This window comes from Jiella flava, assembly GCF_017349315.1.
Taxonomy (GTDB): Bacteria; Pseudomonadota; Alphaproteobacteria; order Rhizobiales; family Rhizobiaceae; genus Jiella; species Jiella flava.
On sequence record NZ_JAFMPP010000007.1, the window covers coordinates 114956 to 217389 of the forward strand.

At 64.0% G+C, this 102434-nt stretch carries 91 protein-coding genes and 1 pseudogene (1 of these 92 cut by a window edge); 39 read left to right on the plus strand and 53 right to left on the minus strand.

The genetic code is table 11. The annotated features are described in order from the left end of the window. The 5 genes from J1C48_RS10020 to J1C48_RS10040 all read right to left on the minus strand — a co-directional run. On the minus strand, positions 1 to 218 hold the beginning of the coding sequence (locus J1C48_RS10020; protein ID WP_207257701.1) for a carbohydrate ABC transporter permease. Its footprint begins 655 nt before the window's first position; the window shows 218 of its 873 coding nt (coding positions 1–218); its start codon is at positions 216 to 218; the stop codon falls past the left edge of the window. Then, the gene (locus tag J1C48_RS10025; protein WP_231081681.1) at positions 218 to 1108 is read right to left on the minus strand and encodes a carbohydrate ABC transporter permease; all 891 of its coding nucleotides are present in this window, start codon (positions 1106 to 1108) and stop codon (positions 218 to 220) included. Before J1C48_RS10025 ends, J1C48_RS10020 begins: the two co-directional genes overlap by 1 nt. A gap of 128 nt (positions 1109 to 1236) precedes the next feature. Further along, the gene (locus J1C48_RS10030) at positions 1237 to 1908 is read right to left on the minus strand and encodes a class II aldolase/adducin family protein (RefSeq protein ID WP_207257702.1); all 672 of its coding nucleotides are present in this window, start codon (positions 1906 to 1908) and stop codon (positions 1237 to 1239) included. Further along, a complete protein-coding gene (locus J1C48_RS10035; protein WP_207257703.1) occupies positions 1905 to 2777 on the minus strand; it encodes an HAD-IIB family hydrolase in 873 nt (290 codons plus the stop codon). Before J1C48_RS10035 ends, J1C48_RS10030 begins: the two co-directional genes overlap by 4 nt. Further along, positions 2777 to 4120: an iron-containing alcohol dehydrogenase gene (locus tag J1C48_RS10040; RefSeq protein WP_207257704.1), complete on the minus strand. Its 1344-nt coding sequence runs from the start codon at positions 4118 to 4120 to the stop codon at positions 2777 to 2779. Before J1C48_RS10040 ends, J1C48_RS10035 begins: the two co-directional genes overlap by 1 nt. Positions 4121 to 4225: 105 nt before the next feature. Between J1C48_RS10040 and J1C48_RS10045 the strand changes: the two genes are divergently transcribed. From J1C48_RS10045 to ugpC, 6 genes are all read left to right on the plus strand, one after another. Then, positions 4226 to 5212 (plus strand): sugar-binding transcriptional regulator, encoded by a 987-nt coding sequence (locus J1C48_RS10045; RefSeq protein WP_207257705.1) that lies wholly within the window; start codon positions 4226 to 4228, stop codon positions 5210 to 5212. Between the two features lie 83 nt (positions 5213 to 5295). Then, a complete protein-coding gene (locus J1C48_RS10050) occupies positions 5296 to 6783 on the plus strand; it encodes a xylulokinase (RefSeq protein WP_207257706.1) in 1488 nt (495 codons plus the stop codon). A gap of 336 nt (positions 6784 to 7119) precedes the next feature. After that, positions 7120 to 8430 carry a sn-glycerol-3-phosphate ABC transporter substrate-binding protein UgpB gene (gene ugpB / locus J1C48_RS10055; protein ID WP_207257707.1) on the plus strand — a complete coding sequence of 437 codons (1311 nt, stop codon included), beginning with the start codon at positions 7120 to 7122 and terminating at the stop codon, positions 8428 to 8430. A 73-nt stretch (positions 8431 to 8503) separates the two neighbouring features. After that, positions 8504 to 9388: a sn-glycerol-3-phosphate ABC transporter permease UgpA gene (gene ugpA, locus J1C48_RS10060; protein ID WP_207257708.1), complete on the plus strand. Its 885-nt coding sequence runs from the start codon at positions 8504 to 8506 to the stop codon at positions 9386 to 9388. Between the two features lie 8 nt (positions 9389 to 9396). Beyond that, the gene (gene ugpE / locus J1C48_RS10065; protein ID WP_207257709.1) at positions 9397 to 10245 is read left to right on the plus strand and encodes a sn-glycerol-3-phosphate ABC transporter permease UgpE; all 849 of its coding nucleotides are present in this window, start codon (positions 9397 to 9399) and stop codon (positions 10243 to 10245) included. A 1-nt stretch (position 10246) separates the two neighbouring features. Next, on the plus strand, positions 10247 to 11311 hold the full coding sequence (ugpC, locus tag J1C48_RS10070; protein WP_207257710.1) for a sn-glycerol-3-phosphate ABC transporter ATP-binding protein UgpC: 1065 nt from the start codon (positions 10247 to 10249) through the stop codon (positions 11309 to 11311). 68 nt (positions 11312 to 11379) lie between these two features. Here the strand turns inward: ugpC and J1C48_RS10075 are convergent, their stop codons facing one another. The 4 genes from J1C48_RS10075 to J1C48_RS10090 form a co-directional block, all read right to left on the minus strand. Continuing rightward, positions 11380 to 11961 (minus strand): ABC-type transport auxiliary lipoprotein family protein, encoded by a 582-nt coding sequence (locus tag J1C48_RS10075; protein WP_207257711.1) that lies wholly within the window; start codon positions 11959 to 11961, stop codon positions 11380 to 11382. A 256-nt stretch (positions 11962 to 12217) separates the two neighbouring features. Beyond that, the gene (locus tag J1C48_RS10080; RefSeq protein ID WP_207257712.1) at positions 12218 to 14455 is read right to left on the minus strand and encodes an MlaD family protein; all 2238 of its coding nucleotides are present in this window, start codon (positions 14453 to 14455) and stop codon (positions 12218 to 12220) included. Then, positions 14455 to 15294, minus strand: a complete 840-nt coding sequence (locus tag J1C48_RS10085; RefSeq protein ID WP_425523495.1) for an ABC transporter ATP-binding protein — start codon at positions 15292 to 15294, stop codon at positions 14455 to 14457. The genes J1C48_RS10080 and J1C48_RS10085 overlap by 1 nt, the downstream gene beginning before the upstream one ends. A gap of 25 nt (positions 15295 to 15319) precedes the next feature. Next, positions 15320 to 16507, minus strand: coding sequence for an ABC transporter permease (locus tag J1C48_RS10090; protein ID WP_207257714.1), 1188 nt, complete (start codon positions 16505 to 16507; stop codon positions 15320 to 15322). 165 nt (positions 16508 to 16672) lie between these two features. On the opposite strand from J1C48_RS10090, the gene dgcA reads away from it, so the two are divergent. Further along, a complete protein-coding gene (gene dgcA, locus J1C48_RS10095; RefSeq protein WP_207257715.1) occupies positions 16673 to 17653 on the plus strand; it encodes an N-acetyl-D-Glu racemase DgcA in 981 nt (326 codons plus the stop codon). Positions 17654 to 17727: 74 nt separating this feature from the next. On the opposite strand, the gene J1C48_RS10100 is transcribed toward dgcA, so the two are convergent. Continuing rightward, positions 17728 to 19668, minus strand: coding sequence for a DUF4139 domain-containing protein (locus J1C48_RS10100; RefSeq protein WP_207257716.1), 1941 nt, complete (start codon positions 19666 to 19668; stop codon positions 17728 to 17730). On the opposite strand from J1C48_RS10100, the gene J1C48_RS10105 reads away from it, so the two are divergent. Further along, positions 19616 to 20305 carry a hypothetical protein gene (locus tag J1C48_RS10105; RefSeq protein WP_207257717.1) on the plus strand — a complete coding sequence of 230 codons (690 nt, stop codon included), beginning with the start codon at positions 19616 to 19618 and terminating at the stop codon, positions 20303 to 20305. The two genes, J1C48_RS10100 and J1C48_RS10105, sit on opposite strands and share 53 nt — an antisense overlap. 248 nt (positions 20306 to 20553) lie before the next feature. Continuing rightward, on the plus strand, positions 20554 to 20970 hold the full coding sequence (locus tag J1C48_RS10110; RefSeq protein ID WP_207257718.1) for a DUF4864 domain-containing protein: 417 nt from the start codon (positions 20554 to 20556) through the stop codon (positions 20968 to 20970). Between the two features lie 33 nt (positions 20971 to 21003). On the opposite strand, the gene tgt is transcribed toward J1C48_RS10110, so the two are convergent. After that, a complete protein-coding gene (tgt, locus tag J1C48_RS10115; protein WP_207257719.1) occupies positions 21004 to 22137 on the minus strand; it encodes a tRNA guanosine(34) transglycosylase Tgt in 1134 nt (377 codons plus the stop codon). 230 nt (positions 22138 to 22367) lie between these two features. On the opposite strand from tgt, the gene J1C48_RS10120 reads away from it, so the two are divergent. Continuing rightward, on the plus strand, positions 22368 to 22694 hold the full coding sequence (locus tag J1C48_RS10120) for a DUF1236 domain-containing protein (RefSeq protein ID WP_207257720.1): 327 nt from the start codon (positions 22368 to 22370) through the stop codon (positions 22692 to 22694). Positions 22695 to 22765: 71 nt separating this feature from the next. Here the strand turns inward: J1C48_RS10120 and queA are convergent, their stop codons facing one another. The 4 genes from queA to coaD form a co-directional block, all read right to left on the minus strand. Then, positions 22766 to 23860, minus strand: a complete 1095-nt coding sequence (gene queA, locus J1C48_RS10125; RefSeq protein ID WP_207257721.1) for a tRNA preQ1(34) S-adenosylmethionine ribosyltransferase-isomerase QueA — start codon at positions 23858 to 23860, stop codon at positions 22766 to 22768. Positions 23861 to 23959: 99 nt separating this feature from the next. Next, positions 23960 to 24430, minus strand: a complete 471-nt coding sequence (locus tag J1C48_RS10130) for a peptidylprolyl isomerase (protein WP_207257722.1) — start codon at positions 24428 to 24430, stop codon at positions 23960 to 23962. Positions 24431 to 24546: 116 nt separating this feature from the next. Continuing rightward, a complete protein-coding gene (locus J1C48_RS10135) occupies positions 24547 to 25140 on the minus strand; it encodes a peptidylprolyl isomerase (RefSeq protein WP_207257723.1) in 594 nt (197 codons plus the stop codon). Between the two features lie 36 nt (positions 25141 to 25176). Beyond that, entirely contained in the window at positions 25177 to 25677 is a 501-nt protein-coding gene (coaD, locus tag J1C48_RS10140) for a pantetheine-phosphate adenylyltransferase (RefSeq protein ID WP_207257724.1), read from the minus strand. Between the two features lie 217 nt (positions 25678 to 25894). On the opposite strand from coaD, the gene J1C48_RS10145 reads away from it, so the two are divergent. After that, positions 25895 to 26041 carry a hypothetical protein gene (locus J1C48_RS10145; RefSeq protein ID WP_207257725.1) on the plus strand — a complete coding sequence of 49 codons (147 nt, stop codon included), beginning with the start codon at positions 25895 to 25897 and terminating at the stop codon, positions 26039 to 26041. Between the two features lie 245 nt (positions 26042 to 26286). On the opposite strand, the gene gyrA is transcribed toward J1C48_RS10145, so the two are convergent. Then, positions 26287 to 29067 carry a DNA gyrase subunit A gene (gene gyrA / locus J1C48_RS10150; protein ID WP_207257788.1) on the minus strand — a complete coding sequence of 927 codons (2781 nt, stop codon included), beginning with the start codon at positions 29065 to 29067 and terminating at the stop codon, positions 26287 to 26289. A 374-nt stretch (positions 29068 to 29441) separates the two neighbouring features. Between gyrA and J1C48_RS10155 the strand changes: the two genes are divergently transcribed. Both J1C48_RS10155 and J1C48_RS10160 read left to right on the plus strand, forming a co-directional pair. Then, the gene (locus J1C48_RS10155) at positions 29442 to 30134 is read left to right on the plus strand and encodes a MarC family protein (protein ID WP_207257726.1); all 693 of its coding nucleotides are present in this window, start codon (positions 29442 to 29444) and stop codon (positions 30132 to 30134) included. A 116-nt stretch (positions 30135 to 30250) separates the two neighbouring features. Beyond that, positions 30251 to 31252 (plus strand): cation diffusion facilitator family transporter, encoded by a 1002-nt coding sequence (locus J1C48_RS10160; protein ID WP_207257727.1) that lies wholly within the window; start codon positions 30251 to 30253, stop codon positions 31250 to 31252. A 128-nt stretch (positions 31253 to 31380) separates the two neighbouring features. Here the strand turns inward: J1C48_RS10160 and ssb are convergent, their stop codons facing one another. Then, a complete protein-coding gene (gene ssb / locus J1C48_RS10165) occupies positions 31381 to 31899 on the minus strand; it encodes a single-stranded DNA-binding protein (RefSeq protein ID WP_207257728.1) in 519 nt (172 codons plus the stop codon). A gap of 303 nt (positions 31900 to 32202) precedes the next feature. Here ssb and uvrA point away from each other — a divergent pair, with 303 nt between their 5' ends. Next, entirely contained in the window at positions 32203 to 35124 is a 2922-nt protein-coding gene (gene uvrA, locus J1C48_RS10170) for an excinuclease ABC subunit UvrA (protein WP_207257729.1), read from the plus strand. 49 nt (positions 35125 to 35173) lie between these two features. On the opposite strand, the gene J1C48_RS10175 is transcribed toward uvrA, so the two are convergent. Beyond that, positions 35174 to 35560 (minus strand): type II toxin-antitoxin system VapC family toxin, encoded by a 387-nt coding sequence (locus J1C48_RS10175; RefSeq protein WP_207257730.1) that lies wholly within the window; start codon positions 35558 to 35560, stop codon positions 35174 to 35176. Continuing rightward, entirely contained in the window at positions 35557 to 35838 is a 282-nt protein-coding gene (locus J1C48_RS10180; protein ID WP_207257731.1) for a type II toxin-antitoxin system Phd/YefM family antitoxin, read from the minus strand. Before J1C48_RS10180 ends, J1C48_RS10175 begins: the two co-directional genes overlap by 4 nt. 66 nt (positions 35839 to 35904) lie before the next feature. Here J1C48_RS10180 and J1C48_RS10185 point away from each other — a divergent pair, with 66 nt between their 5' ends. Continuing rightward, positions 35905 to 36705: a DUF72 domain-containing protein gene (locus tag J1C48_RS10185; RefSeq protein ID WP_207257732.1), complete on the plus strand. Its 801-nt coding sequence runs from the start codon at positions 35905 to 35907 to the stop codon at positions 36703 to 36705. Between the two features lie 65 nt (positions 36706 to 36770). Here the strand turns inward: J1C48_RS10185 and J1C48_RS10190 are convergent, their stop codons facing one another. Next, positions 36771 to 38855, minus strand: a complete 2085-nt coding sequence (locus J1C48_RS10190; RefSeq protein WP_207257733.1) for a hypothetical protein — start codon at positions 38853 to 38855, stop codon at positions 36771 to 36773. Between the two features lie 53 nt (positions 38856 to 38908). After that, positions 38909 to 40201 (minus strand): adenylosuccinate synthase, encoded by a 1293-nt coding sequence (locus J1C48_RS10195; protein ID WP_207257734.1) that lies wholly within the window; start codon positions 40199 to 40201, stop codon positions 38909 to 38911. Positions 40202 to 40620: 419 nt separating this feature from the next. Between J1C48_RS10195 and J1C48_RS10200 the strand changes: the two genes are divergently transcribed. Continuing rightward, positions 40621 to 41523 carry a DMT family transporter gene (locus tag J1C48_RS10200; RefSeq protein ID WP_207257735.1) on the plus strand — a complete coding sequence of 301 codons (903 nt, stop codon included), beginning with the start codon at positions 40621 to 40623 and terminating at the stop codon, positions 41521 to 41523. 116 nt (positions 41524 to 41639) lie between these two features. Here J1C48_RS10200 and rpmE read toward each other — a convergent pair whose 3' ends face one another. After that, positions 41640 to 41861: a 50S ribosomal protein L31 gene (gene rpmE, locus J1C48_RS10205; RefSeq protein ID WP_207257736.1), complete on the minus strand. Its 222-nt coding sequence runs from the start codon at positions 41859 to 41861 to the stop codon at positions 41640 to 41642. 203 nt (positions 41862 to 42064) lie between these two features. Here rpmE and J1C48_RS10210 point away from each other — a divergent pair, with 203 nt between their 5' ends. Together J1C48_RS10210 and J1C48_RS10215 are read left to right on the plus strand one after the other, a co-directional pair. Further along, entirely contained in the window at positions 42065 to 43882 is a 1818-nt protein-coding gene (locus tag J1C48_RS10210; protein WP_207257737.1) for an ABC transporter transmembrane domain-containing protein, read from the plus strand. A gap of 252 nt (positions 43883 to 44134) precedes the next feature. Next, positions 44135 to 44548, plus strand: coding sequence for a DUF7282 domain-containing protein (locus tag J1C48_RS10215; protein ID WP_207257738.1), 414 nt, complete (start codon positions 44135 to 44137; stop codon positions 44546 to 44548). A gap of 124 nt (positions 44549 to 44672) precedes the next feature. On the opposite strand, the gene J1C48_RS10220 is transcribed toward J1C48_RS10215, so the two are convergent. The 8 genes from J1C48_RS10220 to J1C48_RS10255 form a co-directional block, all read right to left on the minus strand. Then, positions 44673 to 45065 (minus strand): VOC family protein, encoded by a 393-nt coding sequence (locus J1C48_RS10220; RefSeq protein ID WP_207257739.1) that lies wholly within the window; start codon positions 45063 to 45065, stop codon positions 44673 to 44675. 98 nt (positions 45066 to 45163) lie between these two features. Next, positions 45164 to 45844 (minus strand): helix-turn-helix transcriptional regulator, encoded by a 681-nt coding sequence (locus tag J1C48_RS10225; RefSeq protein WP_207257740.1) that lies wholly within the window; start codon positions 45842 to 45844, stop codon positions 45164 to 45166. A gap of 46 nt (positions 45845 to 45890) precedes the next feature. Next, positions 45891 to 46919, minus strand: coding sequence for a peptidoglycan -binding protein (locus J1C48_RS10230; RefSeq protein ID WP_207257741.1), 1029 nt, complete (start codon positions 46917 to 46919; stop codon positions 45891 to 45893). Between the two features lie 6 nt (positions 46920 to 46925). Beyond that, positions 46926 to 47996: a MotA/TolQ/ExbB proton channel family protein gene (locus J1C48_RS10235; RefSeq protein ID WP_207257789.1), complete on the minus strand. Its 1071-nt coding sequence runs from the start codon at positions 47994 to 47996 to the stop codon at positions 46926 to 46928. A gap of 410 nt (positions 47997 to 48406) precedes the next feature. Next, the gene (locus tag J1C48_RS10240) at positions 48407 to 49243 is read right to left on the minus strand and encodes an inositol monophosphatase family protein (RefSeq protein ID WP_207257742.1); all 837 of its coding nucleotides are present in this window, start codon (positions 49241 to 49243) and stop codon (positions 48407 to 48409) included. 68 nt (positions 49244 to 49311) lie between these two features. Further along, positions 49312 to 49875, minus strand: coding sequence for an elongation factor P (gene efp, locus J1C48_RS10245; protein ID WP_207257743.1), 564 nt, complete (start codon positions 49873 to 49875; stop codon positions 49312 to 49314). Positions 49876 to 50083: 208 nt separating this feature from the next. Next, the gene (locus J1C48_RS10250; RefSeq protein ID WP_231081680.1) at positions 50084 to 51157 is read right to left on the minus strand and encodes a tetratricopeptide repeat protein; all 1074 of its coding nucleotides are present in this window, start codon (positions 51155 to 51157) and stop codon (positions 50084 to 50086) included. Then, positions 51154 to 51804 (minus strand): thiamine phosphate synthase, encoded by a 651-nt coding sequence (locus tag J1C48_RS10255; RefSeq protein ID WP_207257791.1) that lies wholly within the window; start codon positions 51802 to 51804, stop codon positions 51154 to 51156. Before J1C48_RS10255 ends, J1C48_RS10250 begins: the two co-directional genes overlap by 4 nt. 188 nt (positions 51805 to 51992) lie before the next feature. On the opposite strand from J1C48_RS10255, the gene J1C48_RS10260 reads away from it, so the two are divergent. Beyond that, complete coding sequence (locus J1C48_RS10260) at positions 51993 to 52751, plus strand: TSUP family transporter (RefSeq protein WP_207257744.1); 759 nt, start codon at positions 51993 to 51995, stop codon at positions 52749 to 52751. Positions 52752 to 52808: 57 nt separating this feature from the next. After that, on the plus strand, positions 52809 to 54443 hold the full coding sequence (locus J1C48_RS10265; protein WP_207257745.1) for an acyl-CoA synthetase: 1635 nt from the start codon (positions 52809 to 52811) through the stop codon (positions 54441 to 54443). An 83-nt stretch (positions 54444 to 54526) separates the two neighbouring features. On the opposite strand, the gene J1C48_RS10270 is transcribed toward J1C48_RS10265, so the two are convergent. After that, positions 54527 to 54703: a YdcH family protein gene (locus J1C48_RS10270; RefSeq protein ID WP_207257746.1), complete on the minus strand. Its 177-nt coding sequence runs from the start codon at positions 54701 to 54703 to the stop codon at positions 54527 to 54529. A 212-nt stretch (positions 54704 to 54915) separates the two neighbouring features. Between J1C48_RS10270 and J1C48_RS10275 the strand changes: the two genes are divergently transcribed. The 5 genes from J1C48_RS10275 (at position 54916) to J1C48_RS10295 (ending at position 57963) form a co-directional block, all read left to right on the plus strand. After that, complete coding sequence (locus J1C48_RS10275; RefSeq protein WP_207257792.1) at positions 54916 to 55119, plus strand: YdcH family protein; 204 nt, start codon at positions 54916 to 54918, stop codon at positions 55117 to 55119. Continuing rightward, positions 55116 to 55619, plus strand: a complete 504-nt coding sequence (gene purE / locus J1C48_RS10280; RefSeq protein ID WP_207257747.1) for a 5-(carboxyamino)imidazole ribonucleotide mutase — start codon at positions 55116 to 55118, stop codon at positions 55617 to 55619. The genes J1C48_RS10275 and purE overlap by 4 nt, the downstream gene beginning before the upstream one ends. Beyond that, on the plus strand, positions 55616 to 56704 hold the full coding sequence (locus J1C48_RS10285) for a 5-(carboxyamino)imidazole ribonucleotide synthase (RefSeq protein ID WP_207257748.1): 1089 nt from the start codon (positions 55616 to 55618) through the stop codon (positions 56702 to 56704). Before purE ends, J1C48_RS10285 begins: the two co-directional genes overlap by 4 nt. A gap of 147 nt (positions 56705 to 56851) precedes the next feature. Then, a complete protein-coding gene (gene ykgO, locus J1C48_RS10290) occupies positions 56852 to 56977 on the plus strand; it encodes a type B 50S ribosomal protein L36 (protein ID WP_084411784.1) in 126 nt (41 codons plus the stop codon). Between the two features lie 317 nt (positions 56978 to 57294). Continuing rightward, complete coding sequence (locus J1C48_RS10295; RefSeq protein ID WP_207257749.1) at positions 57295 to 57963, plus strand: tetratricopeptide repeat protein; 669 nt, start codon at positions 57295 to 57297, stop codon at positions 57961 to 57963. A 229-nt stretch (positions 57964 to 58192) separates the two neighbouring features. Here J1C48_RS10295 and pyk read toward each other — a convergent pair whose 3' ends face one another. The 3 genes from pyk to J1C48_RS10310 form a co-directional block, all read right to left on the minus strand. Beyond that, positions 58193 to 59629, minus strand: a complete 1437-nt coding sequence (gene pyk / locus J1C48_RS10300) for a pyruvate kinase (RefSeq protein WP_207257750.1) — start codon at positions 59627 to 59629, stop codon at positions 58193 to 58195. Continuing rightward, positions 59626 to 60072: a DUF1036 domain-containing protein gene (locus J1C48_RS10305; RefSeq protein WP_207257793.1), complete on the minus strand. Its 447-nt coding sequence runs from the start codon at positions 60070 to 60072 to the stop codon at positions 59626 to 59628. Before J1C48_RS10305 ends, pyk begins: the two co-directional genes overlap by 4 nt. A 129-nt stretch (positions 60073 to 60201) precedes the next feature. After that, entirely contained in the window at positions 60202 to 61191 is a 990-nt protein-coding gene (locus J1C48_RS10310) for a DMT family transporter (RefSeq protein ID WP_231081678.1), read from the minus strand. A gap of 283 nt (positions 61192 to 61474) precedes the next feature. On the opposite strand from J1C48_RS10310, the gene J1C48_RS10315 reads away from it, so the two are divergent. Both J1C48_RS10315 and J1C48_RS10320 read left to right on the plus strand, forming a co-directional pair. Beyond that, entirely contained in the window at positions 61475 to 61783 is a 309-nt protein-coding gene (locus J1C48_RS10315) for a DUF1244 domain-containing protein (RefSeq protein ID WP_207257751.1), read from the plus strand. A 186-nt stretch (positions 61784 to 61969) separates the two neighbouring features. Beyond that, positions 61970 to 62233: a DUF2312 domain-containing protein gene (locus tag J1C48_RS10320; RefSeq protein WP_207257752.1), complete on the plus strand. Its 264-nt coding sequence runs from the start codon at positions 61970 to 61972 to the stop codon at positions 62231 to 62233. A 52-nt stretch (positions 62234 to 62285) separates the two neighbouring features. Here the strand turns inward: J1C48_RS10320 and J1C48_RS10325 are convergent, their stop codons facing one another. The 11 genes from J1C48_RS10325 to J1C48_RS10375 form a co-directional block, all read right to left on the minus strand. Continuing rightward, positions 62286 to 62978 carry an ABC transporter ATP-binding protein gene (locus J1C48_RS10325; RefSeq protein ID WP_207257795.1) on the minus strand — a complete coding sequence of 231 codons (693 nt, stop codon included), beginning with the start codon at positions 62976 to 62978 and terminating at the stop codon, positions 62286 to 62288. Next, positions 62978 to 64276 (minus strand): lipoprotein-releasing ABC transporter permease subunit, encoded by a 1299-nt coding sequence (locus J1C48_RS10330; protein ID WP_207257753.1) that lies wholly within the window; start codon positions 64274 to 64276, stop codon positions 62978 to 62980. Before J1C48_RS10330 ends, J1C48_RS10325 begins: the two co-directional genes overlap by 1 nt. After that, positions 64273 to 65595 (minus strand): proline--tRNA ligase, encoded by a 1323-nt coding sequence (proS, locus tag J1C48_RS10335; RefSeq protein WP_207257754.1) that lies wholly within the window; start codon positions 65593 to 65595, stop codon positions 64273 to 64275. The genes J1C48_RS10330 and proS overlap by 4 nt, the downstream gene beginning before the upstream one ends. Before the next feature lie 287 nt (positions 65596 to 65882). Further along, on the minus strand, positions 65883 to 66800 hold the full coding sequence (locus J1C48_RS10340) for an SMP-30/gluconolactonase/LRE family protein (RefSeq protein ID WP_207257796.1): 918 nt from the start codon (positions 66798 to 66800) through the stop codon (positions 65883 to 65885). 95 nt (positions 66801 to 66895) lie between these two features. Further along, positions 66896 to 67861, minus strand: a complete 966-nt coding sequence (locus J1C48_RS10345) for an ABC transporter permease (protein ID WP_207257755.1) — start codon at positions 67859 to 67861, stop codon at positions 66896 to 66898. Between the two features lie 4 nt (positions 67862 to 67865). Next, the gene (locus tag J1C48_RS10350; protein ID WP_207257756.1) at positions 67866 to 68825 is read right to left on the minus strand and encodes an ABC transporter permease; all 960 of its coding nucleotides are present in this window, start codon (positions 68823 to 68825) and stop codon (positions 67866 to 67868) included. Beyond that, positions 68822 to 70396 carry a sugar ABC transporter ATP-binding protein gene (locus J1C48_RS10355; protein WP_231081677.1) on the minus strand — a complete coding sequence of 525 codons (1575 nt, stop codon included), beginning with the start codon at positions 70394 to 70396 and terminating at the stop codon, positions 68822 to 68824. The genes J1C48_RS10350 and J1C48_RS10355 overlap by 4 nt, the downstream gene beginning before the upstream one ends. 98 nt (positions 70397 to 70494) lie before the next feature. Then, positions 70495 to 71586, minus strand: a complete 1092-nt coding sequence (locus J1C48_RS10360; RefSeq protein ID WP_207257757.1) for a sugar ABC transporter substrate-binding protein — start codon at positions 71584 to 71586, stop codon at positions 70495 to 70497. A gap of 600 nt (positions 71587 to 72186) precedes the next feature. Continuing rightward, positions 72187 to 72573, minus strand: a complete 387-nt coding sequence (locus tag J1C48_RS10365) for a helix-turn-helix domain-containing protein (protein WP_207257758.1) — start codon at positions 72571 to 72573, stop codon at positions 72187 to 72189. Positions 72574 to 73549: 976 nt separating this feature from the next. Next, complete coding sequence (locus tag J1C48_RS10370) at positions 73550 to 73936, minus strand: response regulator (protein ID WP_231081676.1); 387 nt, start codon at positions 73934 to 73936, stop codon at positions 73550 to 73552. Beyond that, positions 73926 to 75527: a sensor histidine kinase gene (locus J1C48_RS10375; protein ID WP_343217692.1), complete on the minus strand. Its 1602-nt coding sequence runs from the start codon at positions 75525 to 75527 to the stop codon at positions 73926 to 73928. The genes J1C48_RS10370 and J1C48_RS10375 overlap by 11 nt, the downstream gene beginning before the upstream one ends. A 465-nt stretch (positions 75528 to 75992) precedes the next feature. Between J1C48_RS10375 and J1C48_RS10380 the strand changes: the two genes are divergently transcribed. Together J1C48_RS10380 and J1C48_RS10385 are read left to right on the plus strand one after the other, a co-directional pair. Beyond that, on the plus strand, positions 75993 to 76928 hold the full coding sequence (locus J1C48_RS10380; RefSeq protein WP_207257760.1) for a sugar phosphate isomerase/epimerase family protein: 936 nt from the start codon (positions 75993 to 75995) through the stop codon (positions 76926 to 76928). A gap of 18 nt (positions 76929 to 76946) precedes the next feature. Next, positions 76947 to 77732, plus strand: a complete 786-nt coding sequence (locus tag J1C48_RS10385; protein WP_207257761.1) for a triose-phosphate isomerase — start codon at positions 76947 to 76949, stop codon at positions 77730 to 77732. A gap of 132 nt (positions 77733 to 77864) precedes the next feature. On the opposite strand, the gene dhaL is transcribed toward J1C48_RS10385, so the two are convergent. Next, the gene (gene dhaL / locus J1C48_RS10390; RefSeq protein WP_207257762.1) at positions 77865 to 78509 is read right to left on the minus strand and encodes a dihydroxyacetone kinase subunit DhaL; all 645 of its coding nucleotides are present in this window, start codon (positions 78507 to 78509) and stop codon (positions 77865 to 77867) included. A gap of 58 nt (positions 78510 to 78567) precedes the next feature. Further along, the gene (locus tag J1C48_RS10395; protein ID WP_210345362.1) at positions 78568 to 79815 is read right to left on the minus strand and encodes a dihydroxyacetone kinase subunit DhaK; all 1248 of its coding nucleotides are present in this window, start codon (positions 79813 to 79815) and stop codon (positions 78568 to 78570) included. Between the two features lie 368 nt (positions 79816 to 80183). On the opposite strand from J1C48_RS10395, the gene J1C48_RS10400 reads away from it, so the two are divergent. Next, positions 80184 to 80624 carry a DUF805 domain-containing protein gene (locus J1C48_RS10400; protein ID WP_207257763.1) on the plus strand — a complete coding sequence of 147 codons (441 nt, stop codon included), beginning with the start codon at positions 80184 to 80186 and terminating at the stop codon, positions 80622 to 80624. A 351-nt stretch (positions 80625 to 80975) separates the two neighbouring features. Here the strand turns inward: J1C48_RS10400 and dksA are convergent, their stop codons facing one another. Beyond that, positions 80976 to 81392, minus strand: coding sequence for an RNA polymerase-binding protein DksA (dksA, locus tag J1C48_RS10405; RefSeq protein WP_207257764.1), 417 nt, complete (start codon positions 81390 to 81392; stop codon positions 80976 to 80978). 330 nt (positions 81393 to 81722) lie between these two features. Between dksA and J1C48_RS10410 the strand changes: the two genes are divergently transcribed. From J1C48_RS10410 to J1C48_RS10425, 4 genes are all read left to right on the plus strand, one after another. After that, entirely contained in the window at positions 81723 to 82238 is a 516-nt protein-coding gene (locus J1C48_RS10410) for a SixA phosphatase family protein (RefSeq protein WP_207257765.1), read from the plus strand. Positions 82239 to 82442: 204 nt separating this feature from the next. Continuing rightward, positions 82443 to 83894, plus strand: a complete 1452-nt coding sequence (locus J1C48_RS10415; protein WP_207257766.1) for a YcjX family GTP-binding protein — start codon at positions 82443 to 82445, stop codon at positions 83892 to 83894. Further along, on the plus strand, positions 83891 to 84976 hold the full coding sequence (locus J1C48_RS10420; RefSeq protein WP_207257767.1) for a YcjF family protein: 1086 nt from the start codon (positions 83891 to 83893) through the stop codon (positions 84974 to 84976). Before J1C48_RS10415 ends, J1C48_RS10420 begins: the two co-directional genes overlap by 4 nt. Before the next feature lie 107 nt (positions 84977 to 85083). Continuing rightward, positions 85084 to 85617, plus strand: coding sequence for a hypothetical protein (locus J1C48_RS10425; RefSeq protein WP_207257768.1), 534 nt, complete (start codon positions 85084 to 85086; stop codon positions 85615 to 85617). A gap of 103 nt (positions 85618 to 85720) precedes the next feature. Here the strand turns inward: J1C48_RS10425 and folK are convergent, their stop codons facing one another. Together folK and folP are read right to left on the minus strand one after the other, a co-directional pair. Next, positions 85721 to 86230, minus strand: coding sequence for a 2-amino-4-hydroxy-6-hydroxymethyldihydropteridine diphosphokinase (gene folK, locus J1C48_RS10430; protein ID WP_207257769.1), 510 nt, complete (start codon positions 86228 to 86230; stop codon positions 85721 to 85723). Next, positions 86227 to 87087, minus strand: a complete 861-nt coding sequence (gene folP / locus J1C48_RS10435; RefSeq protein ID WP_207257770.1) for a dihydropteroate synthase — start codon at positions 87085 to 87087, stop codon at positions 86227 to 86229. Before folP ends, folK begins: the two co-directional genes overlap by 4 nt. Before the next feature lie 170 nt (positions 87088 to 87257). Between folP and J1C48_RS10440 the strand changes: the two genes are divergently transcribed. Further along, positions 87258 to 87866 (plus strand): DUF922 domain-containing Zn-dependent protease, encoded by a 609-nt coding sequence (locus J1C48_RS10440; protein ID WP_207257771.1) that lies wholly within the window; start codon positions 87258 to 87260, stop codon positions 87864 to 87866. A gap of 162 nt (positions 87867 to 88028) precedes the next feature. Here the strand turns inward: J1C48_RS10440 and J1C48_RS10445 are convergent, their stop codons facing one another. Together J1C48_RS10445 and J1C48_RS10450 are read right to left on the minus strand one after the other, a co-directional pair. Next, positions 88029 to 88349 carry a 2Fe-2S iron-sulfur cluster-binding protein gene (locus tag J1C48_RS10445; RefSeq protein ID WP_207257772.1) on the minus strand — a complete coding sequence of 107 codons (321 nt, stop codon included), beginning with the start codon at positions 88347 to 88349 and terminating at the stop codon, positions 88029 to 88031. A 212-nt stretch (positions 88350 to 88561) separates the two neighbouring features. Beyond that, the gene (locus tag J1C48_RS10450; RefSeq protein ID WP_207257773.1) at positions 88562 to 88948 is read right to left on the minus strand and encodes an Hpt domain-containing protein; all 387 of its coding nucleotides are present in this window, start codon (positions 88946 to 88948) and stop codon (positions 88562 to 88564) included. 402 nt (positions 88949 to 89350) lie between these two features. Between J1C48_RS10450 and J1C48_RS10455 the strand changes: the two genes are divergently transcribed. Next, positions 89351 to 97195, plus strand: a complete 7845-nt coding sequence (locus J1C48_RS10455) for an apolipoprotein A-IV repeat region-like domain-containing protein (protein WP_207257774.1) — start codon at positions 89351 to 89353, stop codon at positions 97193 to 97195. A gap of 602 nt (positions 97196 to 97797) precedes the next feature. Continuing rightward, positions 97798 to 99687 (plus strand): extracellular solute-binding protein, encoded by a 1890-nt coding sequence (locus J1C48_RS10460; protein WP_231081675.1) that lies wholly within the window; start codon positions 97798 to 97800, stop codon positions 99685 to 99687. Positions 99688 to 99771: 84 nt separating this feature from the next. On the opposite strand, the gene J1C48_RS10465 is transcribed toward J1C48_RS10460, so the two are convergent. Then, on the minus strand, positions 99772 to 100962 hold the full coding sequence (locus J1C48_RS10465; RefSeq protein ID WP_207257775.1) for a ribonuclease T2 family protein: 1191 nt from the start codon (positions 100960 to 100962) through the stop codon (positions 99772 to 99774). A gap of 238 nt (positions 100963 to 101200) precedes the next feature. Here J1C48_RS10465 and J1C48_RS10470 point away from each other — a divergent pair, with 238 nt between their 5' ends. Next, the gene (locus J1C48_RS10470; RefSeq protein WP_231081674.1) at positions 101201 to 102136 is read left to right on the plus strand and encodes an alpha/beta fold hydrolase; all 936 of its coding nucleotides are present in this window, start codon (positions 101201 to 101203) and stop codon (positions 102134 to 102136) included. A gap of 81 nt (positions 102137 to 102217) precedes the next feature. Continuing rightward, positions 102218 to 102434, plus strand: a pseudogene (locus J1C48_RS10475) (IS630 family transposase); the annotation flags it as partial.

The window sequence follows — 102434 nt, forward strand, 5'->3', positions numbered from 1 at the left end:
GTGACCGTCAGGCTGCCCTGGCCGAAATGGATGCCGAACACCTTTTGAAAATTGTCGAGGGTCGGCGAAAAATCGAAAATCTTCGGCGGACGCGAGAAGATGTCGCGGCCATCGCGAAAGGCGACGCTGGTCCAGTAATAGATCGGGAAGAAGAACAGCCCGGCCACCAGCCAGGCTGCCGCGATCCGCAGATATCTCGAGAGCGAGGAACCGGGCATCACCACCTCACCTTCGCGACCTTGATGAAGACATTGGCGATGATCAGCACGATCAACAGCATCACCAGGCTCAGCGTCGCGCCATAGCCCCATTTGACGAAGGAGAAGGTCTGCTGCCAGGCATAGAGGCTGAGCGTGTAGGTCGCCGTGCCCGGCCCGCCGGAGGTCATGACGAAGACGTAGTCGAAGACGCGGAACAGATCGATGCCACGGATCAGGACGGCGATGGCGATCACCTTCGACATCATCGGCATGGTCAGCCGCCAGAAGGTCTGCCACGGGCTGGCGCCATCGATCATCGCCGCTTCATAGGGCTCGGATGGCAGAGCGCGCAGACCGGCAAGCAGGATCAGCACCATGAAGGGGGTCCACTGCCAGATCTCCGCGAGAAGCACGCCGGCGAGCGCATATTGGGTCGTTGCCAGGATCGGCGTCGCGGGGCTCAACAGTCCGATCGCTTTCAGCACATAGGAGATGACACCGAACTGCGGATCTTCCATTAGGAGATACATCATGCCGGCGATGGCCGGCGGGATGACCAGCGTCATGGTCAAAATGCCGCGCAGGAATCCAAAGCCTGGCTCATCGGCATCGAGCAACAACGCAATCGCCATCCCGAGCACCAGCTCGACCGCCAGCGCGATACCGAAATAGATGAAGGTGACCGTCAGCGACTGCCAGAACCGGGTGTCGGCCCAAAGCTGCGCCCAGTTGCGCCCGCCGACCCATTCCAGGGCACGGCGCCGGGGCACGAACTCATGAAAGCTCAGCCAGATATTGTAGACAAGCGGGAAGATCGTGAAGACGACCAAGATCGCAATCAACGGCATGAGCCACGGCAAGGGGTGATCGGAAACCACCCGTCGACGGACAAGGTCCGAAGTCGTCACCTATCTCTCCTCCCGCGCCCTGCCCGATGCCTCCCAACATATTAGCGGCAGATGCACTACTAATCTTAATTTTAACAGCTTATTTTCGGCGCGACAAGCTTGTTTCGCAATATCTTTACTGACTGAAATTAATCTGAATTTCTCTCAAACTGCCTTCCGTAGCTCGAAAACCCATTCAATACTTGGGAAATCTGTTTATCTGAGAGAATCATCGGCCCTCCATCGAGTTGCAGGCTATAATAATATTGCTTAGCTAGCGTCTCCAATTCGACCGCACGCCACATCGCCTGATCGAGATCGCCCCCCAAGGCGATCATGCCGTGATTGGCCATCAGGCAAGCGGCGCGATCCTTGAGTGCAGCAAGCACCAACTCTGATAATTCCGGCGTGCCGTAGCGGGCATAATCACAGCATTTCACGTCGTTGCCGCCGAAGACCGCGACCATATAATGGCAGGCTGGAATCGATCGCCTCGTAATCGCGAGGGTCGTGGCGAAGGTCGGATGGGCATGGACGATGGCGCCGGCATCGGGGCGGGCACGCAGGATGTCGCGATGAAAGCGCCATTCGGTCGAGGGTTTCAGCGGCCCATGCCATTCGCCGTCCTCACCGCCGAGCGGCATGGTGACGATCATCTCCGGCGTCATCTGATCATAGGGCGTGGCGCTCGGCGTCAGCAGCATGGTATCGCCGTGCCGAGCGGAGATGTTGCCGGAGGTGCCCTGATTGAGGCCGGAGCGGTTCATCTCCAGGCACAGATCGATGATCTTCTGGCGCAGCGCGCGTTCGCTCTTGGTCATGGGTGCAGACCCGTCGACGCTTCGATGGATCGAGCGGCGGTTTCGGCACCAGGAGGGTTTGCCGAAACCGCGCCCAGACGTGCCGAGAGGATCAACTCGGCAATCTCGACGAAGCCGCTTCCACCGCGCGCCGAGGCGACGAAGGCGGGCGGGGTGTCGATCTCGTCCTGAAAGTCCAGGACATTGGCGACGCCGCAGGCGTTCGGGAAGAAGCCGAACATCGGCGCATCATTCGGGCTGTCACCGGCAAAGACAATCCGCTCGCGCGCGGCGTCAAGGTCGATGCCGAGGATTTCGCGGGCGAAGCGGCGACTCATCGACAGTTTGTCGTAGTCGCCGAACCAACCATTGACGTGGATCGAGGAGATTTTGGCGATCGCCCCCTCGGCTTCGAAAATCGCCTTGATACGGGCGACGGCAGCGCGATCGAGCGGCGCGACGTCTTCGCAGAAATCGATGGCAAGATCGGCCTCGCGATAGAGCTGGTCGGCAGAAATGGCCGCCCCTGGCACCTCTTCGAGGATCCGTGCCCCGACCGCATCGAGCCGGCGGCGATTGTCGGCGCGTTCGGCGTCGGTCGCAAAAAAGCTCCGGCGCATGCGTCGCTCGGCGGCGTCATAGGAGAAATAGAAGGCGCCGTTTTCGCCGACAACGCCGGTTACCGGCCAGAATCGGGCGACCATATCGCACCAGCCGGCGGGCCGGCCGGTGATCGGCGCCACGAACAGCCCGGCCTCGTAGAGCGCCTCCATCGCCGCGTAGGAAGCGGCGGGAAGCCGGCCATCGGTGGTCAGCGTGTCGTCGATGTCGGCAAAGACGCCGATGATCGAGGCCGCGACGTCGCGCGGCATGTCGGCGAGCGGGCGCATCACATCTCCCCCGCGGCAAAATCGTCGAGCAGGCCGGAATCGGCGGCCAGATCGAGACAGGAGAACCGATTGCGCATTTCGCGGCAATGGATGACCGCTTCGCGGTAAAACTCGACCGGGACGCCAAGATCGGCGGCCGTGCGCGGTGCGCCGGCGGCCTCCAGCAGCCGGTCCATCTCGGCAACCGGCAGCATGAACGCTTGGCATTCCTCGCGTAGCTGCGGCCAAAGGGCGTCCATGCGCGCGTTCAACTGCGCCGCAGCATCCGCGTCGAGGGCCTTCTTTTGAACTTCGGCAAAGCATTCGGCGGCGATCGCTGGCCCCATGCGCCGCTCCATATCGGCGCGGTCGATCCGCGTCGCGCGCAACCGGGGCGGCGTCGGCGAGGCCAGCATCTGCTGCTGCAGCCGGGCGAGCGTCAGCGAGGCGACGCCGACCTGCTGGCCATGCAGCGTGCCGGGATGCCGCTCGCCGGCAAAGCAGTCGATATAATGGGAAATCTGGTGCTCACCCATGGAGCCGTGATTGGAAATGCCGGTGAAGGAGATACCGAGCCCGCACAGCGTCAGCACCCGGTAGAGATAGCCGATCGCGGCGATGTCGCCAGTCTTCACCCCGGCCGCGCGGCGATTGAGTTCGGCCTCGTCCGCCATCTGGATCGTATAGGGCACCTGTTCGTAGCGGCTGCCGAGAAGGCGATGCGACACCCACCAGTCAATCTGGGCGACAGACCGGGCCATGCAATCGCCGAATCCCGCCGCCGCCAGATGCCGCGGCGCCTCGGCCGAGACCGTCAGATCGACGAAGAAGCCGCGCGGCGCGATCGAGGGCAGCGAGACCTTGAGGCCGCTTTCCACCGTAATCGAAGCGGTCGACGAGGTGTAGCCGTTCATCGAGGCTGCCGTGCCGAACACGCAATAGGGTCGCCTGTCCTCGGCTATGACGAATTTGGTCAGATCATTGATCGTGCCCGAGCCAACGGCGATCGCGCCGCTGCAGCCTTTCAGGCGCTCGCGCAGATCCGCGACGTGGGCGATGTCCGCATGGGGATGATCAAGGATGATCGCGGTCACAGTCTGGCCTGCAAGAGCCCGCTCAATCCGCGCGCCCATCGCCTCATAGGTCGCCGCGTCCGCCACCAGTGCGAGCCTGTCGCCCAGCCGCATCGACGCGACGAGATCAGCCTCCCGTCCCTCCAGGCTTTCGGCGATGACAACGCTTTCATAGTCGACGATGGCCGGCTTGCCGGTGTCCGGATGCAGCCAGCTGCCGTCGATGATCTCATCGATCAGCGTGGTCCAGCGCCCCCCCCCGGAGCGGTGTGCGGCACCGATTTCGCTCATCGTTGCATGGCCTCCCGTTGATGGCATTTGACGAGGTGGAGCAGCATTTGTCAAGCATATGATAATTTCTTTTGACATTCGTCAGCGACGTGGCATCGTCTCGCCATGGACCGCAAGACGACATCCACCGGGGACGGTCGCAACCCCGCTGCCCCGCCCCCCGAATTCGACGACGTCGTTGTCTGGGCGGCCTGGCTCTATTATGTCGATGAGATGACCCAGGCCGAGATCGCGCAACACCTCGGCGTGTCGCGAGCAAGCGTCGCCAACTATCTGCAGGATGCCCGGCGCAGCGGCGTGGTCACCATCCGGGTCGACGGCGGCACGCTCGAGCATGTCACCTTGTCCCGAACGCTCGCCGAACGCTTCGGCCTGGCCTCGGCGAGCGTGGTCCCGGCCCTTCCCGACGCGCCGGTCGACGACCGGCTGGGAGCCGCCGCCGCGCGGGTTCTCACCCGCTCGCTGGTGCCCGGCGACATCGTCGGCGTTGCCTGGGGACGCACGATCCTGGCGGCAGCGCGTGCGGCCGAGCCGACCAGCGTCGCCGATCTCACCATCGTCCAGGTCTCCGGCAGTTCGGCGAGTTCGGCCGACTTTGCGCCGGAGCTGTGCACCACGCTGCTGGCCAACCAGCTCGGCGCGCGCTGCGTTAATCTGCATGCGCCGGCAGTGTTGTCGAGCCGCGATCTGAAGGAGCGACTGCTCGAAGAGCCGTCGCTGAAGCGGCAGTTCGGCCTGATCCGCTCGGCGACGAAGATCGCCTTTGGCGTCGGCGAGTTGGGTCCCGAAAGCACCTTTGCCAAAAGCGAAATGATCGCCGCCGAAACCTTGGCGGAAGCGCGGCGCGACTTCGACGCCAAAGGCGTTATCATCGGCCGGATGATCGATCACCGCGGCGCGCCGGTCGCGAGCCCGATCGAGGACGGCATCGTCGGTATCTCGCTCGAGGATCTGAGACGCGTGCCATATCGCCTCTGCGCCGCGGGCGGTGTCAAGAAGATCGAGGCGATCCGCGCGGCCCTCGCCGGCGGCTATGCGACCCATTTCGTCACCGACTCCGCAACCGCCGAAGCGCTGTTGTCCGTGCCCTGACGACGGATCGGTGAGATCAGCGAATTCGACGGTCGAGGGAGGTTGGCCGCCGGGCGATCGCCGCATATCTGGGAGGACGCGACATGACACGCACCGTTATCGGGATCGACAGCTCAACCCAAAGCACCAAAGTCGTCGCGTTCGACGCGGCAGGCAACGCCCTGGCCGAGGGGCGCGCGAGCCACGACATCGCCTCCCCCGCACCCGGCCATCACGAGCAGGATCCGGACTGGTGGTGGGACGCGCTTCGAACCGCGCTTGGCGAGCTCTGGCAGAGCGTCGATGCGGGTTCGGTCGACGCGATCGCGATTTCCAATCAGCGCGAGACCGTGGCGTTTCTCGATGCGAGCGGCGCAGCGCTCAGACCGGCGATGCTCTGGCTCGACGAGCGCGCCTTCACCACCTACGAGGCCTTCGCCGAGCGGCTTGGCCATGAATTCCTGCATCGCACCACCGGCAAGCCGATCGACGTCATCCCGGTCGCCAACCGGCTCGACTGGATGCGCCAGAACGAGCCGGAAACGCTGGACGCGACCGCGACGATCGCCGACGTCCAAGCCTATCTCACCGGCCGCCTGACGGGGCGCCGCTGCGCCAGTTGGTCGAGCGCCGACCCGTTCGGCATTCTCGACATTCAGGCGATGGATTGGTCGATACCGATCTTGGAGGCCGTCGGCGTGCGACGTGATCAATTACCCGAACTCGTGCGCCCCGGCAGCCTCGTCGGGCGCGTGACGAAGGAAGCGGCCGAACGGCTGGGTCTGAAGACCGACACGCCGGTCTTTGCCGCCGGCGGCGACGGCCAATGCGCCGGCCTCGGCACCAACGCGTTCGAGGCCGGGACGATCTATCTCAATCTCGGCACGGCCACCATCACCGGCGTCTACTCGCCGACGCCAGCGATCAATCGCAACTGGCGCACCATGACCGGCCCGACCGGCGAAGGCTATTTCCTCGAGTCGATCCAGAAGACCGGCGCGTTCTTCGTCAACTGGGTGGTCGACACCTTCTGCGGCGGCCGCGACGATCCCCATGTCTTCGAACGGCTGGAGGCCGAGGCGGCCAAGCTGCCGGTCGGCGCGGATGGCGTGACCATGACCCCCCATCTCGCCGGCGTGATGAACCCGCATTGGGATCCGGCGGCCCGGGTGGCGATCGTCGGGCTCTCCGCCAATCATGGCAAGGCGCATCTCTACCGGGCCGCGATCGAGGCGATCACCGTCGAGATCGCCCGCGGAATTGCGGCGATGCGCGGTGAAGGGCTGACTCTCGAACGCATCCGGGCGATCGGCGGCGGCGCCAACAGCCCGCTGTGGATGCAGATGATCGCCGATGCCACCGGCCTACCGGTCGAGCGCAGCACCACGGTCGAAGCCTCGGCCCTCGGTGCTGCGATCATCGCCGCGACGGGGGAGGGGTGGTTCGGCAGCTTCGACGCGGCGGCCCACGCCATGACCCGCGTTGCCGGGATCGTCATGCCGCAGCCAAGCGAGCGCGCTGAATGGGACCGTTTCTCGCACCGACAGGCGGGCCTTTACGGCGCCACCAAGGCGTACGGCCGCGACTGGTAAGTGCCGCATCGGATCATGCGCGAAAGTATCTGATTGCGCAGGCTGTCAATTCCGCCCGCCGTCAGCCGCCATCCGGCCCCACTTGCCTTTTCTTATCGCCATGTCTGCACCGGCGCCCGCCGTGCAGTTAAGTGTCTGCGACGTCCCAATTGCGTGAATTGCGATTACCGCCGCTCGGATTGAGGCAAGTTGCAGAGTGCGATTCAAAGATGACTGTAAGAAAACTGTCACACCGCAATCTGCACCGTGGTCAAGCACTATTTCACATTGCGTCATCAAAGTTTTGCAGAGAGCCGCCAATAAGCGGGCCGCCAAGTTTCAATAAAGGGATCTCCTATGAATATCCGCAGCCTGGTCCTGGCTGGCGCTCTCGCCGCCACCACGGCCCTCCCCGCTTTCGCCGCGACCGAAATTCAGTGGTGGCACTCGATGGGCGGCGCCAATGGCGAAAAGCTCGAAGAGATCGCCAACGAATTCAATAAGTCGCAGAGCGAGTACAAGATCGTCCCGGTCAACAAAGGCAAGTATGCCGAGTCGATGACCGCCGCGATCGCTGCGTTCCGCGCCGGCCAGCAGCCGGACATCCTGCAGGTGTTCGAGGTCGGCACCGGCACCTTCATGGCCGCCAAGCAGGCGATCTATCCGGTCGAACAGCTGATGAAGGACGAGGGCGAGACCTTCGACCCGTCGGTCTATCTGCCGGCCGTGACCGGCTATTACGAGACCACCAAGGGCAAGCTCCTCTCCTTCCCGTTCAATTCCTCGACGCCGATCCTCTATTACAACAAGGACGCCTTCAAGAAGGCCGGCCTCACCACGCCGCCGAAGACCTGGGCGGACATGGCCAGCGCCGCGACAAAGATCGTCAAGTCTGGAGCGGCCAAGTGCGGCTTCACCACGACCTGGCCGTCCTGGATGAACGTCGAGAACCTCTCGGCCTTCAACAATGTGCCGCTGGCCACCGAGCAGAACGGCATGGGCGGTCTCGATGCGAAGTTCGTCTTCGCCGAGAAGGGTCTCGTCCCGATGCACTGGGCGAACCTTGCCAAGTGGCAGAAAACCGGCGCCTACCAGTATCGCGGCCGTACCGGCGACGCGGTGCCGAGCTTCACCTCCGGCGACTGCGCGATGATCATTGAATCCTCGGCCGGCCGCGCGGCCATCTTGAAGTCGTCGAAGTTCAACGTCGGCTTCAGCATGATGCCTTACTATGCCAGCCAGAAGGGCGCGCCGCAGAACTCGATCATCGGCGGCGCTTCGCTCTGGGTGATGCGCGGCAAGCCGGAAAGCCACTACAAGGGCGTCGCCAAGTTCTTCACCTTCCTGTCGCAGCCGAAGATCCAGGCCGAGTGGCACCAGTTCACCGGCTATCTGCCGATCACCAAGGCGGCCTACGAGCTCTCCAAGAAAGAGGGCTACTACAAGAAGAATCCGGGCGCCGAGATCGCCATCAAGGAAATCACCCTGAACAAGCCGACGGAAAACTCCAAGGGTCTGCGCTTCGGCGATTACGTCCAGATCCGCAACGTCTTCCAGTCGGAAATCGAGCAGACGCTGAACGGCTCCAAGACCGCCGAGCAGGCGGCCAAGGACGCCGAGGCAAAGGGCAACGAGATGCTCCGCGCCTTCCAGCAGTCGCACGAGTAAGCAACGGACTTGACGAACACGGCCCCGCGCATTGCGCGGGGCCGTCCCTTTTCATTCTATTTGAACGGTTTCGATGGCCGAAAAACGCGTTGTCTTTCGCGGCTGGTGGTTCCCGGCGCTGTTATTGCTGCCGCAGCTGGCCATCACACTCATTTTCTTCGTCTGGCCAGCCGTCCAAGCGGTTCGCACGTCGTTCTACCAATCCGACGCTTTCGGCTTCGGCGAACGATTTGTCGGCCTTGCCAACTATACCGCGCTGTTTGCCTCGCCGGGCTATCTCGACTCGATCTGGACGACCATCGTCTTCTCGCTCGGCGTCACGGCGCTGACGCTAACGATTTCGCTGGGCTTTGCCGCCGCCGTCGACCGCATCATTCGCGGCAACAGCGTCTACACCGCAATGCTCGTCTGGCCCTATGCGATCGCTCCGGCGGTTGCGGGCGTCTTGTGGTGGTTCATGTTCGATCCCTCGATCGGCATCATCGCCTACAGCATCCGGGCGCTCGGCATTTCCTGGAACAATCTTCTCGACGGCAACGACGCGATGATCCTCGTCGTCGTCGCGGCGGCTTGGCGGCAGATCTCCTATAATTTCATCTTCTTCCTCGCCGGCTTGCAATCGATTCCGCGCTCGATGCACGAGGCGGCGGCGATCGACGGCGCCGGGCCGCTGAAGCGGTTCTTCACGATCGTCTTGCCGCTCCTGTCGCCGACGCTGTTCTTCCTGATCGTCATCGACATCGTTTATGCCTTTTTCGAAACCTTCGGCGTCATCGACGCTACCACCCGCGGCGGCCCCGGCCATGCGACCACGACGCTGGTCTACAAGGCCTTTCAGGATGGGTTTCTCAGCCAGAATTTCGGCTCCTCGGCCGCCCAGTCGGTGGTGCTGACAATCATCGTCGTCGCCCTCACCGTCATCCAGTTCCGCTTCGTCGAGCGGCGCGTCCATTACTGAGAGCGAACATGGTCGAAAATCGCCCCTGGCTCACTATCCTGACCCACGTCACGCTGATCGCGGGTCTCATAATCGTGCTATTTCCGGTCTGGATCGCCTTCGTCGCCTCGACCTATCCGCCGGAAACCTTCATCAGCGGTGTCGTGCCGCTTTTGCCCGGCTCGCACCTCATTGAAAACTACCGGGAGGTGCTTTCGGTAGGCGCGGCGCGCAATGGTCTGCCGCCGGTGCTGCCGATGCTGCTTAACAGCCTCGTCATGGCGCTCGGCATCGCGTTCGGCAAGATCGTGATCTCGCTGCTGTCGGCCTTCGCCATCGTCTATTTCCGCTTTCCTTTCCGGATGGCAGCGTTCTGGATCATCTTCATGACGCTGATGCTGCCGGTGGAGGTGCGCATCGTGCCGACCTATCAGGTGATCGCCGACCTCAACATGCTGAATTCCTACGCCGGCCTCACCATACCGCTGATCGCTAGCGCCACCGCGACCTTCCTCTATCGTCAGTTCTTCCTGACGGTGCCGGACGAACTCGTCGAAGCGGCGCGTATCGACGGCGCTGGCCCATGGAAATTTCTGAAGGACATCGCGATCCCCTTGTCGCGCACGTCGACCGCGGCGCTGTTCGTGATCCTCTTCATCTATGGCTGGAACCAATATCTCTGGCCGCTGCTCGTCACCACCGACCCGAATTATTACACGGTGGTGATGGGTATCCAGCGGTTGATGCAAGCCCTCGACAACGAGCCGCTGTGGAACCTGGTGATGGCCGTCGCCATCTTGGCAATCCTGCCCCCCGTGATCGTCGTGATGGCAATGCAGAAGCTCTTCGTGCGCGGTCTGGTCGAATCGGAAAAGTGACGTGGCAAATATTGAACTGAAAGACGTCCGCAAGGTCTACAACAACGTTTTCGAGGCCGTGAAAGGCGTGTCGCTGTCGGTTGCGGACGGCGAGTTCGTCGTGCTCGTCGGCCCCTCCGGCTGCGGCAAGTCGACCTTGCTGCGGATGGTGGCGGGGCTCGAATCCATCACCTCCGGCACGGTTGCGATCGGCGACAAGATCGTCAACACGCTGGAGCCCGCCCAGCGCGACATCGCCATGGTGTTCCAGAACTACGCGCTCTATCCGCATATGAGCGTGCGGGGGAACCTTCAATACGGGCTGAAGAATCGCAAGATGGCCTCCGCCGAGATCGCCCGGCGGGTGGCCGAAGCGGCGAAGATGCTGGAGATCGACGCACTGCTCGACCGCAAGCCGGGCCAGCTTTCCGGCGGCCAGCGCCAGCGTGTCGCCATGGGCCGCGCCTTGGTGCGCGAGCCGGCCGCCTTCCTGTTCGACGAGCCGCTGTCCAATCTCGACGCCAAGCTGCGCGTCCAGATGCGGGCGGAAATCCGCCGTCTGCAGCGCCGGCTGCGCACGACGAGCCTTTATGTCACTCACGACCAGCTGGAGGCGATGACGCTCGCCGATAAGCTCGTCGTCCTCAATGGCGGGGTGATCGAGCAGGCCGGCACGCCGATGGAGATCTACGAGCGGCCGGCGAGCACCTTCGTCGCGACCTTCATCGGCTCACCGGCGATGAACCTCCTGCCGATCGGCGACACCGGAATCTCCGGCATGACGGCACCGGAGGGGATCACCTCCCGCTTCAAGGCGTCCGAGACGCTGGGTATCCGGCCGGAACACATGCGGTTGCTCAACAGCGACGGCGCCATGGCGGACGAAGCGGTCCTCGATCTGACGGTTGCGGGCGTCGAAGTCGTCGGCGCCGAAAGCTTCGTCTATGGCGCCCTGCCCGATGGCGGCCCCGAGGTCGCGGTGCGAATTGCCGGCTACAGCCATCTGGAGCCCGGCACCGCTATCCGCGCAGCGGCGAGGCCGGAAGCGTTTCACCAATTCGACGGCGCCAGCGGCAAGCGGCTCTGAAAGGCGAGGCGCAGCCGGGCGATATCGCGCGTTCGGCTTCGCCGGCCCGCCCCCCGGATGCGGCGCTATCAGATCAGCGTCAGTGTCCAGGTGACGATCTGGGCGGTGATCTGGTCGAAGGCCTGGTTCAATGCCGCGACATAAGCGGCATTGCCGCTACCGCTGACGGGAACCGCCACGGAAAAGATCTTCGTCCGCTTGACCGAGCCGTTGCGGTCGTTGAGCGCTTTCACCGACATATCGACACGCGCGACTGGCGCGCCGGAGGCGTCGATTTCGAACCGGCGAATCTCCATGACCAGCTGGTAATCGATCGCCAGGCCCTGCCCCGGCACACCGACGGCGCCGATGCGGCCGGTATTCTCGAAAGCCTGTAGCATACGCAGCTGGACCATCCGCGGCAGCCGGTCGCTCCACTGGCTCTTGCCGAGATACTCGATGGCATAAGGCGCGGTCTTGACGACGATCTTGTCGTTGTCGAGCGTCTTGATCGCGGTCGGCTCGGGGATCAGGATCTGGGCGCGGGTGGCACCTGTGACCGCGACATTGGCCGGCGCCGACAGCTCAAACGTGTCCGGAGGCGTCGACGTGCAGCCGGAGATCAGCGCCGCAAGGATCACGGCCAGCATCGATGTCTTCACGGCGTTCATCGTCGCGATGATCCCCCTCGGTTTTTGGCGGGCAGAGCCCGTCGTGGCACCATCGCCTCTACGGAAGCTGGATTCGGTGCCTGTCATCGTTGCTTGCATCGGCGCGGACGGCTGTCAATTGACCTTGCCGTCGCGACCGCGCGGCCGCTGCGAGAAACTTCTCAGGCGGGGCGCGATTGTCACAAGTCACGCGCCGACCGAAGTTTTTGACGGACGCGCCGGCCACTTGCGGGCCGCCCAAGCGCCGCGTACTGGCTCAGCGACGGGTGCGCCCGTTGAACTGTTTGACCTGATCGCCGCCATAGAGGATCCGGCTCGGATCGCTCGAAAAATCCGAGACGGCGTTGTCGATCCGGTCGACCGTGCGGTTGACGCTGCGCATCAGCGTCTGGAATTGCTGCAGGCCCTGGCCCGAGAAGCGCTGCAGATCGGCGCTGATCGGCTTGATCTGCGCCTGGATGGAGCGGGCAGCATCGCGCACCGACGTCAGCGCCCCGGCGAGATCGGAGCCGAGCTGGTTGCCGTTGCCGGCGCCGGCGAAGACGCCGTTGACCGAATTGATCACGCTGTCGATCTTGGACGAGGCGGTCTTCAAATTCTGCGACGTCGCATCGACATTGGCGATGATCCGGTCGATGTCGGGTCGCTTTTCGCCGATGTCGTTGGCAACGCCGGCGATCGAGTTGGCCGCCTTGGCCACGTTGTCGGTCGCGGCCGAGACGTTATCGACGGCGGCGTTGACCTTGGCCGGATCGACGCTGGCGAGCAGCGTGTCGACCTGTGCGCGAGTCTCGGAGAAGCCGTTGACGGCGGTGTTGATGGTCGCGACGGCCGTGTTCACCCGCTCGATGATCGACTGGATCTCCGGCGTCTTCTCGCGCACCGCGCTGGTGATCGCGGTGACGTTGCCGATCGCCGTGTCGATGCCGGCGGTGTCGACGCCGTCGACCACCCGCTTGGCGCTGTCGAGCGTCGTGTTCAGCTTTTCAGACGCCTCGGTGACATTGGCGGTGATCGGGCCGAGGCTCGCCATCAGCTTGTCGATCTCGCCCAGGCGCGCAGCCACCGTGGTGGTGATCTGATTGACGTTCTGGGCGGTGTGGGCAATGCCGCTGATCGCCGTCGAGATCGCTTCCTTCTGATCGTCCACCGTCTTGGTGATCGAGGCGACGTTGGTCGCCGCCGAAGAGAAGGCATCGACCGCTGCGGCGACCTTGTCGGGGTCGACGGACGCAACCAGCCGGTCGGCGTTCTGCAGGGTCACGTCGACACGATTGGCGACACGGTTGGCGGTGTCGGACAGCGGCGCGAGATTGGCGATCGTCTCGTCGATCTGTTCGCGCCGGTCGGCCACCGTCTTGGTGACAGCCTCGACATTCTTCACCGCGTTGGCGGCGCCCGAGACGATACCGTCGATCGCGCGGGCCTGATCCTTGAGGGTCTGGCTGAGCGAGGCGACGTTGGTCGCCGTCGTCGAGACACCATCGAGGGTCTGCGAGACCTTGGCCGGATCGACGGCGGCGATCACCTTGTTGGTCGACTGCAGCGTCGTGTCGAGGCGACCGGCGACGTCCGTCGCCTTGTTCGCCAACGGCCCGAGCGAACTGATGAAACTGTCGATGCCGTCGGCATTGTTGGTGATCACCGTGCCGATTTTGCCGACGCCATTGGCGGCCGACTGCACCGCGTCCATCACCGTACCGAACTTGTCGGACTGCTGGCGGACATTGGCGGTCACCGCCGTGACATTGTCGACGATCTGCGACACTTCGTTGGTATCGACGGCGCCGAGGATGGCCTGGGCCCGGGCGATCGCCCCCGGCAGGGCTTCGGCGACGTTGCGGGCGCTGACCGTCAGCTTTGACAGGCTGTCGACGAAGGAGTCGATATTGCCGGTGTTGCGGGCGAGCGCCGCAGTGAAGGTCTCGACGTTTTGAGAGGTCTTGGAGACATTGGCGATCGTCGTCTGCACGCCTGGGCCGGCATCCTTCACGATGCTCTCGAACTGGCCGAGAATGTTGTTCGCCCGATTGGCGATATCCCGGGCCGTCGCCAGAATATCGGTGACATCGGACGGATTGGCCTTGATCACGGGGGTCACACCCTGGGCGCGGGCTTCTTCGATCAGATTGCCCTGTGAGGGCGTTCCGCCCTTCAACTCGATGAACGCATAGCCGGTCAGACCCTGGAAGCCGATATTGGCCTGGGTGTTGTCCTTGATCGGAATGGTCGGGTCGACCAGCGTCGAGGCGATGACCACACCGGGATTGTTGTTGTCGATCCGCAACCCCGTCACCTGGCCGACGGGCAGACCGTTGAACAACACATTGCTGCCCTGCTGCAAACCGGTGACCGAGCCCTCGATCCGCACCAGCAGAAGCACGCGATTGTCGCCCTTGGAGGCAAAAACCGTCCAGTAGGTGAAGCCGATCGCCAAAGCGAGCACGACCAGCGTAAAAATGCCGACACGGACGTAATTGGCCTTGGTTTCCATCAGGCGGCTCCAGCGGATTTTTCAGACGGCATTTCCTGCGACGGCGCCTGCGGAATGACCACCGTGCGCGCGCGTTTGCCGTGGAAATAGGATTTCACCCAGGGGTGATCGTAATCCAGCATCTTCGACAGCGGCCCTTCGACCAGCACCTTGCGGTCGCCGAGCACGGCGATGCGGTCGCAGGCCTGGAACAGGCTGTCGAGGTCGTGGGTGACCATATAGACGCTGAGCCCGAGCGTATCGCGCAGCGTCATGATCAGCTGATCGAAATCGGCCGCGCCGATCGGATCGAGGCCGGAGGTCGGCTCGTCGAGGAAGACGATCTCCGGATCGAGCGCCAGCGCCCGGGCGAGCGCTGCGCGCTTGATCATGCCGCCGGAGAGTTCGGACGGATATTTGTCGGCCGCATCCGGCGCCAGGCCGACGAGATCGATCTTCAGTCGGGCGAGATCCTCGCGCAGCTTTGGCGACAGGTCGAGATATTCGCGCATCGGCACTTCGATGTTCTCGCGCACCGTCAGCGAGGAAAACAGCGCGCCGTGTTGGAAGAGGACGCCCCAGCGCCGCTCGACCGAAAGCTTTTCGCGCTCGCTCGCCGCGTGATAGTCGATGCCGAACACCTCGATCGTCCCGCCCTGCTTGGCGTTGAGGCCGAGGATGGTGCGCAGGAGAACCGACTTGCCCGCGCCGGATGGGCCGACGAAGCCAAGGATTTCGCCGCGCCGCACGTCGAGCGAGAGATGCTCCAGGATCTTCTTCTCGCCGAAGCTGACATCGACGTCACGCGCCCGGATGATGATGCCGTCATCACCGGCGGTGCTCGCTGTGTCTGCAGGCATGGAGGACATCGCGCGTTTCAAGGTCTCACAGTCCGATCGAGGCGTAGAAGATCGCAAACAGCCCATCCATCACGATGACGAGAAAGATCGACTTCACCACCGAGGCGGTGACGCGCAGGCCGAGACTTTCCGCGCTGCCGCCGACCTTCAGCCCTTCCAGGGCGCCGACGATGCCGATCACGATCGCCATGAAGGGTGCCTTGATCAGGCCGGAAAAGACAGTGAACAAATCGACGCTGGTCCGGATGCCGTTCAGATAGTTGGCAAACGAGATGCCGGAATAGAGATACAGGGTGACCATGCCGCCGAGCAGCGCCGCCAGATTGGCGAGCACGGTGAGCAGCGGCAGGGCAATGGTCAGCGCCACGAGACGTGGAAACACCAGAACGCCGATCGGATTGAGGCCGATGACATGCAGCGCATCGATCTCCTCGCGCATTTTCATCGACCCGATTTCGGCCGTGATGGCGCTGCCAGACCGGCCGGCGATCATGATCGCCGTCAACAAGACGCCGATTTCGCGCAGCACCAGAATCCCGACGAGATTGACCGCATAGACCTCGCCGCCGAAGCGGCGCAGCTGGAAAGCCCCCTGCTGGGCGATGATGCCGCCGATCAGGAAGGTGATCAGGGTGATGATGGGGATCGCTTTGACCCCCATCTGGTCGACCTGGTTAAACACCGCCGCCGGACGGCGCTGGGTGCGGCCGGTCAGGCGATAGCCGGCGCCGTAGATTGCGCCGCCGATGATATTGAGCGCCCCAACCGCTTCACCGCCCATCGAATAGACGCCGCGGCCGATCGAATCGAGCATCCTGACGACGATGTTCGCGCGTCGCTTTTGCGGCTCGGGCCGCGGCCGATCCATGGCGTTGCGCACCGCTTCAAACAACGCCTCGTCCCGCGCGGACACACCCGCGAGTTCTGCGGCGCGCCCTTCGCCGCTCAGATCGCGCTTCAAGCGTTCGAGAACATAGGCGCCAGCGGTATCGATCCGGCCGATTTCGGAACAATCGAGCGTTATGCTCTTGCCGAGGTTGGATTGCGCGGTCTCCTGAAGCAGGCCTTCCAATTCGCCGATCGTGCGCGCCAGCCAGTCGCCGCTCGCCTTGAGGCAAACGCCACCATCCCGCTTCTCGCCTTCGAGCGCGGGTTTGACGGCCGACAGGCGGCTGCGGGGCAGAGCCCGATCGGGCGATGTGGCCTCAAGCATGGTCCCTCGTCCGCGCGCCACGGTTGGTCTGCCTCGGTCCCACCGCCGAGATGGAACCAGCAGAAAAGACATGACAATCATGCCCGTGGAATCGCGACTATCGACTTCACTGACACAGCGCTTCATGGGAATAAACCGCGACCATACGCTAGGAGATCTTTTACCATGCCGCGTCGTCTTTCGGTCACAGTGGAGCAATTCCCGCTGAAGCATGTGTTTCGCATCGCGCGGGGCAGCAAGACCGAGGCGGTGGTCGTCACTTGCCGGATCGAAGATGAATACGGCGCCGGTTGGGCCGAATGCGTGCCCTACCCGCGCTACGGCGAAAGCGTCGACAGCGTCACGGCGGCAATCGAGAGCGTGCGCGAGCTGATCGAGAGCGGCGGCTCACGCCAAAGTCTGGAGGCGGCGCTCGGCGCCGGCGCGGCGCGCAATGCCCTCGACTGCGCCCTTTGGGATCTCGAAGCCAAGTCCACTGGCAAGCCAGTGGCGGCAATCGTCTGCGGCGACACGCCGCGTCCGGTCGAAACCGCCTTCACGATCAGTCTCGACAGCGCCGAGCGGATGGCGAGCGAGGCTCGCGCCTGCGGCCGCGACCTTCTCAAGATCAAGCTCGGCACGGCGGACGACCGCGAGCGGATCCAGGCGGTGAAGGCGGCGGCCCGCGGCGCCCGGCTGATCCTCGACGCCAATGAGGGCTGGACCGCGGCGAACATTCGCGATCATTTGCTGGCTGCCGCTGCGGCCGGCGCCGTGCTGGTCGAACAGCCGCTGCCGGCGGACCAGGACGAGATCCTCGGCAAAATCCCGCATCCGGTGCCGATCTGCGCCGACGAGTCGCTGCATATCGGCAAGGATCTTGCAGCGCTCGTCGGGCGCTATGACTACGTCAACGTCAAGCTCGACAAGACCGGCGGCCTCACAGAAGCGGTCCGGCTGTTCGCTCAAGCGAGGGAGCATGGCTTCGGCGTCATGGTCGGCTGCATGGTCGGCTCGTCGCTCGCGATGGCGCCGGCACTGCTCTTGGCCCAGCACGCCGAGATCGTCGATCTCGACGGGCCGCTGCTGATCGCCCGAGACCGCGACCATCCGCTGACCTATTCCGGCTCGATGGTCTCTCCACCCGACCCGAAGCTCTGGGGCTGAATGAGCGCGCAAGTGCCTGCCGCGAACAGTCTGACGTGCGGACCCTTGCGCCACCGTCGCGCGGTCCGCCCCGATCACATCGCCCGAATTTTCCGGCGCAGGTTCTCCGCGATGCGGTCGCGCTCGCTTTTCAGCCCGGCGATCTGCCCGTCGATCTTGGCCAACCGGTCCTCCTGTTGGCGCATCTCGCTGAGATAGCGATCGCGCAGGTCGCCCTCACCCACCGCCTTGATATTCTCGCGGATACGATCCTGCGCGGCGAAGATGTCGGATTTTTCCGCATTCACGCGATCGATCTGCCGCTCGAGGTCGGCCTTCTTCGCCTGGATGGCCGCCAGTTCGCCGAGTTCGGCCGCCATCGCCGGATCGCTCGCCGCTTTGGAAAAGCGCAGCAGCTGGGCCTGATCGGCGTCAACGAGCGCAAACCCCTCGTCGCCAGCCTGCTGGTCGACCGCCTCGATCTCGGCACGGCCATGGGCCGGCACTTGCGCCGCCAACCGATAGGCGTCATCGCTCTCGCCGATCTTGGCGGCGCTCTTCAGCTGCCAGCCAGCGAGCTTGGGATGGGCGATCACCAGCTTGCGGGCGTCCGCGCCGCTATTGGCCGCAGCATAGATGGTCTTTTGCTCCTGCGTCCACTTGTAATGCAGAACGCCGTCGACAACCTTGAGGTCGGTGATCATTTCCGTTGGACGTTCAATGGTGTTGACGGTGATCTTGCGATCGAGAGCGAACTGTACCTGACGCGATTGCCCGGCCGGAACCGGCAACAGCGTCGAATCGCCGACATAGCCCGAAGCGTCGTAGACCGTGACAATCCCCGCCGGTAACGCCGCGCCGGTGGCGTTGTCGAGGCTGACGGCCGCGCGCGGATGAATGACGTTGTCGCCCGGTGTCAACACCGCGATCCGCTCCGCCGGAACGTCGGCATCAACGATCGGCACCGACAGCGTCGAGCCGGCGGCAAGCGTCACCGGCTGCGGCAACGGATAGGTCACCGACACGTCGCCCTCGACCGCCTTGCCGACATTGCTGGCCGCTCCCATCGAAAATTCCGCCGCCGGAACCGGCGGGGCTTCACGCATCAGATGATCGGCAAACACCGATGCGCTTCGATCGGCTTGTGCCGGGGCGCGGGCCATTTTGAGCGACGGCACGTCGCCGCGGTCGGCCGCCGGCACGCCCTGGCGATCAACGAAGACCGGCACCGCCGGCCGCGCAGTGAAATAGGGATCGTAAAGGTTTTGGCGGAGCGTCACCGGCGAGCCCGAGGAAAGCTGCACCTTCACTTCCGACCAATCCTGGCCGGTCGCGTTCTCGATCACCGCCCAGCTCTGCAGCCGGCCCTTGCCATCGGGCCCAATCACCAGCCGGTGGGAGGATTTCCAGACCGGCGCGGCAACGACATAGTCGAGTTCGACCGTTCGCTTGCCGGTGCCGTCGACCGTCACCGCAACCTGCCGGGTATCGTCTGACAGGCTGTTGGAGAGGCCGGCGGCCGCCCGTTTCAGCGCCGCATCGGTCTTTTCGTCAAGAACTTCGAGCGCCGTGTCGGCGACGATCGGCAGCGAGCGCACCTGGCCGTCATCGGCGAGGACCGTGACAATCGCGAGCGGCGTGGTGGCCTTGTCGTCCAACGGTTTAACCTGCTCCGGCGCGACGCCGAGCACGATACCGGTCACGGAGTGGTCGCCTTCGATCCGGATCCGCGCGCCTTTCAGCTTGCGCAAGAGCTGCGGCAGCGAGGCGAGATCGGCGGGCTGAAACCGCGCCGAGTGGGCGAACTCCCGGGCCTTGACCGAGCCCTCCAGCGACACCTGGGCAACGCCGCCTCCCGGATTGCGCACGACCAGGCTCTTCAGCACGTCGTTCACCTGATCGACCGGCACCGTCATGGTGATCGTCTCGTCGCCTGAAACGGCCGCCTGGCGCACAACCTCGGCGACGCCGCCGGAATAGAGCGTGATCGCGCTGATCGCGCCGGTCTTCACCGCCCGCTGCGAATCGGCCGACACGCTTGCGTCAGCCGGTGCCTGCGTCGGGGGGGATTGTGCTGCTTCGATCATTTGGGCCCCCGCCAGGATCGTTGTCGCGAAAAGTGTGGCGGTCGTTGCTGTCGTGATCAGTCCGAATCTGCGCATGGAAACTCCAATCGTCGCGGTCGGCCGTACCGGAACGGCGGCGACAGGGGCAAACCCGATCGCCGATTGCGGCAAGGCCCGCTTACGCGGTCAATTTGTCGGGCATTCGTGGCGAGTTGAAGAAGACCGCCGCGCGCTTGCACCGAAAAGCGCCGCCGAGCCAACGGGGCCGTCGCCGGCGCCGTGTCGCAGCGGCAACGCAGATGACGATACGTCAGACTGCAGACTTGTCTTGGCTTCAAAATTGGCGAATCATCCCGCCATGAGCGAGCACCGCACCCATTCCGAAGACGCCGCCGCCATCACCGCTCGGGTGACGAAGGCCGCAGCCGATCTCAACGCCGCCTTATGCGCGGCCGCCGAAGCGGAAATTCCGGTCAGTGTGATGGTATGCCGCCAGCCCCTGCATCCCGGTGCCGCCGGGCCGGAGGTCCATCTCGTTGAAGTCTCGCACCATCTCCACCAGGAAGGCCGGCGGCCGGAAGATCTCCATTCCGCCAACGACGACTAACCCTTTGAATCGGCGCATCGTGCTTTCCGAAAATCGATTCCGATTTTCGGGCCGGTGCTGTAGCGAGTCGTGCGTCCGGCAGGACTCCTGCGCGAGAAGGCGCGGCGCGTTGCCGCCCTCACGGCCAATTGACCATGCGACGGCTGTCCAGCCCAGCGGATGCGCGCCATGCTTGGCTCCAGGCTTCCCTTTTGGCGCCAGCACGCGCGGTTTGGGCTGACGCTCATCGGCGATGAAGGAGACATGTGATGAAAGCCGCCTCCATTCTGATACTCTGCGCGGCCCTCTTTGCTGCAACCCCGTTAGCGGCGCGGGCGGACGACGCCTCGGACATTCAAGCCACGATCCGCGCGCAGCTTCAGGCGTTCAATGCGGGTGATGGCGCCACCGCCTATTCCTACGCCGCACCGAATATCAAGGCGCTGTTTCCAAGCCCCGACATCTTCATGACGATGGTGAAGTCGGGCTATGCGCCGGTCTACCATTCCCACAATGCCGTCTTCGGGGCGCTAACGCCGGAGGGCGATGGCTTTCGCCAAGAGGTGCGCCTGACCGGCGACCAAGGTCACAGCTGGATTGCCAGCTACACCCTCGCGCGTCAGTCCGACGGATCGATGAAAATCACCAGCTGCACCCTGCGCAAGGGCGACGACGTTGCGGTTTGACCGGTTCACCCGCAGCCACGGGCGCCGCATTCCTCAAACGATCGGCGCGATGTCGCCCCTGGCCCAGCCCTCGCTGACGTCCTGGGAGAAATCGTCGTAGCGCCCGGCCTCGATAGCGGCGCGGATACCGGCCATCAGCGACTGGTAGTAGGCGAGATTGGTCCAGGTCAGCAGCATGCCGCCGAGCGACTCGTTGCTGCGCACGAGGTGATGCAGATAGGCGCGGGAGTAATCACGCGTTGCCGGGCAGTCGGAGGTTTCGTCCAGCGGGCGATGGTCCTCGGCGTGACGGGCATTCTTCAGATTGATCTTGCCAAAACGGGTATAGGCCAGGCCATGGCGCCCGGCGCGGGTCGGCATGACGCAGTCGAACATGTCGATCCCTCGCGCGACCGAGCGGACGATGTCGTCCGGCGTGCCGACGCCCATCAGATAGCGGGGCTTGTCTTCCGGCAGCACCGGCACCGTCTCGTCGAGCGTCCTCAGCATGACGTCCTGGGGTTCGCCGACGGCGAGGCCGCCGACGGCATAGCCCTTGAGATCCATCGCCCGCAGCCGCTCAGCCGAACGCTGCCGCAGATCGATCAGATCGCCGCCCTGGACGATGCCGAACATCGCCTTGCCCGGTTGATCACCGAAGGCGACGGCGCAGCGCTCGGCCCAGCGCAGCGACAATTCCATCGCCCGCTCGATCTCGGCGCGCTCTGCCGGCAGGCGAATGCACTCGTCGAGCTGCATCTGGATGTCGCTGTCGAGGAGGCCCTGAATCTCGATCGAGCGTTCCGGGGTCAGCGCATGCACGCTACCGTCGACATGGGAGCGGAACGTCACGCCCTTTTCGTCGAGTTTGCGCAGCTCGGCGAGCGACATCACCTGGAAGCCGCCGGAATCGGTGAGGATCGGATGCGGCCAACGGGCAAAGTCGTGAAGACCGCCGAGCCTGGCCACCCGCTCCGCGCCGGGCCGCAGCATCAGATGATAGACATTGCCGAGGATGATGTCCGAGCCGAGGTCGCGGACCTGGTCGAGATACATCGCCTTGACCGTGCCGGCCGTGCCGACAGGCATGAAGGCGGGCGTGCGGATGGTGCCGCGCGGCATGGTGATCTCGCCGCGGCGGGCGCGGCCATCTGCCGCAATCAGCTTGAAGGTGAAGTGTTCGCTCATGGGAAACCCGGTATCGCGCCACGCCTTCCGTGGCAACGCAGAAGCTTGGTAGACACGGCCTTGCCATTGAATCGACGGCCTCTTTCGGCGCCGACTGGCGGCCGCTCGATGGCATGCGACCACTCGCGAATTCTTACAATCGACCGAGAGACGTTAACAAAAATCGGGAACGGGATCGCCATCAGCGCTGTTGTTGGCCCGAACTGAACAGTCCGAAAGGAGTCGGAACGATGAAACGCATTCTTCTCGCTGCCGCCCTCGCTGCCGCCGTGCCCGCTGCCGCTTTGGCTCAGACCACCACCACCACGACCACGGTGGAGACAACCCAGCCGGTCCAGCCGGAAACCAAGGTGATCCGCACCTATGTCACCAAGGAAAGCCGCGAGTCGTTTGATGCCGGCGACGGCTACACCGTCGCGGTCGGCACCGATCTTCCGGCGCCCGTCCCGCTGTATCGCCTGCCCGACGATGTCGGCCCGTATCAGTACACGGTGGTGAACCACAAAACGGTCGTCGTCGACCCGACGACCCGCAAGGTCATCGAGATCATCGAGTAATCGTCACGATCACAACGTCGCATCGGACGGGGCCGCAAGGCCCCGTCTTTGCGTGAGGCCTTCCAGAACGCTTAGGGCTCGGCGCGGTCGAGCAGGCAGGCGTCACCATAGGAATAGAAGCGATAGCCGGTGTCGATGGCGTGAGCATAAGCCGCCCGCATCGCATCGAGGCCCGCAAAGGCAGAGACAAGCATGAACAGTGTCGAGCGCGGCAAGTGAAAGTTGGTGAGCAGCCGATCGACCGCCTTGAACCGGTAGCCGGGAGTGATGAAGATGTCGGTCGCCCCGGCAAAGGGTCGGATCTTGCCATCCTCCTCAGCCGCGCTTTCTAGCAGTCGCAGCGACGTCGTCCCGACCGCGACAATTCGGCCGCCATTCTGGCGCGCGGCGTTGAGGCGGTCCGCCGTCGTCGCATCGATATGGCCGATTTCCGAGTGCATGCGATGGGCGTCGGTGTCGTCGGCCTTGACCGGCAGGAAGGTGCCGGCCCCGACATGCAGCGTTAGAAAGGCCACGTCGACGCCAGCCGAACGCAACGCCTCCAGCAGTGCCGGAGTAAAATGCAGCCCTGCCGTCGGCGCCGCCACGGCGCCGCTCTCCCTGGCAAAGATCGTCTGATAGTCGCGGCGGTCGGCCTCGTCTTCCGCCCGCTTGGAGGCAATGTAGGGCGGCAGTGGGATGTGGCCGACGGTTGCGATCGCTGCATCGAGGGACGGACCTTCAAGATCGAAATGCAGCAATGCCTCACCGCCCTCACCGCGATCCTCGACCATTGCTGTGAGGCTCAGCGCTTGCGGCGTCTCATCACCGTTGGCCGCAAATATGATCCGATCGCCGACCTTGACCCGCTTGGCCGGGCGCAGAAAGGCGCGCCATTGGCCGGGTGCGACACGCATATGCAGCGTCGCCTCGATCCGCGCCACGCCGTCGCCCGTCGTCACGCCCGTCCGTTTGCGGGTGCCGGACAGCCGCGCTGGAATCACCTTGGTGTCGTTGAAGACCAGCATATCGCCGGGCGCGAGAAGCGCTGGCAGGTCGCGAATGCGATGGTCGGCAAGACGTCCCGCCTCGCCGACGTGCAAAAGCCGCGCCGCTTCGCGTGGCACGGCAGGCCGGAGGGCAATGCGCTCCTCCGGCAACTCGAAATCGAACAGATCGACGCGCATGGGTCGCGGCCGAGACCTTCTTAATGCAACAGCGCCGCACGTCTGCCCGCTGTGGGCGCGGGACAAGCGCCGTCCTGTTTGATCCTTAGACCGACGCTCTTAGAGGTCGGCGGCAACCCGCATGGTGCTGATCTTGTCGGGATCGCTGACCGGCTCACCGCGCTTGATCCGATCGACATTGTCCATGCCTTCGATCACCTCGCCCCAGACCGAATACTGCTTGTTCAGCCAGGGAGCGTCCTCGAAGCAGATGAAGAACTGCGAATTGGCCGAGTTCGGATTGGCGGTGCGCGCAGCGGAAACCGTGCCGCGTTTGTGCGGCTCGGCAGAGAATTCGGCCGCAAGATCGGGCTTGTCGGAGCCGCCCGTGCCGGTGCCCGTCGGGTCGCCGGTCTGGGCCATGAAGCCATCGATCACTCGGTGGAAAACGACACCGTCATAGAAGCCCTCGCGCGCCAACTCCTTCACCCGCGCGACATGGTTCGGCGCGAGATCGGGACGCAGCTTGATGACCACCGTACCCTTGGTCGTTTCCAGAACCAGCGTCTCTTCAGGGTTTTCGTAAGCCAAAAGGACATCCTTTCGTTTGTCGTGGCACCGGCCCCGAGGGAGGCCGGCGTTCATCACGGCTGTTTGAGCGCTTTCGCTCAAAGACGCAAGAGGAAGTCCGATTTTCGGCGCCGACCTTACTTTTGGTCGCCGGCGATGCGCACGGTCAACATCTTATCCGGATCCTTCACAGCACCGTTCTGCTGGGCGTCGCCCTTTTTGATCTTGTCGACCACGTCCATGCCGGAAATCACCTTGCCGACAACCGTATACTGACCGTCGAGGAAATGGCCGTCGGCGAGCATGATGAAGAACTGCGAGTTGGCCGAATTCGGATCCTGGGCGCGCGCCATGCCGACCACGCCGCGATCGAACGGCGCCTTGGAGAACTCCGCCTTCAGATCCGGCAGCGTCGATCCGCCCATGCCGGCACGGTTCGCATTGTAGTCCGGGCTGCCTTCCTTGCCGAATTCGACGTCGCCGGTCTGGGCCATGAAGCCGTCGATCACCCGGTGGAAGACGACGTTGTCATAGGCGTGCTCGCGCGCGAGCTCCTTGATCCGCTTGACGTGGTTCGGCGCGAGGTCCGGGCGCAGCTGGATATCGATCTCGCCGTTCGCGGTGGTGATCACCAGCGTGTTATCCGGATCGGCTTTCGGCGCTGAAAAGGCCGCAGGCGCAGCGGCAACCGACAGAACGGCAGCAAGACCGAGCATTGCGAAGAACTTCATTTTATCACCCCAATGACTTGATTCGGCCGCGCTGTATTACGCCCGGCCGTGTTTCCCCCTGATCGCCTGCGCGACGTGACCGGGAACGAAACGCGAAACGTCCCCCCCCATTGCCGCGATCTGACGAACCAATGTGGCGGTAATGGGCCTCGTTTCCGGGCTCGCCGGGAAAAATAAGGTCACGATCTCAGGCCGCATCGCGCCGTTCATGCCCGCCATCTGCATTTCATAGTTCAGATCCGTGCCATCACGGACGCCGCGCACCAGCGCAACGGCGTCGGCGGCACGGGCCGCTTCGACCACCAGACCGTCGAAGGAGACCACCGAAACCACAGCTTTGCCGGCATTGTCACCAAGTGCGGCGACGCCCTGTTCGATCAGCGCCACCCGCTCGTCGAAGGAAAACAGCGGCGTCTTGCCGGGATGGACGCCGATTCCAACGAAGATTTCGTCGAACACCGTCATCGCCTGCGCCAGAACCGCCAGGTGGCCGTTGGTCAACGGATCGAAGGAGCCTGGATAAAAGGCGCGGCGCATCGTCTCTAATCCTCGATGGAATCTCACACGAATTTACGGGGTCTTGTCAAATTTGATGTTCTTTGAGGGACGCCGATAGACTCTTTTTTGGCGAACTCCTGCCAGATTAACAAGCATGTCGGTCAAGCCATGGATGTCCGTTCATGGTGCGAAGCTGCCGAGCGATGGAACGAACTCACGCCCAATTGGTTGTGAGGACAAAACTGGAGATGCGGACATGTTGATTCTCGCCCTGTCGATGACCATGGTTCTGACCCTCGCAGCCGCGACCGCGATCGCGATCAACGAAGATCGCGAGGACAATCGGATCAAGGTTCTCGCGAAGAAGCGCTCGGGTTTTGGCAGCCGTTTCGACGGTCTCTGAGCGCTGGTCGACAATCAAGCGAGCTCGACCTTTTCGACTAACCCCGATCGCTCATCGCTGAATACTGGCAACGATTGAAGGCGACTGAACACGAGACTTTTTTACGCGGGATTTGACCGGCCCGGCCGCAGTCTCATCCGCGCCCGCCGACCTCAAGTTCAAGCGTTTATGGTCTCGATCAAATTTGACGGCCGCGTCACGACGTCGTGGCGCGGCCGAATTCGTCTTCCCGGACCCGATAACCGTCAGGCCTGCGGCTCGTCCGAGTCGTCGTCGGTCTCGTCCTCATCAGGCGTCGGCGTCGGGGCATCCAAATCCCCCGCGCCGCTCGCGGCGTCGCCGGCGAGTTCGACATCCTCATCCTCGGCGTCACCGGCCTCGTCGCCACCCTGATCCGGGATTCGCTCGACCGAGACCACGCGCTCGCCATCGGCGGTGCGGAAGATGGTCACGCCGCCGGTTGCCCGGCCCTTCATACCAATCCCATCGACCGGCACGCGGATCACCTGGCCGCGATCGGTGACGAGCAGCAGCTGATCCTCGGCGTCCACCGGGAAACCGGCGATGATCTGGCCGAGCTTGTCGAGGCGATTGGTATCCGTCGCGCGAATGCCCTTACCACCGCGCCCGCTGGTGCGGAATTCGTAGGACGACGAACGCTTGCCGTACCCGAACTCGCTGACCGTGAGGATGAACTCCTCCGCCGCGCTCAATTGGCCATAGCGCTCCTGGTCGATAGAGACCTCCTCGACGCCCTCTTCCTCAACCACCGGGGCCTCGGCGCCAGCATCGCCACCGGCCTCGCCATCGACGGCCCGGCGCATCTTCAAATAGGACGCGCGCTCGGCCGGGGTCGCTTCGACATGACGCAGGATCGCCATCGACACGACACTCTCGCCGTCACCGAGGGAAATGCCCCTCACACCGATCGAATTGCGCCCGGCAAAGACGCGCACGTCGGTCGTCGGGAAGCGGATGCACTGGCCTGACGAGGCGGTCAGCAGGACGTCGTCCTCTTCGGTGCAGGTCGCGACGGCAAGGATCTCGTCGCCCTCGTCGTCGAGCTTCATGGCGATCTTGCCGTTGCGATTGACCTGGACGAAGTCCGACAGCTTGTTGCGCCGGACCGTGCCGCGAGTGGTCGCGAACATGACGTTCAGCCGCTCGGCCGCGTCGGGATCGCTCGGCAGAGGCAGGATCGAGGTGATCCGCTCGTTCTTCTCCAGCGGCAAGAGATTGATCAGTGCCTTGCCGCGCGCCTGCGGCGTCGCCAGCGGCAGCCGCCAAACCTTCTCCTTGTAGACGATGCCGCGCGAGGAGAAGAACAGGACGGCGGTGTGGGTGTTCGCGACGAACAGCCGCGTCACCGAATCCTCGTCGTTCTTCAGCGACATGCCGGAGCGACCCTTGCCGCCCCGCCGCTGCGCTCGGTAGGTCGCAAGCGGCACCCGTTTGATGTAGCCGGTGTGGGTGACGGTGACGACCATATCCTCGCGGGGAATGAGGTCTTCGTCCTCCATATCCGCCGCGCCCTCGGTCAGCTGCGTGCGGCGGGGCGTCGAGAACTCGTCGCGGATCGCGATCAGCTCGGCCTTGATGATCTCGCGCACCTTGATGCGCGAGGACAGGATTTCGAGATATTCGCGGATCTCCGCGCCGATCTTGTTCAACTCGTCGCCGATCTCGTCCCGGCCGAGCGCGGTCAGACGCTGCAGGCGCAGATCGAGGATCGCGCGGGCTTGGGCTTCCGACAAGCGATACGTGCCGTCCTCGGCGATCCGATGACGCGGATCGTCGATCAATCGCACCAGCGGCGCGACATCCTTGGCTTCCCAATTGCGCGCCATCAGGCGCTCGCGGGCGGTCGCCGGATCCGGCGCCTCGCGGATCAGCTTGATCACCGCGTCGATATTGGCGACGGCGATCGCCAGACCGACCAGGACGTGGGCGCGCTCGCGTGCCTTGCGCAGCAAGAACTTCGTGCGCCGGTTCACCACCTCTTCGCGGAAGGCGATAAAGGCCGACAGCATGTCGGACAGCGTCAGCTGCTCCGGCTTGCCGCCATTCAGCGCGACCATGTTGGCGCCGAAGGACGTCTGCAGCGGCGTGAAGCGGTAGAGCTGGTTGAGGACGACGTCGGTCGACGCGTCGCGCTTCAACTCGACCACGACGCGGTAGCCGTCCCGATCGGACTCGTCGCGGATGTCGGAGATGCCCTCGATCCGCTTGTCGCGGACAAGCTCGGCCATCTTCTCGATCATCGAGGCCTTGTTCACCTGGTACGGAACCTCGGTGACAACGATCGCCTCGCGTTCGCCGCGCAGCGTCTCGGTGTGCACCTTGCCGCGCATCAGGATCGAGCCGCGGCCCGTCGAATAGGCCGATAGGATGCCGGCCCGGCCGAGCACCAGCGCACCGGTCGGAAAATCCGGACCGGGGATAATCTCGATCAGCTCATCCAGCGTGATCGCCGGATTGTCGATCATCGCGATCGTGCCGTCGATGACCTCGCCGAGATTGTGCGGCGGAATATTCGTCGCCATGCCGACGGCGATGCCGCCGGAGCCGTTGACGAGAAGATTCGGGAAGCGGGCCGGCAGAACCACCGGCTCCATCTCGCGGCCGTCGTAATTTTCCTGGAAATCGACGGTTTCCTTGTCGATGTCTTCCAGCATCGGATCGGCGATCTTCTGCAGCCGGCACTCGGTATAGCGCATGGCCGCCGGCGGATCGCCGTCGATCGATCCGAAATTGCCCTGACCATCGATCAGCGGCGCGCGCAGCGACCAGTCCTGCGCCATCCGCACCAAGGCATCGTAGATCGCCGCGTCACCATGGGGATGGTATTTACCCATCACCTCACCGACGACGCCGGCGGACTTGCGATAGGCCTTGGTCGAGTTCAGTCCCATCTCGTGCATGGCGAAGAGAATCCGCCGATGCACCGGCTTCAAGCCGTCGCGCACATCCGGCAGCGCGCGACTGACGATCACGCTCATGGCGTAATCGAGGTAGCTGCGCTGCATCTCGTCGATGATGGAGATGGTGTCGATGCCGCCGCCCGTTTCGGGAGGCAGCGGTGTGTCGTTGTCGTCTGCCAAGAAGCTATCCTGATCAGCAAAATTTGCTGGCTCCGCTATAGCGCGGCGGACGGCGAAGCGCAAATTTCATACGCCGCCAAAAGATCAAAAAACATCAAACAGAACAAACCTCTAAGGCTCATCCCAAAGAAATTTATGAAACCCTGCAAGACGATTCCATTTCCATCTCCTCCGCGCCGCGAATCGAAGCGGCGGCAGCGACGGTCCGTGAAAGCCGGCACCAACTTGCCGCGGCGCGAAAAACTGCTACCCCATGTCCGACAGTCTCAACGGCAATCATCCCAAGGCGAGCGCCGCCGATGTTCGACGTCCTCCTGAACGGCTTCACCACGTTGTTCGTCATTCTCGATCCGCTCGGGCTGATCCCGCTGTTTCTGACGCTCACACCCGGCGCGAGCGCCACGGCACGCCGCATGGTGGCGCTAAGGGCTTCGGTCGTCGCGCTGGTCATTCTGGTGTTTTTCGGCCTTACCGGCCTGGCCCTGCTTGAGGTGCTCGGCATCACCCTCGGCGCCTTCCGGCTCGCCGGTGGGCTGTTTTTGTTCTGGATCGGCTTTGAACTGGTCTTCGAACGACGTGGCGAGCGCAAGCGCAAGAGTGCGAGCCCGGCCGTCGAGGATCCCGAATCCGGCGACGTCGCCGCCTTTCCGCTGGCGATCCCGCTGATGGCCGGCCCCGGCGCGATCTCGGCGGTGATCCTATTATCGGGCAATCTGCCTGGCGTCGTCGGCAAGGCAGCGCTGCTCGGCGTCATCTTGGCCGCGATGGCGGTGACCTTCGCCTTTTTGTCCGTCGCACATCGGCTCGACCGCTTTCTCGGCGCGACCAGTCGGGCGGTGATCTCGCGGCTTTTGGGCGTGCTTTTGGCCGCGCTGGCGGTGCAATTCGTTGCCGACGGCGTTGCGGCGCTCGTCCATTCGACATCGCTGAGCGCAGCGCCGACAGCATCGGCCCGACCAACGGAAGCGATTTTCGGACGGGGCGATGCGTAGACTCCATCCGATCGCGCGTCCTTGCTGCGTCCTGTCGGATGCGCGGCGCGCGAGCGGCTGACGCAACGTTTCGGCGAGCTTGTGGTTGTCTTTGCGATCACAAAAAGGAGATCGGGATGGCGCGATCGACAGGCCGCCGGCAAAAATCCGAGGACGACGGCAGCAAAAAGGCCGTCTATGCGGCGATGTTCGCCAATCTCGCGATCGCCGTGACGAAATTCGTTGCGGCGATTTTTTCGGGCTCCTCATCGATGCTGGCCGAAGGCATCCACTCGGTGATCGACACGGCCAATGAGGGCTTCCTGCTTCTCGGCCTTGCCCGCTCGAAGAAACCCGCTGACGAAAAACACCCCTTCGGCTACGGCGTCGAGGTCTATTTCTGGTCCTTCGTCGTGGCCATCCTGATCTTCGCTCTCGGCGCCGGCTTTTCGATCTTCGAGGGCGTCGAAGGGCTGATCAGCGGCGAGAGCAGCGGCCTTGAATCGCCGTTGATCGCGCTCATCGTTCTGGGCCTCGCCTTCTGTATAGAAGGCTATTCCTGGACCGTGGCCTTCAAGGAGTTTCAGCAACGACGCAAGGGCCAAAGCTTCTTCCGCGACTTCCGCGATCTCAAGGATCCGTCGGTTTTCGTCGTCTTGTTCGAGGACTCGGCCGCCTGTATCGGCGTCGTCATAGCCGCGATCGGCATTTCTCTCGCCTGGGCGACGGGGATTGCCGCCTTCGACGCGGTCGGCTCGATCCTGATCGGCTTGCTGCTCGCCGTCACCGCAATCCTGCTCGCCATCGAAACGAAAGGGCTGCTGATCGGCGAGTCGGCCGGGCCGGAGCTGGAAAAGACCGTCCATGACGGCGTCAAGAGCCACCCCGCCATCGAGGCCGTCAACGAACTGCGCACGCTCCATCTCGGCCCGAACGACGTGCTGTTGACGATGAGCGTCGACTTCAAGGACGACGTGCCGTCGCAAGATATCGAGCGCGCGGTGAGCGAGATCGAAGCGCGGGTGCGCGACCGCTATCCGATGGTCAAGCGCGTCTTCGTCGAAGTGCAGTCGCGTTCCGGCCATGCGGAACTTGCCCGACGCGAGCTTCGCGATGCCGAACCGACCGCCGCCCGATGATCATGCGGACCGGCCGGTAGCCTGTCCTTCGTTTTGCCGGCGCGCCGATCGCAGCGAGCCCAGCGGGCCCAGCGGGCCACCCGAGGCAGGTGGCCAAAGTTGATGAAGCGCCGATGATCGCGTGTCGCTCAGAACGGAATTTCGTCGTCGAGTTCGTTCGAGCCACCGCCGAAACCGCCACCGCCACGATCGGAGCTGCCGCCGCCATAGCCGCCGCGATCCGAACCGCCGCGGTCAAAGCCACTGCCGCCGCCCCGATATCCGCCGCCGCCACCTTCGCCGCCGCTGCTCTCGCCACGACCGCCGAGCATCTGCAATTCACCCCGGAAGCGCTGCAGCACCACCTCGGTCGTGTATTTCTTCTGACCGGACTGGTCCTCCCAGCTCCGGGTCTGCAGCTGCCCCTCGATGTAAACCGTCGAGCCCTTCTTCAGATACTGCTCGGCGACCTTCACGAGGTTCTCGTTGAAGATGACGACATTGTGCCACTCGGTGCGCTCGCGGCGCTCGCCCGACTGCTTGTCGCGCCAGGTCTCCGAGGTGGCGATCCGCAGATTGGCGACACTGTCGCCAGAATTCAGCCGCCGGATCTCAGGATCGGCACCGAGATTTCCGACCAGAATGACCTTGTTGACGCTTCCCGCCATGTCCGAACTCCGACTGTTCAAAATTTTGCGCGAAACTAGACGAGTGACCCCTGGTGCGAAACCCGTCGCCGGGCGCCGTCCCCATCTTCCAAGGCCTCGTGCGTCGCTGCCGCCACGATGCCGCGTTCGGAAAACGCCTTTTCACCCGCCGAAAACCACGTTATAGAACAAAAATAGAACACACAAGAGGCGAATCGATCGGCAAGACGCATTGTGGCCGAGCCTTGGAGTTTGACCGGCCGGGCCTTAAGTAGTGCCTCGCTCCTTCAGACAGAAACCAGACGACGAACCGGCGGATTTTTGATGGCCGAATTGAAGACGATTTCCATTCGCGGCGCGCGCGAGCACAATTTGAAAGGGGTCGATCTCGACCTGCCGCGCGACAGCCTGATCGTCATGACCGGCCTGTCCGGCTCGGGAAAGTCGTCGCTCGCCTTCGACACGATCTATGCCGAGGGCCAGCGGCGCTATGTCGAAAGCCTATCGGCCTATGCCCGGCAGTTTCTGGAAATGATGCAGAAGCCGGATGTCGACCAGATCGACGGGCTGTCGCCAGCCATCTCCATTGAGCAGAAGACGACGTCGAAGAACCCGCGCTCGACCGTCGGCACGGTCACCGAGATCTACGATTATCTGCGGCTGCTGTTCGCCCGCGTCGGCGTGCCTTATTCGCCGGCGACAGGCCTGCCGATCGAGAGCCAGACCGTCAGCCAGATGGTCGATCGGATCCTCGATCTTGGCGAGGGCACACGGCTCTATCTCTTGGCGCCGATCGTGCGCGGGCGGAAGGGCGAGTATCGTAAAGAGCTCGCCGAGCTTCAGAAAAAGGGCTTTCAGCGGGTCAAGATCGACGGCGAGTATTACGAGATCGCCGATGCCCCGGCGCTCGACAAAAAGTACAAGCACGACATCGATGTGGTGGTCGACCGCGTCGTTGTGCGCGCCGACCTGAAGAGCCGGCTCGCCGATTCGATCGAAACAGCGCTCGGCCTCGCCGACGGCCTCGCCGTTGCGGAGTTTGCCGACAAGCCGCTGCCCAAGGAGCGGCTCGCCGATGCCGGCGCCAACCGCAACAAGAACGAGACCCATGAGCGGCTCTTGTTTTCGGAAAAATTCGCCTGTCCGGTCTCCGGCTTCACCATCCCGGAAATCGAACCGCGGTTGTTTTCCTTCAACAACCCGTTCGGCGCCTGCCCCACCTGCGATGGTCTCGGCTCGCAGAAGGCGGTGGATCCGAAGCTCGTTGTGCCGAACGAGGCGCTGACGCTGAAGGCCGGCGCGATCGCACCCTGGGCCAAATCGACCTCGCCCTATTACGGCCAAACCCTCGACGGTCTCGGCAAGGTCTATGGCTTCAAGCAGACCGACCGCTGGGTCGACCTGTCCAAAGAGGCCAAGGCGGCGATCCTGTTCGGCACCGGCCGGGAAAAGATCGAGTTCCGTTATAAAGACGGGCTGCGGTCCTACGCCACGACCAAGACCTTCGAGGGCGTCGTCAACAATCTCTCTCGGCGCTGGAAGGAAACCGATTCCGCCTTCATGCGCGAGGAGATCGAGCGCTTCATGTCGGCAACGCCCTGCCCCGCCTGCGCCGGCTATCGGCTGAAGCCGGAAGCCCTGGCGGTGAAGATCGCCGGCAAGCATATCGGCGAGGTGACCGAGCTGTCGATCCGGCACGCCGCCGAATGGTTTTTAGATCTGCCCGCTGCCCTGTCCGATAAGCAGAACGAGATCGCGGTGCGGATCCTCAAGGAAATCCGTGAGCGACTGAAATTCCTCAACGATGTCGGCCTCGACTATCTGACTCTGTCGCGTTCGTCGGGGACGCTGTCCGGCGGCGAAAGCCAGCGTATCCGCCTCGCTTCGCAGATCGGCTCGGGCTTGACCGGCGTGCTCTACGTTCTCGACGAACCGTCGATCGGCCTGCATCAACGCGACAACGCTCGCCTGCTCGACACGCTGAAGCACCTGCGCGACATCGGCAACACGGTGATCGTCGTCGAACACGACGAAGACGCGATTTTGACCGCCGACCATGTCGTCGATATCGGCCCGGCGGCGGGCGTCCATGGCGGCCAGGTGATCGCCAGCGGCACGCCGACGGAGATTATGGCCAATCCGAATTCGCTGACCGGCCGCTATCTTTCCGGCGATCTCGGCGTTCCGGTGCCGCAGAAGCGCCGCAAGGCGGCAAAGGCCAAGCGGTTGAAGGTGGTCGGCGCCCGCGGCAACAATTTGAAAAACGTCACCGCCGACCTGCCGCTCGGCGTATTTTCCTGCGTGACCGGCGTTTCCGGCGGCGGCAAGTCGACCTTCCTGATCGAGACGCTGTTCAAGGCGGCCTCACGCCGGATCGCCAATGGCCGCGACATCCCCGCCGAACACGACCGCGTCGAGGGGTTGGAGCTGCTCGACAAGGTGATCGATATCGATCAGTCGCCGATCGGCCGCACGCCGCGTTCCAATCCGGCGACCTATACCGGCGCCTTCACGCCGATCCGCGACTGGTTCGCCGCCCTACCGGAGGCCAAGGCCCGCGGCTACCAGGCCGGGCGCTTCTCCTTCAACGTCAAGGGCGGGCGTTGCGAGGCCTGCCAGGGCGACGGCGTCATCAAGATCGAGATGCATTTCCTCCCGGATGTCTACGTCACCTGCGACGTCTGCAAGGGCAAGCGCTACAACCGCGAGACCCTGGAGGTGACCTTTAAGGAAAAATCGATCGCCGACGTGCTCGACATGACCGTCGAGGAAGGCGTCGGCTTCTTCTCGGCCGTACCGGCCGTGCGCGACAAACTGGCGACGTTGAACGAGGTCGGCCTCGGCTACATCAAGATCGGCCAGCAGGCGACGACACTGTCCGGCGGCGAGGCGCAGCGTGTCAAACTCGCCAAGGAACTGTCGCGCAAAGCCACCGGCAAGACGCTCTACATTCTCGACGAGCCGACCACCGGCCTGCATTTCCACGACGTCGCCAAGCTGCTCGAGGTGCTGCACGACCTCGTCGACCGCGGCAACACCGTGGTGGTGATCGAGCATAATCTCGAAGTGATCAAGACCGCCGACTGGCTGATCGACATCGGCCCGGAAGGCGGCGACGGCGGCGGCGAAATCGTCGCTACCGGCACGCCGGAAGACGTCATCACCGTCGCGCGGTCATATACCGGTCAGTTCCTGAAGGAGCTTTTGGATCGCCGCCCACGGGTCAAGAGGGAGGCCGCGGAGTAGCTCCGAGCGACGGCTCTGCGGATCGGGTTCGACGTCGGCTGCGCCGCAGCTACCACAAGCGCGGCACGCCGAACCCATCAAACGCCGTGTCGACGGTGACGACGACCAGATCTTCCACCGTTGCCTGTGCGGCGAGAAGCCGGTCGAACGGATCCTTGTGAGCGCCGGGCATTCGGCCCGCGAGCAGCGCGTGCGCAGCGGTTACCGCCAGAACCGAAAATCGCTCGGCACGGACAAGAGCGTCGAAATTTTTAGCGATCGGCGCGATTTCCGGCCATTTTCCGAGGCGATATTTCGTCGCAATTTCAAAAGCGGACGCAGCGCTTGCCGCAATCATATGATCGGGCTCGGCGATAGCATCCGCCGCAGCGCGACTTAGTCGAGGATCATTGAGCAGCCACCACGCAAGCGCATGGGTGTCGAGAAGATATCTCATTCCCCGTTGTCGCCAGGAAAGGAATATTTGCCTTCCCAGGCCGCAAGTTCATCTTCGGACATCGGCTGAAGAAAAAGATCCGACGGAATCTTGTCGCGAAGATGCGCCAAGGCGCCAGGCACGCGCCTCGGCAGCAAGGTGCCCTCCGCCGCCTCGACCGGCACCAATTTCGCCACCGGCGCGTCGCCCCGCGTGATGAGCACCTCTTCGCCGGCTTCCACGCGGGCGAGAAGATCGGCCAGATCGGCCGTCGCCCTTTCGATGGTGACCACGGTCATCGCGTCCTCCATGCAGATAAAGCAAATTTAGGCGCAAGATCGCGCCGGCACAATCAGGAGCCGATTATGACCACAAAAGGCACCATCCGCACTGGCATCGGCGGCTGGACGTTCGATCCGTGGAACGAGACCTTCTATCCGGCCGACCTCGCCAAGACCCGCCAGCTCGCCTATGCGGCCTCGAAGCTGACCTCGATTGAGGTCAACGGAACCTTTTATCGCAGCCAGAGCCCGGCAACATATGCCAAATGGGCCAGTGCGGTACCGACCGGTTTCGTCTTTTCGCTGAAGGCCCCGCGCTTTGCCGTCAATCGCAAGGTGCTGTCGGAGGCCGGTGAGTCGATTGAGCGCTTTGTCGGTTCGGGCATCGTCGAACTCGGCGATCATCTCGGCCCCATCCTTTGGCAATTCGCCGCGACCAAGTCATTCGACGCCAATGATTTCAGCGGATTTCTCAAGCTGCTGCCAAAATCCGCCGACGGTGTGGCGCTGCGCCACGTCGTCGAACCACGCCATTCAAGCTTCAATGTCCCGCAATTCGTCGATCTGTGCAAAGAATCGGGCGTTGCCATCGTCTGCGCCGACAGCGACGCCTATCCGCAAATCGCCGATGTGACAGCCGACTTCGCCTATCTCCGCCTGCAGCGCGGCGACGCGGCGATCGACACCTGCTATCCGGCCGATGCTCTCGATCATTGGGCGGCGCGGCTGCAGACGTTTGCCGCAGGGGGCGAGCCGGGCGACCTCAAGAAAGCCTCACCCGAGCGTCTCCCCGCAGCCCAGCCGCGCGACGTTTTTGCCTATTTCATCCGCTCCGGCAAACCGCGCGCCCCCCATGGCGCGATGGCACTGACGGCCCGCCTGTGAGCCGCAGAGCCTGAGGCCGCGCCAACGCCCCGCGACCGGCCACCGCGATCAGGTCTCTCGGCGGCTCAGCTCTTTGCCTTGTTCCAGGCGTCGATCGCCTGTTTGAACACGCGATCGCCGGGAATGCCTTTCTCGATCGAGATCAGCGCCCTGCGGCCGGTGCTATAGGCCAGCGGGATATCGATCCATTTCTGGTTCTGCAGCAGCGACAGATTGGACTTCACCGCATCATCGAGATTGTTGAGCGCGATGATGAAGTAGTTGTCCGAGATCTTGCCGGCCACGCCGATCAGCTTCTCGCCCCGCGCCTCTTCGCTCTCTTTCAGCCGCATCGACTGGACATTGGCGACGCTGCCGCCGGAAAAATCCTTCGGCACGTCGAATTCCAGCTCGATGACGTGGCTGGCCGGCAGGGTCGGATCGGTGTTGCGCTTGATCGTCATCGTCATCTTGACGTTCTGCTCGGGAACGTCGGCGACCGCCTTGATCGCAGGCTCGCCGGGTTTTCCATCGGCGCCCGGCTCGTCCACGAGCGACCAAACCACCGTTCCGGTGTTCTTGGTCACCGGCTGATCCTTGGTGCGTTCCTGATAGAAGATCACGTTCTGGCCAACCGCCAGCTGGTTGCCGGTCTGAACGCTGGCGCCATTCGTCTGGGGCGCCGGCATGGTGGCCGGGGGATTGCCGCTTTGGCCATCTGCCGGCGTGCTGTTGCCGCCGACGACGGACGGATTCTTACCGATCTCGCTCGACAAGGTCGGCGTCGCGCCCGGCTGCGGGCCGTTCTGATCGACGCTGGTCGCCGCCGCGACATTGGTGCCTTCGTCAAAAGCGTTGGCCGTCTTGTCCGCCGGCCCGGGATCGACTTCGCTTCCGTCCGGAAGCAGCCGTTGGGTAAAGCGGCGGGTCGCAGTGGCCGAGTCGGTCTTGTTCGCGGCGCTCTGCACCGCCTTGTCGGCCGTAGCGGCCTGCTTGTCGCTCGTTGCCTGCCCGCCGACCGAACCGCTCTTTTCGGTGGACTGGTCGGCGATCGTGCCGATATCGGCCGAACCGACGAGCAGATTCTCGATCTGATCGCGATAGGCCCAGACGGTCGTCCCGACAGCGCCGAGAAGGAGAATGACAACCGCTGCGACCGCGATCTTGCCGCTTTGGCCGGATCGTTTGGGCCGCCGGTTCGGATAACGCGGAGCGGTGATGTCCGCCTCGGGGATATCGTGATCGTCGACCCGAATATCGTCGGGAACGCGCTCGCCCGTCCGATCGTCGGAGGAGCGATCATCGGTCGCGCGATCTTGGTCCTTGCCACGCTCGCGGGCGTCCGCCTTGCTCTCGCCATCACGGTCGCCGCGACCGCCCGGCGTGATGAAGGGCGCAGCGATCGATGGCGGGCCATCGCCCGCATCGGGCTCTTCGGTTTCCGGCGGGACGAAGGGCTGCGCCTGGGGACCGGGCTTGCGCCCGGCGGGCGCCTGACGCTCAGATGCGGCCGCCGCCGCTCCGGTGGCGGCCGGCATCGTTGCAGCAGGCAACCGCGCCCCGGTTTGCGGCGACGACTGACGGGGATTGGCCGATTCGGCAGGCTCGACCGGCTGCTGCGGACGTGGCGTCTGGCGCGGCTCGCCGCGTGACGGCGCAGCCTGCCCGTCGGCTGACCGCGGGCGTGGGTCGTCAACGCCTTGCGCCCGACTTGGCTGTTGCTGCGGCTGTTGCGGCTGCGGCAGGGGTTGACGCGGCTCGGGCGCCGTCGGAGCGACGCGTCCGGTCTGAGACGCGGCGGGCTTTTCGCGCGGCGGCTCGGCCGGACTGCCGGCGGCGGGAGCTAAGGGCTGAGCCTGCGGCTCGGCCGAAACGCGGCTCGGCGCGGGTTGTGGCGCCTGTGGAATCGGTGCGGCCGCCTCCGATTCTGAGCCGTCAGCCTCTGCCCCTTCGGTCTCTTGGGCGACGTAGTGCTCCTCGGTGCGGGTAATGGCATCTTCGAGCGCGGCGAGGCGCGCCGAAACCACCGGTTCCGCAAGGGGCGGATTGGCCGCGTTGATCTGCCGCTGAATGGCAGCCCGGGCTTTTTCGTAGACCTTTTCCCGCATTTGCGGCGTTGCACGCGGCAGGCCGTCGATGGTCTTGCGAAGAACGCCGCTCAGATCCGCCATGGATTGCAGTCACTCGTTTGTCTTTATGGATTGTCGTCCCGACGTCCGCGACTCTAGTCCTGAAACGGATCGCGAACAAGTATTGTATCCTCGCGCTCCGGCGACGTCGAAAGCAGCGTCACCGGTGCCGACACAAGCTCCTCTATGTGTCTGACATATTTGACCGCTTGCGCCGGAAGGTCGCTCCAGCTGCGCGCGCCGGCAGTCGTATCCTGCCAACCCTCAAAGGTTTCATAGATCGGCTCGACCCGGTTCTGATCGGCAAGACTTGCCGGCAGATAGTCGATCGTTTCTCCGTCAAGTTTATATCCGACGACGACTTTGATCTCTTCGAGACCATCAAGGACATCGAGTTTGGTCAACGCCAAGCCGTCGATGCCGTTGACCGCGACGGCCTGCCGCACAAGCACGGCGTCGAACCAACCACAGCGGCGCTTGCGGCCGGTGACCGTGCCGAATTCGCGGCCCTTTTCGCCGAGGAACTGGCCGACGTCGTTGTCCTGCTCGCTCGGGAACGGGCCCCCGCCGACGCGAGTCGTGTAGGCCTTGGTGATGCCGAGGACGAAGCCGACGCTGCTCGGGCCAAGACCCGATCCCGCCGCAGCCTGACCGGCCACGGTGTTCGAGGAGGTCACGAAGGGATAGGTGCCGTGATCGATGTCGAGCAGCGTGCCCTGCGCGCCTTCGAAGAGGATGCGCTGACCGGCCTTGCGCTTTTCGTCCAGCAGCCGCCAGACACGATCCATGAACGGCACGATCTCGTCGGCGACCGACGTCAGTTCATCGAGAATCGTCTGGGCGTCGACCTCCGGCTGGCCGAGGCCGCGCCGCAGCGGATTGTGATGGGCGAGCAACCGCTCGATTCGCTCCGGCAGCGCGTCCGGATTGGCAAGATCGATCACCCGGATCGCCCGGCGGCCAACCTTATCCTCATAGGCCGGCCCGATGCCCCGGCCGGTGGTGCCGATCTTGGTGCCGGCATTGGAGCTTTCGCGGGTGGCGTCGAGTTCGCGATGCAGCGAGAGAATCAGCGCGGCATTGTCGGCAATCTTCAGGCTCGACGGATTGATCGTGACGCCCTGTTCGGCGAGCCGCTTGCGCTCGGCGACGAAAGCATGCGGATCGAAAACCACCCCATTGCCGATCACCGACAGCTTGCCGCGGCGCACGACGCCCGAGGGCAGAAGCGAGAGCTTATAGGAGGTTCCGTCGACCACCAGCGTGTGGCCGGCATTGTGGCCGCCCTGGAAGCGCACAATAACGTCGGCCCGCTCGGACAGCCAGTCGACGATCTTACCCTTCCCTTCGTCACCCCATTGCGATCCGATGACGACGACGTTTCCCATGAACTTCCTCACGATAATTGGCCGGCATCATCGCTGACGTGCCGGGCGCCTCACGGCGGCCTTCGACCTTGGTCGGTTATCTGTCTTTGCGAGGCCGAAGCCGAGGATGAATTCGGCACGGTGCGCACGCCTGTACCAAGTCGAGACCCTGCCTGTCCACAAAACACGGCGCAAATATCGTGAGTCTCGTCCTCGCGTCACATCGCCCGGACTGATAGGCAGCACTGGCCAAACCCGCCAATCCCACCTACAGCGGCGGCGCGACAGCCGGCGCCGACAACCCATAAGCTCCGGCTCGATACCGTGAAATCGCGGCCGTCAGTCTGCGCCGAACCGAACCGTCGGTGCGTAAAGAGATGGCGGCGAGCGGCCCGAACGGCCGCCAAGAACAATGCCGAAAGCGGCGTACCGGGGGAAACATGTCGCGCAGCACCATCGTCCATCCGTATCTGGTCCTCGCCGCGGTCGCCTTGTTCTGGGCTGGCAACGCGGTGGCCGGCAAACTCGCCGCCGGACACATTTCGCCGATGCTGCTGACGCTGCTGCGCTGGTCTTTCGCGACGCTGTTCGTCGCCCCCTTCGCCCTGCCCCACCTGCGGCGGGAGTGGCCCGAGATTCGCCCGCGGCTCGCTTATCTTGCGATCCTCGGCATCGTCGGCTTCGCCTCGTTTAATGCGATCTTCTATCTGGCGGTGACCTATACGACGGCGATCAACGTGGCGATCGAACAGTCGGCGATGCCGCTCGTCGTGTTCCTGGCCAATTTCATTCTGTTCCGCATGCGGGTGACGCGACTGCAGATCGTCGGCTTTTCGCTGACGCTCATCGGCGTCGCACTGACCACTTCGCACGGCGACCTCACGACTCTTTTCGCGCTCGATCTCAACCGCGGTGACGCGTTGATGGTGATCGCGGTCCTGCTTTATGGCGGCTACACCGTCGCCCTGCGGTCCAAGCCGAAGATCCATTGGCTATCGACGATTTTCGTTCTGTCCTTTGCCTCGTTCCTCGCCTCAATCGTCTATGCCGGCATCGAATTTGCCATGGGACAGACGCAGCTGCCGGATCTGCAAGGCGGCGTAGCGGCACTCTACACCGCGATCTTCCCGTCACTCTTTGCCCAGTCGCTCTATATCCGCGGCGTCGAGATGATCGGCCCGAACCGTGCCAATCTGTTCATCAATCTCGTACCGGTCTTCGGGGCGCTCCTCGCCGTCGCGATCATCGGCGAAAAGCTCCATCTTTACCACGTGGCGGCTCTCGTTTGCGTCCTCGGCGGCATCACGCTCGCCGAGCGCAGCGCCCGCAAGCGGCGCGCGTGAACGAACACCAAGCGTGACCGGGCAAGACAAGCAAGGAACGGCCGAATCAAAAAGGCCGGACACGGGAACCCCGCGTCCGGCCTTTTGAAATTCTCGCGACCTTGTGACCAGTCTGCTTAGATGCCGAGGCCCTCGTAGCGCTTCTTGAAGCGCGAGACGCGGCCGCCGCGATCCATCAACTGCTGGTTGCCGCCGGTCCAGGCCGGATGGCTGGTCGGATCGATGTCGAGGTTCAGCTTGTCGCCCTCAGAGCCCCAGGTCGACCGGGTCTGGTACTCGGTACCGTTGGTCATCACCACGGTGATGGTGTGGTAGTCGGGATGGATGTTGGTCTTCATCGCACGCGGTCCTCGAACGGTTTTCGCCAAAAAATCCCCGACGCACCGCAGAGCTCTGGAGCCGGGCCCCATAAGCTGTCGCGATGTCGCGGGGAACGCAAAGCTTTGATCGCTTCCAAAATCGTGTTGGAGCCTATACATCAGGCGCGGGGCGCACACAAGGTCCGGGCGCACCTCCGGAACCAGCTCCCCGGAATCGATGCATGGAGTATCTCTTGCGCGACGACAAGACGGCCAAGGCCGAGCCCACAAAGACGCGCCGGAACCTGAACCCGCTCCGACGACTCGTTCCCTATGTTCTGCGGTACAAAGGTATGGCGATCGGCGCTTGTAGCTTTCTGCTGCTGGCGGCGCTGACCACCCTGTCGCTGCCGCTCGCCGTGCGCCGGGTGATCGACCACGGCTTCATCGAATCGAATGCGGGTCTGATCAACAGCTATTTCGGCATGCTGATGGTCCTGGCCGGCGTTCTCGCCATTGCCAGCGCCGGGCGCTACTATTTCGTCATCACACTCGGCGAACGCGTCGTTGCGGATCTGCGCAAGGATGTCTTCACGCATCTGACGAAACTGTCGCCGACCTTCTACGATGCATCCGAGTCCGGCGAGATCATCTCGCGGCTGGTCGGCGACACGACGCAGGTGAAGTCCGCCGTCGGCCCAACCGCGTCGATCTTCCTGCGCAACGCCATCCTGTTCCTCGGGGCGCTGACGATGATGGTCGCCACCAGCCCCGGCCTGTCACTCATCGTCGTCGGCGCGATCCCGCTGATCGTCCTGCCGCTGGTCGCTTTCGGGCGCGGCGTGCGGCGGCGCTCGCGCAGCGCGCAGGACACGCTGGCCACGGCGACGGCCTTTGCCTCAGAAGCGATCGGCGCGATGCGCACGGTGCAGGCGTTCACCAGCGAGACGATGGTCGCCAGCCGCTTCGGCGACGCCGTTGACGACGCCTTCGGCGCCGCCCGCGCCTCGATCAAGGCGCGCTCGCTTCTGACCATGATCGCGATTTTCCTGATCTTTTCCTCGGTGATCGCGGTGCTATGGATCGGCGCGAGCCGGGTGACCGCCGGCACGCTGTCGCCAGGCACGCTCAGCCAGTTTCTGCTCTACGCGGTGTTCGCCGCCGGCGCGCTCGGGCAGCTCTCGGAAGTCTGGGGCGAGCTGTCGCTGGCCGCCGGCGCCGCGGAGCGCCTGTCGGAGCTTCTCGCCGAAACACCAGCGATCGCGGCCCCCGTCAGCCCGGTGTCGATGCCGGCGCCGGCGAGCGGACGAATCCGCTTCGACAACGTCTCCTTCGCCTATCCGAGCCGACCTGATCTGCCGACCCTCAATGGCCTCAGCTTCACCATCGACCCCGGCGAGACCGTCGCAATCGTCGGTCCGTCCGGGGCCGGCAAATCGACGATCTTCGCCCTTCTGGAGCGCTTCTACGATCCGCTCGATGGCGAGATCCGCGTTGACGGCGTCGATCTGAAGATGACCGATCCGGAAACGCTGCGCGCCCGTATCGCACTGGTTCCTCAGGACACCACGATCTTCGCCGCCTCGGCGCGTGACAACATCGCCTTCGGCGCCCCCGGCGCGCCGAAGGGAGCGATTGCCGCAGCGGCACGCCAAGCGCTGGCCGACGGCTTCATCGCGGCGCTACCGGAAGGCTACGAGACGCTGCTCGGCGAGCGCGGCGTGACGCTGTCGGGCGGTCAGCGCCAACGGATCGCCATTGCCCGGGCGCTTCTGCGCGACGCGCCCGTCTTGCTCCTCGACGAGGCGACCTCGGCCCTCGACGCCGAAAGCGAGGTGCTGGTGCAAAAAGCGCTGGACGATCTCATGGTCGGGCGCACCACCCTGGTCATTGCCCACCGCCTCGCGACGGTACTGAAGGCCGACCGCATTCTCGTCGTCGACGACGGCCGGCTGGTGGAGGAAGGCGACCACCGTAGCCTCATCGCCAGGGACGGGATCTATGCCCGCCTCGCTCGCCTGCAATTCGAGGCGGGTCGCATCGACGCTGCAGCGGAGTAGACGCGTCTCGCCCGGCCTTGCCGACAGCGCCATCGCAACAGACCTGATGGAAAGGCACGCTGGTCATTCGCCACGCGGATGCACGCACCCGATGGTTTCGTCAACGGATGATTGTCGCTTTTCGTGCAACCTGACAGAAACGTCAGAGCGACCAGCACCATTCTGACAGTCTCGCGAAGCGGCGAACCGATCGCCTTGCAAGACGTATCTTTCGTGGAACGCTCATGTTCGCACCCTCAAAAGGACAGTCGCATGAAACGCACGATGATTGCCTTGGCCACGACGGCCGCTCTCACGACGGCCGCTTTCGCCGCATCGGATATGACCCCGGGCGTCACCGCCGCCGACCAGGATGTCTCGGGCGGCCAGGTGATGGCCGAATCCGTCACCGCCCCCGAAGACGGATGGCTGGTGATCCACCGCACCGACTCCGAGATGAAGCCCGGGCCGGTCGTCGGGCATGTGGCGCTGAAGCAGGGCGTCAACGAGAACGTCACGGCGCAGCTCGATGAGGACGTCGCCAGCGGCGACATGCTGATGCTGATGGTCCATTCCGAGGCCGGCGGTCAGGAAGCCGGCACCTTCGAATACACCCTCGGCTCGAAGGAAGACGGGCCCATCCGCGTCGACGACAAGCTCGTCAGCACGACGATCACCGCCCAGTAAGCGGCTCTCGGCCGCAAATGGCATGACGCGCGAGGGCCGCTCCGTTTCCGGGGCGGCCCTTGTGGCTTGGCAAAGCGGCGCCGGATCTGGCACCGCGTCGACGCTGAGAAGACAGGCGATCCCGTCAGGCTTCTGCCGGCACGAAGATGCGAATGCGATTGCCGTCCGACAGCGCCGCGGTGAATGTGTAGCCGAAGTCCATTGCCGTTGGGTCCTGCAGAATCGTCAGCCCGACGCTCGCCGCACGCTCGTGAGCCGCATCGACGCCGGCGCGGCCCGCGGCGATCGCGAGAGCGAATTCCGAAGCACCCGGCCGTTCGCTCACATGCGGTTCCACCGCGTCGATCCGCCAAAGGCCAAGCCTGCCACCGCCAAAGACGAACAGCGCGAAGGTCGTCGACCGCTCGACCGGCGCGCAGCCGAAGAAGCGTTCGAGGCATGCCGCATTGGCGGTGACATCGTCGGTGTAGAGCAGCGTGTAGGGCGCGCCGTTCATTGCCGTTTCCAGGGTCGTCATGGCGGTCTCCGTCAGGGGATTTCGATACTGACGAGCCCTATCCAAAGCCACTGTCAGATTCCGTCAGCAGCGTTTTCCACCCCCGGCTCCGGCGATCATCAGCAATCCTCGTCCATCTCGAAGGTCAGCCGCCAATCGGCGAGAAGCAACCGGTGCCGCCGCTCCATTGCACGACCGGCAAGGTCGAGCCGGACGATACGATCGAGCCGGAAATTGCGAAAATCCTGACGCAACTCGCACCAAGCCGCCAGCACCTCGGCCGCACCGAAAAAGCCGACGACGACCGGCCAGACCGTCCGCTCGGTGGCCTCGCCCTTGGCGTCGCGATAGCCGATCGTCACCGCATCCTCGGTACGGATCGCCGCGCGGATCACATCGAGGGTTTTCGCCGCGCCGGTCTCCGGCATGCCGACGAGAAGCTGCACGTCCTCGACGGAGCGGCCCTTCGGCAAAATCGTGGCGATCTTGGCCAAGGCGCGCGAGGCGTCATCGCCGAGACCATCCGGGAGACGCCGTTCGACGAAGCGCAGGCCGAGCACCACAGCGTCGAGTTCGTCGACGTCGAAATTCAACGGCGGCAGGGTCAGACCCGGCCGCATCACATAGCCGACCCCGGCCTCGCCTTCGATCGGCACGCCCTCGCCCTGCAGCGTGCGGATGTCGCGGTAAAGGCTGCGCAGGCTGACGCCGAGTTCATCCGCCAGCGCTTGACCGGAGATCGGCCGCCGGCGCGCCCTCAGGATTTCGATCAGCTGCAGCAATCGCGGTGCACGGGACATCGCCAGCCTCAAACCAAAGCCCGCGCGCAGGCGGGCGCTGTTGGCCTCACCGCTCGGTGAGCTTGAACTCGATCCGGCGGTTGCGGGCGCGCGCGTCCGCCGTGTCGGCGTCGTCGAGCGGCTGATATTCGCCGAAACCCGTCGCGGCGAGGCGGTTCGGCGGAACTCCGCGCGAGATCAGGAAGCGGACGACGGCGTCGGCGCGGGCCGTGGACAGCGCCCAGTTGTCCGCAAAACGGCCGCCGGTGATCGGGATGTTGTCGGTGTGACCATCGACGCGGATGATCCAGGGGATGTCTGACGGGATCTCCTTGACCAACTCGTTGATCGCATCGGCGAGCTTGGCCATCTCGTCCTTGCCGGCGGGTTGCAGCACGTCCGAGCCGGAGGGAAACAGCACTTCGGACTGAAACACGAAGCGATCGCCGACGATGCGGATGTTCTTGCGGTCCGAAAGGATCTCGCGCAGCCGTCCGAAAAAGTCCGAGCGATAGCGCGACAGCTCTTGCACCCGCTGGGCGAGCGCGACATTCAGGCGGCGGCCGAGATCAGAAATCTTGGTCTGGCTCTCCTTGTCGCGCTTTTCGGATGCATTGAGGGCGTCCTCCAGCGCGGCGATCTGTTGGCGCAGCGCCGACAGCTGCTGATTCAGCAATTCGATCTGCGAGCGGGCGCGCTGGGAAATCGTCTTCTCATCGTTCAGCGCGCTCTTCAGCTCGCCCATTTGGGCATTGGCGGAGGCCGCCGAACCGCTGCCCGACTCAAGCGCCTTCTGCAGTCGCGAGCGCTCGTCCTCGGCGCTGGCGAGGGAGGCGCGCAGCGTGGCGATTTGATCCTGATAGTCCTGACCGTTGGAGCGCTCCAGCGCCAAAAGCTGAGTCAGCTCGTTGATCTGGCTGTTCAAACGGTCGAGCACCGCATCCTTGCCGGAAATCTCCCGGCTGAGCAGAAACTGCGCGAGCACGAAGACCGACAAGAGGAACATGATCGCCAGCAGCAGCGTCGATAAGGCGTCAACGAAACCCGGCCAGTAGTCGATGGTGCGTTCGCTGCGACGGTTCCGGGACAAGGCCATGCGCGATCAGCCCTCCTGGTCGTCCGGGCCGCCGCGGCGGCCTTGCCCAAGCTGCGGCGCGCCGATCTGCCCGGCGAGCTTATCGAGGACGCGGCGCATCTCTTGCTGCTCGCCCGCCTGGTTCTCGACGAAATCGCGCAGCAACTGCTGCTCGCTGCGCATGTGCTGAACGAGCCCCTGAATGCTCTCGGCGAGATTGGCCATCGCCGCGCTGGTGCGCGGGCTGGTGCTCTGGTCGGAGATCATCTTGTTCAAGCGGTCGGACAGCAGCCGCAGTTCGTCCGCCCCCTCGCCTGCCCCGTTCGAGGCCGGCAGGACCATGTCCGACCCGACGTCGGTGACCGACGAGAGCCAGTTTTCGAGCTCGGTGTAGAAGCGGTTCTGCGCGCGGCCGATCTGCAGGTCGAGAAAGCCGAGAATCAACGATCCCGACAGGCCGAAGAGCGAGGATGAGAACGCCGTGCCCATGCCCGCCAGCGGCGCGGAAAGGCCAGCTTTCAACGCTTCGAGGATAGAGTTGGTGTCGCCGCCCGCAGGATCGAGCCCCTGAATCGTCGCGCCGATCGAGCCGATCGTCCGCAACAGGCCCCAGAAGGTGCCGAGCAAGCCGAGAAAGACCAGAAGGCCGATCAGATAGCGCGCGATGTCGCGGGTCTCGTCGAGCCGGGTCGCGATCGAATCGAGGATCGAGCGCATCGAGGTTGTCGACAGTGAGATCGCCCGGCGGCGGCCGATTAACGCCCGCATCGGCGCAAGCAGCACCGGATCGCGAAGCTTGTCGAAGTCCGCCGAGCCATCGCGATAGGCGTTGACCCAGCGCACCTCGCGCGACAGGCGCAGAACCTGGAGCAGCGCCAGGAAGATGCCGACCGCGAGAACGCCGACGATCAGGCCGTTGAGGCCGGGATTGGTGGTGAAGGCCGCCTTCACCTGGCGGCCGAGGATCGCCGCGACGAACCCGGCGAGCGCCAGAAACACCAGCATCGACCAGAGGAAAACGAGCGGACTCGATAAGCGATTCGGATCGAAATCGTCCGGTCTTCGCGGCTTGTCAGTCGGCGCGTCGACGACCTGCATATGGTTTTTCACTCAACTCTCTGACATTGCGGGCGATTCGATGGGCGCGCCATAACACGGCCGCTTACCCCGGAAGAAGGCAGAGCGACGCCGACGCACAGAACCGACGATCCTCGATCGACCCAAAAACCATATAAAATATCGCTGGAAATGGAAATGTCGGCCGGGCAAATGACTGCCGCCGCAAAGGTTGCAATCGACGCAGGGCGACAGCGGTCAGTCTTTGATTCACCGACCGCAGCCACGGAAAAACCGCCACGCGATTTCCATGAACGCCAATCCGGGCACCTATTCGCCCGCCGCCGTGGCGCAACTGCCGCATCGCACCACGATCAGCGCGACAAGGCAAACGCTGCGATTTCGGCTGCGGCATGGCAGCCGGCGAGGCTGACCCTCAAGCTGCCGCCGGATCACGCCTCGTCGGCGCTGTCCGTTGCACGAGCCTTGGCGCGCTTCTTCGCCGCGTCGCCGAGCTGGGCGATCAGCGCCTTATGGATCAGCTCATTGCCGCAGGCGATCTCGCCCATCATATGGTCGAACTTCGCGCCCGCGACATTGGTAACGAAGCCGCCGGCTTCGCGCACGATGATCGCGCCGGCAGCGATGTCCCAAGACTTCAGCCCCTTTTCCCAAAAGCCGTCGAGACGGCCTGCCGCGACATAAGCGAGATCGAGGGAGGCCGCACCTATGCGGCGGATGCCACCGGATTCGGAAATGATCTGGCGCAGCTCGTAGAGATAACCGGCGTGGTCGCCATGGCCGAGAAACGGCGTGCCGGTGCCGAACAAGGCTTCGGGGAGCCGGCTGCGCGCGGACACGCGGATCCGGCGATCGTTGACGAAGGCGCCGCCGCCCTTTTCGGCGACATAGAGCTCGTCCTGGGCCGGATTGAAGATCACGCCGGCGACGATCTGGCCGTCGCGTTCGAGCGCGATCGAGACCGCGAAATTCGGAATGCCGTGCAGGAAGTTCATAGTCCCGTCGAGCGGATCGACAATCCAGCGATGCTGTGGATCCTTGCCCTCGACGATGCCACGCTCCTCCATCAGGAAGCCCCAATCCGGCCGCGCGCGGGACAGCTCTTTGAAGACGATCTCTTCCGCCCGATGATCGGCGACCGAGACGAAGTCCGCCGGTCCCTTCACCGAGACCTGTAGATTTTGGACCTCGCCAAAGTCACGGATCAGCGAGCGGCCAGCCTTCATGGCGGCCTGCGTCATGACGTTGAGCAGCGCGGAACGGGCCATTTCGACCTTTCAGAACAGTTGGGGTCGGGACGGGGCGAAACCGTGCGATCGCCCCGGCGACGATCGCGTCAGTCGGCGCGACGCAGATAGGTGATCTCGTTGGTGTCGACGAGGATCTTCTCGCCCGCCTCGATGAAGGGCGGCACCATGACCCGCACGCCGTTTTCCATCACCGCCGGCTTGTAGGACGAGGCCGCCGTCTGGCCCTTGACCACCGGGTCGGCCTCGACGATCTGCAGCACCACCTGGTCCGGCAGCTGGATGCCGATCGGGCGCTCTTCGTAGCTTTCCACGGTCACGGTCATGCCGTCCTGCAGAAAGGCCGAACGATCACCGACGAACGCCTGCTGGAGTTCGAGCTGCTCGTAGGTCTCGGTGTCCATGAACACCAGCATCTCGCCTTCGGCGTAGAGGAACTGGTAGTCCTTCTGTTCCAGGCGCACCCGCTCAACGGTCTCGGCGGCGCGAAAGCGCTCATTCAGCTTGGTGCCGTCGATCAGGTTCTTCAGTTCGACCTGTGCGAAAGCACCGCCCTTGCCGGGCTTGACATGCGCGGTCTTGACCGCGACCCAGAGCCCGCCATCGTGCTCGATCACATTGCCGGGACGGATTTCATTGCCGTTGATCTTCATCGGAACTCTCGGATGTTTCAAAGCGTCCTCGGCCCCGCTCGCGGGACCGTCGGCCGAAAATGCGGGGTCGATCATTTGCCGTTTCGCCACCCGCCGGAATGAAAACGGCTTGCCGGACATCGCGTCTTGCGCGCCGACCGATGCGACGATTGCGCGCTCAAGACCACAAAAACCCGTCCCGTTCAAGCCGGACCGTCATCCTGACAGCCTACCGCGTGCGAAATCGGTTGGCCGCTTCGAGTGCCGCCTTTTGCGCTTGCGGGTCGAGGCCGCGGAAGAAATCGTCGAGACCGGGGTCGCTGTTCTTCAGTCGCTTGGCCAGCACCGCCCACATCGCGGCAGCCGCCTTGTCCGGATCGGTGCCGATGCCGTCCTTATAAAGATGAGCGACGCGGTTGATGGCGATCGGATTGCCGAGTTCGGCGGCATGGCGCAGAAAGGCAAAACCCACCTTCGGCTCGGCTGGTCCGCCTTTCCCGTTGATCAGCCAGATCCCGTAGTCGATCTGCGCGGTGTCAAAGCCATTGTTGGCCGACGTCTGCAGCCAGGCCCGCGCCCGGGCGAGATTTTCGGGCACGCCACGGCCGTTGGCGAAAAGCTGCGACATCGCATATTGCGCTTCCGGAACGCCGGCCTCGGCGGCCTTGCGGAAATAACCGGCAGCGGCCGAAAAGCCTCCCGAGGGCGAGGCCTCGATCAGCATCTGCGCATAGTTGTATTCGGCGAGCGGCAGGCCCTGATCGGCCGCCGCCTTCATCAAATCGCGGGCCTTCGCCGGATCCGGCGCAACGGCGCTGCCGTCGAGCAGGATCATCGCGTAGCGGAACTGCGCTTCGGCATTGCCCGCCTTTGCAGCCGCCTCGTACCAGCGGGCGGCTTCCTTCATGTCCCGGCGTACGCCCAGACCACGCGAATAGATTTCGCCGAGCAGGGTCTGGGCGGCCGGATCGCCGAGATTGGCAAGCGGTTTGGCCAATTCGATCGCGGTCAGATAATAGCCGCGCTGAAACGCCCCATAGGCCATGTCGGAGGGGCTGGGCTTGGTTGCCGCCGGGCTCTTGTCGCCCGTGGAGGCCTTATCGGCCGCCGGTCCCTTATCCTGCGACGCATCGGATTTGGTGCTTTCGATGAGTTTGCCGACCGCATCACTCTGATCGCCGCTGCCTGCCGCAAGGGCCGGTGCCGGCGCCGCCAGACCGCACGCCAGGGCGACACAAAGCCCAGGCATGAAACGCTTCATGCGCGGCGCACCGCGCACGGCCGAACCCACCGGCCGACTCATGCCGACATCCGCTCGAACACCGCGTCGAAGGTCGCGTTGGCCGCGGCGACGGCTTTGGCGGGATCACCACCGTCGCCGAAGACCGCGCGGGACAGAGCGACGAACTCCGCAGCGGTTTCGGCCGCGGTCTCCAACGTCGCCAGATCGCCGCCGCCGAGCAGAATGCATGGGATCTCGACCATCGCCGCCCACCATTTGGCAAGCGCCAGGCTCTTGCGGTGGGCGCCCGGCTCATCGTCGTTGCCGAAGCGTCCGAAGAGGAGATAGTCCGGCATATGCTCGCCGGCTTCCAGCGCGTGGTGCCGGGTCTCAAAGCCCGAGCCACCGACGATCAGCCGCGGCTGGAACCGCTCGATCACCGCGCCGAGTTCCTCAAGATCACCGGTCGCCAGATGCAGACCGTCCGCCTTGACCCGACCGGCGACGCGGCTATCGCCGACGACGATCGCAGCGGCACCTGCCGCCTGGATTACCGGCACCAGCGCCTCGGCATGGCGCTGAAAGCTCTGCTCGTCGCGTCCAGCCGGATCGATAAGAACGGACGCAACGTCACCGCCCGACAACGCGTCGCGCAATCGGGCTTCAGCATCGACATCGGCGAGCGGCGTCGTTACGAGCACCAGCCGGGGGCGGATTGGATCGGTCATCATAACGATTGGTCGCTTAGCCTAGTCGGTGCAGCCTGTGAAGCCGGCTCGATTCGTTTCGGCCATCCGGCAATCCGCGCCCAGGCCCCGACCGCGACGCCAAGCCGCGGGTCTTGGCTGTGATTGCGGACGCAATCTCCCGCCGCCGGGACGATGTCGTCGCGCCTGAAAGAGGACGTCAAAGCCCCGTGATCACCGATCCGATCTTCTACGCACTTGCCGTCCCCGCCGTCGTCCTCGTCGGTCTGTCGAAGGGGGCCTTCGGCGGCACCGCGACCCTTGCCGGCGTACCGCTGATGGCGATCGCCGTCGATCCGGTGACGGCCGCCGCGATCCTGTTGCCTATTCTGGTGGTCATGGACATCGTCAGCCTTCTGGCATGGCGCGGGCGCTTCGATCGGGGTGTCATCGCCACCATGCTGCCGGCTGCCGCTGTCGGCGTTTTGGCCGGCTACCTGACGGCGGCGATGGTTTCGCCGGACGGCTTTCGCCTGACCATTGGCCTCATCGCCATCTGGTTTTTCGCCAACTGGTATTTCGGCCACCGGCATCAGCGCCCGGCGCGCGATCCACAGCCGGTCAAGGGTGCCGTCTGGGGTATGCTCGCGGGCTTTTCGAGCTTCGTCAGCCATGCCGGTGGGCCGCCCTTTCAGATCTATGTCGTGCCCTTGCGTCTTTCGCCGCAGCTTTTTGCCGGCACTTCTGTGGTGTTCTTTGCCGCGGTCAACGCCGTGAAGCTGCTCCCTTATGCGATGCTCGGAGAATTTTCCGCCGCCAATCTCGCCACCTCGGCGATCCTCCTGCCGCTTGCCCCGCTCTCGACACTCGCCGGCGTCTGGCTGGTGAAGCGCATCGACCCGGAGCTGTTCTACCGTCTGATTTATTGGATGCTGCTGCCGATCGGCTTGAAACTGGCGTATGATGGCGGACTTGCGCTGCTGTTTTAACGCCGACGATTCTGCGATGACGCACCCATAACGATACCGCAAGACCGGGAGGACTTTTTGGGGATTTATGACGAGCATCTCGACCGCAACGCCGCCAATCACCAGCCGCTGACGCCGCTGACCTATCTGTCGCGCGCCGCCCAGGTCTTTCCGGACCGCATCGCCATCATCCACGGCGCGCTGCGCCGGACCTATCGCGACTTTTATGCCCGCTCGCGGCAGTTGGCCTCGGCCCTGCAGCAGCGCGAAGTCGGCCGCGGCGACACCGTCGCGGCGATGCTTTCAAACACCCCGGCGATGCTGGAGGCCCATCATGGCGTCCCGATGGCGGGCGCCGTGCTGCTGTCGATCAACACCCGGCTCGACGCTGACATCATCGCATTCCAGCTCGACCACGCCGAGGCCAAGGTGGTGATTGTCGACCGTGAGTTTGCAGGCGTCATGGCCGAGGCGCTCGCCAAGGCGAAGGTCACGCCGATCGTCGTCGACTATGACGACCCAGATTTTCCCGAAGACGCTCCCGCTCAAAAAGGCGATCCGATCGGCAGCCTCGAATATGAGAGACTCATCGCCGAGGGCGATCCGGACTTCGCCTGGGCGATGCCAAAGGACGAATGGGACGCGATTTCGCTCAACTACACCTCCGGCACCACCGGCAATCCCAAGGGCGCCGTCTATCACCATCGCGGCGCGGCGCTGATGGGCTATGCCAACATCGTCGCGGCCGAGATGACCGGCCATCCGGTCTATCTCTGGACCCTGCCGATGTTCCACTGCAACGGCTGGTGCTTTCCCTGGACGCTGGCGATCCAGGCCGGCACCCATGTCTGCCTGCGCTGGGTGCGGGCCAAAGCGATGTACGACGCCATCGCCGATCACGGCGTCACCCATCTGTGCGGTGCGCCGATCGTCATGGCGACGCTGATCAACGCCGATGACGGCGACAAGCGCGACTTCTCCCACACCGTGACCTTCAACACCGCCGCCGCACCGCCGCCGCAATCGGTGCTTGCCGGCATGGTGGAGGCCGGCTTTGCCGTGACCCATCTCTACGGCCTCACCGAGACCTACGGCCCGGCGGTGGTGAATGCTTGGAAGGCCGAGTGGGATGCTCTCGACGCCGCCGCCCGCGCTGCGCAGAAGGCCCGCCAGGGCGTGCGCTACCCCGCGCTCGAAGACCTAGCGGTCATGGATGCGAAAACCATGGAAAAGGTGCCGGCCGACGGCGAGACGATCGGCGAGGTGATGTTTCGCGGCAATATCGTCATGCGCGGCTATCTGAAAAACCCGGAGGCCAGCGCCGAGGCGTTCAAGGGCGGCTGGTTCCATTCCGGCGATCTCGGCGTCTGCCACGAGGACGGCTATGTCGAGCTGAAGGACCGGGCCAAGGACATCATCATTTCCGGCGGCGAGAACATTTCGTCGATCGAGGTCGAGAACGCGCTCTACCTGCATCCGGCGGTGCAGACCGCCGCCGTCGTCGCCAAGCGGGACGAAAAGTGGGGCGAAACGCCCCTCGCCTTCATCGAGTTGAAACCCGGCCGCACGGCCAGCGCCGAAGAGCTGCTCGCCCACTGCAGGGAGAAACTTGCGCGGTTCAAATGTCCGAAGGAGATTCGATTCGTCGACCTGCCCAAAACCTCGACGGGTAAGATCCAGAAATACGTGCTGCGCAAAATGGCCGACGACTGAACGGGGGCATAAAAAACGGGGCGCGTGCCCCCGTCTCCATCGGACGCGGCTGACGCCGCGCCCGATGGCCATTCCCTATGCTCCTAGTGGCCCGAGCGCTGAAGCCGTTCGATCTCTTCTTTGAGCCGAAGCTTCCGGCGCTTCATCTCCTTGATCTCCGCATCGCTCATGGCTGGCTTCGAGACCATCGCTGCCGTAATCTCCTGATCGAGGGCAGTGTGGCGCTGCTGCAGCGTTGTGATGTGAGTGTTCAAGGACATGTGCATCTCCCTTTTCGAAGTGGGTCCGGCACGCCAGACAACAGCCGTGACTGTGACCGGTCGAGCGTGTCATAAAAGTTTGGTACTGTCGAAGGGGGAAACAAGTTGCCGGTGCGGAATGTGAGATGCCGGTTTACGAATTGTGATGATGGCACATGACCTTCGATCCGAACCGCCTTCAGGGTGCGGCGAAGTGTCTCGAAAGGAAGTCGATGGGGGAACAGGAGCAGGCGGCGCTCCGGCTCGAAGTGGCCAGATTGCGTCAGGAACATGCTGATTTCGACGCCGCAGTCGAAGCGATGGAGGCGATGGGTTGCGATCGTCTTCGCGTCCAGCGCATGAAAAAGAAAAAGCTGGCCATCAAGGACAAGCTTCAGGACCTCGAAGACCAGATCATTCCGGATATCATTGCATGAGCAGCCGATCGACACCGCCCGTCGCGATCATCATGGGGAGCCAGTCCGACTGGGCGACGATGAAGCATGCCGCCGAGACCCTCGACGAGCTGCAGATCGGTTACGACGCAAGAATCGTCTCGGCCCACCGCACGCCCGAACGACTTTATCGCTTCGCCACGGGCGCCAAGGCTGAAGGTTTCAAGGTGATCATCGCGGGCGCCGGCGGCGCCGCCCATCTGCCCGGCATGACGGCGGCGATGACGCCGCTGCCGGTGTTCGGCGTGCCGGTCGAAAGCCGCGCGCTCTCCGGACAGGACAGCCTGCTGTCGATCGTTCAGATGCCGGCCGGCGTGCCGGTCGGAACACTGGCGATCGGCCGCGCCGGCGCGATCAACGCCGCCATTCTCGCCGCGTCGGTCCTTGCCCTCGCGAATGACGACGTCGCCGCCCGTCTGGATGCCTTTCGCGAGGAGCGGACGGCAGCCGTCACGGCCGAACCTGTGAGGGACGAGGCGTGAGTGGCGCTCCCCTGCAACCCGGCGCAACGATCGGTATCATCGGTGGCGGCCAGCTCGGCCGGATGCTGGCGATGGCCGCAGCGCGTTTCGGCTACACGATCGCCGTGCTCGATCCGAGCAAGGACTGCCCGGCCGCGCAGGTCGCGACGACGCTGATCGTCGGCCCCTATGACGACGAACCGACGCTGCGGTGCCTGTTCGAGATGTCCGACGTCGTCACCTATGAATTCGAAAACGTCCCGGTCGAGCCGGTTCGCGCGGTCATCGGCGACACGCCGCTGCATCCGCCAGCTGAAGCGCTCGAGGTTTCTCAGGACCGCGTGGTCGAGAAGGCGTTTTTGAATGGCATCGGGGTCGCCACCGCCGAGTGGCGGGCGATCGATACCGCCGACGAACTCGGCCATGCCCTGCTCGATCTCGGCGGTGACTGCATTTTGAAGACCCGCCGCTTCGGCTATGACGGCAAGGGTCAGGCGCGGATCAACGCCGAGACGACCTTTACCGATGCCTTTGAGGAAATCGGCCGAGCGCCTGCGATCCTTGAGAAAAAGGTGCCCTTCGCGTTCGAATTGTCGGTGATCGCCGCGCGCGGCCAATCCGGCGAAATCGTTGCCTATGATCCGGCGGAAAACGTCCACACCCTCGGCATTCTCAAAACCTCGACCGTGCCCGGCCAGATCACCGCGGAAATCGCCGAGCGGGCGAAGGCGATGGCCAGCCAAATCCTGACCCATCTGAACTATGTCGGCGTGATCGGCGTCGAATTCTTTGTCGGGAAGGATGGCACGCTTGTCGTCAACGAAATTGCGCCGCGGGTGCACAATTCCGGCCATTGGACGGAGGCGGCGTGCCTGTGCTCGCAGTTCGAGCAGCACATCCGCGCCATCGCCGGCTTGCCGCTGGCGCCGACCGACCGGCACTTTGCTTGCGTGATGGAAAATCTGATCGGCGACGACGTCGCGCAATTCGATGCGCTGGTGGCCGAACCTGCCGCTGTGCTGCACCTTTACGGCAAGGCTGAAGCCCGGCGGGGCCGCAAAATGGGTCACGTCACCCGAGTCAAAGCCCGTACAAGCGGCATTTGACGCCGCTTCTGCCAAGTGGACGATTGACATCAAATCCTCTTCTGGCTATCTGCAACCATCATCTGGCGCGTCTTGATCGGTGCGCCTTTTTCACTATGCGGCGGAGCGGAAGGACCCGATCGTCGCGACGATCGATCCGGTGAACTCATGAAGATCAAGAATTCTCTGAAGGCCCTCAAGTCCCGTCATCGCGCCAACCGCATGGTTCGCCGCAAGGGACGCATCTACATCATCAACAAGGAAGCCCCGCGCTTCAAGGCCCGCCAGGGCTGAGTGCGGCGCGCCGGGATCGTATCGGCGCAGCTGTTGATAAGCATGAACAACCCGCCAATGGCTGAGCCGTTCGGCGGGTTTTTTGCGTCTCGAGCGGAGAGCGGCCTGCCGTAAGATTGTCCAACGAGACGCGAGAGCGCCGCTCACGAAATCGTCGAATTGACAGTCGCCAAGCGATGGACGACCCTTCGCCGATGCGGATCGTTTCGTCTCTGACCTTCGCCTTTTCCCTCACCCTTGCGGGCAGCGCGGCGCCTCTCGCCTTGGCGCAAGAACAACAGGCGCCGCCCGGCCTCCAAGCCCCCGACGATTCGCCAATGCCAAATCTGCAACCGCCAGGCGGCGAGAACACGCCGCCGATGGTGGTGCCGGCTCCGGACGAGGGCCCAGGCTCCTCGCCCGACGCCTTCGGCGGCACGCCCTTTAGCGACGACGGCGCGGCCGACGCCCTGCCGAGCGACGGGCCCCCGAACGCGACCGCCGACGCCAAGCCGAACGAGACCCAAGCGCAAACGCTCGACCGCTTGTTCGGCGAGCTTCGCAAGCAGCCGGACGCGGACAAGGCCCGCAGCATCGCCGCGCAGATCGAGCGACAGTGGCGCCGGTCCGGCAGCGCCACCGTCGATCTCCTGATGCAGCGCGCGGCCAAGGCGATGGCCGACCAGAACAACGCCGCGGCCCTCGACGTGCTCGATCAGACCATCGTGCTCGATCCGGCCTATGCCGAGGCTTGGAATCGTCGCGCGACGCTGAATTTCACCATGAACAAGTTTGGCAAGTCGCTGGCCGACATCGAGCAGACACTTGCCCGCGAACCGCGCCATTGGGGGGCGCTGATGGGCCTCGGGATGATTCTTGAGCATCTCGACGAGAATCAGAAGGCCTTCGACACCTATATGAAGGTGCTGGCGATCTATCCCGCGCTGAAATCCGCCCAGGACGCCGCCGGACGCCTCGCTGACGAGTTGACCGGTCCGGTGATTTAGAGCGTCCTGTCTGCGTCCGATCGGACGCAGACAGGACGCTCTAACTCTCTGAATCGACGCATCGTGCTTAACGGAACGGGCGGCGCCCCTTCGAAACATCACCGCGGCCGATTTTTCGCGACGGCGATAGCGCGTCGCGGCCACAACTGCGATCGATCATGGCGGTTGCTGCCGACGACCGAAGGCCGGGGACATGCCCCGGCCCCGTCGAATCATTGGTGATCGGCGATCAGACTGCCGAGAGCCCGTCGGAGCCGATATAGGCGACGCGCAGCATGTTGGTTGCGCCGGGAGTGCGCAGCGGCACGCCGGCGGTGATGATCACCCGCTCGCCGGACTTGGCATAGCCCTGCTCGACGGCGATGCGGCAGGCGCGATTGACCATGTCGTCGAGATCCTGGGCATCTTCGGTGACAACACAGTGCAGACCCCAGACCAGCGACAGCCGGCGCGCGGTGGACAGCACCGGCGACAGCGCGATAATCGAGGTCTGCGGCCGCTCGCGGGCGGTACGAAGGCCGGTGGTGCCCGTCGCGGTATAGGTGACGATCGCCGAAATCTTCAACGTCTCGGCCATCTGACGGGCGGCAAGCGACACGGCGTCGGCGCCGGTCGGTTCGGGTTCTGGCCGCTGGGCGAAGATGATGCCGGGATAGAGCGGATCCTTTTCCACCCGCTGGGCGATCCGATCCATCATGGCGACCGACTCGACCGGATAGTCGCCCGCCGCAGATTCGGCCGACAGCATGATCGCATCGGCGCCTTCGTAAACGGCGATCGAGACGTCAGAGACTTCGGCACGGGTCGGGACCGGGGCTGAGATCATCGATTCCAGCATCTGGGTGGCGACAACCACAGGCTTGCCGGCCTTGCGGGCGGCGCGGGTGATCCGCTTCTGGATACCCGGCACCGCTTCGAGCGGCACCTCGACACCGAGATCGCCGCGCGCCACCATGATCGCATCGGAGAGTTCGATGATCTCGTCGAGCCGCTCGACGGCCTGCGGCTTTTCAATCTTCGACAAGAGGAAGGCCCGTCCGCGGGCGATCTTGCGCGCCTCGGCGAGATCGTCAGGGCGCTGGATAAAGGACAACGCCACCCAGTCGACATCGGCGGCGAGCACCGCGTCGAGATCGGCCCGATCCTTCTCCGTCAGCGCGCCTGTGGCAAGCGTCGTGTCCGGCAGGCTGACGCCCTTGCGGTCGGAAATCTTGTCGCCGGCCACGACCTTGCATTCGATATGGGTCTGGTCGGTGGCCACGCATTCAAGCTGCAGCCGACCGTCGTCGATCAACAGCCGGTGGCCGACCTCGACCGCTTCGAGGATTTCCGGATGCGGAAGCTGCACGCGTTGGGCGTCGCCCGGCGCGGGATTGTCGTCGAGGGTGAAGGTCTGCCCGACCTTGAGGGTGACCTTGCCGTCGGCGAAGCGGCCGACGCGGAGCTTCGGCCCTTGCAGGTCGGCGAGAATGCCGATCGGCCGTCCGATCTGCGATTCGACATTACGGATGCGCTGAACCAGCGCCCGCATCAAGTCGTGGTCTGCATGGCTCATATTGATGCGGAAGACGTCAGCGCCGGCTTCATGCAGCTTGCGGATCATCTCCTCGGACGAGGAAGCCGGCCCCAAGGTCGCGAGAATCTTGACCCTACGATTACGTCTCATTCTGTCCCCGATTCCTTACGTGGTGCTTCGGTGAGCTGAACCATCCAGCTCGCCTGCTCGCCGGTGTCGTATTCGCGAAAGCCCATGCGCTGGTAGCCGCGTTTCAAACAGTCCTTGACGCCGACGATTTTGAATTCGTTTTCCGCGATGCACATATTGATCGGACCCGCCCAGCGATTCCGACCATCGGCATCCTCTGCGTAGACGTAGTAGAAGCGCGACGACAACGGGCCTTCGATGATCGATTTACAAGTGGTCGCCGGAATGCGCCACCAGCCCTCGGTAGTCCAACCGGCTTCAGCACGATAACCGATCGCAACGCCGACCAGCGACTGGGTGCCGTTGCAGACTCTGAAATCGGCGCGCGCCGCAACGGCGGTCAAAGGGGCTGTCAAAGCGAAAGCGCCAATGGTCAGAGCGGCAAGGCTGATCGTCTTTCGCATTGCCGAAAATACGCCGTCACCCATCATATCGAACTTCCTGAAAACAAACGATCCTCGATGTGGCAGTGTTCGCGCTGCAGCAACTCGTGTCAACGATCGGGCGAACTCTGGCATGTCGCCGCCACCTTTCTATGACACCGTCGCAACACGGCGGGGGCGTGCGAAAAAAATACCCAGCAGAATGAGGCTTCCGCCAACGATCTGGGTGGGACCCAAAGCTTCGCCGGCAAAAATCCATCCGAACGCCGCGGCGGCGACGGCTTCGATGAAGATCACCAGCGACGAGAAGGCGGCCGATAGTACACCGAGCGCCACCGATAGAAGCCCCTGCCCGCCGGCATGACTGACAATGCCGAGCGCCGCAAGATTCAAGGCTCCGGATAACGAATGCGGCAGCAAGGCATCGTCAGAGACAAGCGCCACCGGAAACAGCACCGCGACCGTGATCACGGTCGACAGCAAGGTCGTCGTCCCGGCACCGGATCCGCCGCGCGCCCGTCGCATGGCGAGAAAATAGAGGCCGAAGAACAACGAGGTGATGAGGCCGAAGACGTCGCCGAGCGGCGATCCCGTGCCGCCGTCGGAATGGACGATCAATAGGGCCGCGCCCGGCACGCAGACCGCGAGGCCTCCGAAGGTGCGTTTCGAAACCGATTCGCCGATCGTCACTTGCGACAACAGCGCCACCCAGAGCGGCGCAAGGCAAGCAAAGAAGGTCGCATTGGCGATCGTCGTGTGCATGATGGCGAGATGCCAAAAGGCCAAATCGCCCGCGAAAAATACGCCAGCCAGGACCACGGCCCGGTGATCGAGCGGCTTTTTGGGCGCTTTCGCGGGACGCCGTCTTGCGGCACGGAGTTCCAGCCCCGCCCACAGCGCCAACAGCGGCAGCGAGGTCAGCGCCCGCCAGAACGCACTGGTAAACGATCCGACATCGGCATTGCGCACAAAGACCGGCGAGATCGCCATGCAAGCCGCCCCGAGAATCAGCAGCACCACCGCCATCCCCGCCGACAGGACCAACGGGGTTGCCAGAGTCTCGACGATGACCGGACCTTGCGCGGTGAGAGCAGGACCGGCCTCGGCCTCGCGCGTGGCATCTTCAAATTCGAGGGACATGGAAAAACCTGCTGGGGCGGCGGACTTGTTCCGCAGGCACATCCATATGCCCCACGGCAGCTGGTGCAAAGTCGAAGACCATAAATTCATCGTCCCAGCCTGACCGATGGAGCAAGATCACCGGCCCCGATCAGGATGCGAGAGCCCCCTTGGCCGCCAGCGATCCAGATTTTCAGCGCCGTCGCGGCCCGCCGATCGCCGCGACGCTCCGGCTAAAGGCTTGAAGCGAACGGCGCGTGTCCGATATGCGGCCGCAACCAGCGAATCGACGGAGACCAGTCCCATGACCGACCTTTCAGATGCCGAGCGCACAGCCCTCGAAGCGGCGGCCTTTCGGCGGCTGCGCGACCATCTGCGCGAGCGCACCGACGTCCAGAACATCGATCTGATGAATCTCGCCGGCTTTTGCCGCAACTGCCTGTCGAATTGGTATCGCGAGGCTGCCGAAGCGCAGGGAATCGCGATGACCAAAGACACCTCGCGGGAGATCGTCTACGGCATGCCCTATGATGAATGGCGGGAAAAATACCAGCGCGAGGCGAGCGCCGATGCGCAGGCGGCCTTCACCGCCAAGGCCAAGAGCGATTCCTGACCGCGGGCAGAGCCGCGGCTGAGCGCCCGTCCCATGCGCCGCGATGCCTCGGCTTCGACCAGGACCGGCACACAGGGCCGGCACCATGGTAACGAAAGGCTTAGGAAAGCCCGTTAAATGCTGACGGCCAAATCCAAACTAGAGGGCGGTGCCGGCAATGGCCGCCGCGAGAAAACGGAGTTCCCCATGTCTGACGTCAACGGTGTCGCCCAGGACCACCTGCGCTCCTTCGTCGAGCGGATCGAGCGTCTCGAAGAGGAAAAGAAGACGATTTCGGACGACATCAAGGACGTCTATGCCGAGGCCAAGGGCAATGGCTTCGACACCAAGGTGCTGCGCAAGGTGATCTCTCTGCGCAAGCAGGACGCCGACGAACGCCAGGAGCAGGAAGCGATTCTCGACCTCTATCTGCAGGCGCTCGGCATGGCGCCAAGCATGAGCGAAGGCTGACGTTCCGCATCGCGCAGCAGGGCCTTGCGAACCGCCAGTGCCCTGCCCGCAATCAATCCATTTCGAACGGCACGATCTTGCCGGCGTCGAGGGTGATCGCATGATCCATCCGCCGCGCGAGATCGTGGTTGTGCGTTGCAATCAGCGCCGCGACGCCCGATTGACGGACCAGCGCCGTCAGAGCGTCGAAGACATAGCCCGACGTCGTCGGATCGAGATTGCCGGTGGGCTCGTCGGCGAGGAGCACATGGGGGGAATTGGCCACCGCCCGGGCGATCGCCACGCGCTGCTGCTCGCCCCCCGACAGCTCCGCAGGTCGGTGCGCCGAGCGCGCGCCGATCCGCATATAATCGAGCAGTTCCTGCGCCCTGGCGGCCGCATCTTGGCGCGGCAGTCCGGCGATCATCTGCGGCAGCATGACGTTTTCGAGGGCCGAAAATTCCGGCAACAGGTGGTGGAACTGATAGACGAAGCCGATCGCCTGGCGGCGCATCGCTGTGCGCTTCTCGTCGCCGAGCGTGCCGCAGGCGACACCGCCGACGAAGACCTCGCCACGATCCGGCCGGTCGAGCAGACCGGCGATATGCAGCAGCGTCGACTTGCCGGCTCCGGAGGGCGCGACGAGCGCCACCATCTCGCCCGGCGCGATCGTCAATTCCGCCGCATCGAGAATGACGAGATGGTTCTCGCCCTGCCGATACTCCTTGCCGACTGCTTCGAGCCGGAGCGCTTGATTCTCTGCCATCATTCGTACCGCAAGGCCTCGACCGGATCGAGCCGCGATGCCCGCCAGGAGGGAAGGATCGTTGCCAGGAAGGACAGGCCGATCGCCATCGACACGACCAGAATGACCTCGGTGCTGTCCACTTCCGCCGGAAGCTGGCTGAGGAAATAGAATTCCGGATTGAACAGCACCACGCCGGTCACCCAGGAGAAGAACTGGCGGATGCTTTCGATATTGAGGCAGAACACCAGCCCGAGGACGAAACCGGCCAGCGTGCCGGCAACACCGATCGAGGCGCCGGTGATCAGGAATACCCGCATCACCGCCCCCTTGGTCGCACCCATGGTGCGCAGGATGGCGATATCGCGGCCCTTGTCCTTCACCAGCATGAACAGGCCGGAAATGATGTTCAGCGCCGCGACGAGAACGATCAGCGTCAAGATGATGAACATCACGTTCCGCTCGACATTCAGCGCCGAGAAGAAGCTCTCGTTCTGGGTCTGCCAGGTGGCCGTGTAGACCGGCCGCCCGGCCGCCTTCTCGATCGCCGGCTGCATGGCGGCGACATCGTCCGGATCGTCGACAAAGACCTCGATCGACTGAACTTTGTTGTCCTGATTGAAATAGAGCTGGGCCTCCGACAGCGGCATGTACACATAGGCCGCGTCGAATTCCGACAGGCCGATCTCGAAGATCGCCGTCACCGGATAGGCCTTGATCCGCGGGCTGGTGCCAAAGGGGGTGACGTCACCATCGGGGGAAACCAGAGTGATGTTGTCGCCGAGCCTCAATCCCAATGCCTGCGCCAGCCGGCTGCCAACGGCAACGCCCTGCCCGGTGTCGAAGCCTTTGAGCGTCCCAAGCTTGATGTTCGACGAGACCGGCTTGAGCTGCTCCAGATCCTTCAGCAGCGTGCCCTTCACAAGCGCGCCGGACGAGCCCTGACCCGGCCCCTGCGCCAGCACCTGGCCCTGCACCATCGGCATGACGAATTTGACGCCCGGAACCTTGGCGATCCGCGCGGCGACTTCCTTGTAGTCGGTGAAGGGGCTGTCCATCGCATAGACGACGATGTGGCCGTTGACGCCGAGGATGCGCTGCAAAAGCTCACCGCGAAAGCCGTTCATCACCGACATGACGATGATCAGCGCGGCAACGCCGAGCATGATGCCGACGAAGGAGAAGCCGGCGATCACCGACACGCCGGCATCGCGGCGGCGCGAGCGCAGATAGCGGCCCGCAATCATCCATTCGAAGCGCGAGAACGGCTTGCTGCCCCGGGTCGCGTCGGCCGGAGCGGGATTCTCCGGCAGGCTCATGCGGTCACCCTGGCAACAACCGAGGCGAGCGGGATTGTTTCCCGCTCACCGGTCGCGCGGACCTTCACCTCCGCCTCCCCGGCCTTGGCGCCGCGCGGCCCGACGATCACCTGCATCGGCAGGCCGATCAGATCCATGGTCGCGAATTTGGCGCCGGCGCGGGTATCCTGATCGTCATAGAGCACGTCGACGCCGGCCTTTTCGAGCTCGGCATAGATCGTCTCGCAGGCCGCGTCGCAGTCGGCGTCGCCGGGCTTCATGTTGATCAGGCCGACATCGAAGGGCGCCACCGACCTCGGCCAGATGATCCCGGCTTCGTCGTGGGACGCCTCGATGATCGCCGCGATCAACCGGCTCGGCCCGATGCCGTATGAGCCCATGTGGACCGGTATGTCCTTGCCCTCCGGACCGGTGACGACGGCGTTCATCGGCTCGGAATATTTGGTGCCAAAATAGAAGATGTGACCGACCTCGATGCCCCGCGCGGCGACCTTGTCGGCGTCGGGCAGCCCATCCCAGAGCGCGGTGTCGTGCATCTCGTCGGTCGCCGCATAAGGCGTCGTCCAGTCCTTGACGATCGCCGCCAGTTCGGCAGCGTCGGCGAAGTTGACGTCGGCGCCCGGCACGCTCATGGCGAGGAAGTCGCGATGGCAGAATACCTCGCTCTCGCCGGTCGAGGCCAGGATGATGAATTCGTGGCTGAGATCGCCGCCGATCGGGCCGGTGTCGGCGCGCATCGGGATGACCTTCACGCCGCACCGGTTGAAGGTTCGCAGATAGGCGACGAACATCCGGTGATAGGCCGTCTGCGCCGACTCGAAGTCGAGGTCGAAGGAATAGGCGTCCTTCATCAGGAACTCGCGCGAGCGCATCACGCCGAAGCGCGGCCGCACCTCGTCACGGAACTTCCATTGGATGTGATAGAGATTGAGCGGCAGATCCTTGTAGGAGCGGATCGACGACCGGAAGATATCGGTGACCATCTCCTCATTGGTCGGACCGAACAAAAGCTCGCGCTCGTGGCGATCCTCGATCCGCAGCATCTCCTTGCCGTAAGCCTCGTAGCGGCCGCTCTCGCGCCACAGATCGGCGGACTGGATCGTCGGCATCAACAATTCGACGGCGCCGGAGCGGTTCTGTTCTTCGCGGATGATCGCACAAACCTTGTCGAGCACCCGCTTGCCCATCGGCAGGAAGGAATAGATGCCCGCCGCCTGCTGCCGGATCATGCCCGCCCGCAGCATCAGCCGATGCGAGACGATCTCCGCTTCCTTGGGATTTTCCTTGAGGATGGGCAGGAAATACCGCGACAGACGCATGGTTGGTCCGATCTGCTTTCAAAAATGGCGATGGGCGCGTGCTGATGCGGCTCTTAACCGCTCACAACTGCGATGAAAAGATGACATTTGCGGATCGCACCGACGGGCGCGGGCGCGCGGGCGATCCGCCGCCACTTCGCCCGCTGTCGAGACACCGCATGCGGGCCCAACCGACGGGCGCGCGAAGGCCGATAAGCCGGGGGTTGCCACGCGGCGACGACCAGGCGATCAAACTGCGCCCGCGGCTTGCACCAGCCTTGCGCGGGCGCTGCTCTCGTTCGTCGATTTCAGGGCACGGCGGCGCCGTTCACCGGCAAGCGGACACCGTAGAGACTCGTCGTGCCGCAAATATAGAGGTAATTCCGCTTCGGTCCGCCAAAGCAGACATTTGCCACCACTTCCGGCACTTTGATCCTGCCGATCAGCGTACCGTCGGGGTCAAAGCAATGGACGCCATCGGCCGCGCTCGTCCAGATCCGCCCCTCGGTGTCGAGCCGGAAGCCGTCGAACAGGCCGCTGGTGCAATCGGCAAAGACGCCCTTATCGGTCAGCCTACCGTCATCGGCAACGGCGAAGCGGCGGATATGCGCCGGGCCGTCATCCGGGTGATGGGTGCGGCCGGTATCGACGATATAGAGCAGCCGCTCATCCGGCGAAAAGGCGAGCCCATTCGGCTGGACGAAGTCGTCGGCGACGACCGTCACAGCACCGCTCTGTCCATCGATCCGATAAACTCGGTTGGCCTGCTGCTCGCTCTCGGCCTTGTTGCCCTCGTAATCGGAATCGATGCCGTAGGTCGGATCGGTGAACCAGATCGAAGTGTCGGATTTCACCACGACATCGTTGGGGCTGTTCAGACGCTTGCCTTCGTAGCGATCGGCCAAGGTCACGACGCGGCCGTCGAACTCCGTGCGCGAGACCCGCCGCCCGCCATGTTCGCAGGAAACGAGCCGTCCCTGACGGTCGGTGGTGTTGCCGTTGGAGTTGCCCGAAGGCTGGCGAAACACCGAGACGGCGCCACTCGCCTCGTCGAGGCGCAGCATGCGATCGTTGGGAATGTCCGACCAGACGAGAGAGCGCCCCGCCGGAAAATATGCCGGCCCCTCGGCCCAGCGGCAGCCCTCGAATAGCCGGTCGACCCGCGCCGTCGGGATATGCAGCCGCCGAAAGCGCGGATCCAGCACCTCGAAGTCGATATCGAGCATCATTGATTTCTCCCTCACGTCGCCAACCAGCCTCTTGGGCTCAGGCCCAGCGAAAGGCCTCTATCCGGCTTCTCGGTCTCTCCGCGGCATCCGGCTCAGTCGGTCGGACGTGCCTCGCGGGCGTAAAGCAGCACAAGGGCGATGATAATCACGCCGAAGACGATGTTCTTGCCGGCCTGGCCGATCTGCGCGACCGATAGGATCGACTGCAGCAGGACGACGATCAAAGTTCCGGCGATGGTGCCGACATAGCCGCCAAAGCCCCCCATGATGTTGGTGCCGCCGATGATCACCGCGGCGATCGGCACGAGCAGATAGTCGTTGCCCATGCCGAGATAGGTCTGTGAGGCGTAACCGGTCAGAAGGATGCCGGCCAGCACCGCACAAACACTCGAGGCGACGAAGGCGCCGACATAGACGATGCGGCTGTCGATGCCGGAGAGAAACAGCGCCGGCTCGTTGTTGCCGGTCGCATAAAGGAAGCGACCGAAGCGCGAGCGCGCCAGGACGACGATGGTGATGGCGGCGAACACCGCCCAGACGATCGGCGCAACCGGAAAGCCCCCGACATGGCCGACGGCGAGAAAGCGCACGAAACCGGGAATGGTCGAGTCCGGCGGCTGACCGTTGGTATAGACCATCGTCAGTCCTTCGAGCAGCGCGTTCATGCCAAGGGTCCAGACCAGCGAATGCAACCGGAAGACCGCAACGCCGACGGCGTTGATCAGGCCGACCACGATGCCGACGAGAAGCGCCGCGCCGACCGCGGTCACGGCGCCATAGCCCTGGCCGTAGAGGGTCGCCATCAGAATCGACGAAAAAGTGAGGTTCCAGGGCACAGATAGGTCGATCTGTCCGGTCAGGATGACCAGCGTCTGACCGATCGCGATGACGCCGATGAAGGTGGCGATCTGCAGCTGGGCCTGAATGTTGCCCCAGGAGGCGAAGGCCGGATTGTAAATCACGGCGGCGACGATCAGAACGACGAGCAGCCCGTAGGAGACGGCGACGCCGTGCTTGGTGAAGGCGCCGACGCGCGCCGCAAGACGGGAGGTGGTCATCGGCTCAGCTCCTCAGCACGGACAGGCGGTTGCGCACGCGCAACGTCCAGGCGTTGCCGAACATCAGCACAAAGATCAAAATCCCGCCCTGAAAGACGCTCTGATAAAAGGACGAGACGCCGGCGGCGAACAACACGCTGATGATGATCGAGATGAAGAAGGCGGCGATGATCGGCCCGAGGGCGAGCCCCCGCCCGCCGCCGAGTATCGCCCCGCCGAAAACCACGGCGGCGACCGAATTCAGCGTGTAGGCAGTGCCGATGGTCGCATCGCCCGACGTGGTCTGGGCGGTCAGGAAGAGACCGGCGCAGGCGGCGAGGACGCCGCCGATCACATAGGCCGAGACCAGCGTGCGGTTGACCTTGATGCCGGACATGTGCGCTCCGCCGGGATTGTCGCCGACGGCATAGATCGCGGTGCCGAGGCGCGAACGCATGATCGGCAGGCGGAAGAGTAGCGTGACGACGAGGAGCACGATCAGCGAATAGGGCAGATAGCCCCACGAGCCGGTCAAAGTCGTCGCGTAGTAGCTCGGTACCGAGCCACCCGGCTGCGGCCGGATCAGCAATGCGAAGCCGGAATAAATGTAAAGGGTTGCGAGCGTCACGATGATCGGCTGGATGCGGCCATAGGCGACGAGAACGCCGTTGATCAACCCGGCCCCGGCCCCGGCCCCGAGCGTCAGCAGCACGACGGTCACGACACTGAACGGGCTGTCGCCCATATAGGTGGCGGCGATGGCGTTGGCGAGGCCGACGATCGCCCCGACCGAGAGATCGACGCCGCCGGTCAAGACCACGGTCAGTTGGGCGAGCGCGGCAAGCGCCAGGGTCGTGCCCTGATTGGCGAGCAGGCGAAAGCCGAAGGGCGAGAGGATCAGCGGCTGCTTGTACCAGTAGTAGCCAAGCAGCAGGATCAGCGCGAGGATCGCTAGCAGCGAGCTCTTGTAGCGGCGCAGGATCATTGGGCGGCCTCCACCACCACCGCCTCGTCGGGACGTGCCCGCCCCATGCGAAGCGAGGCGGCCAAAATATTTTCCTCGGTGATCGCGTCACCTTCTAGGGTCTCGGCGATCCGGCCGTCGTCCATCACCGCCACCCGCTGGCACAGCCCGATTAGCTCGCTGGTCTCGGTCGAATAAAGCACGACGCCCTTACCCTCGCGGGTCAGCCCGGCGATCAGCTCGTAAAAGGCCTGTTTGGTGCCGACATCGATCCCCCGAGTCGGATCGTAGAACAGGAAGACGTCGGCCCCCGTCTCCAACCATTTGGCCAGCACCAGCTTCTGCTGATTGCCGCCGGAGAGCGAGCGGGCGGGCAGCCCCATCGAGGCCGCCTTGACGGCAAGACGCTGCATCATCGACTCGACGAAACGGCGCTCTTTCGCCGGACTGACGAAGCCGAACCGACCGAGGCGCGCGAGCACGGAAAAGGTGATGTTCTCGCGCACGCTCATCGGCAGCACCAAGCCCTCGGTCTTGCGATCCTCCGGAATCAGCGCGATGCCGCGGGCTTTGGCCTGCCACGGCGTACCGATGCGGGCAGGCGCGCCGTCGATGCGCACCGTCCCGGCCGCCCGGCGATAAGCACCGAACAGGGTCAAAAGCAGCGTGCCCTGCCCCTGGCCCTCAAGCCCGGCAATGCCGAGAACCTCGCCGCGGCGCACCGTCAGCGACACACCCTTGAGATCCGATCCGGCGGCGAGCCCGGCAACCTCGAGCAGCGGCGCCTCGGCTTCGGACACCACCGTCTTTGTGGGAAAGGACCGCTCGACCCGTTGGCCGAGCATCATCTCGACGATCTCCGCATCGCTCGCCGCGTTTGCCGCCACCGTCGCGACATGATGCCCGTTGCGAAACACCGTCATGCGATCAACGAATTCGCGGATCTCACTCATCCGGTGAGAAATGAAGATCACCGACGTGCCGCCGGCGCGCAGCTTGCGCAACAGCGCGAACAGCCGCTGCACCTCCTTGCGGCCGAGTGCCGAGGTGCCCTCGTCGAGGATCAAAAGACGCGGCTTGCGCGACAGCGCCTTGAAGATCTCGACGAGCTGACGGTCGGAAAGCGAAAGATCAGCGACCAGCGCGTTCGGCCGGATGTGATCGACCCCGAGGCTGGCGAAGAGGTCGCCCACCGCCGCGCGCAGCCGGCTTTGGCTGATCTGGCCGAGAAAGCCGGTCGGCTCGTGGCCGATGAAGATGTTTTCGGCGACCGTGCGATGGGGAAACAGCGACAGCTCCTGAAACACCGTCGCGACACCGTGGGCGACGGCATCGGTTGGGCCGGCGAAGTCCACCGTTTCGCCGGCGATGGCGATCGTGCCGGCATCCGGGCGCTGGACGCCGCTCAGGATCTTCACCAGCGTCGACTTGCCGGCGCCATTGGCACCCAAGAGGGCGTGGATCTCGCCGCGTTCGCAGGCAAAATTCGCCGCCTGCAACGCATGCACTCCACCAAAACTCTTCGAGATCCCCCGCGCCGACAGCAGCGTCTTGCCGCCGCTTGGCCGGGCCGGTTCCTGTTGCAAAGCCACCTTCGCTTCTCCCGCACATCGCCGGGTGACGGCCGTGATGGGCCGTCACCGCTGCCTGACGTCCGAACACCGCGGGTTCGGACCGCTCCGAGGCGAGGTCAGACCTTCTGCTTGAGGATCTGCTCGGCCGTAAAATCGAGCCCGCAGACGGGAATGCTGATCGCGGTGAAGAAGCTGTCACCGATTTTGGGGAAGAAGTTCGTGCCTTCCTTCAACGTATCCGTTGTGACGATCGGCAGCGGTGCGCTCACCGCCTGAGGCACCTCCTTGCCCTGCAGAGCGTCGAGCGCGACCATGATCGAGAGCGCCGAAAGCGCCGGCGACTGGCCGATCGAGAGCATCGGAAATTTCAGCTCCGAATCCAGCTTGCGAAAGCCGTTTTCGGCCTCGCCGGCGATCGGCGGGATCTTCAGGCCCGCCTGCTGGAAGGCGCGCACGACGCCCGTATCGCCCCCTTGCGACCAGACGCCGTCGAACTTCGTGCCCGCAGCCAGTGCGTTGGCGACCACCTTCTGTGCGGTGCCGTCATCCCAGTTGCCGTAGACCTCGGTGGTTTTGATGTCGGGGTGCTTGCCGAAAATGTCGTTGGCCGCGCGGGTGCGCTCCTGATCGACGAAGGTGCCGGCGACGCCCCGCACCACGAGGATGTTGCCCTTGCCACCGGTCTTGTCGACGATGAAGTCGGCCCATTTCTTGCCCATTTCATACTGGTCCTGATTGACCAGGATGGCCTTTTTCGTGGTCACCACATTGTCGAAGGAGACCACCAGAATGCCGGCATCGACGGCCTGGTCGATCACCGAATTGAGGCCCGTCGGCGAGGCGGCGTTGACGATGATCGCATCGACGCCCGAGAGAATCATCTGATTCATCTGAGCGATCTGAGCGCTGACCTCGTTGCCCGAACTCGTCGCCTGGAAGCTGGCGATCAGCGGCTTGACCTCGGGACGCTCCGTATAGCTCTTGGCGATCTGCACCATCTCGGTGCGCCAGGTGTTGCCGATATAGGAATTCGACAGGGCGATCTTGAAGGGGCCCTTTTTGGCCTCGCGCTTGACCATCGGCGTGTCGGACGACCACGGCACGATGCATTTGTCGGCCGCAGCCCATGCGGCGCCTCCCAAGAGGCTCGACACTGCGGTCATGGCGACGCCGCCGGCGGCCACCTTGATAAATTCTCTGCGTTGCATGCGGGTCTCCTCCCACGGAACCATTCACTCGCAATCGACCGCCAGCCTACCCTCCGGCGATCGAAAACAACGAATACATTATTGTCATTTGGGCTTCGAGTGAAGGCATCAGCAGTCGTAAATTCGATGAATCCGTCAGAATTCACGCTACGGTAAGGTTGGGAGCACGACGGCCCATGGCCTTGCGGTGGGCACGGCAGTACGAAGTACGCGCGTTGCCGGGGACGGCGCCAATAGGCGACAGGCGGACGGCGAAGATCGAACGGACACTGCGCTGGAATTGACGCCGACAGGACGGCCGTCGCTCGGTGCCTCGGCACCCGACCTTGCCGGCAAGGACGTATGATTGCCGTGCCGCGGCCAAGACTCGGGAGGCGGCCTTGCCGACGACGAATGCCGCCCCGCCATTTCTTCGCGGTCACGCGGAATGCGCGGCCACGACATCCCGACTTGCGATCGCGGCGGCTCGTCAGCGCGACAAAACCTGCTTCGCGACCTGTCCAGGGCACGGCCATGCAAAGCAATGCAGCTCTTGATCGAATTGGTATGACTATAAGAGCGGACGTGCCCCATGGGGCGCTCGGGGTGGAACTGCCGGAGTCAGTCGGCACGCCTGCCGACGGCGCGCTGCATGATCGCATTCACGACCTTGCGAATCCGTGCCTCACGCGGCGGCGGGGGCGCCTTGAGATCCCGCAACCAATCGGACGCCGGACACGCTGCGGGTTCGACAATGGCATCGACCCCTTCGAAAAATACCAGGATGGACACATTGAAGCGCTCGGCCAGATCAGACAACCGATCGACGCCGATTCGGGCCTTGCCGCGCTCGTAGCGTTCAATCTGATGAACGGTGCCCTGCAGATAATGCGCCAAGTCCGCCTGCGTCAGCCCGGCGGCCATCCGCAGGTCGCGCAGCCGCCGGCCGACCGCGACGTCGAGCTCAATCTGATTTTGGTCCTGGGCCGACATCGGCTTCATACCCATTTTGCTCCCTCGTGTGTCCTCTTGGTCCGTCGCTCCGCGGCGTTCCGTTTCGCAGTGCCGACGAGCCAGCCGCCCGGCGGCACTGCGAGACGTCCTTCATTCGCCGCGCCTCGCGGCGCCGGGTCCCCGGGGCACCTCAGACGCATACTTTGCATGCAATTTAGCAGCCGCCGTCGCGATTGCAACCTTCAGTACCAGACGCCGCCCGCGAAAGACCGGTGAAATCTTGTTAAGATTCGGGAATTTCCGGCGGACGGACGCAAGCCATTCCGTTTATCGCTCGCTTCCGGCCCCCGGCTCGACACGCCGGAGATTGGTCCCGTGGGGCCGGGATTGGAAACCTTCGACGCGTTGTCCTGGGCCAGCCTCCTGCAGGCCGCGAGATCCTGATCCGTTGCGGCGATCGCCAACGGGTCTTCGCTCTGGCCGACGTGTTGAGCGCGCCAGCGCCCCCGCAACGATGGCCGTGGCCGAGGCCGCCGCCCTCGATCGCCTCAAGCGCCCTGCGTCGGATCGAACGCAGAAAGAACGCTCCAAATTCTTTGAATTGAAGCATCGCGCCTGCGTCGCAGGGCCTCTGCACGCGGATCGGCACTCAAGGAGGGACAGCGATCGTCCTCGCATCGTCGACCGAGCGACATCGCAGTCTGCGATCAAATTTTCTGACGATCAGGGAAATTGAGACGGCCAGCAGCGAGCGGACCATCATGCTCGCCCTTGCGGGACACGGGACGATTGAACGGCCTTCTCGCCGACAATCGGCCTTTGCATGACCCCGTGGGCCCGCCACTTCGAGCAAATCACAGCGCCTGTGGGGATCGGCCAGCACGCGTCGCCCGCTTATGTTGGCGCGCCAGGGGCCGAGGGCCGAGGCTTCAAGCAATTTTCGCGCAAGCGGGTTTCAGCTTTGCGTCGAAAATCGCGTTCGAACAAAAGCCGACCGCGTGATCTCGATTCCATCTCACGAGGAAGCGTTTTAGCCGAAGCAGGTGGCCAGCGACTGACCGATCTCTTGCGAGGTGTAGGGCTTTTGCAGGATCGGAACGTTCTGCCACCGATCCTCGACGCCGTCGCGGCCATAGCCGGTCGCGAAAATGAACGGTATGCCCATGGCCCGCAGACGGTCGGCAATCGGATAGACCATCTCGCCGCAGACATTGACATCGAGAACGGCGCAATCGATGGCGACGCCGGAATCGAGCAGTTCGCCCGCGGTCCGCAGCCGCATTGCCGGTCCGACGACACGGCATCCGAGCTCGTCGAGCATGTCCTCTAGCTGCAAGGCAACGAGGCTCTCGTCCTCGACGACAAGGACGCGAAGTCCCTCAATTCCATCGCCGCTCTTGGCCAATTCAGAGAGCAATTTCGCCTACCTCGGAGGTGTCGACGTCCAGAGAACAAATCAGATTTCCCTCGGACAACTCGATGGAAACCATACCACCGAGTTCGCCGCTGACAATGCTTCGCAGAATACGAATTCCAAATCCCGGCCGAAGCTCCTCCCCATCCCCCCCGTCGCCGGAGGTCTCCCGCCACTGCAGCACCAAGCGGTCGTCGACATGCCGCCAGGAGACCTCGATCTTGCCATCCGCGCGGGTCAAGGCACCATGCAGGCGGGCATTGGCGAAGAGCTCGTGGATGACGATGGCGAGGGCAACGCCGGTCTTCGGCGACAGCATCACGTCGCCGCCGTCGAGCACCAGACGACCCGGATCGATCCCCTGATTGACGTGACGAAACAGCGCCGTCAGCGGCACCGCCTCCCAGCGCCGATCGGCGAGAATATTGTGCACCCGGCTCAGCGCCATGATGCGAGCCTCGAAGGCGTAGCGCGCCGCATCGAGATCGACGGGCTCGCGGAAGGTCTGCCGCGCCATCGACTGGATCGTCGCCAGCGTATTTTTCACGCGATGGTTCAGTTCGTCCATCAGCGTGCGCTGATGATGGGCTGCCCGGAGCGCCTCCGTTCGATCGATCCCTTGCGCAATCACGCCATAGATTTCGCCATCGCTGTCGCGCACCGGGTTGCAGAAAAAATCGACGAGAGAAACGGCCTCGTAAGGGCTGCCGGGGTGGTGCAGCCGGATTTTCATGCTCTCGCGGCTGACGCTCTCGCCGCGTTCCATGGCGTCGTGCAGCATCGCGATGAAGGGCTGGTCGCGCAGCTCGGGCAGCCACTCGAGCAGTGGCTTTTCGGCAAGTTGGGTGCCGCCGATAAAGCGCATGAAGCTGTCGCTGGCAAAGGTCGGCCGCAGCTCCGCGCCCTCGAACACCGCGATCATCCCCGGGGCCTGGCTGAACAGCCGGCGAAATTCCTCATTCTTGGCCATCGTCTGCTGATAGGCGGCCTCGACCGTCTCGGCATTCTGCCACAACGTCATCGCCGTCGTGTCGGACTCGAGGGTTGCGGTTTGCAACCGCGCCGTCGCGATCTCGGTGACATCGTTCGGGCTGAGCAGCACGAATTCGACGTTGCCCGCGGCGTCGACGATCGGCGCATGCCGCGCGCTCCAATAGCGCATCTCGGTACCACCCCCGCGCTCGGGCGGCAGCTGCATCTCGTAGGCGACCAAAGCGATGGTGTCCGCGGCGCCGGTCGCGATCACCTCGCGAAGCGAGTTATGGACACGCTGCCGGGCCTCCCCGGACGACGGCAGCACGTCGAAGAAGTAGCGACCGATCAGCGCCTCGCGGCTCAGCATCGTCGCGCGTTCATAGGCCTGATTTACGGCAACAAACCGCAAGTCGCAATCAATAATGGCCTTCGGCATTGAACAGATTTCGAAGGCCTTTCGAAAATCAGGCCCAGCGGATACCGCTTCGTCACCGGCAATTATGACGTTATTTTTGGCGAATGTCTCGCCAGAGGACAACTTGCCACGACTGATCATTGATATGGCTCGTTTCGACTGCGCATTTTTGACCTTGCAATACGAATGGAGCGCGACCGTCATTTGGCTCCGAGCGAATTGGCGAACTGAAAACTAAGCCATTTTTAGAGGTTCCCTTAAGACGACAAAAATCTCAAGCCGATGCGACACTAGATGAAATCACGAAAAGTCATGAACAACACTCGATGGCGACGTGAAGAAACGGTGAATCATTTGCAACTGTCTGATCTGAAATCACGTGCGATGAACCGACTGACGTCGTCCCGCACCGGGCTCGATGTGAAGCCGATTGAAATTTCGTTCATGCCATGCCTTTTTCTTCACCCAAAAAAGGGCCGCCATGGCGATATCGCGCGGTTGCGACGACGTTTGCGAGCGATGCGTCGACGGGAGGCAAGGCAACGTCGGTTCTCGGTGCGCGTGCCATAGCGCTCTTAAATTCATCTGGTCACGCGCGACGTAACGCCGCGTCGCGACAATAGTGACCAAGACGGATCGCCGTCGAGGACGCTGCGGGGGGGGGAAACCATGACACAAAATTTCACGCTGTCGATCAGCACCAACCCGCTGGTCAATCGCTTCGCCCTGCCGGAGCGGCTGATCGCGGCAGCGGCGGATGAGATCGGCATCGGGTATCTGCAACTGACCCATGAGTTCTTGAACCCCTCCTGGCCATCGCAGACCCTCGCCCCGCTTGTCGACCGCATGGGTCGGGCCTTGGCCGGTCACGACGTCAAGGTCACGTCAATGATGACGGGTCCATATGGGAGGTTGAATCATTTTGGCCATCCCGATGCAGATGTGCGAGCCTATTATATTACTTGGTTCAAAACGCTCGCGGACATCGCGGCCGATCTTGGCTGCCCGGCGATCGGGACGCAATTCGCCATTCTGACCTATGATGACTACGATGATATCGAGCGGCGCAACGCGCTTCTGCGCATCGCCCTCGATTGCTGGCGCGAGGTCGGCGAACATGCCGCCAAGCGCGGACTGAGCTGGATGTTCTGGGAGCCGATGTCGGTCGGCCGGGAGCTTGGCCATACGCTTGAGGCCTGCGCCGCATTGCAGGCCTTCATTGAACGCCACGATCTGCCGATCCCGCTGCGGCCGATGGTCGACATCGACCATGGCGATGTCTCCTCCGCCAATCCCGCCGACATTGATCCCTTCGCCTGGGCGCGGACCTTCGCCACCGCCTCGCCGATCATCCACATCAAGCAAAGTTCGGCCAACAAGGGCGGCCATTGGCCGTTCACCGAAGCCTATAATCGCGACGGACGGATCATGCCCGAAACGCTGCTGCCGGCGATCGTCGCAGGTGGCGGCACGGACAACGAAATCTGTCTCGAACTCGCCTTCCGCGAACGCGAGCCGACCGACCGCCAAGTGGTCGCTGCCCTCGCCGAGTCGGTGGCGTTTTGGGCGAATGCGGTCGATGCCGGCCGCCCGGTGAAGGCTTGACCGCCACAAGACGGATTCATGCAGGAGAGGACAATCGTGAGCACCAAGCGCCCCTTCATCGGCACTAGCTGGAAGATGAACAAGACCCGCGCCGAGGCGGCCGCGTTTTGCCAGTCCGTCAAAGCCTCGCCGCTCGCCGCCTGCGAAAACGCCCAGCTCTTCGTTATTCCACCCTTCACGGTGCTGACCGCCGTCGCCGAGGCGCTGGCAGACACTGCGGTCATCGTCGGCGCCCAGAACGCGCACTGGCAGACCGCCGGCGCCTGGACGGGCGAAATCTCCCCGCTTCAGGTCAAGGATGCCGGCGGGATGCTGGTCGAAATCGGCCACAGCGAGCGGCGGACGTTCTTCAACGAGACCGACGAGACCGTCGCACTGAAGACCGCCGCCGCCGTCCGGCAAGGCCTGACGGCGCTGGTCTGCATCGGCGATACCCTGGAAGACTATCAGGCCGGGCGCACCGCCGAGACGCTGAGGCGACAGACCGAGGCTGCGCTGTCGAAGGTGGAATGGACGGACACCACCTCGGTGATCTTTGCCTATGAGCCGGTCTGGTCGATCGGCGACGGCGGGACGCCAGCCGATCCAAGCTTTGCCGATGAGCAGCAGGCGGCGGTCAAGGCGTTGATCGAACGGGCCATCGCACGCCCCCTGCCCGTGCTCTATGGCGGCAGCGTCAATCCGACGAACTGCGTCGAACTCGCCACCCGGCCGCATATCGATGGGCTGTTCATCGGCCGCTCGGCCTGGGATGCGACGGGCTATCTCGGCATCGTCCGGAACGTCATCGACAGGTTGGCGTGAGGCAAGCATGCCGCCGTCCTGTATCGTTACGCACGGCTCAAAACGGCAAAGCCACGCCGCGGATCGAGCGACGCGGCTTTGCCGTCTGACGTCAACGCGGCCGTCGCATGTCCCCGCCGCGTCCGTTGCACATCAGATGTGGGCGAAGACGTCGGCCATGGTGCGCACGATCAGCGCCGTCGAGGCGGCGCCCGGATCCATATGACCGAGCGAGCGAGCGCCGAGCCACGACGCGCGCCCCTTGGAGGCCTGCATCGTCTTCGTCGCTTCCGCACCCTCCTCAGCGGCCGTGGCAGCGGCGGCGAAGCAGGCCGCGAGCGATTCGTCGCGTTCGGCCGCCGCTTCGATCGCCTCGGATGCCGGCAGCCAGGCGTCGACCATGGTCTTGTCGCCCCGCTCGGCCTTGCCCCGGTCCTGAATGCCCTTGGCCATCGCCTTGAAGGCCTCGACCATCGCGTTGCGATCCAGCGCGCTCTCGCCCTTCACCGCCGCGCCGGCCCGCATGAAGGCGGTGGCATAGAGCGGTCCGGATGAAGCGCCGACGGCGTTCAGGAAGCTTTTGGCACTGGTGTTGAAGACCGTCGTCGGATCGGCTTCGGTCGTGTCGAGCCCGCCCAGAGCGTTTTTGACGGCGGTGAAGCCGATATTCATCGTCACACCGTGATCGGCATCACCGATGACGCCGTCGAGTTCGGAAAGCCGCTCCTTGTCCTGATCGATCGCCGCCGCGATGGCGAGGAACAGATCGACAAGGTTCTGGCTGGTGATCGTAGTCATAGACCCATCCCTTATTTCGATTGGCGCCACGGCCGTTATCTGGGGCGCAAGAAATCGCTCAGCCGGCGCGGAACATCGCGCAGTCGCAGGGGTGATCAAGCAGCTCCGTCAGTTCGTCATCGAGATGGATCAGGGTGATCGACATGCCGGCCATTTCCAGCGACGAGCAATAGGTGCCGACCCAGGTCTCGTGCACCGAAATGCCGTTGCGCCCTAGCCGTTCGGCGATCCGGCGGTTGATCACATAAAGCTCCATCAGCGGCGTCGAGCCGAGGGAGTTCACCAACACGGCCACCTTGGCGCCCTCCGGCGCGTTCATCTCGCCAAAGATCCGCTCCAAGATGCCGTCGGTCACGTCGTCGGCGCTGCGCAGCGGCTCGCGGCTGATCCCCGGCTCACCGTGGATGCCCATGCCGATTTCCATCTCGCCCGCGCCGATCTCGAAATTGTGGCGCAGGGTCTGCGGCAGCGAACACGGCGACAGGGCCACACCGACGGTGAAGGTGCGGGCATTGGCCTTACGGGCGACACGCTCGCATTCGTCGATGGACCACATCTTGTCGGCGGCCCCGCCAGCGATCTTGAAGATGAAGAAATTGCCGGCGACGCCTCGGCGCTTCTCCTTCTGATCGAAAGGCGCCGAGGCGATGTCGTCGGTGGAGAGCACCGTGCGCACCTCGATATCCTCCATCGTCGCCATTTCCGCGGCCATGTCGAAATTCATCACGTCGCCGGCATAGTTGCCGTAAAGATAGATGACGCCGGCGCCACCGCTGACCGCCTTGGTGCATTCGACGATCGGATCCGGCGGCGGCGAGGCAAAGACGTTGCCGATGGCACAGGCATCGGCCAGCCCCTTGCCGACATAGCCGACAAAGCTTGGCTCGTGGCCGGAGCCGCCGCCGACGACGATGCCGACCTTGCCCTCGCGCGGGCCGTCGACCGCGACGATCGAGCGGGGGCTGCCGTCGAGCTGGCGCAGGTGCTTCGGATGCGCCTTGATCATGCCGTCCAGCATCTCCGCGATGATGTTGTCGGCATTGTTGATGAGCTTTTTGGTTTTCACGCGATTTCCTCCCTGAACCTGTGTCCGCCTGGTTCCCCGGAGCGAGCCGACCGAATTGGGCAGTCCCTCCGCCTTCGACACCGCATGGCCGGTCGCGGCATCGGTGATCAGCACATTCGCGTGCCAGCCGCGCAGCGCCGCAAGAATCGCCGTCGTCTTCTCCGGCCCGCCCGCCACCGCGGTCCGGAACCGCACCTTGGCGATCTCGTCGAGCGTCAGGCCGATGCTACGCTCGTCCAACGGCCCATGCGCGGCCTTCCCGTGGTCGTCGATAAGCGCCCCGCGATCACGCGCTCAAGAAGGCTCCTTCGCCCCGGTACCGGCGATTGCAAGCGCCGGCACGAGCAGCATCCGTCACAGGCGCGACAGCGCGACTTTGGCGCGCCCGCGCACGCCGCGAAGACCGCATCTGCCATCCATCACTCCCCTCCTGCCGTCTTCGCACCGGTCATGACAAGCACGATCGCCCTGTAACGCAAAGCGAGGCCAAGCAGCTCAGCAAATCCGAACAATCTCAGACTGAACGCGAATGAACGCCATCTTGGCGCGCAAAAAGCCAACCCTATAAGTAAGATTGCCTGATCGTAAATCCTTTCGGAGGAATTCGAATGTCGGTTCTTCTGCAACCGTATAAGCGGTATTTTGAATTTTCAGGTCGCTCACGACGCCTGGAATATTGGCTTGCGCAGCTCACCTTCTTGGCCGGCATCTTTCTGTTCACAACGATCGACAACATCGCCGGCCTCGGCGGCAGCAACCGGACCACCACCGACACGACCAATGGTCTGAGGTTCAGCGTCCACGCCAATGGCGGCCTTCTGACCGCCCTGTGGTTCTTATTCACTATTACCCCGATGATCGCAATTACCGTCCGCCGCCTTCACGACACCAACCGCAGTGGCTTCTGGATGTTTATCAGCCTCATTCCGATCATCGGCTCGATCTGGTTTTTGGTGCTGATGTGCCTCAACGGCACGGTCGGAAACAATCGCTTCGGACAGGACCCGAAGGATCGGCTCGGACCAGGAGCGGAAGCCGTCTTTGAATAGGCTGCCTTCGACTCAAAAGCGCTGACGGGTGATTGACTTCCACCAAGTGAACGCATCGTTGCTCGGCCTTGGCGTTTCAATAAGAATGACCCGCCACAAGCAGGCCGCATTCCTCTGTCTGAATTTCAAAAGACAGACGACGCACCGCCCCGCAATGCCGTGTCGATCTCGATGTTCCCCACATGCCGTATCTGTATGTGGGGTTATGTTCGCGCGCAGATTCCGTCACCTGACAGCTGAGTGACGATGCATTCTGAGCGCCGGCATTGGCCGGAAATCCGGCGCAATTTCGGCACCAACAATCTTGGCGATTGATCGAAAGTCTGCCGTCAACGGCCACGCGCCAGACGATTACTCGTCACGATAGACCTTCTCGCGGCGTTCGTGGCGCTCTTGGGCTTCGAGTGACAGGGTCGCGATCGGCCGTGCATCGAGACGCTTCAGGCTGATCGGCTCGCCGGTTTCCTCGCAATAGCCGTAGGAGCCGTCATCGATTCGCTCGAGAGCCGCATCGATCTTGGCGATCAACTTGCGCTGGCGATCCCGCGCCCGAAGCTCAATGGCCCGGTCGGTCTCCGAAGACGCGCGATCGGCGATATCGGCGAGATTACTGTTGTCGTTGGCAAGCGCTTCGAGAGTCTCGCGCGCTTCCCGCAAGATCTCCGACTTCCATGTCAGCAACTTACGCCGGAAATACTCTTTCTGACGATCGTTCATGAAGGGACCGTCGTCAGAAAGCGTCAGATCGGCATTGAGTGTTTCGCTCATTACGCACCTCCATTCCCGCTGGCGCGCTTATAGCGACGCTTTGCCGGTGGAACAAGTTACGTTTGCGCCACAGCAGCGGTTCCCTAATCGAATCTAAGGCTCGGATTTGGTTAGCTTTTCGGAACCATTGTGGCGAAGGCGGCAATCTGATCCGCTAACCCGTGCAGAGTGACGCAGGGTTGCGGCGGCGAAAATCGCCTCAAACGGCGGCAATTTGCACCCGTCGGGTGGAATTGCCCACTTTTGTAAGACTCGGCAACCAAAGCTCCGCCGCCCCTTGCCCTTCGGGAAATGATTGCCCGGCTCAAAATTTCAGCCTATCGAAAATCCATGTCCGACCGCTTTCGCTCCACGCTCCTGATCCTGCGCCATGCTCATTCCTCGTGGGCACGCCCAGGCGAGCGCGACCACCAGCGCCCGCTCGACGAGCGAGGCAGCGCGGACGCGGCTCGTTTGGCGACGATCATAAAAACAGACGGTGTTGCGATCGACACCGTGGTCTGCTCCACGGCAACCCGCGCCCGCGAAACCCTCGAGGCGCTGATGCCGGCACTCGCGGATAGGGTCGAAATCCAACATTCCGACGATCTCTACGCGCTTGGCACCGAGGCCTATTATGCGGCAGCCGGGGCAGTTGGTGAGGAAGCCCATGCCCTGCTGATTGTCGGCCACAATCCGACGATTGAGGACTTCACCCGCTCGCTGATCAGGAGCGGTGAAAGCGATGCACTGAATGCGCTCGCCGAGGGCTTTGCGACCTGCGCACTGGCGATTGTCGGCTTCGAAGGGCCGCTTGGCGAGGCCGCGCCGCAATCCGGCCATCTCATCCGAGTTATCCGTCCCTGACGCCTTGCCATCCGCATCGACGACGCTCTGGGCGTTGAGGTGAACCGGAGTTGCGATGCGGGCAGATCTTTGGAGGCAGAACGCCCGGCTGCCGCAGCCTCGCGACGCTGCAGATCGCCGGCGCCTCTTCGAACGCCATGCCGCCGTCCCTATATCTGGGGCAACCTTCATCGCCCTGTCCCACCGTAAAGATCCACGCCGCCCATGACATCGATTGCCGACGAGGCCCGCCTCGTCTTCGACAATTTCACCGATCGGACCGCGTCGATCTTCCATCCGACCCTTCGCCTCGGCGTTACCGGCCTGTCGCGGGCAGGCAAGACGGTGTTCATCACCGCTCTCGTCCATAACCTCCTCTCGGGCGGCCGCCTGCCGCTGTTCAAGGCGCAGGCGAACGGCCGCATCCTCGGGGCCGATCTCGAGGAGCAGCCCGACGACGCGGTGCCACGCTTTCAATATGAAGACCACATTCGGCGGATCGTCGAAGAGCGGGTCTGGCCGGAATCCACCCGGGCAATTTCGGAACTGCGGCTCACCGTCGCCTTCGAATCCGCCTCCAGCTGGCGCCGCATGCTTCCGGGCGGGCGGCTGACCATCGATATCGTCGACTATCCCGGTGAATGGCTGCTCGACCTGCCGTTGCTCGACAAGGACTTTACCGCCTTTTCCGCCGAGGCGCTGGAGCGCGCGCAGCTCCCCTCGCGGCAAAAGGAGGCGGGGCCGTTTCTGCAAAAACTGGCCAGTGTCGATCCCGAAGCGGCCGCCGACGAGGTGACGGCCCGCGATCTCAGCGCCGCCTTCGCCGATTACCTCAAAGCCTGCCGCGCCGATGGTTCGGCGTTGTCGACCTTGCCGCCCGGCCGCTTCCTGATGCCGGGCGATCTCGACGGCTCGCCCGCCCTCACCTTCGCGCCGTTGCCGGTCGAACCGGGCAGGACGTATCCCAAGGGCTCGATGGCGGCGCATCTGGCCCGGCGCTACGAGGCTTATAAGACGGTCGTCGTCAAACCGTTCTTTCGCAATCACTTCGCCCGTCTCGATCGGCAAATCCTGCTGGTCGATGTGCTGCAGGCGATCAATGCCGGCCCGGAAGCAGTCGCCGACCTTGAAACCGCCCTCACCGACATCCTCGGCTGTTTCCGGCCAGGGCGATCAACCTGGCTCGGCGGCTTCCTGACACGACGGATCGACCGCATCCTCGTCGCCGCAACCAAAGCCGATCATCTCCATCGCGAAAGCCATCGCCGGCTGGAGGCGATCGTCCGCCAGATCGTCGACGACGCGGTAGCACGGGCGAAGTTTTCCGGCGCCAAGACCGACATGCTCGCCATGGCCGCCGTGCGCGCCACCCGCGAGGCGACGATCACCGACGCCGGCGAGGCGTTGCCGGTGATCGTCGGCACGCCAGCCAAGGGCGAGACGATCGGCAAACGCAGCTTCGACGGCCAGACCGAGACCGCCGTCTTCCCCGGCGACTTGCCTGATGATCCACGGCGGCTCTTCGATCCGCAGAACGGCATCGAGCCCGGCTCGCTACGCTTTGTGCGCTTCCGCCCACCCAAACTGCAGCCGAGCACCGAGGGGCTGATCTTGTCGCTTCCCCATATCCGCCTCGACCGGGCCCTGGAGTTCCTGTTGGGAGATCGCCTGCAATGAGTGACGAACGCGACCAACGCCGCCGGGCGCCCGGCGCCTTCGATCTGCCCGGCACGGCGACCGGACAAGCCGAACGCCGCGCCGAGAGCGACCCTGCCTCCGGCGAGACGCGTCTGCCACGCTCGTTCGCCGCCATCGACCGGATCGCACTCGATCCGGAAGACGCGATCGACGCCGATCGCCGCAACGACGACGAGCCGGAGATCGAGACCCGCCGGGGCTTTTCCTTCGGCAAGCTTTTGCTCGGCTCGCTCAGTGTCCTGTTCTCCCTGGCGATCGGACTTGCCGTCGATGCCGTCGTGCGCGATCTATTCCAACGCAACGAATGGCTCGGCTGGACCGCCTTGGCGCTCGCCGGTGTCGCCCTCGTCGCAGCGTTCGGCATCGTCATTCGCGAGACCATCGGCGTGATGCGCCTCGGCGCCGTCGATCGCGAACGCCAGCGGACGCTCGCCGCCTATCGCGCCGACTCCTTGCCTGAGGCCAGGCTTGCCGTTTCGACCCTCGAAACGCTGCTTTCGGATCGTCCGGAGACCGCGCGCGGCCGGGCCGAGATCGCCAGCCTGAAGGACGAGGTCATCGACGGCGCAGATCTGATCGCACTCGCCGAAACGCACATGCTCGGCCCGCTCGACCTTAAGGCCCGGGCGCTGGTGCTGGCCTCGGCCAAACGGGTGTCGGTCGTCACCGCTGTCAGCCCCAAGGCGATCGTCGACGTCGCCTATGTGGTGTTTGAGAACATCAAGCTGATCCGCAAGATGTCAGAGCTTTACGGCGCGCGGCCCGGCGCCCTCGGCCTCGTCAAGCTCACCCGTGACGTGCTGGCCCATCTCGCCGTCACCGGCTCGATCGCGGTCGGCGACAGTCTGGTGCAGGAGGTGATCGGCCATGGCCTCGCCGCCCGGCTGTCGCAGCGGCTCGGCGAAGGCATCGTCAACGGGCTGCTGACGGCCCGCGTCGGTCTCGCGGCGATGGATCTGTGTCGGCCAATGCCCTTTCTGCGCGCCAAACGGCCGCGGATCGGCGCCATTCTCTCCGAACTGACCGCCAGTTCCGGCGCCGAGACGCGCCGCACTCCCTAAGATCCGGGAGGCGCCCCAGCGATGCCCCAGCGATGGTTGAAAGGCTTGATTAACCGTTTGAAGAGACAATGACATGGTAAATGATTTCCACCCAGGAAGGTTTGTCCATGTCGCGTTTGCTGACGGCCAGTCTCGCCCTCACCCTCGCTTTGTCTGCCGCAGGCATCGCGCCGGCGAGAGCCGATAGCGACGAAGCCTTCTTCAGGCGCGTCACCGGCCAGTGGTCTGGGCCGGGCGAGATCGTCGCCGGCAAATATAAGGGCACGAAGTTCGTCTGCACTTTCTCCGGAAATCAGAACGAGAAGGCGGTGGGCGTCGAGCTCGACGGCTCCTGCCGCGTCGGCCTGTTCTCCCAACCGATGCATGCCGAGGTGGTCCGCTCCGGTCGCAGCTATCGCGGCGCGTTTCAGGATGGCGCCAAGGGCAAGGGCCTCGACATCGTTTCCGGCCAAGTGATGGACGACCATATTGTCGTCGGCCTCGACCGCAAGAAGCTGAAAGGCGCGATGATCGCCCGGCTGGAGGACGACGACGCGCTGTCAATCACCGTTTCGGTGAAGGTCGCCTCGCAGCTCGTCCCCGTGATCGGGATGAATCTGAAGCGGCAGGGCGGCATGCGCCAGAGCGCGCTGTCGGAGTAATCCCGTCGTCTCCAGCAGCCCGTATGGCCGCCGGTCGCAAAGCCGATGTATCGACTCGATCCGATCGCGCGTCCTTTCTGCGTCCGATCGGACGCAGGGCGCGCTAACGGCGTTCGTGCCACCAATCCCGCTCGGGGCCGAGCGCCTCGATGCCATCCCGAGCGATGGACGCCAGATGCGCCGCCACGGTCGCGCCGGCGATGACGGCATCCGGCGCGATATCGGCGAGCGGCACCAGGACGAAACCACGTTCGGTCAGACGCGGATGCGGCAATGTCAGCGTGTTATCGTGATACGCCTCGCCGTCGACGTCCAAGACGTCGAGATCGAGCGTGCGCGGTCCCCAGCGCTCGCTGCGCACACGCTTGAATTGGCGCTCCGTCGCCAGGCAGAGATCGAGCAGCGCCCGCGGCGTCAGATCCGTATTGAGTGCGGCGCAGGCGTTGAGAAACGCCGGCTGATCCGTATTGCCCCAGGGCGGCGTGCGAAAGAGCCGTGACACCGCGCACACCCGGCAATCCGACCGCGCGTCGATCGCCCGCAGCGCCGCTGCCATCGTCTCTGCCGGATCGCCGAGATTGCCGCCGAGCCCGACAAGCGCGCGCACCCTCACCAGCGCTCCCCCTTCAGCGCCCGGCGCATCGCATCGGCGATCGCCAGCGCGTCGCGATTGGCCGGCACATTGTGAACGCGGAAGATGTCGGCACCGCGCTCGCGTAAGAGCACGCTCGTCGCCGCCGAGGCGATATCGGGCTCGGGATCCTCCCGGCCGATCGTGCTGCGCACGAAGCGCTTGCGCGAGGTGCCGACGAGCAGCGGATGCCCGAGCGCCAGAAGCTCCGGCATCCGGGCGAGCAGAATAAGATTTTCCGGCCCGTCCTTGGCAAAGCCGAAACCGGGATCGAGCACGATCGCCTCCTTGGCGACTCCTGCCTCGGCCGCGATCTCGAGCGAGCGGCGCAAGAAGAGAAACTGGTCCGCGATCACGTCCGGCAGCGTGTCGCGCTCACGGCCGGTGTGCATCAAACAAAGGCCGGCGCCGGTTTCCGCCGCGACCTTGGCGATCGCCGGATCCTTTTGTGCGCCGAACACGTCATTGACGATATGGGCACCCGCCGCGATCGCCAGCCGCGCGGTCTCGGAACGGTAGGTATCGACCGAAATCAGACAGTCGGAGCGCTGCACCAGCGCTGCGATCACCGGCATGATCCGGCGTTGTTCCTCGGCGGCGTCGACGGGCGTCGCGCCGGGCCGGGTCGATTCCCCGCCGATATCGATGATCGTCGCGCCCTGATCCAGCATCCGCAACGACTCGTCGACCGCCGCTTCGACCGAGGCGTATCGGCCACCATCGGAAAAGCTATCCGGTGTGGCGTTGAGAATGCCCATGATGGTGGCGCAGGCACCAAGTTCGAGACTCCGCCCGTGGGCAAGCTTCCAAACACCGCCGCGCGGCTCGATTGCTTCCATGTTGTCGCACTCCCTGCCTGCGCGTCCGGCAGAACCGAACCGCCAGCGTCATTTGGGTAACCTTCGCGAAAAGATTGCGCAATCGCCGTGTCGCCACGGCTTGCCTCAGCTTCGCGTTGATCTAACGTAACCCTTCGTTTCTTTGGCATTTTTTCATAAGGGCGACGCACATGATGATGAAATCGATCCGGCTTGCGGCCGCACTTTTGATCATGCTGCCTGTCTGCACAAATGCCGCGACGATCCGGGAAACGACCAGCTATTTTATCATCCGCGGCAAGACGCTCAATGAACTCGACCGCAGTCTCAACAGCCATAGCCCCTATGTCGCCGCAACCGGAGCCCGCCATCCCGGCGTGACCGAAGTGACCTTCGGCGGCAAGATCACCTACAAGCAAACGCCCCAGGGATGTGCGGTCGACCAGGCCCATATGTCGTTGACCCTGAAGATCACCTTGCCGAAATGGATCCCGCCGCGAGGGGTCGATGCCCGCACCAAGCTGATCTGGGACACGCTCGCCGCCGACATCAAGCGGCACGAGGACGGCCATGCCGCGATCGCCAAAAATCACGTGAAGCGGATGGAATCGGCGATCCGCAATCTGAGCCCGGAGCAAACCTGCCCGGAGATGGAAGCGAAAGTGAACACCGTCGCCGCCCGCTATCTCGCCAGCCACGAGCGGGCACAGCTGGAATTCGACACGGTCGAGGGCCGCGAGGTGAATTTCCGCCTCCATCGTGCCTTGGCGCGGGCAATGGACGCCGCTCAAAGCCGCTAACGCATCGGCCAGAAAGTCGAAATCAATTTTCAGCAAAGCCCGATGCGCAGCTTCGAGGCTTGGGAGCGCCGACCATAGCGGACACGGTGGGTCAGCCCGTCAACCGCCGCCACCCCGAAGCCAGACGACGATGCCGCCGCATCCGACACTCTGACGCTCGGCTCAGCTCTGCTGTTCGGGAACGTGCAAGATGAGGCCGTCGAGTTCCGGCCGCAACTTGATCTGGCACGAGAGGCGGGAGTTCGGCTGCGGCTCAAAGGCGAAGTCGAGCATGTCTTCTTCCATCGCCTCGGGCTCGCCGACTTTCTCCCGCCAGGCTTCGTCGACATAGACGTGACAAGTCGCACAGGCGCAGGCGCCGCCGCATTCCGCATCGATCCCCGGCACGTCATTGCGCACGGCATTTTCCATCGCCGTGGTGCCGTCGGCCGCGTCGAGATCGTAGCGCGCCCCGTCCGCGGTCTGAAATGTGATCTTCGTCATGCCCGGCAGGCCCTGATTTCAGCGTCATCGGTCAAGCCGGCGACCGACCGCGATGACGACGGCCAGCGCCTTGTTAGAATGGTGTTAGAGAGACCGCACCGCCGGAGTCAATCGAAACGGCGGCATTTCTTACCGCAAGCCACGGCCATGACGCGACTCAGCGTCCCGCCGCCGCGCTTCGTCATCAACGACGCCGTGCAGGACTTCTGCGCTCAACGTCGGGCGAGTTCGCGGGCGAAGGCGGCGGTGTCGTCGAGTTCGGCGACCAGCGCGGCCACGGCGTCCAGATCGCCCGGCGTTCTTTCCAACTGCTCGGCCGCGTCGGCCAACCGAAACGCACCGAGATTGCGGGCCGCCCCTTTCAGGGAGTGGGCGATTCGCGCGCGCTCCTCCTCCAGCGCCGTCGCGATGATCGGCCGCGCGCGTTCGATCTGAATGACCAGAAGGCCAAGAACTTCGCTCTCCAGCGCCTGGTCACCTGCCGTTTGCCGAGCGAGATAAACGAGGTCGATTGGCGAACACCGCGACGGGCACGATCCGCTCTCGCCTGCGGTGGCGGCGGTTTCGAGCTCGCATTCGAGTTTGATGGCATGCGCCATAATTTGCTCCGATATGGCCTTGGACGGAACCTCCCATCACAGCAGGGTCTCGCGCTTTGGTATGGAATTGATTAAGCTCGCGGCGAAAATGCCGACAAAAGCTGCCCGGGTCGAGTCGGCGCAATCCCTTTCTCCACAGGGCTGACAGCGAAATAATTTGCATTTCCGCAATCAGTGTTAACCTTATGTTTAAACTTTGAGGGATTGCGCGGCTTTACGGTTTCTTTCAATCCGCCGCGCCACTAACATTTAAAGTGAAATTCCGTGGGCTCTAAGCCCTCGGTCGAAGCATGATTGGCTCGGCCGAAACACCAGTGCTGGTCGCAAGGGGCGGAGCGGCAGAAGCCGCACTCCCTTCGGCAAGTCGGTAACGGATCCATTGAGTATCGAGGCGCAACGGCCATGTCCAAGACGAAACCCTTCGAACAGCTTTCCGACGACGCCGTAAGCGAGCTGGAAGAGGCCCTGGCTGAACTCCAGATGGGCGGCGCCGACGAGAAGGCCGAGCCGGAGGCGCAAGTGGGCGCCGTCACCGACCGCCTGGACGATGCGACCTTTGAAGAAGCCATCGAGGCCTCGCTTTCGCTCGACGATTTCGAGCGGCAGATCAGCGCGACGGCCACCGAGCTGCGCAGTGACGAAGCCGTGTCGGTCCGGACCGAAGGCGCCGCAGCAGCGGCAGCGAGCGTGGCGGGGGCACGCGCCAACGCCGCGCCGCGCACCGCTCCTGAAGCCGAGACCAAAACACAGGCCAATGAGGCGCCCGGCGGCGGAGCTTCGGAGCGCCGCGCGCCCGAGCCCGAGCACCCCCGCGCCTACACCCAGCGGCCGGCCAATGACGAGGATCGCCGCGCCGCGGTCTGGGCTGAAGCGCTGCTGCAGCGCCGCGCGTCGAAAACGCCGATCTGGATCGCCCTCGGCCTTTCGGCCCTGTGGCTCGGCGGCGTCGCATTTGGCGCCACCTCGATCTATGGCAGCAATCTCTCCAGCCTGACGTCGGGCCTTGCCGATCCGCTCCGCCAGGGCGAATTGCTGGTGCTCGCCGCGATCGCCCTGTTGCCGCCGATCCTGTTCATTGCCGCCGGCTTGATGATCCGCCGCTCAGCCGACATGCGGCTGATGAGCCGCTCGCTCGCCGAGGTGGCGATGCGCCTCGCCGAGCCTGAAAACGTCGCGACCGAACGGGTGATGAGCGTCGGCCAGGCCGTTCGCCGCGAAATCTCCGGCCTCGCCGAGGGTGTCGAGCGCGCCTTGTCGCGCACATCCGACCTCGAACATCTGGTGCGCGACGAGGTCAGCGCACTGGAGCGGGCTTATGCCGACAACGAGGTCAAGATCCGGACCCTCGTGCAGGATCTCGGCTCCGAGCGCGAGGCGATGCTCTCCCATGCCGAGCGGCTGCGGTCCGCGGTTCTTGGCTCGCACCAGCGTCTCGTCGGCGACGTCGAGACCACCTCGGACACCGTGCTTGCCCGCATCGAAGAGGCCTCGCAGCGCTTCACCGCGCTGATCGAAGAGCGTAGCGCCGCCTTTACCCGCGAATACGAGACCAACAACGAGCAGCTCTCCGACCTCTTGGAAAGCCGCAGCCGAACCTTGCGCGAGCAGATGCTGAGCGAGGGCGAGTCGCTGCTCAACCGCTTCGAAGAGGCGGCCGCCAAGGCCAGCCAGAAGCTGATCGGCGTCAGCGAACAGATCACTGGCGATCTCGACGATCGCTCGGGGCGCATCGGTGAAGAGCTGGAGGAGCGCAGCACCAAGATCGTCGCCTTCCTCGGCGAGCGCGCCGGCGAGATTGCCCAGATCATCGGCAACGACTCGGGCGCCCTGGTCGGCCACATCGCCGCGACGGCCGAAGACGCCGCGCAGCGCATGCGTGAGACCAACGACACGCTGGCCCGCGAGCACGAAGCCCGCAGCCGCGCCATCGCCGAGGACGTCGAAGCCCGCGGTGCCCGACTCACCGAACTCTTTGAAGCCAAGAGCGCCGAGCTCGACACGCGGCTCACCGATCTGTCGGATCGCCTGGTCGCCGACATGTCCTTCACCACCGAAAACGCCACCAGCCAGATCGGCTCGGTCGGCGACGAGATCACCCGCGCCCTCGACGAGCGCACCGCACTGCTTGCCAGAGAATTCGAAACCCGCAGCCAGGCGCTGCTCGCCAGCTTCGACGAAAAGAGCAGCGCGCTCGGCGACGGCATGCGCGAAACCAGCGAAGCGCTCAACGCTCGCGCCACCGACCTCACCGGCCAGCTCACCGCGATCGGCACGGAGGTCGTCAGCCGCATGATCGCCTCGGCCGATGCGGCCACCGGTCTGGTGCGCTCGCGGACCGAGATGCTGGCGGAATATGGCGACAAGTTCATCGCTGGCCTCGCCGAGGCGCTGGACGACCGCGCCCTGACCCTGCGCCTTCAGGGCGAGACCTTCCTCGACGGGCTCGACACGCTGTTCAACGAGCGGCTGGAGGCCATCGAGACGCAGGGCCAGGCGTTCCAGACCGGCTTGGTGACAGAGATCGACGGCCGCCGCGAGCGGCTGGAGGAGACCGGCAGCCGCTTCCTCAAGACCGCCGAGGTCGAGCTGGAAGGTCGCGCCACCCGCATCCGGCAGCTGTTGGCGGAGAGCAACACCGACACGCTCGGCGGCCTCGACCAGCGCATCGAGGTCATCGAGAAGGCCTTCGACGAGCGCGGCCCGGCCCTCATCGCGGCGATCGAGAATCGCGCCAACGCCATCGAGGTTTCGAGCGATCGGATCTCGAGCGCCATCACCGACCGCTCGAACACCTTCGCGCAGACCCTGGCCGAACGCACCCGCGAGATCCTCGGCGCCTTCGCGAAGAGCAATGCCGACATCTCCGAGCTGACGCAGAGCGCCGTCGTTACCGCCGACACCACGCTGAAGGCCCGCACCGACGAACTGCGCGTGCTGTTGAATGAGCGCGAGAGCGGCCTCAACACGCTGATGACCGAGCGTGTCAACACCCTCTCCGAAGCCCTCGACGCGCGCCTTCTGTCGCTCGACCTTTCCGCCGACAGCCGCATCGACGCGATTAACGAGCGCGCCGGCCAGGTCACCGACAAGCTGGAAAACGCCGCCGAGCACATTCAAAGCGTCCTCACCGCCCGCCGCGACGAGATCGAGGCGGTCATGGGCCGCGTCGCCGACGGCTTCGAGGCGAGCTTCGCGACCCGCGTCCAGCATCTGGAAAACTCGTTCGCCGAGCATGCCGGGCGTTTCACCCGGGCAATCGACGATGCCCAGCGCATCCTCGCCGACGACATGGGCATCAAAACCGGCAAGGTGGCCGAACGCATCGAAGCCGTAGTCGATGAGGTCCGGCAGGCGGTCGGCACGGCAGAGGGCGCGCTCACCCGCGGTCTCGACGACCAGGCGGCAATGTTCTCCTCGCTTTTCGACGAGCGGCGCAGCGCCATCGAGCAGCTGTTGTCGATGTCGGAGGATTCGATCGTCAATTCGCTCGACCGGCGGATCGAGAAGATCGCCGCGACATTGGCCGAGCGCGGCGCCAAGATCGAACAATCGATCGATGGAGAAAATTCCAACTTCATCAAATCTTTGGACGAAAAATCTCAAGCACTGCTTGAAGGCTTAGACCAGCGGTCCACGGCGCTCGACAATGGCCTTGCCGATCGTCTTCAGGCCAGTGCCGAGCTGCTTGACACCGCCGAGCGGACGCTCACCCAGAGCTTCGACGCCCGCAAGAACGACCTCGCGGAAATTCTCGATCAGCGCGCGCAGGCACTGCAGCATCTCGGCGACGAGATGCCGGTTCGCGTGGCCGCCGCGATCAATGAGCGCTTGCGGGGCATCGCCACCGGATTCGACGAGATTGTCGCCTCGATCGTCGAGGAGATCGCCGAGCGCATCGGCTCCCTCGGCACCTCGTTGGAAGACACCCGCGCCTCTCTCATCGGCACGCTCGAGGCCGAGACCGGCCGCTTCCGCAGCGAACTCGACGAGCGGACACAGAGCTTCGAGGACCATCTTTCGGTGTCCGCCGGCAGCCAGCTCGTCGCCATCGAGAGCGCGCTGGCGATGGTCGTCGAAGGTCTCGACGAGCGTCTCGCCCGCCTCAACACCGCGGCCGAAAATGCCAAGACGGAGCTGGAAAGCAGCCTGAACTCGGAAGTCGAGACGCTGCGCAACGCCATCACCTCCGGCATCGGCGGCCTGTCCGGCGAGTTGGAAGGAACCGGCCTGTCCTTGAGCGAAACGATCGCCACCCGCATCGACGAGCTGAAGGCTGCCTCGCAAGGCGCCGACGTGAGTATCCGCGAGAGCATCGACGAGCGCATCGAGCGTCTCAGCGGCCTACTGAACGGCAGCCGCGACGCCATCGGCTCGACCCTCGACCGCGGCATCGGCGTGCTCGAAGAGGAGATCAAAGAGCGGATCAACCGTGTCGGCGAGAACCTCGACTCCCGCACCGCCTCCCTGCGCGCCATCATCGAGGACGCCCGCGGCATTCTGGTCGAAGGCCTCGACCAGCGCCTCAGTGCCATCCAGGCGATCGTCAATGGATCTGAAGGGACCATCCTCTCGGCCCTCGACAAACGCCGCGACGAATTCAGCGCCCAGATCGAAAGCGGCCGCACGGCGCTCGACTCGACGCTGGAAGACCGCATCGCCGCGCTTTCCGACGCGCTGTTCGAGGCGGATCTTAAGCTGGCGACGGCCTTCGAGGCCCGGCGCGACAGCCTTGCGTCGGTGATCGAGGGGGCGGTTGGCTCAGCCGCGGCAACGCTTGAAGATCGCGCCGACGACATGCGGCGGACGATCGAACAGTCGGTCAGCGACATCTCTCTGGCGATGGAAACCCGACGCGACGATCTGCTCTCGGCGCTTGAGGGCGGTTCTTCCAACCTCGTCGGCGCCATCGATCAACGTACCGAGGCCATCGCCTCGGCGCTGGAGCGCGGCCTCGGCAATGTCGAGAACACGCTCAACAGCCGCACCACGTCGATCGCCGAGGCGATCCGCGGCACCGTCGCTCAGGCGACCGCCGCGATGGCACAGGAGGCCGATCGAGCTCGAGAGGGCCTGATGGCCGAGGCCGCCAAGGTCTCGACCAGCGTCAACGACATCTCCCATTTGTTCGACGCGGCTAGCGAGGACGCCCGCCAGCGCATCGCCAGCGAGGCCGAGCGGCTCACGGAACGGCTTGGCACTCTTGCCAACGAACTGGCCGAGCGCACAGAGACGGCCGGTAGCCGGCTGGTCAGCGAGGGCGGCCGCATCGCCGAGACGATCAGCGGCTCGGCCGAGGTCATCCGCTCGCTGTCGGAAGATTCCCGCTCACGCTTTGCCACCGAGGCCGAGGCCCTGGCGACCCAGATCGCCCAGCTCTCCGGCGACATTCGTCAGGAGGCCGACGCGGTGCGCGAGCAACTCGCTCAGCAGCGGTTGGCGCTGGTCGACACACTGTCGGGTATTTCCGGCTCGGTGGCGAGCGAGTTCGACCGCAACGCCGAGACGTTTGCCGAGCGTGTGCTCTCGGCCGGTCAGGAACTGCGCCGGATCACCGATCTCAACCGGGCGCATCTCACCGGCGATGCCGGCCGGATGAGCGACGAGTTCGCCCAAACGGTCGCCAGGATGAACGAGCTTGCCCAGCAGGCCGAAGCGGCACTTCGCACCAATAGCGAGGACTTCTCTGCCCGCGTCACCGGTGCGTCCGGCGCCATGCGCGCCGCGACCAGCGACATTGCCTCGGCGCTGGAAGAAAAGGCCGAGACCTTCTCCGCGGAACTCGCCAGCGTCACCCGGCGGCTCTCCGACCTTCTGGAGGCAAGTCCGGTCAGCGGTCAGATCGAGGCTTCGACCGCCCGGCTCCGCGACGAGATGGTCGGTTCGTCCGAGGCGCTGCGAAGCGAAGTGGCTGGCGTCGTGGCCCAGCTGCGCGGCGAAGTTGCCACCGTCTCCGGCCATCTGGCCAACGATGCTGAGACCATCCGCGACGAGATCGCCAATCGCGGCAATGACCTGTCGCAGCAGATTGCGGCGATCTCGGAAATCATCCGCCTGGAGACCGAGCGCGCCCGCGTCGCGCTGCTCGACAGCGCCGGTTCGGTCGGCGACGAGCTTTCGGGCCGGATGAACGACGCCGAGCGGGCGCTCGCCACCCGCACCCGGATGATGAACGAGGATCTGGAGGAAAAGACCCGCAACCTCGCCGCCATGCTGTCGGCCCGTAACGCCGAAATCAGCCGCATTCTCGACGAGGAAGCCCGCCCGATGCTGTCGCAGATCGGCGACGGCGGCACGGAACTCGCCAAGCTGCTGCAATTCAGCACCCGCGAAGCAGCCGAGAAGCTGAGAGCCGAAAACGCTTCGCTCGCCGCGGCTCTCGGCCGCCGGGCGCAGGAGACGATTGCCCAGCTGTCGGAATCGTCTGACGCAATCCTCGGAGCCCTCGACGAAAAGGCTGCCTCGACGGTGGGCATGGTCGGCGAGATGCGCGAGCAGCTCCAGCGCGACGTCGGCTCGCTGATCGGCCGTCTCGCCCAGACGTCCAGTTCGCTGCGTGGGCTGGTCGAGGAGACGGCCAGCAATCTCGGCGCCATCGACGGCGTGCTGCGGGAAAGCAGCCAGCGCTTTACCAAGGATGCCGAGAAGGCCACCAACTCGATTTCGCTCAGCGCCCGGATGCTCGACAGCAATATCGACCGTCTGGACAAGCTTTCGCTCTCGGCCTTCTCGAAGGTCGCGTCGATGGCCGATCGCTTCCAGGAACACAGCACCGTCCTCGCCGAGACCGTCGGTCTCTTGGAGAACCGTGAAGCGAGCCTGCGTTCGGTGGTCGAGGGCGGTCATGCCGGTCTCGACGAGCTGTCAAGCAATCTCGTCACCCGATCCGAGGAAATCGGCGGCCTCATGCGCTCCTTCGAAGAGGTGGTGAATGGCCTGTTCGACCGGACCGAGCAGCGCTCGCGGCTGATCTCCGAGCGTCTTGCCAGCGAAGTCGGCACAAAGCTCGGCGACGTCGATCGTCAGATGATCGAGGCCGAGGAGCGGTCGCGCCAGACCGCCGCAACACTGCGCGAGACCATCCAGAACGCTCTGGAGGACGCCGGTGCCCGCTTCGAGCGTTCGACCGAGACCATCCGTCAGGCGGCCGGCGACATCCGTTCCGAACTCGACACCGCCCGCACCGAGATCAAGCGCGGCGTGTTCGAGCTGCCGGAGGAGACCCGCACCAGCACCGAAGCGATGCGGCGAGCGGTCTCCGACCAGATCCGCGCACTGCGGGAGCTGTCGGACATCGTTTCCCAGTCAGGCCGTGCGCTCGATATCGGCGACCGCTCGCAACCAAAGCCGCAGCGGCCGCTCCGCCCCGAGCCCGCTCGTCCAGCCGCGCCGCAGGCCAAACAGCCTGAGCCGGAGCCGTCAAAGCCCGAGTTCGACTTCAGCGACGATGACGCCTTCGACGTCGAGCGGGAGATCGCCGCCTCGTTCATGACCGACGGCAATCTCGCCCGCGACCTGCGCGGCTCGAATTTCGATCCGCCGCGCAGCGAGCCGCAAAAGCCGACCGCGAGCGATCTGCGCGGCCAAACCCAGACGACGCCGAGCACCGCCCGGGCCGTTCAAAGCGGGACCGGTTCGTCCACCGGGTCAAGCCTCGGCAGCACCGGTTCGATCGGCACCAGCAAAGCCGCGACGAACACGCCGCTGCGGCCGGCAGACCCGCCGCGCGCGTCGAGCGAGCGTCCGGTGGATCGTGGCACCGGCTGGGTGTCGAGCCTCTTGCGCCGGGCGTCGGAGGATGACGAGCCGATCAGCACCGATCTCGGCAAACCCCAGCAGCAACCGACGGCGGTCTTGCCAAGCGTCGGCCGCACGCCTGCAACGCCTGAGCGCTCGCCCGATCACGTGGTGGAATCGCTGAACTCGCTGTCCATGGACATCGCCCGGGCGATCGATCACAACGCCTCAGTCGACCTTTGGGACCGCTATCGCCGCGGCGAGCAGAATGTCTTCACCCGCCGGCTCTACACCATGCAGGGCCAGCAGACCTTTGACGACATCCGCCGCAAGTACCAGCGCGACACCGAGTTCCAGGCGGCGGTGGACCGCTACATCGCCGACTTCGAGGCGCTTTTGCAGGACATTTCCCGCAACGATCCGGAAAGCCGCGTCTCGCGCAGCTACCTGTCCTCCGACACGGGCAAGGTCTATACAATGCTCGCCCATGCCTCGGGACGGTTCGATAGCTGACACCATCGGTCCTCCGGCCCGCTCGCAACGACCCAATCAAAGGCCCCGGGATCGTCTAGAGCATGGTGCCGAAAAGTTGCATGACTTTTCGGGTCACATCATGCGGCAAAACAATGGCTTAGAGCGGAATGGCGATCCAGTTTATCGCATTCCGCTCTAATCCCGGGGTCATTGTTTTTGTGACCGACCAGCGTCGGACAATGCCCGGTGGGCAAAGCTCGCAAAGCGGATTTGAGCGCCCTGCGTCCTATCGGACGCAGAAAGGTCGCTCTCACCCTTTGAATCGACGGATCGTGCTTTGCCGAAAATCGATTCCGATTTTCGGGCCGATGCTATAGAGCGGAATGCGATAAACTGGAATCGCCATTCCGCTCTAAGCCATTGTTTTGCCGCATGATGTGACCCGAAAAGTCATGCAACTTTTCGGCACCATGCTCTAGTCTGACGGCCATCGGTGTGGGGAACGATCCGAAAATCGCCGGCTTTGCGTGGTGAAGCCGGCTCGCTTCCAAGGCCCGCGTCGCCCGCCTCCACATGGCGCGTCGCAAACGGGGCCCTTCTGACAGCGGCACCGTCGTCGCTCGCAATCCGGGACGTTCGCTATGCGACAGCACCTCGCCGCCATCGGTCTCACCGCCTTGAGCCTGTTCAGTTTTGCGCCGAGCCAAGGCCAGGCCGCCGATCCCGGGCCGCAGCACGCGATCGCCATGCAGGGCAATCCCGCGCTTCCCGCCGATTTCAAGCAGTTGCCTTTCGTCAACGCCCAAGCCCCCCAGACCGGGACAATGCGCTATTGCGTCTTCGGCAATTTCGATAATCTCAACCCGGTCATCGTCCGCGGCGCGCTGACCACGGCGCGGGGGATCTGGTTCGACAAGGAATTCGGCAGCCTCGTCTTCGAACCGCTGATGCAGCGCTCGCCCGACGAGCCCTTCACCATGTATGGCCTGCTCGCCAAGAGCATCGAGACCGACGACAAGCGCAGCTTCGTCGAGTTCCAGCTCGATCCGAACGCGACGTTTTCCGATGGCCAGCCGGTGACGCCCGACGACGTCCTGTTCACGGTGAAGATGCTGCGCGAGCATGGTCGGCCACTCTATGCCAATTGGCTACGCCCGGCGGTGAAGATCGAGAAGGTCGGCGAACACGGCATCCGGTTCACCTTCGACAAGACGGCGGATCGCGAGACGCCGCTGTTGATCGCCGGTCTGCCGGTGCTCCCGAAACACGCCTTCGACGAAAAGACCTTCGAGCAGACGACCTTGAAGCCGGTGATCGGTTCCGGCCCCTATGTGATCGCCAATGTCAAACCCGGACAGCAGATCACCTACAAGAAGAACCCGAATTATTGGGGAAAGGATCTCCCGATCCGAAAAGGCTATTTCAACTACGATACGGTCATCGTCGACTATTACCGCGATTCCAACGCCCAGTTTGAAGCCTTCAAGAAGGGCAATTGCTACGTCTATCTGGAGGGCGACCCGAACCATTGGCGCACCGCCTACGACTTCCCGGCGGCCAAGGACGGCAGGGTGATCAAAGAGAGCTTTCACACCGGCGCGCCGGCCAACATGCTCGGCTTCGTGTTCAACACCCGCCGTCCGATCTTCGCCGACAAAGAGGTGCGCAAGGCCCTCGCCATGCTGTTCGATTTTCAGTGGGCCAACCGCAATCTCTATTATGGCGCCTATCAGCGCACCGGCTCGTTCTTTCAAGGATCGGAGCTTTCGGCGCTCGGACGCCCGGCGAGCGAGGCGGAGAAGAAGCTGCTCGCGCCCTATCCCGGCGATGTCGATCCGGACGTGATGGACGGCACCTACAAGCCGGCCGTCAGCGACGGCTCCGGCTTCGATCGCAAGGTGCTGCGCGCGGCGCTGCAGATCTTCGAAAAGGCCGGCTACACATTCAAGGGCAGCCAGCTCGTGGGCCCCAACGGAGCGGCGCTCAGCTTTGAAGTGCTGGTCCAGTCGCCCTCGCAGGAAAAAATGGCGCTGGCCTATCAGCGCACGCTCGCGCGGCTGGGCATCCAGATGAATGTCCGGCTGGTCGACGATTCCCAGTATCAGGCCCGCAAGGATGCCTTCGATTACGACATGATCATCAACGCCTATTCGGCCTCGCTGTCGCCGGGCGCCGAGCAATTCTACCGCTGGGGATCACGGGCCAAGGACATCCACGGCTCATTCAACTATGCCGGCGCCTCCGATCCCGCGATCGACGCGCTGATCGACAAGATCGTCACCGCCCGCTCGCGGGAGGACTTCGTGACGGCCGTGCGCGCCTACGACCGGGTGCTGATCTCCGGCTATTATGTCGTGCCGCTGTTCCACCTGCCGGAGCAGCGGCTTGCCCGCTGGTCGTTCATCAAACATCCGGAGAAGACGCCGCTCTACGGCTATCAGCTGCCGACCTTCTGGCGCCAGGACGATGGACGGACACCGCCGCCAGCGCAAGACGCTTCGGCCACAAGCGACAGCAAAGCCGGCAATTGAGCGCATGCCGTCACGCCGGGGCGGCTTGATCTCGACCGTCGCCGGATGCTGCCCGAAAGAAGCAGCGCCGGGAAGCGCTCCGCCTTATTTGGCGTCGGAGGACTGGAATCCGACCGGATCGACGATCCCTTGATCGCAGCCGCCGTCGGTCGGCCTCGCCGCGGCGATCAGCGCCGCGAGATCGGGGACGGAACTGATGTGGCCGGACAGGCCGATCGTCAGTTCGCCGATCAGCCGGCGATCGCGTCTGCCGGTACAGGCAACCCGGACACGCTCGCCTGCGCCATCACCGAAGGCCTCGTCGAACGCCTTGCGGATCTGGCCGCGGGTCAGCGTCTTGCCGATCGCATGGGCGAAAAGATCGCGCACGACGGAGCGGTTGATCTGATCCAGAATGGTGAGGCTGTCCTCAAAATAGTCTTCCGCCGATTTGCCATAGCAAGTGCCGTGCTTCAGCCACTCATGCTTTTCGAGGCCGGACTGCGTCCCGGGCATCGCCACCTTCAGCGCGTCGCGGGTGGCGGACGAGAGGTCGACCGCCGGCAGCTTGCCCCATTGGCCGGAATCGGCGGCGGCCTTGAGACTCGCCGAGACACCGCAATAGCTGCGCGAGCGCGGCTGCGGCCAAAGGCCGTGCAGGCTGAAGTGACTGGCATCGAAACGCTGCGGCGTCTGCGAGGCGCATTCCGCCTTGCCGTGGTGGCCCTCGCAGAAGGCCGGCTGCCAGCTGATGGCAAAGACGAACGCCGTGTGAGGCTTCTGTGACGCCCCATCCTTCGACCCCATCGCCGTCTTGGCGGGCGAAACCGAAGTTGCGGACGATGAACCGGCGGCGGTCATCGGGCCCGCTTCGGCGGCGGTCGCCGGCGCGCCGGCGGTGGACCCTCCGCCCGCCGCCGTCGGTGCCGTTGGCACCTTGCCGCTTGCTTGCGGCGCACCCTCGACGGCGACGATCTCGCCCGGATCGGCGGCGCCCTTGCCCTCGGTGACGAGCTTCACCCAATCGCCGCAGTCCTTGGCGATCCAGCGCCGCGGCGGATCGGCATCCGGGACGACGACGGCATAATACCGGCCTTGCGCCTTATTCTCGCCGAGGAGACCATAGGCGTGGTTGATTTCGAGCCTGGTCCCGTCGCTTTTTCCGCCGCCGCGGATCTCGGTGGTCGCGTCGCAAGCCTTGCGGGCGATCACGAATCCTTCCAGCGGTTGCTGCGCCGGAGCCGCCGTCGCGAGGAAAAGAGCAGCCGGACCGGCAGCACCAAGAGACCAACGCATCACCAAACTTCCCCCATGTCCGGCGGCGCGCACGACTGACCGCACACGTTGCAAATTACGTCACATGAGCGGATGGGTAAACCGCGCTCCGGTAGCAACCGATCGCCGGCGATCGCCTGAAGCGCGCGCTGCCTCCACAATCGGCGTGTCGACGCCAGTCAGCCGCGATTCCGCTTTTCCGCCTGAGCCCCATGAGTCTATGCTGATCAGACAATGGCAGCCAATAACGAGGAACGCGTTGCATTTCGACGAAGAAAAGTCTCTCGAGAGCCGCTCCGGCGCAACGCTTCACCTGTTTCAGACCGCTGCACGCATCGATCCCCGCGGCATTTTGCTCGTCCACCACGGGCTGGCCGAGCATGCCAGGCGCTATGGGGCCTTTGCCAGCGCGATCGCTGAGCAAGGCTTTCACGTTTTCGCCCACGATCATCGCGGCCACGGCTCGACCGTCGCCCCGGACGCACCACTGCGCCGCTTCGCGACCTCGGGCGGAGCGGAGAAGCTGCTGCGCGACTGCCGGGCGGTGCATGTGCACGCGCTGGAGACGTGCGGCCCGCTGCCTGTCATCGTCCTTGGCCATTCGCTCGGTGGTCACATCGCCCTCAACTACGGGGAGCGCTTCGGCCGCGATTTGGCTGGGCTCTGTATCTGGAACGCCGACGTCGCGCTCGGGCTCGACCGGCGTGTCGGCCGGATGGCGCTGAAGGTCGAAAAAGCGCTGAAAGGCTCGGACGTCGCCAGCGACCTGTCGCGGCGGATGATATTCGATAGTTGGGCAAAGACGATCTTGCCCCGACGAACGGATTTCGACTGGCTGAGCCACGATCCGGCGGTGGTCGACGCCTATATCGCCGATCCGCTCTGCGGCATTACGCCAACCGTTTCGATGATGGAGGACATCACCCGGCTGGTCTTTGAAGGCGGCTCGAAGGCCGGTCTGTCATTGCTGCCGCCGGAGCTGCCGATCCATCTTCTCGGCGGATCGGAAGATCCCGCCACGCGCAACGGCAAGGCGATCGCAGAGCTGGCCGCGGCGATGGAGGCGATCGGCTGCGAACACGTCCAGCATCTGGTTGTGCCCGGCGCGCGGCACGAGACGCTGCTTGAAACCGCGCCCTATCGCGAGCCGGCGATGGCCAGCCTGATCGCCTTTCTTCTCGACGTGACCGGCTGATTTAGAGCATCGGGCGTGAAGTCTGAATCCAGGGGTTCCGTTTTTTGCTGAAGTCTGATTCTGTGGTGCTGGAGGTGCGCCATGGGGAAAGCAGTTTCAGCAGATCTGCGGTTTCGGATCGTTCGGGGCATCGAGGCGGGCGGGTCGCGTCGCTCGATGGCGGCGCGGTTCGAAGTGGCGCCATCGACGGCGGTGCGGGTGCAGGCCCGCTATGCCGCAACGGGGTCGGTGGCACCGCTCAAGCAAGGCCGCCCGGCGGGATCGGGCAAGCTCGGCCCCTATCAAGACGCCATCATCG

Bases quoted from the DNA above. Each gene is read 5' to 3' on its own strand.
- J1C48_RS10030 (WP_207257702.1), bottom strand. From the start codon at position 1,908: ATGACCAAGAGCGAACGCGCGCTGCGCCAGAAGATCATCGATCTGTGC.
- J1C48_RS10035 (WP_207257703.1), bottom strand. From the start codon at position 2,777: ATGCGCCCGCTCGCCGACATGCCGCGCGACGTCGCGGCCTCGATCATC.
- J1C48_RS10040 (WP_207257704.1), bottom strand. From the start codon at position 4,120: ATGAGCGAAATCGGTGCCGCACACCGCTCCGGGGGGGGGCGCTGGACC.
- J1C48_RS10045 (WP_207257705.1), top strand. From the start codon at position 4,226: ATGGACCGCAAGACGACATCCACCGGGGACGGTCGCAACCCCGCTGCC.
- J1C48_RS10050 (WP_207257706.1), top strand. From the start codon at position 5,296: ATGACACGCACCGTTATCGGGATCGACAGCTCAACCCAAAGCACCAAA.
- ugpB (WP_207257707.1), top strand. From the start codon at position 7,120: ATGAATATCCGCAGCCTGGTCCTGGCTGGCGCTCTCGCCGCCACCACG.
- ugpA (WP_207257708.1), top strand. From the start codon at position 8,504: ATGGCCGAAAAACGCGTTGTCTTTCGCGGCTGGTGGTTCCCGGCGCTG.
- ugpE (WP_207257709.1), top strand. From the start codon at position 9,397: ATGGTCGAAAATCGCCCCTGGCTCACTATCCTGACCCACGTCACGCTG.
- J1C48_RS10075 (WP_207257711.1), bottom strand. From the start codon at position 11,961: ATGAACGCCGTGAAGACATCGATGCTGGCCGTGATCCTTGCGGCGCTG.
- J1C48_RS10080 (WP_207257712.1), bottom strand. From the start codon at position 14,455: ATGGAAACCAAGGCCAATTACGTCCGTGTCGGCATTTTTACGCTGGTC.
- J1C48_RS10085 (WP_425523495.1), bottom strand. From the start codon at position 15,294: ATGCCTGCAGACACAGCGAGCACCGCCGGTGATGACGGCATCATCATC.
- J1C48_RS10090 (WP_207257714.1), bottom strand. From the start codon at position 16,507: ATGCTTGAGGCCACATCGCCCGATCGGGCTCTGCCCCGCAGCCGCCTG.
- dgcA (WP_207257715.1), top strand. From the start codon at position 16,673: ATGCCGCGTCGTCTTTCGGTCACAGTGGAGCAATTCCCGCTGAAGCAT.
- J1C48_RS10110 (WP_207257718.1), top strand. From the start codon at position 20,554: ATGAAAGCCGCCTCCATTCTGATACTCTGCGCGGCCCTCTTTGCTGCA.
- tgt (WP_207257719.1), bottom strand. From the start codon at position 22,137: ATGAGCGAACACTTCACCTTCAAGCTGATTGCGGCAGATGGCCGCGCC.
- J1C48_RS10120 (WP_207257720.1), top strand. From the start codon at position 22,368: ATGAAACGCATTCTTCTCGCTGCCGCCCTCGCTGCCGCCGTGCCCGCT.
- queA (WP_207257721.1), bottom strand. From the start codon at position 23,860: ATGCGCGTCGATCTGTTCGATTTCGAGTTGCCGGAGGAGCGCATTGCC.
- J1C48_RS10135 (WP_207257723.1), bottom strand. From the start codon at position 25,140: ATGAAGTTCTTCGCAATGCTCGGTCTTGCTGCCGTTCTGTCGGTTGCC.
- coaD (WP_207257724.1), bottom strand. From the start codon at position 25,677: ATGCGCCGCGCCTTTTATCCAGGCTCCTTCGATCCGTTGACCAACGGC.
- J1C48_RS10145 (WP_207257725.1), top strand. From the start codon at position 25,895: ATGTTGATTCTCGCCCTGTCGATGACCATGGTTCTGACCCTCGCAGCC.
- gyrA (WP_207257788.1), bottom strand. From the start codon at position 29,067: ATGCAGCGCAGCTACCTCGATTACGCCATGAGCGTGATCGTCAGTCGC.
- J1C48_RS10155 (WP_207257726.1), top strand. From the start codon at position 29,442: ATGTTCGACGTCCTCCTGAACGGCTTCACCACGTTGTTCGTCATTCTC.
- J1C48_RS10160 (WP_207257727.1), top strand. From the start codon at position 30,251: ATGGCGCGATCGACAGGCCGCCGGCAAAAATCCGAGGACGACGGCAGC.
- ssb (WP_207257728.1), bottom strand. From the start codon at position 31,899: ATGGCGGGAAGCGTCAACAAGGTCATTCTGGTCGGAAATCTCGGTGCC.
- uvrA (WP_207257729.1), top strand. From the start codon at position 32,203: ATGGCCGAATTGAAGACGATTTCCATTCGCGGCGCGCGCGAGCACAAT.
- J1C48_RS10175 (WP_207257730.1), bottom strand. From the start codon at position 35,560: ATGAGATATCTTCTCGACACCCATGCGCTTGCGTGGTGGCTGCTCAAT.
- J1C48_RS10180 (WP_207257731.1), bottom strand. From the start codon at position 35,838: ATGACCGTGGTCACCATCGAAAGGGCGACGGCCGATCTGGCCGATCTT.
- J1C48_RS10185 (WP_207257732.1), top strand. From the start codon at position 35,905: ATGACCACAAAAGGCACCATCCGCACTGGCATCGGCGGCTGGACGTTC.
- J1C48_RS10190 (WP_207257733.1), bottom strand. From the start codon at position 38,855: ATGGCGGATCTGAGCGGCGTTCTTCGCAAGACCATCGACGGCCTGCCG.
- J1C48_RS10195 (WP_207257734.1), bottom strand. From the start codon at position 40,201: ATGGGAAACGTCGTCGTCATCGGATCGCAATGGGGTGACGAAGGGAAG.
- J1C48_RS10200 (WP_207257735.1), top strand. From the start codon at position 40,621: ATGTCGCGCAGCACCATCGTCCATCCGTATCTGGTCCTCGCCGCGGTC.
- rpmE (WP_207257736.1), bottom strand. From the start codon at position 41,861: ATGAAGACCAACATCCATCCCGACTACCACACCATCACCGTGGTGATG.
- J1C48_RS10210 (WP_207257737.1), top strand. From the start codon at position 42,065: ATGGAGTATCTCTTGCGCGACGACAAGACGGCCAAGGCCGAGCCCACA.
- J1C48_RS10215 (WP_207257738.1), top strand. From the start codon at position 44,135: ATGAAACGCACGATGATTGCCTTGGCCACGACGGCCGCTCTCACGACG.
- J1C48_RS10220 (WP_207257739.1), bottom strand. From the start codon at position 45,065: ATGACGACCCTGGAAACGGCAATGAACGGCGCGCCCTACACGCTGCTC.
- J1C48_RS10225 (WP_207257740.1), bottom strand. From the start codon at position 45,844: ATGTCCCGTGCACCGCGATTGCTGCAGCTGATCGAAATCCTGAGGGCG.
- J1C48_RS10230 (WP_207257741.1), bottom strand. From the start codon at position 46,919: ATGGCCTTGTCCCGGAACCGTCGCAGCGAACGCACCATCGACTACTGG.
- J1C48_RS10235 (WP_207257789.1), bottom strand. From the start codon at position 47,996: ATGCAGGTCGTCGACGCGCCGACTGACAAGCCGCGAAGACCGGACGAT.
- J1C48_RS10240 (WP_207257742.1), bottom strand. From the start codon at position 49,243: ATGGCCCGTTCCGCGCTGCTCAACGTCATGACGCAGGCCGCCATGAAG.
- efp (WP_207257743.1), bottom strand. From the start codon at position 49,875: ATGAAGATCAACGGCAATGAAATCCGTCCCGGCAATGTGATCGAGCAC.
- J1C48_RS10250 (WP_231081680.1), bottom strand. From the start codon at position 51,157: ATGAGTCGGCCGGTGGGTTCGGCCGTGCGCGGTGCGCCGCGCATGAAG.
- J1C48_RS10255 (WP_207257791.1), bottom strand. From the start codon at position 51,804: ATGACCGATCCAATCCGCCCCCGGCTGGTGCTCGTAACGACGCCGCTC.
- J1C48_RS10270 (WP_207257746.1), bottom strand. From the start codon at position 54,703: ATGTCCTTGAACACTCACATCACAACGCTGCAGCAGCGCCACACTGCC.
- J1C48_RS10275 (WP_207257792.1), top strand. From the start codon at position 54,916: ATGGGGGAACAGGAGCAGGCGGCGCTCCGGCTCGAAGTGGCCAGATTG.
- purE (WP_207257747.1), top strand. From the start codon at position 55,116: ATGAGCAGCCGATCGACACCGCCCGTCGCGATCATCATGGGGAGCCAG.
- ykgO (WP_084411784.1), top strand. From the start codon at position 56,852: ATGAAGATCAAGAATTCTCTGAAGGCCCTCAAGTCCCGTCATCGCGCC.
- J1C48_RS10295 (WP_207257749.1), top strand. From the start codon at position 57,295: ATGCCAAATCTGCAACCGCCAGGCGGCGAGAACACGCCGCCGATGGTG.
- pyk (WP_207257750.1), bottom strand. From the start codon at position 59,629: ATGAGACGTAATCGTAGGGTCAAGATTCTCGCGACCTTGGGGCCGGCT.
- J1C48_RS10305 (WP_207257793.1), bottom strand. From the start codon at position 60,072: ATGCGAAAGACGATCAGCCTTGCCGCTCTGACCATTGGCGCTTTCGCT.
- J1C48_RS10310 (WP_231081678.1), bottom strand. From the start codon at position 61,191: ATGTCCCTCGAATTTGAAGATGCCACGCGCGAGGCCGAGGCCGGTCCT.
- J1C48_RS10315 (WP_207257751.1), top strand. From the start codon at position 61,475: ATGACCGACCTTTCAGATGCCGAGCGCACAGCCCTCGAAGCGGCGGCC.
- J1C48_RS10320 (WP_207257752.1), top strand. From the start codon at position 61,970: ATGTCTGACGTCAACGGTGTCGCCCAGGACCACCTGCGCTCCTTCGTC.
- J1C48_RS10325 (WP_207257795.1), bottom strand. From the start codon at position 62,978: ATGGCAGAGAATCAAGCGCTCCGGCTCGAAGCAGTCGGCAAGGAGTAT.
- J1C48_RS10330 (WP_207257753.1), bottom strand. From the start codon at position 64,276: ATGAGCCTGCCGGAGAATCCCGCTCCGGCCGACGCGACCCGGGGCAGC.
- proS (WP_207257754.1), bottom strand. From the start codon at position 65,595: ATGCGTCTGTCGCGGTATTTCCTGCCCATCCTCAAGGAAAATCCCAAG.
- J1C48_RS10340 (WP_207257796.1), bottom strand. From the start codon at position 66,800: ATGCTCGATATCGACTTCGAGGTGCTGGATCCGCGCTTTCGGCGGCTG.
- J1C48_RS10345 (WP_207257755.1), bottom strand. From the start codon at position 67,861: ATGACCACCTCCCGTCTTGCGGCGCGCGTCGGCGCCTTCACCAAGCAC.
- J1C48_RS10350 (WP_207257756.1), bottom strand. From the start codon at position 68,825: ATGATCCTGCGCCGCTACAAGAGCTCGCTGCTAGCGATCCTCGCGCTG.
- J1C48_RS10360 (WP_207257757.1), bottom strand. From the start codon at position 71,586: ATGCAACGCAGAGAATTTATCAAGGTGGCCGCCGGCGGCGTCGCCATG.
- J1C48_RS10365 (WP_207257758.1), bottom strand. From the start codon at position 72,573: ATGGGTATGAAGCCGATGTCGGCCCAGGACCAAAATCAGATTGAGCTC.
- J1C48_RS10375 (WP_343217692.1), bottom strand. From the start codon at position 75,527: ATGACGGTCGCGCTCCATTCGTATTGCAAGGTCAAAAATGCGCAGTCG.
- J1C48_RS10380 (WP_207257760.1), top strand. From the start codon at position 75,993: ATGACACAAAATTTCACGCTGTCGATCAGCACCAACCCGCTGGTCAAT.
- J1C48_RS10385 (WP_207257761.1), top strand. From the start codon at position 76,947: ATGCAGGAGAGGACAATCGTGAGCACCAAGCGCCCCTTCATCGGCACT.
- dhaL (WP_207257762.1), bottom strand. From the start codon at position 78,509: ATGACTACGATCACCAGCCAGAACCTTGTCGATCTGTTCCTCGCCATC.
- J1C48_RS10400 (WP_207257763.1), top strand. From the start codon at position 80,184: ATGTCGGTTCTTCTGCAACCGTATAAGCGGTATTTTGAATTTTCAGGT.
- dksA (WP_207257764.1), bottom strand. From the start codon at position 81,392: ATGAGCGAAACACTCAATGCCGATCTGACGCTTTCTGACGACGGTCCC.
- J1C48_RS10410 (WP_207257765.1), top strand. From the start codon at position 81,723: ATGTCCGACCGCTTTCGCTCCACGCTCCTGATCCTGCGCCATGCTCAT.
- J1C48_RS10415 (WP_207257766.1), top strand. From the start codon at position 82,443: ATGACATCGATTGCCGACGAGGCCCGCCTCGTCTTCGACAATTTCACC.
- J1C48_RS10420 (WP_207257767.1), top strand. From the start codon at position 83,891: ATGAGTGACGAACGCGACCAACGCCGCCGGGCGCCCGGCGCCTTCGAT.
- J1C48_RS10425 (WP_207257768.1), top strand. From the start codon at position 85,084: ATGTCGCGTTTGCTGACGGCCAGTCTCGCCCTCACCCTCGCTTTGTCT.
- folP (WP_207257770.1), bottom strand. From the start codon at position 87,087: ATGGAAGCAATCGAGCCGCGCGGCGGTGTTTGGAAGCTTGCCCACGGG.
- J1C48_RS10440 (WP_207257771.1), top strand. From the start codon at position 87,258: ATGATGATGAAATCGATCCGGCTTGCGGCCGCACTTTTGATCATGCTG.
- J1C48_RS10445 (WP_207257772.1), bottom strand. From the start codon at position 88,349: ATGACGAAGATCACATTTCAGACCGCGGACGGGGCGCGCTACGATCTC.
- J1C48_RS10450 (WP_207257773.1), bottom strand. From the start codon at position 88,948: ATGGCGCATGCCATCAAACTCGAATGCGAGCTCGAAACCGCCGCCACC.
- J1C48_RS10455 (WP_207257774.1), top strand. From the start codon at position 89,351: ATGTCCAAGACGAAACCCTTCGAACAGCTTTCCGACGACGCCGTAAGC.
- J1C48_RS10460 (WP_231081675.1), top strand. From the start codon at position 97,798: ATGCGACAGCACCTCGCCGCCATCGGTCTCACCGCCTTGAGCCTGTTC.
- J1C48_RS10465 (WP_207257775.1), bottom strand. From the start codon at position 100,962: ATGCGTTGGTCTCTTGGTGCTGCCGGTCCGGCTGCTCTTTTCCTCGCG.